This window comes from Rhizobium sp. 42MFCr.1 (assembly GCF_000377185.1).
Classification (GTDB): Bacteria; Pseudomonadota; Alphaproteobacteria; order Rhizobiales; family Rhizobiaceae; genus Rhizobium; species Rhizobium altiplani.
In genome coordinates, this window is record NZ_KB897824.1 from 1 (window position 1) to 113976 (window position 113976).

General features: G+C 60.6%; 106 protein-coding genes, 1 tRNA gene and 1 pseudogene (1 of these 108 only partly in view). 61 read left to right on the top strand and 47 right to left on the bottom strand.

Annotation, left to right across the window (positions count from 1 at the left end; genetic code table 11):
• Positions 1-115 precede the first annotated feature (115 nt).
• Positions 116-192: transfer RNA gene (locus C934_RS0109270), tRNA-Met, on the top strand.
• A 123-nt stretch (positions 193-315) separates the two neighbouring features.
• On the opposite strand, the gene C934_RS0109275 is transcribed toward C934_RS0109270, so the two are convergent.
• On the bottom strand, positions 316-576 hold the full coding sequence (locus tag C934_RS0109275) for a DUF4242 domain-containing protein (RefSeq protein WP_018856437.1): 261 nt from the start codon (positions 574-576) through the stop codon (positions 316-318).
• A gap of 41 nt (positions 577-617) precedes the next feature.
• The gene (locus tag C934_RS0109280) at positions 618-4133 is read right to left on the bottom strand and encodes an adenylate/guanylate cyclase domain-containing protein (RefSeq protein WP_018856438.1); all 3516 of its coding nucleotides are present in this window, start codon (positions 4131-4133) and stop codon (positions 618-620) included.
• A gap of 313 nt (positions 4134-4446) precedes the next feature.
• Here C934_RS0109280 and C934_RS0109285 point away from each other — a divergent pair, with 313 nt between their 5' ends.
• Positions 4447-5829 (top strand): FAD-binding oxidoreductase, encoded by a 1383-nt coding sequence (locus C934_RS0109285; RefSeq protein ID WP_018856439.1) that lies wholly within the window; start codon positions 4447-4449, stop codon positions 5827-5829.
• Between the two features lie 385 nt (positions 5830-6214).
• Positions 6215-7213, top strand: a complete 999-nt coding sequence (locus C934_RS0109290; protein ID WP_272481247.1) for a sulfite oxidase — start codon at positions 6215-6217, stop codon at positions 7211-7213.
• 38 nt (positions 7214-7251) lie between these two features.
• Here the strand turns inward: C934_RS0109290 and C934_RS0109295 are convergent.
• A pseudogene (locus tag C934_RS0109295) lies at positions 7252-7752 on the bottom strand (IS30 family transposase); the annotation flags it as partial.
• Between the two features lie 942 nt (positions 7753-8694).
• On the opposite strand from C934_RS0109295, the gene C934_RS0109305 reads away from it, so the two are divergent.
• Complete coding sequence (locus tag C934_RS0109305) at positions 8695-9645, top strand: hypothetical protein (protein WP_018856443.1); 951 nt, start codon at positions 8695-8697, stop codon at positions 9643-9645.
• A 56-nt stretch (positions 9646-9701) separates the two neighbouring features.
• Here the strand turns inward: C934_RS0109305 and C934_RS0109310 are convergent, their stop codons facing one another.
• The 6 genes from C934_RS0109310 to C934_RS0109335 form a co-directional block, all read right to left on the bottom strand.
• Positions 9702-11492, bottom strand: coding sequence for a hypothetical protein (locus tag C934_RS0109310; protein ID WP_018856444.1), 1791 nt, complete (start codon positions 11490-11492; stop codon positions 9702-9704).
• Between the two features lie 201 nt (positions 11493-11693).
• Positions 11694-12833 (bottom strand): AI-2E family transporter, encoded by a 1140-nt coding sequence (locus C934_RS0109315; protein ID WP_018856445.1) that lies wholly within the window; start codon positions 12831-12833, stop codon positions 11694-11696.
• Between the two features lie 52 nt (positions 12834-12885).
• On the bottom strand, positions 12886-13722 hold the full coding sequence (gene ppk2, locus C934_RS0109320; protein ID WP_018856446.1) for a polyphosphate kinase 2: 837 nt from the start codon (positions 13720-13722) through the stop codon (positions 12886-12888).
• A 15-nt stretch (positions 13723-13737) separates the two neighbouring features.
• Positions 13738-15414 (bottom strand): SulP family inorganic anion transporter, encoded by a 1677-nt coding sequence (locus C934_RS0109325; protein ID WP_018856447.1) that lies wholly within the window; start codon positions 15412-15414, stop codon positions 13738-13740.
• A 104-nt stretch (positions 15415-15518) separates the two neighbouring features.
• A complete protein-coding gene (locus tag C934_RS0109330; protein WP_018856448.1) occupies positions 15519-16676 on the bottom strand; it encodes an HlyD family secretion protein in 1158 nt (385 codons plus the stop codon).
• Entirely contained in the window at positions 16676-17017 is a 342-nt protein-coding gene (locus C934_RS0109335) for a DUF3302 domain-containing protein (protein WP_018856449.1), read from the bottom strand. The genes C934_RS0109330 and C934_RS0109335 overlap by 1 nt, the downstream gene beginning before the upstream one ends.
• A gap of 319 nt (positions 17018-17336) precedes the next feature.
• On the opposite strand from C934_RS0109335, the gene C934_RS0109340 reads away from it, so the two are divergent.
• From C934_RS0109340 to C934_RS0109355, 4 genes are all read left to right on the top strand, one after another.
• Positions 17337-17651, top strand: coding sequence for a hypothetical protein (locus C934_RS0109340; RefSeq protein WP_026371697.1), 315 nt, complete (start codon positions 17337-17339; stop codon positions 17649-17651).
• A 46-nt stretch (positions 17652-17697) separates the two neighbouring features.
• Positions 17698-19125, top strand: a complete 1428-nt coding sequence (locus C934_RS0109345; protein WP_026371698.1) for a DUF3300 domain-containing protein — start codon at positions 17698-17700, stop codon at positions 19123-19125.
• Positions 19126-19159: 34 nt separating this feature from the next.
• Positions 19160-20095: a DUF2950 family protein gene (locus C934_RS0109350; RefSeq protein WP_018856452.1), complete on the top strand. Its 936-nt coding sequence runs from the start codon at positions 19160-19162 to the stop codon at positions 20093-20095.
• A 409-nt stretch (positions 20096-20504) separates the two neighbouring features.
• Entirely contained in the window at positions 20505-21002 is a 498-nt protein-coding gene (locus tag C934_RS0109355) for a DUF2971 domain-containing protein (RefSeq protein WP_272481248.1), read from the top strand.
• 59 nt (positions 21003-21061) lie between these two features.
• Here the strand turns inward: C934_RS0109355 and C934_RS0109360 are convergent, their stop codons facing one another.
• A complete protein-coding gene (locus C934_RS0109360; protein WP_051085584.1) occupies positions 21062-23011 on the bottom strand; it encodes an adenylate/guanylate cyclase domain-containing protein in 1950 nt (649 codons plus the stop codon).
• Positions 23012-23013: 2 nt separating this feature from the next.
• Positions 23014-23685: a VIT1/CCC1 transporter family protein gene (locus C934_RS0109365; RefSeq protein WP_018856455.1), complete on the bottom strand. Its 672-nt coding sequence runs from the start codon at positions 23683-23685 to the stop codon at positions 23014-23016.
• Between the two features lie 83 nt (positions 23686-23768).
• Between C934_RS0109365 and C934_RS36165 the strand changes: the two genes are divergently transcribed.
• Positions 23769-23897, top strand: coding sequence for a hypothetical protein (locus C934_RS36165; RefSeq protein WP_018856456.1), 129 nt, complete (start codon positions 23769-23771; stop codon positions 23895-23897).
• 302 nt (positions 23898-24199) lie between these two features.
• Here C934_RS36165 and C934_RS0109375 read toward each other — a convergent pair whose 3' ends face one another.
• Positions 24200-24664: a hypothetical protein gene (locus tag C934_RS0109375; protein WP_026371699.1), complete on the bottom strand. Its 465-nt coding sequence runs from the start codon at positions 24662-24664 to the stop codon at positions 24200-24202.
• A gap of 334 nt (positions 24665-24998) precedes the next feature.
• Between C934_RS0109375 and C934_RS0109380 the strand changes: the two genes are divergently transcribed.
• The 5 genes from C934_RS0109380 to C934_RS0109405 all read left to right on the top strand — a co-directional run bounded on the left by C934_RS0109380 (position 24999) and on the right by C934_RS0109405 (position 28067).
• The gene (locus C934_RS0109380; protein ID WP_018856458.1) at positions 24999-25196 is read left to right on the top strand and encodes a hypothetical protein; all 198 of its coding nucleotides are present in this window, start codon (positions 24999-25001) and stop codon (positions 25194-25196) included.
• Positions 25197-25257: 61 nt separating this feature from the next.
• A complete protein-coding gene (locus C934_RS0109385) occupies positions 25258-25902 on the top strand; it encodes an alpha/beta hydrolase family protein (protein ID WP_025658831.1) in 645 nt (214 codons plus the stop codon).
• Positions 25903-26013: 111 nt separating this feature from the next.
• Positions 26014-26976: an ABC transporter substrate-binding protein gene (locus tag C934_RS0109390; protein WP_051085585.1), complete on the top strand. Its 963-nt coding sequence runs from the start codon at positions 26014-26016 to the stop codon at positions 26974-26976.
• Positions 26973-27671, top strand: a complete 699-nt coding sequence (locus C934_RS0109395) for a L,D-transpeptidase (RefSeq protein WP_018856461.1) — start codon at positions 26973-26975, stop codon at positions 27669-27671. The genes C934_RS0109390 and C934_RS0109395 overlap by 4 nt, the downstream gene beginning before the upstream one ends.
• A gap of 111 nt (positions 27672-27782) precedes the next feature.
• Positions 27783-28067, top strand: coding sequence for a hypothetical protein (locus tag C934_RS0109405; protein ID WP_082728634.1), 285 nt, complete (start codon positions 27783-27785; stop codon positions 28065-28067).
• 38 nt (positions 28068-28105) lie between these two features.
• Here the strand turns inward: C934_RS0109405 and C934_RS0109410 are convergent, their stop codons facing one another.
• The 4 genes from C934_RS0109410 to C934_RS0109425 form a co-directional block, all read right to left on the bottom strand.
• Positions 28106-30349, bottom strand: coding sequence for a glycoside hydrolase family 2 protein (locus tag C934_RS0109410; protein ID WP_018856464.1), 2244 nt, complete (start codon positions 30347-30349; stop codon positions 28106-28108).
• A gap of 143 nt (positions 30350-30492) precedes the next feature.
• Entirely contained in the window at positions 30493-31404 is a 912-nt protein-coding gene (locus C934_RS0109415; protein ID WP_018856465.1) for an SMP-30/gluconolactonase/LRE family protein, read from the bottom strand.
• Between the two features lie 99 nt (positions 31405-31503).
• Positions 31504-32325, bottom strand: a complete 822-nt coding sequence (locus tag C934_RS0109420) for an SDR family oxidoreductase (protein ID WP_018856466.1) — start codon at positions 32323-32325, stop codon at positions 31504-31506.
• Positions 32326-32409: 84 nt separating this feature from the next.
• Complete coding sequence (locus C934_RS0109425) at positions 32410-33591, bottom strand: phytanoyl-CoA dioxygenase family protein (RefSeq protein WP_018856467.1); 1182 nt, start codon at positions 33589-33591, stop codon at positions 32410-32412.
• 94 nt (positions 33592-33685) lie between these two features.
• Here C934_RS0109425 and C934_RS0109430 point away from each other — a divergent pair, with 94 nt between their 5' ends.
• The 6 genes from C934_RS0109430 (at position 33686) to C934_RS0109455 (ending at position 41838) form a co-directional block, all read left to right on the top strand.
• Positions 33686-34708 carry a LacI family DNA-binding transcriptional regulator gene (locus C934_RS0109430; RefSeq protein ID WP_018856468.1) on the top strand — a complete coding sequence of 341 codons (1023 nt, stop codon included), beginning with the start codon at positions 33686-33688 and terminating at the stop codon, positions 34706-34708.
• A 62-nt stretch (positions 34709-34770) separates the two neighbouring features.
• On the top strand, positions 34771-35988 hold the full coding sequence (locus tag C934_RS0109435; protein WP_018856469.1) for an adenylate/guanylate cyclase domain-containing protein: 1218 nt from the start codon (positions 34771-34773) through the stop codon (positions 35986-35988).
• Positions 35989-36137: 149 nt separating this feature from the next.
• Entirely contained in the window at positions 36138-36569 is a 432-nt protein-coding gene (locus C934_RS0109440; protein WP_018856470.1) for an OsmC family protein, read from the top strand.
• 295 nt (positions 36570-36864) lie between these two features.
• The gene (locus C934_RS0109445; protein WP_025658840.1) at positions 36865-37473 is read left to right on the top strand and encodes a TetR family transcriptional regulator; all 609 of its coding nucleotides are present in this window, start codon (positions 36865-36867) and stop codon (positions 37471-37473) included.
• A 52-nt stretch (positions 37474-37525) separates the two neighbouring features.
• The gene (locus tag C934_RS0109450) at positions 37526-38662 is read left to right on the top strand and encodes an efflux RND transporter periplasmic adaptor subunit (protein WP_018856472.1); all 1137 of its coding nucleotides are present in this window, start codon (positions 37526-37528) and stop codon (positions 38660-38662) included.
• 26 nt (positions 38663-38688) lie between these two features.
• A complete protein-coding gene (locus tag C934_RS0109455; RefSeq protein ID WP_026371701.1) occupies positions 38689-41838 on the top strand; it encodes an efflux RND transporter permease subunit in 3150 nt (1049 codons plus the stop codon).
• A gap of 44 nt (positions 41839-41882) precedes the next feature.
• Here C934_RS0109455 and C934_RS0109460 read toward each other — a convergent pair whose 3' ends face one another.
• The 3 genes from C934_RS0109460 to C934_RS0109470 form a co-directional block, all read right to left on the bottom strand.
• On the bottom strand, positions 41883-42806 hold the full coding sequence (locus tag C934_RS0109460) for an ROK family protein (RefSeq protein ID WP_018856474.1): 924 nt from the start codon (positions 42804-42806) through the stop codon (positions 41883-41885).
• A gap of 72 nt (positions 42807-42878) precedes the next feature.
• Entirely contained in the window at positions 42879-44213 is a 1335-nt protein-coding gene (locus tag C934_RS0109465) for a sensor histidine kinase (protein WP_018856475.1), read from the bottom strand.
• Positions 44214-44215: 2 nt separating this feature from the next.
• Positions 44216-44869: a response regulator gene (locus C934_RS0109470; protein WP_025658844.1), complete on the bottom strand. Its 654-nt coding sequence runs from the start codon at positions 44867-44869 to the stop codon at positions 44216-44218.
• Between the two features lie 222 nt (positions 44870-45091).
• Between C934_RS0109470 and C934_RS0109475 the strand changes: the two genes are divergently transcribed.
• The 8 genes from C934_RS0109475 to C934_RS0109510 all read left to right on the top strand — a co-directional run bounded on the left by C934_RS0109475 (position 45092) and on the right by C934_RS0109510 (position 54302).
• Positions 45092-46045 (top strand): sugar-binding transcriptional regulator, encoded by a 954-nt coding sequence (locus tag C934_RS0109475; protein ID WP_025658845.1) that lies wholly within the window; start codon positions 45092-45094, stop codon positions 46043-46045.
• Positions 46046-46190: 145 nt separating this feature from the next.
• The gene (locus C934_RS0109480) at positions 46191-47501 is read left to right on the top strand and encodes an ABC transporter substrate-binding protein (RefSeq protein WP_026371702.1); all 1311 of its coding nucleotides are present in this window, start codon (positions 46191-46193) and stop codon (positions 47499-47501) included.
• A 135-nt stretch (positions 47502-47636) separates the two neighbouring features.
• Positions 47637-48509, top strand: coding sequence for a carbohydrate ABC transporter permease (locus tag C934_RS0109485; RefSeq protein ID WP_026371703.1), 873 nt, complete (start codon positions 47637-47639; stop codon positions 48507-48509).
• A 1-nt stretch (position 48510) separates the two neighbouring features.
• Complete coding sequence (locus C934_RS0109490; RefSeq protein ID WP_026371704.1) at positions 48511-49341, top strand: carbohydrate ABC transporter permease; 831 nt, start codon at positions 48511-48513, stop codon at positions 49339-49341.
• Positions 49342-49359: 18 nt separating this feature from the next.
• Positions 49360-50358, top strand: coding sequence for an ABC transporter ATP-binding protein (locus C934_RS0109495; RefSeq protein ID WP_018856481.1), 999 nt, complete (start codon positions 49360-49362; stop codon positions 50356-50358).
• Between the two features lie 106 nt (positions 50359-50464).
• Complete coding sequence (locus tag C934_RS0109500) at positions 50465-51946, top strand: mannitol dehydrogenase family protein (protein WP_018856482.1); 1482 nt, start codon at positions 50465-50467, stop codon at positions 51944-51946.
• A gap of 83 nt (positions 51947-52029) precedes the next feature.
• Positions 52030-52719: an HAD family hydrolase gene (locus tag C934_RS0109505; RefSeq protein WP_018856483.1), complete on the top strand. Its 690-nt coding sequence runs from the start codon at positions 52030-52032 to the stop codon at positions 52717-52719.
• A complete protein-coding gene (locus C934_RS0109510) occupies positions 52719-54302 on the top strand; it encodes an FGGY-family carbohydrate kinase (protein WP_018856484.1) in 1584 nt (527 codons plus the stop codon). Before C934_RS0109505 ends, C934_RS0109510 begins: the two co-directional genes overlap by 1 nt.
• A 20-nt stretch (positions 54303-54322) precedes the next feature.
• On the opposite strand, the gene C934_RS0109515 is transcribed toward C934_RS0109510, so the two are convergent.
• The gene (locus tag C934_RS0109515; protein ID WP_026371705.1) at positions 54323-55177 is read right to left on the bottom strand and encodes a MurR/RpiR family transcriptional regulator; all 855 of its coding nucleotides are present in this window, start codon (positions 55175-55177) and stop codon (positions 54323-54325) included.
• Between the two features lie 231 nt (positions 55178-55408).
• Here C934_RS0109515 and C934_RS0109520 point away from each other — a divergent pair, with 231 nt between their 5' ends.
• Positions 55409-56122, top strand: a complete 714-nt coding sequence (locus C934_RS0109520) for a sulfate transporter family protein (RefSeq protein ID WP_018856486.1) — start codon at positions 55409-55411, stop codon at positions 56120-56122.
• 34 nt (positions 56123-56156) lie between these two features.
• On the opposite strand, the gene nth is transcribed toward C934_RS0109520, so the two are convergent.
• On the bottom strand, positions 56157-56939 hold the full coding sequence (nth, locus tag C934_RS0109525) for an endonuclease III (RefSeq protein ID WP_018856487.1): 783 nt from the start codon (positions 56937-56939) through the stop codon (positions 56157-56159).
• A gap of 22 nt (positions 56940-56961) precedes the next feature.
• Between nth and C934_RS0109530 the strand changes: the two genes are divergently transcribed.
• The 3 genes from C934_RS0109530 (at position 56962) to C934_RS0109540 (ending at position 58995) form a co-directional block, all read left to right on the top strand.
• Positions 56962-57459: a DUF2244 domain-containing protein gene (locus C934_RS0109530; protein WP_026371706.1), complete on the top strand. Its 498-nt coding sequence runs from the start codon at positions 56962-56964 to the stop codon at positions 57457-57459.
• 69 nt (positions 57460-57528) lie between these two features.
• Positions 57529-58401: a methylated-DNA--[protein]-cysteine S-methyltransferase gene (locus C934_RS0109535; protein WP_018856489.1), complete on the top strand. Its 873-nt coding sequence runs from the start codon at positions 57529-57531 to the stop codon at positions 58399-58401.
• A gap of 114 nt (positions 58402-58515) precedes the next feature.
• The gene (locus C934_RS0109540) at positions 58516-58995 is read left to right on the top strand and encodes a hypothetical protein (protein WP_018856490.1); all 480 of its coding nucleotides are present in this window, start codon (positions 58516-58518) and stop codon (positions 58993-58995) included.
• 20 nt (positions 58996-59015) lie between these two features.
• On the opposite strand, the gene C934_RS0109545 is transcribed toward C934_RS0109540, so the two are convergent.
• Positions 59016-59999: a sugar-binding transcriptional regulator gene (locus C934_RS0109545; protein ID WP_018856491.1), complete on the bottom strand. Its 984-nt coding sequence runs from the start codon at positions 59997-59999 to the stop codon at positions 59016-59018.
• A gap of 355 nt (positions 60000-60354) precedes the next feature.
• Between C934_RS0109545 and tal the strand changes: the two genes are divergently transcribed.
• Entirely contained in the window at positions 60355-61320 is a 966-nt protein-coding gene (gene tal, locus C934_RS0109550; protein ID WP_018856492.1) for a transaldolase, read from the top strand.
• Positions 61321-61378: 58 nt separating this feature from the next.
• Here tal and C934_RS0109555 read toward each other — a convergent pair whose 3' ends face one another.
• Entirely contained in the window at positions 61379-62215 is an 837-nt protein-coding gene (locus tag C934_RS0109555) for an amidohydrolase family protein (RefSeq protein WP_026371707.1), read from the bottom strand.
• Between the two features lie 208 nt (positions 62216-62423).
• Between C934_RS0109555 and C934_RS0109560 the strand changes: the two genes are divergently transcribed.
• From C934_RS0109560 to C934_RS31815, 4 genes are all read left to right on the top strand, one after another.
• Entirely contained in the window at positions 62424-63155 is a 732-nt protein-coding gene (locus C934_RS0109560; protein WP_018856494.1) for an SDR family oxidoreductase, read from the top strand.
• A 100-nt stretch (positions 63156-63255) separates the two neighbouring features.
• Complete coding sequence (locus tag C934_RS0109565) at positions 63256-63894, top strand: DUF1345 domain-containing protein (protein ID WP_026371708.1); 639 nt, start codon at positions 63256-63258, stop codon at positions 63892-63894.
• 71 nt (positions 63895-63965) lie between these two features.
• Positions 63966-64274 carry a MerR family transcriptional regulator gene (locus C934_RS35605; RefSeq protein ID WP_245267936.1) on the top strand — a complete coding sequence of 103 codons (309 nt, stop codon included), beginning with the start codon at positions 63966-63968 and terminating at the stop codon, positions 64272-64274.
• Positions 64275-64297: 23 nt separating this feature from the next.
• Positions 64298-65179 carry an adenylate/guanylate cyclase domain-containing protein gene (locus C934_RS31815; RefSeq protein ID WP_245267937.1) on the top strand — a complete coding sequence of 294 codons (882 nt, stop codon included), beginning with the start codon at positions 64298-64300 and terminating at the stop codon, positions 65177-65179.
• Here the strand turns inward: C934_RS31815 and C934_RS33615 are convergent.
• The 8 genes from C934_RS33615 to C934_RS0109610 form a co-directional block, all read right to left on the bottom strand.
• A complete protein-coding gene (locus C934_RS33615) occupies positions 65176-65349 on the bottom strand; it encodes a DUF1328 domain-containing protein (RefSeq protein ID WP_018856498.1) in 174 nt (57 codons plus the stop codon). The two genes, C934_RS31815 and C934_RS33615, sit on opposite strands and share 4 nt — an antisense overlap.
• Positions 65350-65495: 146 nt before the next feature.
• Entirely contained in the window at positions 65496-65990 is a 495-nt protein-coding gene (locus tag C934_RS0109580) for an ester cyclase (protein WP_018856499.1), read from the bottom strand.
• A 70-nt stretch (positions 65991-66060) separates the two neighbouring features.
• Positions 66061-67488 (bottom strand): gamma-aminobutyraldehyde dehydrogenase, encoded by a 1428-nt coding sequence (locus tag C934_RS0109585; RefSeq protein ID WP_018856500.1) that lies wholly within the window; start codon positions 67486-67488, stop codon positions 66061-66063.
• Positions 67489-67503: 15 nt separating this feature from the next.
• Positions 67504-68319 (bottom strand): ABC transporter permease, encoded by an 816-nt coding sequence (locus C934_RS0109590; protein ID WP_018856501.1) that lies wholly within the window; start codon positions 68317-68319, stop codon positions 67504-67506.
• Complete coding sequence (locus tag C934_RS0109595) at positions 68309-69283, bottom strand: ABC transporter permease (protein ID WP_018856502.1); 975 nt, start codon at positions 69281-69283, stop codon at positions 68309-68311. Before C934_RS0109595 ends, C934_RS0109590 begins: the two co-directional genes overlap by 11 nt.
• Positions 69280-70266 (bottom strand): ABC transporter ATP-binding protein, encoded by a 987-nt coding sequence (locus C934_RS0109600; protein WP_018856503.1) that lies wholly within the window; start codon positions 70264-70266, stop codon positions 69280-69282. Before C934_RS0109600 ends, C934_RS0109595 begins: the two co-directional genes overlap by 4 nt.
• Positions 70267-70465: 199 nt before the next feature.
• Positions 70466-71626, bottom strand: coding sequence for an ABC transporter substrate-binding protein (locus tag C934_RS0109605; protein ID WP_018856504.1), 1161 nt, complete (start codon positions 71624-71626; stop codon positions 70466-70468).
• 130 nt (positions 71627-71756) lie between these two features.
• Positions 71757-72665, bottom strand: a complete 909-nt coding sequence (locus C934_RS0109610) for a LysR family transcriptional regulator (RefSeq protein ID WP_018856505.1) — start codon at positions 72663-72665, stop codon at positions 71757-71759.
• Between the two features lie 181 nt (positions 72666-72846).
• On the opposite strand from C934_RS0109610, the gene C934_RS0109615 reads away from it, so the two are divergent.
• The gene (locus C934_RS0109615; protein WP_026371709.1) at positions 72847-73572 is read left to right on the top strand and encodes a hypothetical protein; all 726 of its coding nucleotides are present in this window, start codon (positions 72847-72849) and stop codon (positions 73570-73572) included.
• A 66-nt stretch (positions 73573-73638) separates the two neighbouring features.
• Here the strand turns inward: C934_RS0109615 and lysS are convergent, their stop codons facing one another.
• The 4 genes from lysS to C934_RS0109635 form a co-directional block, all read right to left on the bottom strand.
• Positions 73639-75135 carry a lysine--tRNA ligase gene (lysS, locus tag C934_RS0109620; RefSeq protein WP_018856507.1) on the bottom strand — a complete coding sequence of 499 codons (1497 nt, stop codon included), beginning with the start codon at positions 75133-75135 and terminating at the stop codon, positions 73639-73641.
• A gap of 16 nt (positions 75136-75151) precedes the next feature.
• Positions 75152-76609, bottom strand: coding sequence for a glutamate--tRNA ligase (gene gltX / locus C934_RS0109625; RefSeq protein WP_018856508.1), 1458 nt, complete (start codon positions 76607-76609; stop codon positions 75152-75154).
• Between the two features lie 190 nt (positions 76610-76799).
• Complete coding sequence (locus C934_RS0109630) at positions 76800-78569, bottom strand: SLC13 family permease (RefSeq protein ID WP_018856509.1); 1770 nt, start codon at positions 78567-78569, stop codon at positions 76800-76802.
• 99 nt (positions 78570-78668) lie between these two features.
• Positions 78669-79223: a TetR/AcrR family transcriptional regulator gene (locus C934_RS0109635; protein WP_018856510.1), complete on the bottom strand. Its 555-nt coding sequence runs from the start codon at positions 79221-79223 to the stop codon at positions 78669-78671.
• Positions 79224-79335: 112 nt separating this feature from the next.
• On the opposite strand from C934_RS0109635, the gene C934_RS0109640 reads away from it, so the two are divergent.
• Complete coding sequence (locus C934_RS0109640) at positions 79336-80370, top strand: aldo/keto reductase (protein WP_026371710.1); 1035 nt, start codon at positions 79336-79338, stop codon at positions 80368-80370.
• A gap of 60 nt (positions 80371-80430) precedes the next feature.
• Here C934_RS0109640 and C934_RS0109645 read toward each other — a convergent pair whose 3' ends face one another.
• On the bottom strand, positions 80431-81192 hold the full coding sequence (locus tag C934_RS0109645; RefSeq protein WP_018856512.1) for a bestrophin-like domain: 762 nt from the start codon (positions 81190-81192) through the stop codon (positions 80431-80433).
• Between the two features lie 136 nt (positions 81193-81328).
• On the opposite strand from C934_RS0109645, the gene C934_RS0109650 reads away from it, so the two are divergent.
• Entirely contained in the window at positions 81329-81877 is a 549-nt protein-coding gene (locus C934_RS0109650) for a glutathione peroxidase (RefSeq protein WP_018856513.1), read from the top strand.
• A gap of 9 nt (positions 81878-81886) precedes the next feature.
• On the opposite strand, the gene C934_RS0109655 is transcribed toward C934_RS0109650, so the two are convergent.
• On the bottom strand, positions 81887-82543 hold the full coding sequence (locus C934_RS0109655) for a TetR/AcrR family transcriptional regulator (protein ID WP_018856514.1): 657 nt from the start codon (positions 82541-82543) through the stop codon (positions 81887-81889).
• Positions 82544-82666: 123 nt separating this feature from the next.
• Here C934_RS0109655 and C934_RS0109660 point away from each other — a divergent pair, with 123 nt between their 5' ends.
• Both C934_RS0109660 and C934_RS0109665 read left to right on the top strand, forming a co-directional pair.
• Positions 82667-83866 (top strand): HlyD family secretion protein, encoded by a 1200-nt coding sequence (locus tag C934_RS0109660; protein WP_018856515.1) that lies wholly within the window; start codon positions 82667-82669, stop codon positions 83864-83866.
• Between the two features lie 23 nt (positions 83867-83889).
• A complete protein-coding gene (locus tag C934_RS0109665) occupies positions 83890-85473 on the top strand; it encodes a DHA2 family efflux MFS transporter permease subunit (protein ID WP_018856516.1) in 1584 nt (527 codons plus the stop codon).
• Positions 85474-85530: 57 nt separating this feature from the next.
• Here C934_RS0109665 and C934_RS0109670 read toward each other — a convergent pair whose 3' ends face one another.
• Positions 85531-86358: a helix-turn-helix transcriptional regulator gene (locus C934_RS0109670; protein ID WP_018856517.1), complete on the bottom strand. Its 828-nt coding sequence runs from the start codon at positions 86356-86358 to the stop codon at positions 85531-85533.
• A gap of 93 nt (positions 86359-86451) precedes the next feature.
• Between C934_RS0109670 and C934_RS0109675 the strand changes: the two genes are divergently transcribed.
• The gene (locus C934_RS0109675; protein WP_018856518.1) at positions 86452-87384 is read left to right on the top strand and encodes a phytanoyl-CoA dioxygenase family protein; all 933 of its coding nucleotides are present in this window, start codon (positions 86452-86454) and stop codon (positions 87382-87384) included.
• Positions 87385-87415: 31 nt separating this feature from the next.
• Here the strand turns inward: C934_RS0109675 and C934_RS0109680 are convergent, their stop codons facing one another.
• From C934_RS0109680 to C934_RS0109690, 3 genes are all read right to left on the bottom strand, one after another.
• A complete protein-coding gene (locus C934_RS0109680) occupies positions 87416-88165 on the bottom strand; it encodes a TerC family protein (protein ID WP_018856519.1) in 750 nt (249 codons plus the stop codon).
• Positions 88166-88266: 101 nt separating this feature from the next.
• Positions 88267-89106, bottom strand: coding sequence for an AraC family transcriptional regulator (locus C934_RS0109685; protein ID WP_018856520.1), 840 nt, complete (start codon positions 89104-89106; stop codon positions 88267-88269).
• Positions 89107-89212: 106 nt separating this feature from the next.
• Positions 89213-89884: a TetR/AcrR family transcriptional regulator gene (locus C934_RS0109690; protein ID WP_018856521.1), complete on the bottom strand. Its 672-nt coding sequence runs from the start codon at positions 89882-89884 to the stop codon at positions 89213-89215.
• Positions 89885-90038: 154 nt separating this feature from the next.
• On the opposite strand from C934_RS0109690, the gene C934_RS0109695 reads away from it, so the two are divergent.
• The 9 genes from C934_RS0109695 (at position 90039) to C934_RS0109735 (ending at position 99189) form a co-directional block, all read left to right on the top strand.
• Positions 90039-91235: an HlyD family secretion protein gene (locus tag C934_RS0109695; RefSeq protein WP_018856522.1), complete on the top strand. Its 1197-nt coding sequence runs from the start codon at positions 90039-90041 to the stop codon at positions 91233-91235.
• Between the two features lie 19 nt (positions 91236-91254).
• Positions 91255-92847: a DHA2 family efflux MFS transporter permease subunit gene (locus C934_RS0109700; RefSeq protein ID WP_018856523.1), complete on the top strand. Its 1593-nt coding sequence runs from the start codon at positions 91255-91257 to the stop codon at positions 92845-92847.
• A gap of 147 nt (positions 92848-92994) precedes the next feature.
• Complete coding sequence (locus tag C934_RS0109705) at positions 92995-94020, top strand: LacI family DNA-binding transcriptional regulator (protein WP_018856524.1); 1026 nt, start codon at positions 92995-92997, stop codon at positions 94018-94020.
• Between the two features lie 18 nt (positions 94021-94038).
• The gene (gene xylB / locus C934_RS0109710; RefSeq protein WP_018856525.1) at positions 94039-95493 is read left to right on the top strand and encodes a xylulokinase; all 1455 of its coding nucleotides are present in this window, start codon (positions 94039-94041) and stop codon (positions 95491-95493) included.
• A 39-nt stretch (positions 95494-95532) separates the two neighbouring features.
• Positions 95533-96843, top strand: coding sequence for a xylose isomerase (gene xylA / locus C934_RS0109715; RefSeq protein WP_018856526.1), 1311 nt, complete (start codon positions 95533-95535; stop codon positions 96841-96843).
• Between the two features lie 166 nt (positions 96844-97009).
• On the top strand, positions 97010-97786 hold the full coding sequence (locus C934_RS0109720) for a phosphodiester glycosidase family protein (protein ID WP_026371711.1): 777 nt from the start codon (positions 97010-97012) through the stop codon (positions 97784-97786).
• A 109-nt stretch (positions 97787-97895) separates the two neighbouring features.
• Complete coding sequence (locus C934_RS0109725; RefSeq protein ID WP_026371712.1) at positions 97896-98288, top strand: ester cyclase; 393 nt, start codon at positions 97896-97898, stop codon at positions 98286-98288.
• Positions 98289-98368: 80 nt separating this feature from the next.
• On the top strand, positions 98369-98590 hold the full coding sequence (locus C934_RS0109730) for a hypothetical protein (protein WP_018856529.1): 222 nt from the start codon (positions 98369-98371) through the stop codon (positions 98588-98590).
• A gap of 128 nt (positions 98591-98718) precedes the next feature.
• Entirely contained in the window at positions 98719-99189 is a 471-nt protein-coding gene (locus tag C934_RS0109735; RefSeq protein WP_018856530.1) for a cupin domain-containing protein, read from the top strand.
• Between the two features lie 133 nt (positions 99190-99322).
• Here the strand turns inward: C934_RS0109735 and C934_RS0109740 are convergent, their stop codons facing one another.
• Both C934_RS0109740 and C934_RS0109745 read right to left on the bottom strand, forming a co-directional pair.
• On the bottom strand, positions 99323-99949 hold the full coding sequence (locus C934_RS0109740) for an isochorismatase family cysteine hydrolase (RefSeq protein WP_018856531.1): 627 nt from the start codon (positions 99947-99949) through the stop codon (positions 99323-99325).
• Positions 99950-99982: 33 nt separating this feature from the next.
• Positions 99983-100507 (bottom strand): hypothetical protein, encoded by a 525-nt coding sequence (locus C934_RS0109745; RefSeq protein WP_018856532.1) that lies wholly within the window; start codon positions 100505-100507, stop codon positions 99983-99985.
• Between C934_RS0109745 and C934_RS34630 the strand changes: the two genes are divergently transcribed.
• Positions 100496-100708 (top strand): hypothetical protein, encoded by a 213-nt coding sequence (locus C934_RS34630; RefSeq protein ID WP_156828743.1) that lies wholly within the window; start codon positions 100496-100498, stop codon positions 100706-100708. The two genes, C934_RS0109745 and C934_RS34630, sit on opposite strands and share 12 nt — an antisense overlap.
• Before the next feature lie 22 nt (positions 100709-100730).
• Positions 100731-101228: a winged helix-turn-helix transcriptional regulator gene (locus C934_RS0109750; protein ID WP_018856533.1), complete on the top strand. Its 498-nt coding sequence runs from the start codon at positions 100731-100733 to the stop codon at positions 101226-101228.
• Between the two features lie 45 nt (positions 101229-101273).
• On the opposite strand, the gene C934_RS0109755 is transcribed toward C934_RS0109750, so the two are convergent.
• A complete protein-coding gene (locus C934_RS0109755; RefSeq protein WP_018856534.1) occupies positions 101274-102305 on the bottom strand; it encodes a LacI family DNA-binding transcriptional regulator in 1032 nt (343 codons plus the stop codon).
• A 170-nt stretch (positions 102306-102475) separates the two neighbouring features.
• Here C934_RS0109755 and C934_RS0109760 point away from each other — a divergent pair, with 170 nt between their 5' ends.
• The 3 genes from C934_RS0109760 to C934_RS0109770 all read left to right on the top strand — a co-directional run bounded on the left by C934_RS0109760 (position 102476) and on the right by C934_RS0109770 (position 106120).
• A complete protein-coding gene (locus C934_RS0109760) occupies positions 102476-103999 on the top strand; it encodes a sugar ABC transporter ATP-binding protein (RefSeq protein ID WP_018856535.1) in 1524 nt (507 codons plus the stop codon).
• 80 nt (positions 104000-104079) lie between these two features.
• A complete protein-coding gene (locus C934_RS0109765; RefSeq protein WP_026371713.1) occupies positions 104080-105084 on the top strand; it encodes an ABC transporter permease in 1005 nt (334 codons plus the stop codon).
• 88 nt (positions 105085-105172) lie between these two features.
• Positions 105173-106120 carry a substrate-binding domain-containing protein gene (locus tag C934_RS0109770; RefSeq protein ID WP_016556996.1) on the top strand — a complete coding sequence of 316 codons (948 nt, stop codon included), beginning with the start codon at positions 105173-105175 and terminating at the stop codon, positions 106118-106120.
• A gap of 64 nt (positions 106121-106184) precedes the next feature.
• Here the strand turns inward: C934_RS0109770 and C934_RS0109775 are convergent, their stop codons facing one another.
• Positions 106185-107963, bottom strand: coding sequence for an adenylate/guanylate cyclase domain-containing protein (locus C934_RS0109775; RefSeq protein ID WP_018856537.1), 1779 nt, complete (start codon positions 107961-107963; stop codon positions 106185-106187).
• 285 nt (positions 107964-108248) lie between these two features.
• Here C934_RS0109775 and C934_RS0109780 point away from each other — a divergent pair, with 285 nt between their 5' ends.
• From C934_RS0109780 to C934_RS0109800, 4 genes are all read left to right on the top strand, one after another.
• Positions 108249-109301 (top strand): sugar phosphate isomerase/epimerase family protein, encoded by a 1053-nt coding sequence (locus C934_RS0109780; RefSeq protein ID WP_018856538.1) that lies wholly within the window; start codon positions 108249-108251, stop codon positions 109299-109301.
• Between the two features lie 114 nt (positions 109302-109415).
• Positions 109416-110603, top strand: coding sequence for a Gfo/Idh/MocA family protein (locus C934_RS0109785; protein WP_018856539.1), 1188 nt, complete (start codon positions 109416-109418; stop codon positions 110601-110603).
• A 126-nt stretch (positions 110604-110729) separates the two neighbouring features.
• A complete protein-coding gene (locus tag C934_RS0109790; protein WP_018856540.1) occupies positions 110730-111113 on the top strand; it encodes a hypothetical protein in 384 nt (127 codons plus the stop codon).
• A 236-nt stretch (positions 111114-111349) separates the two neighbouring features.
• A complete protein-coding gene (locus C934_RS0109800) occupies positions 111350-112951 on the top strand; it encodes an ABC-F family ATP-binding cassette domain-containing protein (protein WP_018856541.1) in 1602 nt (533 codons plus the stop codon).
• A gap of 17 nt (positions 112952-112968) precedes the next feature.
• Here C934_RS0109800 and C934_RS0109805 read toward each other — a convergent pair whose 3' ends face one another.
• A complete protein-coding gene (locus C934_RS0109805; RefSeq protein WP_018856542.1) occupies positions 112969-113697 on the bottom strand; it encodes an esterase family protein in 729 nt (242 codons plus the stop codon).
• Positions 113694-113976 carry the end of an acetylxylan esterase gene (locus C934_RS0109810; RefSeq protein ID WP_018856543.1) on the bottom strand. The gene runs 683 nt beyond the window's last position, so only the last 283 of its 966 coding nucleotides appear in the window; the start codon falls outside the window, past its right edge; it ends in the stop codon at positions 113694-113696. Before C934_RS0109810 ends, C934_RS0109805 begins: the two co-directional genes overlap by 4 nt.

Below are 113976 nucleotides of genomic sequence, written 5' to 3' on the forward strand. Positions count from 1 at the left end.
CATGCAGTGCGTCCCTTACACGAGACAAATCGCCTTCGGCAATTTGCTCGGGCAGTAGCGTAAACTGCTTCGCAGTTTACGCACCGTGACAAAACCCAAAGGGTTTTGCACTTGGCGCGGGGTGGAGCAGCCCGGTAGCTCGTCAGGCTCATAACCTGAAGGCCGCAGGTTCAAATCCTGCCCCCGCAACCAACAAAACCTGAATATTTGCCAGTCAAGTCGCCTCACAGAAACCTCCTCCGCATAGGCGGACGGCCTTCACGTGTAAATTCGGTAGCTCAAGCAGGTGCAGCCGGGAGGGGCGGTCGGGCAGGGCTATGCAAACATATTGGGGCCGATCTCCCCGCCAACTTCAATGATCACATCCGCGGGGACATTGTTCCTCCTTGCCGCGGCGCGAATGGCTTCAGGATTTGGCGCTTCGTAAAGGCAGTATGTCTTTTTCCTGTCGGCGCTGAGGAACGAAAAAATCCACTTCACCCCTTCCTCGTCGTTGATCAGGTTGATTTCCTCGACTCCCTCTTTCGACAGTTGGAGTTGTTCGGCAAAGTTTCTTTCGATGATATAGCGTGGCATGATGAGACCCTCTTCTCACCCAAAGCGGCGAACCTCTGATCCTAATGAATGGTCTGCTTCAGTCGCTGTTGCAGCCTGACCATTCCCAGTTCGGCCGCAGTTGACCGGGCATGCTCGGATAAGGACATTGCTCTCTTTATCGCGGCTCTGCTACCTATTTTCATTAGCAAATCGGAATATTCTGCCTGCGTGTGCGCGAGCCACGGTAGCGAGCCGATCGCCGAGTTCATCTCGAGAGCATGCTCATAGTGCTTTGACGCCCGATCGAATTCACCCAGCGCGGCGGACAACATGCCCAGATAGCGGCTTGCGGCACCGAAGCAGACAGTCGCCATACCTATCGTGACGGTCATCTCCTTGTAGTCGAGCATAAGCTTATAGAGTGTCCTGGCCGCTTCCATGTCCCCCAGGCCGGCGGCGACTTCTGTTAGAAACGAGAGGGATGCGCTTCGTTTTCCGTCAAGCGGCAGGGTGAAGCGTGTGCTGAAAAGCTCTTCCAATCTCCGCTGGGCGGCTTCCCGATAACCCAGGTCAAAGGCGACCAACGCGAAGCCCGGCAGCCAGGTGATTTCGTCCGGGTTTTCCTCGATCAACAATTTCATGACCGGTGCGACCTCCGAGAGACGGCTCTGCTCCCGGCGGATCGCGAACATTTGCATGCCGTAGACACCTTCGGGTGCCACGCCAAGGGTGTGCTTGCCCAGCTTCAGCGCTTCTTCGGCAAGCTTCTCGGCGGCGGTGAACCTCCCATCGAGGATGGCCATCATCGCTCTTGCGATCCGAGCGTAGAACTGGACGTTGAGATGCTGGCGCTTGGTGCCGAGTTCCTCCAGGGCGTCGACCGCCCGATCGGCCCGTGCGCGCTCGCCCAGTTCAGTCGAGACGTAGGTGTCAATGGAAAGCGCCCTGGTTAGCACATCGTCATCGTCGATCTCGCCCGCAAGGCGTCGTATTTCGTCAATGCGGGCCATCCGGTTGTTTTTCTCCGTGGCGGTTTTAACCGGTGAGGCTGTCAGGAGCGGGAGAACGGAGAGCTCCACAAGAGAAGTCTTGTCGCCAACCTCCCGGGCAAGTTCTATTCCAACGCTATGGCATTTTGCGGCCCTCTCGCTGTCACTGAGGTAGGCGTAAGCCCGCGCGAGGTGGCTGAGAATCTGGCACCGCGACTTCTTGTCCGCTGGTTCAACCATCGCCATGGCCTCCTCGAGAAGCGGCAGTGTTTCGGCAAGCGAGTTCGAGGAGAGAAATTGGGAGCCGTCGAGGCCGATCACTGCGCGAACGAAGCCCTGAGTGTCTGCCGCTTTGCGTGCCAATGGGGCGGCCAGCCTGTATTTCGCCAGCGAATCCGTCATGCGGCCGGCAGCGTACAGGGCGTCGCCTAGTTTCAGGACTGCTGCGAGAAGGTCTGTTTGGTGGCCGGGCTCGTTGGGCAACTGTTCCGCGATCGACAGTGCGTTCTGGAAATGGTCGACCGCCTCGTAGTTGGCGGATCGTGCAAGGGCTCGTTCTCCAGCTTTCATCCAGTATGGAAGCGCGAGTTCGACCCGTTGCGCTTTCTCGTAGTGTTGGGCGATGAGTTCGGGCTGCGTGGCAGCGACATCGGCATACTGGTCGACGAGAACCTTGGCGATTTCCTCGTGGAAATGTCGCCGCCGCCGGTTGAGGAGCGATTGGTAGGCGGCATCCTGAATGAGCGCATGACGGAAAACGAGGGTATCATTCAAGACACCGCCTCCGACGACGATCTGGCTGGAAACAAGCTGGTGCAGTGCTTTCTCGAGGATCCGATCATCGAGACCTGCAATCTTCGACAGAAGGCCACGATCGAACTCCCTGCCAATAACGGCAGCAATCTGGGCGACCTCTTTGGCTGTTGCCGCTAGATGATCGAGACGAGCCATCAAAGAACCCTGCAGGCTGTCCGGGATCTCTACGTTGAGCGACGGTGACGTTCCGCTCTCGATGATCGTGCGGGTCAACTCCTCTATGAACAACGGCACGCCGTCCGCTCGCTCTAAGATCATTTCGGCAAGCTGTTCGGAAATGTCGCAGTCCATCGATCCGATGAGCTCGCGCATCTGTTGCCTAGTCAGACGTCCAATGGAGAGTGTTGTCGACTGCGACAATCCACTGGCCCAGTCCGCGCTCCATTCCGGTCTATGGGTGACGACGACGAGGGCGGCCGTACCGTGAAGCCGGCCGACGAGTTCTTCTAGCAATTCGATGGTGGACGGATCCATCCAGTGTGCGTCTTCTACGACCATGAGCACCGGTGCGATTCTGGTCGCAAGAAGCAATCGGTTCGCGAGAGTGCGGACGAGAAGTTCCTTACGCTGGTGGGCGGAGAGATTTAGCGGCTTGAACTCGTCACCGCCATCGAGCGAAAGCAGCTCCGCATAGATCGCACCAACTTCCGAGGGCCTTTCGCCGTAGCGGCTGACAAGGGTGCGAAACTTCTCGACTCGCGTGTTTCGGTCGTCTGCCGGCGTAAACATCGCGACCCGGCTCAGTCGCTCGACGATCGGGTAAAAGGCCGATGTGGCGTGATAGGGCGAGCACTGCAATCGGATGAGTTCATGCTCTGTCTCGCGCAGATGTTCTTCGAAGGCTTCGACGAGACGGGATTTTCCGATGCCCGCCTCCCCCGACAAAAAGACCATCTGTCCTTGGCCGGCCTTCGCCAGCTCCCACCGTTCGAGCAGTAGCCCGATCTCGCTGGCACGTCCGACAAATTTCGAGAGCTTTCTGGAATGCGCGGCTTCGAAACGGCTGTCCACCTCTCGCTCGCCGCGGACTTCGAACAGCGCAGTGGGCGAGGTGAAGCCTCTCAGCGTCCGCTCGCCGAGGCTGGCGATTTCGAACGACCGCCCGGCGAGGCGGCGGGTGCTGTTCGAGACCACGATCTGCCCTGGGGCGGCCGCCCCCTGCAGACGTGCCGCCAAGTTTGGGGTGTCGCCGGCGATCGATCCACGCTCCTTCGCGCTGCCATCGGTGTCGCCAACGACCACGTGCCCGGATGCGATGCCGATCCGAGCCTTCAGTCCCCGCTGGTTGGGCGACTGCAGCGCATCGACGGCGGTTATCGCCTCGAGACCGGCCCGGATCGCGCGCTCGGCGTGGTCCTCATAAGCCATGGGCCACCCAAAATAGGCAAGCACGCCATCTCCGAGATACTTGGCGACATAGCCTCCGAACCGCGTGACTGCGCCCGCGACGCTATCCTGATAACGGCGGATCAGCTCGTGCATGTCTTCCGGGTCGAGTTGCTCCGACAACGCAGTCGATCCTACGAGGTCGCAGAAGAGCACGCTGAGCAGCCGTCGGTCAGCCGCAGCGTCCGTCGCGACGGGAGCGGGCTGCTGTTCGTCCGGAGGTTGCTGCGCAAGTCCGTTTATCGCGGCTAGAATAATCTTCCGGTGACCAAGCGAGACGCCGAGTTCACGGAGGTCGGATTCCGCGACATGAGGGAGCGCTCGCAGATCGACGTCATTCTCGATGAAGGCCGCGGCGTACTTGCCGAGACCGAGTTGGGCTAGCCAATCCTCAATCGTCTGCATCGACTTTCAATCCGCTCAACCGTTCCCGAAAAATACCACGAACGTCGGCATCCTGCCACGCAGTGCCGGGAGCCGCTCGCGTTGAACAGGCCGAGCAATCGATGGCGAATTTGCGAACGCAGCCCTCGCAGATCATGCGGCATTTCAGCGCCAACACTTTATAGACTATCCGCATCTTGCAGCGCATTCTTCGAAGTCGCAATCGACCGCTGTGGGGAGCGAATTCAGTCGTCAGCGCATCATCCTTCAAACGCCCCTCGTCAGTATTCGATTCGACGTCATGAGCTCGGAGGCTCGGCTTCAGGAGGGTGTTATGATCAGCGAAAATATCGGGAAGTTCACACAGATTCTTCGCGGTGCTCTTATCGGGCGCGACCATGCCGACTACGAGGACGCCCGCAGGCTCTACAACGCCATGATCGACAAGCGGCCGCTCTTGATCGCAAAGTGTACGGATGCTGCGGACGTGATTGCCTCCGTGAACTTCGGCCGCGACAACGAACTTCCGATCGCCGTCCGGGGCGGCGGCCACAACGGGGCTGGGTTTGCCAGCGTTGACGACGGCATCGTCATCGACCTGTCGCCGATGCGGGGTGTGCGCGTCGATCCCGTCAAGCGGACAGTTCGTGTAGGGGCCGGGTGTACGACCGGCGAGGTCGATCATGCCACCCACGCCTTTGGGCTTGCCATCCCCTTCGGTGTCGTCTCAACCACAGGTGTGGCGGGCCTGACGCTGAACGGCGGCCACGGATACCTCACCCGCCAATATGGGCTTGCCATCGACAATCTGATCGAGGCCGACGTCGTGCTCGCGGACGGCACGCTCGTCACCGCCAGCAAGGCCGAGCGCCCGGATCTGTTCTGGGGGCTGCGCGGCGGCGGTGGCAACTTTGGTGTGGTCACCAGTTTTCTGTTCGAGGCGCACCCTGCGGACAGCGTTTATGCCGGTCCGATCTTCTGGGAGTTGAAGGATGCTGCGACGGTGATGCGCTGGTACCGCGAGTTTTTGGCGACTGCGCCGGACGAGTTCTACGTCTTCCTTGGGCTGCAGACGGTTCCCTCCGCCGATCCGTTCCCGGTGGAGCATCGTGGCAAGAAGATCTGCGTGCTTCTCGTTTCCTACAATGGAGCGGTCGCCGACGGGGAGAAGGCAGTTAACGCCGTCCGCAGGGCGCTCCCGCAGCCGATTGTCGATTTTGCCGGTCCGATCCCGTACCCGACACTTCAAGGCATGTTCGACGGACTCTTTCCGAAGGGCCTTCAATGGTACTGGAAGGGTGATTTTGTGAAGACGCTTCCGGACGCGGCGATCGAAGCACACATCGAGCAGGTGGCCAAGGCACCCAGCGAACCCTCGTGCATGCACCTCTACCCGATCGATGCCGCCGTCCATCGCAAGGCAAGAGATGAAACGGCGTGGAATTGCCGGGATGCCACATGGTCGATGGTTATTGCCGGCGTTGACGCCGATCCGCGCCAGGCGGCGACGCTGAAAAAATGGGCGACCGACTACTGGCAGGCGGTCCACCCGTTCAACCTCGACGGCGCTTACCCGAACTTCATGATGGACGACGAAGGCGATTTGCGCCTGAAGGCCACGTATGGCGACAATTACGAGGGTCTTGTCCACCTGAAAAAGAAGTACGACGGGAGCAACCTGTTTCGGATGAACCACAATATTCGCCCTGCCGCCTGACGCCGAGAGGGGCGTCACTGAAAGGCGCTTCCTCGATCCTGGCGGCCACTGCGATGGTGGCTGCCAATGTACACCTTTGGCGTAATGGCGTCACCCGCCGAGGCCGCTTGCGGCCCTTTGCTGCCGTTCGAGATCGATCCGAGGAACGTGCGGTATGTGCTAGAATGCGGCCCGAAAGCGGAATGCGACAGACGCACGGCGAGGGGCGGTGTGATCGAACCGGAATTCGCGCGACCGAGCCGACGTTGTGCTCTTGGAAGGAGAGACGAGGACGATGCCGACACCACAGCAACCCAGTCTAATAGTTCGACAGAAATCCCCACAGAACATCGAGTTTCCGTTTGCGTCGCTCTCCGATTGGCGGATCCCAACGGAGCTGTTCTTCGTGCGAAACCATTTTCCGTCACCGGACCTCAATGCGCGAGACTGGAGATTGCGCGTTGACGGGGCGGTGGAGCGGCCGATCGAACTTGACCTCGACAGCATCAAGGCGATGCAGAGCACGACTTTCACCGCCGTCGTCGAGTGCGCAGGGAATGGGCGCGTCTACTATGTGCCGGCGAAGGAGGGGTTGCAGTGGCAGAACGGGGCCGTCGGCAACGCCGCGTGGACGGGTGTTCTTCTGCGCGAGATTTTGGAAATGGCGGGCGTTAGGCGAACCGCACGTGAGGTTCTGCTCGTAGGCGCCGACAGCGGCGTCGTCGACGCGAACAAGAAAACGGCTTCTCCAGGCCCCATCGCTTTTGCCCGCAGTTTACCGCTGGAGAAGGCCGTCGCTGACAGCACGATCCTTGCCTATTCGATGAACGACGAACCGTTGACGCGCGATCACGGCTACCCGCTACGCGCGGTGGTGGGTGGCTGGTTCGGCATGGCTTGGGTCAAGTGGATCACGCATATCACGGTTGTGGAGCAACCGTTCCTTGGCTACTGGCAGGCGCGCGACTATTTCCGTTGGGAGCGCAGCCTTGGGGAACCTAGGCTGGTCCCCCTTACGGAGATGGAGGTCAAAGCGCAGATCGCGCGTCCCGTACAGGGGGCGCATCTCATCCTCGGCCAACCGTGCCGGATTTTCGGAGCCGCCTGGAGCGGAGAGGCTGGTATCCGGCAGGTGCAGGTCTGCACCGGAGATGGCAGGGGCTGGCGCGAGGGAAGGCTTCTCGAAACAGAATGTCCCTTCGCATGGCGCTTGTGGGAGTACATGTGGACCCCTGAAAAAGTGGGGCGATATATACTGCGATGTCGCGCGATCGATGGGGCGGGGTGCGTGCAGCCCGACCTCCCGCGTTCCGACTGCGAGAGCTACGCGGCCAATTGGATTATTCCGGTGGATGTTACGGTCGTTCCCGAGCCACAGACGTACGCGGAGGAATTCGTGATCTAATCACCCGCGTGGCGGAATGGCGGCTTATGGCAGTGGGTTCAATTGATCGCCGCAACACATTCTGCAAATTTTTGCGCGGGCGTCTGATAAAGCAAGGTCTTTCTTGGACGTTCGTTGAGCTGCCTGGCGATAGCATTGAGCTGGGCTTGGCTATGTACGGACAGGTCAGTGGCGCGCGGTAGGTATTGGCGCAGCAATCGATTGGTGTTCTCATTTGAACCGCGCTGCCAGGGTGATCTGGGATCGCAGAAGTAAATCTCAACGTCAGCGGCTATTGCCAGTCGTTGATGGTCAGCCAACTCCTTGCCCCAATCCCAGGTCAATGATTTGTAGAGTTCGCCCGGCAGTTTCTGTGACTGCTTTATCAGCGCAGAAACTACGCTTTCGGTATCCTTATTGGCGACCTTGATCAGCATGACGTAGCGCGAGTGACGCTCGACCAGCGTCGCGATGTAACTGTTCTTCGACCCACCGATAAGATCGCCCTCCCAGTGACCGGGGACTGCACGGTCGTCAGCGGACGCAGGCCTCTCGCTTAGAACCTCAATCTCGACGACCGGCTGGCTACGAATACAGTCGAGTTGTTGGTCGGCACCGCGTGCGCCTCCTCCGCAGTGCTGGTCGGAGGCGAATGGCTGGTATGCTTTGACAACTCACATCTTGAAGAGCCTTTCAAAGCCCCGATTCTGACCGCATCCGAATACGAGCCGGACTGGCCCACGAAGCCGCGTGATCGCCTTAGACTCGGATCGGGCACCGGGGAACGTGGCACATTCGGCCCGGCAAAGCTTTGGAATTCCAAGGCAATCGGGAATTATTATCCGAGCGACTTTGCCGATGGTTCCATCATCAAGTCGATCGGCGATGCGTTGTTCTGGAACATGTTTCCAGCAAAGGAACCTGAGAAGCATTCGTCTGCCGATTTTGATTGGGAAGTATTTCTCGTCACCCTCGCACCAGGCCGAGTTTCGCGCCAATGAAGACGCTGAGCTATTGAAGCGCTACGGGGTTTCCAACCTGTCGTTTGCTGACCGCATCCTTGGTGGCGAAGTGTCAGACGTGCCGAGCTCAGCCCGCCAGTTGAGGGTTTGACGAGCCGGGGTCTGCGGGAACCCAAAAAGCCCAGACAATAACCGGGCGCGAATCTCCTTGATGACAAGACTTCTGACCAGCCTGGGCTCGAGTGCGGAGCGCAGGGTCTGCTTGTGAAAGTGATCGGCCTTGCCGCTGGTCGCCGCGATTTCAAGTACTCGGGAGTGTGTGGTTGTTCCCGACTTGCTATCGCATCTATGGATTCCATATCATTCCAAAATGAAGCCCCAGAGCATTGGGGATCTACACGACGTTTACCCCGTCGACAGGCAGCTGAGAGTCTTAAGTTCGTCGCGGCACAGTCTGCGAGACAGAGCGACCGGTCGGGTCGCAAGCCCTATACGTCGCCTTGAGCGCTTGTGAGAGCGATATGTTTACGGGAGGGAGCCATGAGTTCGCGGGGCGGACAAGGCGATGATCTGTCACTGGAACCCGAAAGGGTTCGTGATCAGCTTGATCGCATCTTGTCGAGCGCCGAGTTTCAGGTTCCGGAGCGTAGTCGGAGATTTCTTGCATATGTCGTCGATGAAGCACTGGCGGGACGATCAGAGAATCTGAAGGCTTACACCATTGCGCAGGCGGTCTTCGGCCGAGATGCTTCCTTTGATGCCCAAAACGATCCGGTCGTTCGTATCGAAACAGGGCGTATTCGCCGCGCCCTGGAGCGATACTACCTCGTGGTCGGGCAAAGCGATTCCATACACATCGCCATACCCAAGGGTGGATACGTACCGAGTTTCACCGCAAGCCAGTCAGAGATTGCGTCAGGACGTCATTCGCCGGGAAAAGATGTCGACGTGCAGGAGGCGCCGGTGGCGCAACATAAACGTCCGCTTGCCTACCGGGATTTTATCCTGCCGGTTGGTGTCCTGCTTGTCATCGCCGCCATGGGCATGTTGGTGCTGATGCGGCCGCTCCAAGAACTGGTTGCTTCACTGAACCCTTCGTCGGGCACACCTTTGCCTGCGGGAGATGAGATGCGGCCGCAGATCGTCGTGGAGCCTTTGGTCGGCATAGGTCGGGACAATGGCGACGCCGGCATCGCCAAGAGTCTGACGGATGGCGTCATTGTGGAACTGACGAAGGTCAAATCAATCGCTGTCAGGACGCCTGGGCCGAAGGCGCATATCGCGGCGCCAAACCAACCGTCACTCTCCATCCAGGGCAGCGTGGGCACCGAGGATAAGCGGTTGCATGTCCAAATCCGGCTGGTTGATCGAGCCGACGGAACCGTTGTCTGGACAGGCGCCTATGACAGAAACCTTGACGAAGGACGCATTCTTGACGTGCAGGATGAAATCGCCCGGCTGATCGCGGATGCGATATCTCGGAGGCAGTAGGGTCAGCCTCCTTCCATATAGAGAGTGCAGATGCCACAGATGCTGCAGCGTCGAACTTATTTACCGGTGTCCGCGGCGGGTTCGATTGCGACACCTGCGGCTCGTAGACCTTTGAAAAATGCTTCCTGATCTTCCGGGCGCTGCAGACGCAAGGAAACCTCCTTGCGGATGTTCTTCATCAATCCGGATGCATGGGCATTCAGCCATTCCCGTTCCTGCCTGGCGTCAGCCGTTTTCCCGGCCGTGCCAAGAATAGCAAGGAGCACGAGGTGATGCGTGGGATTGTATTCCAGGTCGGACATGCGAGACCACAGTTCCGCGGCCCGGACGTCATTCCTCATCAGGGCACACAATGCCATGCCCACTTCGTAGTATCCCTTCGGGCCCGCATTCTTGTTGACGGCGCTCGAAATCAGCTCGCAGCCTGACTGCCATTTCCCCGACATGGCCAGCCGCAACCCGTATTCCCCCGCGACCTCGGTATCATTGGGGTTCATGGCATAGGCTGCCGCACCCGCCTGAAGGGCTTTGTCGACATCATTTCTGAAAAAGCTCACCTGCATGAGAGCCTCAAGGACACGCGCATCGTTTGGGGCAAGCGAGGCTGCCCGCTCCGCCGCGCTGGCGGCTAATTCCAGCGTCTCGTCCGTTGAGGATGTGCCGAGCTTATAACGAAACCTCATCTCGTCCAGGTAGGTGAGGGACAGAAGCGCCCAGGAGGCAGCGCTTTTCGGAAACAGCTCTGTCGCTCGTTGCAGACAGTCGCGCGCCGTGTTGTGCGTCTGGGCATTCATCGACCTACGGTAGCTATAGTAAGCCAATCTGCAGGCATAGGCGTCCGCATCTCCGCTCTGCGGATGCCGGGCAAGTGCGTCGGTGTCGGCTTGAAAAACCGCACCATATGGTTCCGCGACAGTGCTGGCGATCTCTTCAGCGGCGCCGGTCAGGATCTCGAGCTTGCTTTGCGCGCGAAGGTCCGCGTCGTAATTGTTCGCCCAAATCACTGCACCGTCGGATTGGCGCACGAGCCGGGCGACAAGCCGCAATCTTGGCCCGTCGAGTTGGACATTGCCTTGCAAACCATAAGCATTCGGGCTCGGTTGTTCGGCCTTCGACGCATCCGCGACAACGACGATGTCATCGAACTTTGCTAGCTTGCCGATAATCTCGTCCCTCAGGCCACGCGCGATGTCGGAAGCAGCATTTGCGGAACCCTCATCCTCAAAGGACTCGACAATGACTCTGGGTTCGGCCGCTTCTGTCGGCGAGGCGCCTGAGGGATTTTGGTGCCACCCCGACAATGCCTGTGGAAGGACGATATAAAGCGAAGCTGCCGCGAGCAAAAGGGCGGTGCCGAGCGTCAGCGTGGTCGATAATTGAGGGCGGCCGAAAGATTGGCCGAGGCTGTGAAGCGGCCCGGTGTCACGGTGACGCTCGATCGCTGGCGCGAGATCAAACTGCGGCGCCGCGAGCGACGGTGTCGGAACGTTGTGAGCATATTCGAAGCACGGCCTGTACCCACCCTTGGGGATCGTAATCGTTACCTCGTCCGCTTGGCCGGCGATGAGGTAGTAGCGTTCAAGTGCTCGGCGGACTCGGCCTGCTTCGATCCTGACGACAGGATCGTTCTGGGCGTCGAAATTGACCTGGCGACCAAAGACCTCATTGGCGATTGTGAAGGCCTTCAGGAATTCCGATCGGCCTGCCAAGGCTTCGCTTATGATGAATTGCAGAAACTTGCGGCCCCGCTCCGGCGAATGGAATTCTTCGCTCGCCAGTATCCGTTCAAGTTGGTCGTAGATTTCCTCGGCCGTCGGCTTCGAGGGCTTGGCTATTGCGCTGCTCATGATGACGCCCTAACGAGATCACGCAAATATTTTAGCTGAATATAGTATTAGCTCAGAACTGCCGGTGGCTGCAACCGCTACATACGATACACCTTCAAATGGTTACCCGCCGGTTGAGCGCGGTGCAGTCCGATTTGGGTCACTGGTTTTGGCCTAGAACAGTCCATCAAACCGATCGATAGGTGCAGCGTTGGATAAAATTCAATCCGTGCCGGTGTTCTCTGCCATCGCCGGGGCAGCCGTAGCCCCGGGCAATGTCTCTGATGGCCAAGCCCAGGCGCGCAGCAGTTCGTAAAAGACACTGAGCACGATTGGCCCCAGAAACAGGCCGAGCAGGCCATGCGAGAGAGTTCCGCCGATGACGCCGATGAGGATTACCGGCATCGGAGTTGAAAGCCCTCGGGACATCAAGATCGGCTTCAGCACGTTGTCCACGACCGTGATCGGGATCGCCACGACAGTGAAGGCAAAGGCCATCGATGCAGGCCAGGAGAACCATGCCCAGATGATGGCCGGGATAAGAACGAGGCCAGGGCCAAGCTGCATCAGGCAAAGCATGAACACGGCAAAAGTCAGGGCTCCGCGCGCCGGAATATCGAAGAAGGCAAAGCACAGGCCGCATAGGAGCGTCTGAAGCAAGGCTACGCCGATGACGCCGCGCGAGACGTTGCGAACCGTTGATCCCGCCAGCCGCGCAAAGCCAACCCCCCTCTCTCCGCCGATGCGGCCCGCCAATACCTGAATCGTTGCTGCAAGGCGGGGGGACATGGTGAGGAAGATGCCGGAGAGAATGACCGACGCGACGAAGCTCAGCACCCCACCGCCGATTGCTGCAAATTTGGCGATGATGACTCCCATGACCTCGCGGAGAGGCGCCTGGAATTTCATGATTGCTGCCGCGAGATTGCCGGCGACCTGGTTCCAGCCGGCGTAAAGGCGCTCGCCGACCACTGGCCAACCACGTATAGCCTCAGGAGCCGCGGGCAAGGTGAAATTGTCGGACTTCAATTGCGCCACGAGAGCCAGGATTGCATCGGCGAAATTGACCGCGACAAGCGCCAATGGCGCGATTATGAGCACAAGGCACGCTATGACAATAATGGTGGCCGAAAGCTTGGGCCGATCTCCTAGAAGTCTGGACAGACCGGTGAACATCGGAAAGAGCGCTACCGCGAGGATCGCGGACCAGATGACGATCAGCGCGAATGGCGCAATCAGCTGCAGGCTCCAATAGGCGAATAGTCCAATGATGCCGATCCGCACCAAGTCGCTGACCCGTGCCTCTACCGAAATCTGCGCGGGACCGGCTTCTGCCGCGGTCCCGCTCTTCTGTTGCTGCATCGCGTAGCCTATTCCACGGTTTTCCACAGTGCATGCCTGAACGGATCAGGCGTCATCGAGTCGTCTCCGGCACAACATGCCTGACGCTCTGATCCTCGACATAGTTCGATGGCCGCTTCTGCCGTTTGCCAAGATCCGGCGCGTCGAACTTTACCCGCTCGTAGGGGATCGACTGCAGGATATGGGAGATGCAGTTTATCCGGGCGCGCTCCTTGTCGTCGGAAGGCACGAGCCACCACGGCGCGTGGTTGCTGTCCGTCATCCGCAGCATCTCGTCATAGGCTCGCGTGTAGTCCCACCAGCGCTGGTAGGACTCTACGTCCATGGGGCTGAGTTTCCACTGCCGAACCGGATCGTCGATGCGGCGCTTGAAGCGGCGTTCCTGTTCTTCCTCGCTGACGGTCAGGAAATACTTCAGCAGAATAACGCCGCTTTCGACGATGGCCGCCTCGAAGCGGGGCGCAAGTTCCAGGAAGCGCTGAGCCTTCTTCTCGCTGGCGAAGCCCATGACGCGGTCAACGCCGGCGCGGTTGTACCAACTGCGGTCGAAGATCACGACCTCGCCGGCTGCCGGCAAATGCGCAATATAGCGCTGCATGTAGATCTGGGTTTTCTCGCGATCGGTGGGAGCGGGTAAGGCGACGACGCGGAATACACGCGGGCTGACCTTTTCCGTTATCCGCTTAATCATCCCTCCCTTGCCGGCGGCGTCACGGCCTTCGAAGATGATGACAATCCGGGCGCCCGACTTCTTTACCCATGCCTGCAGATTCGCCAGTTCGATCTGCAGTCGCCTGATTTCCTTGTCGTAGTCCCAGGACTTGGCTTTCTTATGCTTGCCCTTGCGTTCCGCTGGAACCTCTTGCTTCGGATCGTATGCTTCGTCCATCGTTCCCTCCATTGTTTAACGCGCATTCCCTGCGACATTGCCCATGAGCGCGCGCAGGGCCTCTTCCCGACCATTGAAAAGATTGTGGGCGCCGATCTTCTTGATGAACCCGGCACGCTCCAGGATGCCGCGACTCTCCTCGCTGACGTCAGCAATGGCAAAGACGATGTCCCGCTTGGCCAAGTCATCGGCCACAGCGTCGAGTGCGAGCGCACCTGTGCTATCAACGTGCGTGATGGCACCGGCGTCGAGAACGAAGCACTTGGTTCCGGGAGCAAGCTCTCTGGCAACCTCCGTCAGTCGCATGCGGACATAGTCTGCGTTGTAGAACAGGATGTTGCCCTGGATGGCGAAGACGGCAGCGCCTTCGACGGGGCGCGCTTCCGGGAAGCGGGCGAGCTCGAAGAAGCCGTGCCGTCCGGCAATGTGACCAAGGAGGCTGTCACGCGGAAACATCGTCTTGCGCAGGAGGTAGACGAAGGTTGCGGCAACGGCAACGACCACGCCGTTGAGGACGCCGAAGCTGATTGCGCCCCACATGGCGATCAGCGCAAAGACGAATTCCATGCGGCTGATGTGCCAGATCTTCTTGAGTTCCTGAATATCGATGAGGCTGATGGCGGCGCTTGCAAGGATGGCTGCGAGCGCGGGGATCGGCAGGATCCGCAGAGCGCTGTGGAGGAATACAAGAGCGGCGATCAGCGTGGCAGCTGAGACCAGTCCCGCCAGCTGGGAGACGCCGCCCGTGGAGAGGTTTATCGCGGTTCTCGAGTCCGACATGCTGATGGGAAAGGAACCGAACAGGCCGGGCGCGATGTTGGCCGCGCCGAGACCGATCAGTTCCTGGTTCGCATTGACGTTTTCACCAGTGCGCGATCCGAAGCTTCGCGCGGTCACGATGCCGGCGCCGAAGCTCACCAGAAAGATCGCGGCCGAACCAAGCACAAGCTTATCGAGCGGCATCTGATGGATTGCCGGCAGGGAAAAGCTCGGGAAGCCGCTTGGGATATTGCCCACGACAGCCATGCCACGTCCCTGGAAGTCGAAAAGCGCCGAGAGAATGACGGAAATAACAACCACGAGCACAGGACCCGGAACCTTGAGGTGGAACGCCTTGACGATCCAAAGCAGCGCAAACATGGAGAGACCGAAGAGAAGCGACGGCCAGTGGATCAAGGCGGCCTTGCCAAGAATTTCGGCAACCGGCGCAAGGAGACCATCCGACTCAATCCTTACACCAGTGAAGCGGCTGATCTGCCCGACGAGGATGGAAAGCGACACGCCGGCAAAGAAGCCCACCAGGATCGGGCGCGACAGGAAGCTCGCGAGGACGCCGAGGCGCAGCAGTTTTGCGGCGATGCAAAAGACGCCGACGCCAAGGGCGAGCGCCGATGCGATGGCAACCCGGTCAATGTTGGCAGCAGCCGGATCGGCCGCGATGATAACGGTCATCGCAGCCGCAAGCACCGTCATCGTTGCGGCATCGGGGCCGACGACCAAGAGCCGGGAAGGGCCGAAAAGTGCGTAGGCGATCGGCCCAACGATGCTGGCATAGATGCCGGTCTCTGGAGGCAGGCCAGCAATCGCCGGATAGGCAATGGCGCTCGGCAAACCCACCGCGGCGATCGACAACCCGGCAGGGATATCGCTACGAAGCCAGTCTTTCTTGAAACCGGCCAGGCCCCGCAACATTGGTAGGCTGCCTATCAACTCGGGCTCCCTCTGCTCTCTCGTGGTTGATCTCCAAGCTTGTCCGGCCGCCGCATCCAGGCAACGACCGGAAATTGTTGATGCGTTCAGTGTTCGAGGAAGACGTAGTTCATCCAGCTGCTCATGCGTAGCAGGACCTTTCGGAGGAGAGCGACGTGGTGCCAGTAATGTGTGTAGACCGCGACCTCGGCGACCACACCGCCGGGCAGTTGATACCCGTCGGTGCTCTCCAGTATTTCGATACCCGCCAGTGTCTGCCCCGGCGACAGCCGTTCGGGCGATTGCGGGTCGATCAGCGCGCCGCCTGGCTGCAACTGGCCTTGCGCCATCACATCGATGACTTCCCGGACGCGCGCCTTGAAGATCTTGCCGGGGACGGCCTTGAACGCCACCTCGGCCTCGTCGCCAACCCGCACGCGCTGGAGCGAATTCTGAATGAAGGCGGCAGCGAGGTACCGGTCCTCGCTGTTGATGAAGACCATCACCGGCCGCAAGGGCAGGGGATTCGCCATCATGCCGGGACGTAGGAAAACCTGCGTCACGTATCCGTCGCTCGGTGCGCGCACGGTCGTCTGGTCAAGCTCGTATTGCGCGTTCGCCAACTCTGCCTCCAGCCGCGCGACCGTGGGATTCGTTCCGTTGATCTCGGACTCGTAGGCGAGCCTTGCTTGCGCCGCCTGAGCACGGGCTGTATCGACGGCGGCCTCGGCCGTCAGGTAGATGCCGCGCCGGTTCTCGACTTCGAGTTCGGAGTAGACGGCACCTCTGCCGCTGGATTTTGCGTTTTCATTCGATGCCTGAAACTTTTCGAAGGCCTGCAGCGAGCGGTCCCTAGATGCTTCCGCACCTGTTACGGCCGAATTGGCGGCATCGAGAGCAGCCTTCAACTGCAGGACGGTCTGCTTGGCTTCGGCAAGCGACGCCGTTTTCTGATCGACGGCATATTGATAGGGCCGAGGATCGATCCTGAAGAGAACATCGCCCTTCTTCAACGGAGCGTTTGGCGTGACCGGCACCTCTACGACCTGGCCGCCCACGACCGGGATGACCGGAGCCGAGGTAAAATAAATGCGCCCATCGCTGGAATAGGGATGGTTGTAGCTCATGAGCAGCACCAGCCCGGCAATGATGAATATGCCGCCGAGGACAGCCGTCGCAAGCGACCACTGGTTCACTGGAATTCTGAACAACTTGAAGATCGCGAAGCAAAAAGCCGCGTAGGTCAGCATCAGGAGTAATTCCATCAGACCTTCTCCCTCTCTGCCATTGGAGCCTCGAGTTCCGCGATCCGTGCGTGGAGACGGGCAATTTCAGCGTTGGCTTCGGCTTCTGGGGATAGCTTGCCATCCGTCCGGATGCCCCAACCGCGATCCTCGCGGTAAAGGGTGGCCCAGATGAAAAGGAAGGGCCAGATGACGTGCAGCGTGAACAGGCTCACCCATCCGGCAACGTGGATGGCGTCCTGGTGCGGATGGTTCCTGGCCTTGGCGATCAGGTGTGGGATGTCGTGGATCGCGATCACTGCATAGAACAGAGTGACTACGACGAAGAGCAACACTCCCAGTGCAAAATAGTCGAGAAACACCGTTCCTCCTTTTCGGTTTGGTCTGGCCGCCTCTTCGGCTTGGTCTGGCCGCCCGTTCGCTTGCTGTCGACCTGCGGATACTAGACCCACTTTGGCGCAAAGACCCGTAGCATCACGTATCCTCTATTGGTCTGACGAAAGGTGCAGCTGCTGAAGATGATCCTGGATGGTCGCCGTAGCAGATCGATGGAGGATGGCAGGAGCGACAGGCGCATAAGGGAAAACTCCGCCGAACGTAGGATCGCGTAAGTTACGCCGCCATTCCGGGCTGACGCTATATGATGCAACTCTGCTTAACGCATTTGACAGCGGGGCGGGGATGGTTTCGGGAGATAGCAATTCTACACCTTTGTCGGTTCTCGAAAGGGCCGAGGCGCACTTTCCTGGCCAGGCGCAGCTGGTGCAGCGGCTCTTTTACGGGAGCGACGCGTTTCACAGCATGTGCGAGGATCTGGCAATCGCGGTGGAAACCTTGACGCATATCGAGCGCCTTCCCGAAAGCGTGCGCGAAGCGCGGCGGCAAGAATATGCCGCACTGGTTGAAGCCCTTTTGAAGGAAATGGGTGAGGCGCTCGCACAATCGAAAATCGTGATGCTTAGGCGGCCTTCGGACACCAGACCAAAATCTCCGTGAGGCACTTACACAAAATTTGTTTTGATTCAGAGGAGGTCGTTGCGTGGTGAAAGCAAGATATTTGAGATTGCTTGCGGGGCTTTCTGCGCTGGCAATCATTTCGATGCATCCCGTCCCGCCAGCGTATTCACAGACCGCGACCCCCACACAGAAACTCGCCTCGACAGAGACGACGGCGCCGGAGGCCGCTCTGCTTTCCGAGAATGAGCTTGAAGTGCTTGTGGCACGCATCGCCCTCTATCCGGACGAGCTCGTGGCGGCGATCTCGGCGGCTTCACTGTTTCCGGTGCAGGTCATCGAGGCTCAGCGTTTCCTGGAGGCCAAGAAGAAAGACGCCGATCTCAAGCCGAAGGATGATTGGGATGGAAGTGTCATCTCGCTCCTCAACTATCCAGATATCGTCAAGATGATGAGCGACGATCTCGATTGGACTCAATCGCTGGGTGACGCGCTTACAAACCAGCAAAAGGATGTACTGATCGCCATTCAGCAGCTTCGCGACGAAGCGGTGGCGAAGAACGTCATCAAGACCGACGACAAGATCACGGTCGTGACTGAGAACGAGAACGTCGTCATACGACCGACCAATCCCGAGAAGGTCTATATCCCTCAATATCCACCCGAAATGCTCTATGAGCCAGGCTATACGGCCGCTCCGATCTCCTACTATCCCAATTCTTACGACAGCTACTATTATCCGGGTGCCGGGTTCTTTGCCGCCGCGGTGACGGGCGTCGCCTGGGCTGCCATCGTCAATTGGGACGATTGGGGCGTTTGGGGCGGCAATTGGGGCGGCGATGTCGATATCGACTGCAACAACTGCTTTAACGACCGAAATTTCAACGGCAAGGTCAAATGGAACGACGTCGACTGGACCAAGGTCGATCGCAGCAAGCTGAATATCGACAGGGATCAGCTCGCCAACATCGATCGTTCGGCGATCAAATCCAGCCTGCAGTCCGACAACCGCAACCAGCTCAAGAACAAGGTCAGCGACCGGCAGGCGAACCGCGGACAAGGAGCCAGAAATGTCAGCACACGTGCTGACGATATTCGAAAGAGCACTGCGGAGGGCCTGAGGGCAAATCCGAGGGCAGGCGATGCTGTCGCCAACCGGCCGGGTGGGGCGCGTCCGGATGCCCGTCCGGGCGATCTGGGCAATCGCGTGGATGCGCGTCCAGGAAATGCCGCCAATCGACCGGGCAATGCTGCCAACCGTCCATCAAAGCCGGCAGTCAAGAAGCCAAGCGCACCGAAGATGGCGGCGCGGCCCGACAACCGTTCGCGCCAACCGAGCGCCCTCGGCAACGTGCAGTCCGGCCGGCGTGAAGCGGTGGCTTCCCAGCGAGGCGGACAGAGCATGGGAGGCGGGCAACGGGGTGGTCCACGTCCCTCCGCTCAACGCTCGCGCCCGATACCACACGGCGGCGGTGGGGGGCGTGGAGGTGGCGGTCGCGGCGGCGGTCGGCGATAGGGTGTCCAGCTATTCAGATTTCCGGAGATAAACCATGAGACCACAGTTTAAGTTGATTCCGCTGTTGCTCGGAACGGCTCTCTCCCTGGCGTGGGCGGCCCCGTCGATGTCGCAGATTCAGACGAATCTTCAGGAATTCGTGGCCGGTACGCCGCCGTCATTCGATGACCCATCGGCGGCGCTTGAGCGGTTCAAGACGGTGTTGAGCGCCAATGATATCGATGGCCTCGCGAGCCTTCTCGGTCTGGACGCGGCCAAACTGCGATCCAGCAAGGAGGCGATGCTAAGCTATGAAACGATCCGCGAGGGCGCTTTGCGCCAACTGCAATTGCAGGACCTCCATGATCGCAAGGTGGTTCTGATTGGCGACGTCATGTGGCCGCTGCCCTTTCCTCTGTCGAAGAACAAGGACGGCAAATGGGCATTCGATACCGAGGTCGGTTTGCAGGAGATCGTCAACCGCCGTGTCGGTCAGAGCGAACTGGCGACAATCCAGACGATGCATGACTATGTGAACGCCCAATACGCGTACGCGCAAATCGACGAGGACGAGGACGGACTTTTCGAATTTGCGCAGAAGCTGATCAGCACCCCGGGACAACGCGACGGCCTCTACTGGGAGCCCGGTGCCTTTGATGAAGAAAGCCCGGCGGGGCCCCTGATCGAAACGGCCGCCTTCAGTAAGGCGAAGCGCGGCGAAGGCTACTATGGCTACCGCTATCGCATCCTGACGGCCCAGGGCCCCAACGTGATCGGTGGAAAGCAGAGCTATATCATCAATGGCAACATGACGGGCGGTTTTGCGTTGATCGCCTGGCCGGTCAAGTATCACGTGACCGGGGCTCAGACCTTCGTCGTCAACGGTTCCAACATCGTCTACCAGCGAGATCTGGGGCCCGAGACCGAGCAGCGCGCCGCGGCGATCAAGGAGTTCAACCCCGACGACAACTGGACGGTCGTGCGCGACTGAGGTGTGGTTCTGGCAGAACGGTTCAATTTAGCCCTGAAAGGCTCCAGCGTGGTTTCGCCTCAACGGAGCTCGACTGACGCCAAATATGATTAACGATCACCTTTCGCTTCTGCCGACGTCAGCCGGCAGGGCGAGCGCGACACTGCGGCCGCGCCTTTTCCACTACACGACACTTCAAGGGTTTCTCGGTATTGTCAGTTCGAGTGTGATATGGGCGACAAACATCCACTATCTGAATGATTCAGAGGGAGTTCGTATATGGGCTGGGCTACCTGAAGGCGGAGGCAGAAGCGTGCGAAGGCCGCATCGTCAAGACAGCAGGCCATATTGCTTCGGGTAGCCTCTCTCATCGATTTCTTCCAGCAGGGGATATGTCTACACGGCGTCCTTTGCGGAGGACGACGATCTCCTGAGCCAATGGAGGGGCTATGGTGCGGGTGGAGGAGTATGCTTGGGATTTGTCGTCAGCGACCTGCAAAGGGTTGCCGAAAGGGCGGGCTTCCGCCTTGTCAAGTGTATCTATGAGCAAAGCCAGAAAACGCCCTTGGACGATGAAGGGGTCGAAGAGTTCGCAAACCAGATTGTCACTCGTTACCAGCAGCTAGCCTGTGCCTTCAAGGATCCGTCCTTTCGTGAGGAGTGCGAATGGCGCATCATTTCGAAGTTCGTACCACGTGACCATCAGTCCGTGAGAGTCCGTGGGACGGCGACGATGCTGGTGCCTTATTTTGAAGTCGACCTTGATCTGGGCAACGATAGTGAGGGCCGCACAAACCTCGGGTTTGAGACGGTGATCGCGGTACCCAGCCTGCAGAAAGAGCGAATACTCCAGGCAGCTTCGATCGCCACGAGGCACCTGAGCGTAGAAGCCTCAAGGCCATCCGATATCCCCTACCGATCGCTATAGCCGCGCTCTCTGGCAGGGGCCAAGAGCCTTCCTGCAATGGACGGATTGTTCGAGCGATACTAGCCCCGAAGCTCGTAAAGCTCGGTCTGCCCCGTTCGGCCCCTGACGCTGACAGTGCCGATAGGCAGGAAACTGAAATTCTCCGCAACTGCGTTGCGGACCGCGCTGCTGACGAGGATCGAGGTTCCATAGTCGCGGTTCAGGCCCTCCAGTCGCGAGGCGATGTTTACAGTGTCTCCGATTGCGGTGTATTGCCGGCGGGTTTCGGCGCCGACGCTGCCGACGACGGCCGGTCCGGTGTGCAGGCCGAAGCGGGTAACGAGTTCGGGGCGACCGGCGGCGCGATTGGAAGCATTCATCTCGTCGATCGCCGCTTTCATCGACAAGGCACAACGGCAGGCGTTTTCGATATGCCGCTCGTCATGAACCGGTGCGTTCCACATCGCCAAAACGGAGTCGCCGATATATTGCACTATGGTACCGCCGTGGCGCTCGACAATCATATTGAGGGTTGCGAAATAGGTGGAAAGCAGGGCGACGACCTCTTCGGGCGAGCGCCGTTCGGAGATGGTGGTAAACTCTCTGATGTCGGTGAAGAGGACAGTGATCTCCTGCCTGGAGGCGGAGCCGATCGCTGATTGGCCTGTCATGACAATCCTGCGGACCAGTTCACGCGGCACGTAGAGCGAGAACATCCGGATGGTATCACGGGCGGAACCGAGCGCTTTGCCGAGCGCGTTCACCTCGGATATCCAGGAGCGCGAGACGCGGCTCTGTTTGAATTCCAGATTGCCCAGTTGCCTCGCCTCGTCGGCCAACGCATAGAGCGAGCGGCTGATCAACCGGGAGATGATGATCGCGGCGATCGCGCCCGCCGACAGGAAGGCGGCTGCGGCAGCCAGATTGCGCCTCAGGGTCCGCTCGACAGGACCGACCAGGTCGTCAAGCGGTGCTGCGATGACGACCGTGTAGTTTTTCAGCATGCCGGCTATTTCCGCACGAAAGCTTTGGGCCAGATACTCGCGGCCATTCACCAGAAAGCGGAAGACATCGCCATCCGGCCGGCTGCGGTCCTGTGCCAGATTCGCGACGGCCGGGATGGCTGGGTCTGTCGCTGCCACGTCTGCAACAGACATCAGCCTCCCGCGACGCATCTGATCGCGCAGTTTCGTCATGATCACGGGGTCGGAGTGAACGATCAGGCGGCCAGTGCTGTCGAATAAGTAGCCATGCGCCGCTTCCGAGATCGTCCCGGTATCGACAACCTCTCCCAAGGTCACAAGCATCACATCGGTGCCGATAACGACCTGGTCCTTCCCGGCTACGGGCGTAGCGAACGTCAGGGTGAGGTAGTTGGTCGCAGCGGAAACATAGGGGCCGACCGATGTCGTCCGGCCCTCCGAGACGGCGGCCTTGTACCAGGGCCGGGACCGCGGGTCGAAGACATCGTCGCCGTCTGCGCGCCGAGCGAGAGGTCGAATGTCCTGGTCGAAGAACGTCCAGGTCGTCACTGGAATACCGATGACCTTCGTGATCGCACGAACCGCGAATGCGGCGTCGGCCGGAGCATTCAAGGCGTCGCGCCACGCCGGATTTGTCGCAAGGTTGGTGGCCTGAATGTACGTCCCGTCAGCAAAGCCGACATAGACCCCGTCTATGTGGAAGGACGACTTCAGTTCTCGCAGCAGCAGGGCCTGCTTCGCCGGCAGATCCTGGGGTGGCGGCGTGAGCATTTGCGGGACGGCGGCGGCCGTCTCGATCGCGGTGTATCCGCCGTTGAACACATCGCGGTAGTTCTCGATGGTGCGCAAGCCGAGTTGACGCATTTGTGCTTCGCCAGCGGACAGGGCGGTCACCTTGCCTTGGGTATATGCCATCCACACGAGCGGCAGCGCCGTGCAAGCCAGCAGCCCGACAATGATGACGCTGAGGTGCAATCGCAGGGGAAATGCCCAGTCCGATGCACTCCTGGTCCCTGTCGCGGGCGGTGTCGTAGCGCGGTCCACCATCCCTACCCCCCGAGAGCAATCGCAATGCCGACCAGCGCGAGGCCTAGGCACGTCATCGTTATGCCTGCGTTGAGCGGCTTTGCGTCCGAAAAATGCGCCCAGGCACAGCCTGTCAGGAAGAGCAGGGCAACCAGTAGAAAATTGCTGGTTCTCAGCGCAAGGTCCGCACTGCTGATCATGAAGAAGGGGATAACCGCAGGCAGCGATGTCGCCGATACCAGGAGAAAGACGATGACGGCGGCGAGAAAATCATCTCTCGACAGACGAGTGTTGGCAGGGCTTCCTCGCCGCGCGAGGCCGAGCATGGCTTGGTAGAGTGCCTCTTCATCCGCTGCCGCGGAAACTAGCGGTTCGCCGTCGATCGGAAATTCCTTCCGGAGCGCAGCAATGGCGTCCCGCTCGTTTTGAGCGGCCCTGACCTGCCGAAAGACGTGTCCGCGCCGGCTCTTGTAGAATACCACGCCTAAGACGAACAGCACGGCGTCGATGATGCCCCATGCCACGTTGCAGCCGATGGTCGCGACGATCAGCTCGCGGACGTCAAGGCCCCCTTCGGTGAAGATGACCCGTGAGCCGACGGTAAATGTCAGCGCCATAATCAGTCCGAAGAGGACTTCGCCGAGGGCATCACCCGGGTCGATTACATCCGCGATCTGTGGCCTGCCGGATGCCATGAAATGCCTGCTCCTTCGCGGCTGCTGAATTCCTCATATGGAACGATCCACGACTTCAACGAAGCAGCGCGGACGCAAAACTAATGATGAGGATCCCCGAGATCCGTCGCTGTCTTGTCTCCGTGGCAAGCGAGACATTGAGCGCTCTTTTCGAGTCCTACGACCTGGGGGTCGACGCCTTGGAGCGCTTCCTCGGCCAGCTCGACGGATGAGCGGCGCATCCTTGAATCTGAACGGCTTTGCTCGAACCTCGAGGCGGAGGTGGTGGTGTACTGCAATGAGCGATACGGCCAGGAGATGCGTTCGCAATATGCTTCAATCGCCTTCATCGCCACGGGCTCCGATGCCTTGAGAATACGTCCTGGCGAGTGCTGTGCGCTTCCATGCCGTCTTGGCGCACCGTGGCATCGCGTGCTCCGTTGGCGCGGAGGGCCAAGCTTCTCCCCGCTTACCCCGCAAAGCGCAGGACGTTCGCAAACCCTGTCGGCCGGTATCGCGCGCTTTCCGCTCCGAATTATTCGACGGGCGGCTCCCAGGTCAGGTAGAAGCCGACGTCGCCGGGGATGCCCCCCGGAAAATTGATGATCACCGCCTTCAGCCCATAGCCCTGGGGCTTGGCCGCCGTCTCGAAGAGATCGTAAAGTTCCCTTGCCTTGCCCTGGAGGGTATTCTGCCAGCCGGGCAGGTTGTTGTTGATGTGTCGACCGCCATCCGAGCAGAGGCTCGACGGGAAGCTGTAGACCATCGCTTCGTATTTTCCGTCCGCGGCGGCTTTCATCACCAGCCGTTTGATGACCGCCCGCTCTGTCTCGCCGATATGCTTCTGGAAAAAATCCTCGACGAACTCTGCATGTTTCGTCGCCTCGCGGGCCTTTATCTTGTCGTCGCGTTCCATCTCCGCAAGCTGAAGTTCAAGGGCACGCTTGCGCAGATCTTCGGCACTGGTCATCGACTGAGGGGTCGTCTCGTTTGCAGTCATCGCCATGTCCTCCGAGTTTTCCAAAGGATAAGATGAGTACGGGCGTCAAGGCAGTAAAATACACAGGGGATGAGGTAGTATACGGTATATTACGCCGTGGGCCACTGGCTGATCTTGTTCCCAGTGCATGTGCTCGGCAGACAGAGTTGAAACGGCCCCTGGGGGGGAAGCCGCCAAGTGCGGCATGGACATTTGGTGATCGAAGGGGCGTCGACCGCATATTAATTAGTAATCTGTAATAAAATCCCGCAGTCGCCGTTCAGGAAATGTTGCTGGCGGTCCCTGGAACATTTAGCGCAGTCGCAGGTTGCTTCTGGAAATTAGGAGCGAAGCGATGCTAATTCTTGAAGAAGTTCTCCTCGTTTCTGCCGATCGGGTGGCCTGCTGTCGCGGTCAGCTCGAACTGGATCTCGACCAAATGATCCTGCAACTCGAACGGTCGGGCTTCTCCCGCAAGGAGATCCTGGTCGCCATGAGCGAAATGATCAGCGAAGAATTCTCGGCGCTTCCCGACATGCCGAAATTCCATTGACCGGCTATCACCTTGCACGTCCGATATGGTGAGGCTTCGCTCATTGCGCTATGACATCGCGATGAGCGAGACGTTTCTGATCACCGGCCCGGACAATCCCCCAGCCACCATCCTGCTTGCCCACGGTGCCGGCGCACCGATGGACTCGAAGTCCATGACGGCGGCTTCCGAAGCGCTTGTCGGTAAAGGCTTCCGGATCGCGCGCTTCGAGTTCGCCTACATGGCGGCGCGGCGGACGTCGGATGCAAGAAAACCGCCGCCGAAAGCCGAGACCCTCATCCCCGAATACATGGAGGCGGTAAAGGAGGTCGCGAGCAGCGGGCCGCTCATCATCGGCGGCAAATCCATGGGCGGACGAGTGGCCAGCATAATTGCCGACGAGCTATATGACCAAGGCGCGATCTGTGGATTGTTGTGCCTTGGCTATCCTTTTCATCCACCCGGCAAGCCGCAACAACTGCGCACCGCGCATCTGAGAAACCTGCGTTCGCCGACGCTTATCTGCCAGGGGACGCGCGACGAATTCGGTACGCGCGAGGAGGTCGAGACCTATCCGCTTTCCCCCGCAATATCATTGCGTTGGCTCGAGGATGGCGACCACGATCTCGCGCCGCGCAAGAAGATATCCGGCTTCTCCGTCGCCGATCATCTCGCCACGATGGCAGCGAGCGTCAAGGCTTGGGCAGACGAAAACTGCCTTCGCTAGGACCGGGTGCGAACGTCAATTCGACTTGACGCATGTAAATGCTTTATGCATGTTCGCCTGCAAGATGTGACGTGCATTTCTGCGATCCTTTCTCGCATGTTTGGGGGCAGCATGATGAAGTGCGTAGCATGTTCAGGGCTCTTCTCATCCATTCTCGCCGCAGCGCTTGCGATGAGTAGTGCCGCCTTCGCCGCCGATCTCGTGATCGCGATGCCGAACTGGCCTTCCGGGCAGGCGACGGCGAATATTCTCAAGGTCAGCATTGCCAAGGAATTCGGGCTCAATGCCGATGTGCAGGAGCTCGGGACGCTACTTGCGTTCAATGGCATGGAGAAAGGCACGGTGGACATCCAGCCGGAGGTCTGGCAGCCGAACCTCGAAGATGTCATCAAAACCTTTGTCACGGAAAAGGGTGCCGTGGTTCTCGCCAAGCATGGCGTGCCGGCATGGCAGGGCATCTGCGCGACGCCGGCTGCCGCCGAAAAGGGGCTGAAGTCGATCGCGGATCTCAGCGATCCGGAGAAAACAAAGATTCTCGACACTGATGGTGACGGCAAGGGCGAGCTGTGGCTCGGCGCGCCGACCTGGGCTTCGACGGGGATCGAGCGGGTGCGGGCAAACACCTACGGCTACGCCAAGAACCTGACGCTGGTCGAGTCGGAAGAAGAAGTCGCCATGGCGGGGCTGGATATCGCGATCGCAACAAACCAGCCGCTTGTCTTTGCCTGCTACGCGCCGCACTTCATCTTTGACCTGCACAAGATCGTCCGCCTTACCGAGCCGCCGCATGATGCCAGCAAGTGGAAGCTCGTCGGTCCCAGTGATCCGCTCTGGGTCACCAAGTCCTCCGCATCGACGGCCTGGGATACAGCCAACTTCCGCATCGGATACGGCGCCGCTTTCGCCAAGAAACGCCCCGAGATCGCGGCGTTTCTGGAAAAAGTCGATCTGACGCCGGAGGAGGCGACGGCGATGAGCTATGCGCTTGAAGTCGACCGCATACCGCCGCTCGACTACGCGAAAAAATGGGTCGCCGACAACGCAAAGCGCGTGGATGGGTGGGCTAAGCAATGACGGCACGCTGCAAATTTCCGGTGAAGAGGAAAGAGGCCATCCGGCCGCGCAAGCTGACTTTGGCTCTGCTTGCTGCGGCAGCCTGCCTCGGCCCCCTGGCTGCCTGGGCTCAGACACAGATCTATGACTCCAAGACGCACACTTGGGTCGACTACGACAAGAGGAAGGCTCGCCAGTATTACGCGCGCAACAACCAACCGCCGGAAGCATTCCGGATGCAGACCGTGACCTTCAGGACCGCGGAGCCGCCAGGAACGATCATCATCGACGGCAACCAGCATTTCCTCTACCTCACCCAGCCTGGCGGGCAGGCAATCCGCTACGGTATCGGCGTCGGGCGCGAAGGCTTCGGTTGGGCCGGGATCGTGCGTGTGGGCCGGACAGCGGAATGGCCGACCTGGACACCACCGGCCGAAATGGTGGCGCGTGACCCGAACGCGGCCAAGTGGGCAGCCGGGATGCCGGGCGGACCGGAAAATCCATTGGGTGCCCGGGCGCTCTACCTCTACGAAGGCGACCAGGACACCATCTATCGCATCCATGGGACGGCGGAACCTTGGACCATCGGTCTCGACGTTTCCTCCGGCTGCATCCGTATGAACAATAACGACATCGTCGACCTCGCCTCGCGGATCAAGATTGGCGCCAAGGTCATCGTGCTGATGCAGGGGGCGGCGCTCTACAAGGGCGTCTGACAATAGGTCCGGCACAAGCGCCGGAAATGGAGAAAACAACGCTAGTCGGGGGACAGGATCTTGGGGCAGAGAATCGCGAGGGGAATTTCGATCGGCTGGGCGATAACGGCAATGGCGAGCGCGGCGTTGCTTGGCGCCTGCACGCCGCCGACGCCGCCAGCGCCTGACAGCATGGCCCGCACCACGTTGCAGACCGCACCGGCGGATCTCCAGCTACTCTGCGCCAATTCGGCGGCCGGAATTGCCGGCGCGAACGCCAAGGTACTGCCCACGGCCTCCCGTCAACTGCCCGACGGCACCTTCGGCGTCGATCTCGATGCCGGCGGCAAGAAGTTCTCTTGCATCGTCGACAACAACGGCACAGTCCGGTCAGTGCAGCCGGCGCGGTCCGGCTGACGGCACGCCCCGCGAGGTCGGGCGTACCGCGATTATGCTCAAACGGCGGTCAGTTCGATCTTGACGGCAGGGAGCCGGCTGCAGTTCGCCTGTACGCTGATCGCGCCGGTCAGTCCTGTCGCTTCCAACCAGAAGCCGGCCGTGCCGCCCTGTAGCGGAATCGATGCCGGCCCGACAATCTTCGCCGGTCCGTCGACGTGCAGGGTGACATTGTCATTCATGAAGGGCAGGCGCTGTCCCTGCTGATCGAGCGCGCGGATGATGACGCGGGTCGTGTCGCGCTCCCGGGCCTTTAAGGTCGGGCTGTCGGCAACGACCTGCAGCGTTGTCGGCAGCGGGTCGGCCGCGAGCGTCAACCTGGCAACCGGCTCGCCCGCAATGTAGCCGGTGAATTCGCCATCGATCCATTCAAGCCCCCACGTTCCAAGCTCGTCCGGCGTGAAATGGCGGTGGTCGAGAACGACAGGCGGATGCGGCAGGTGCGGATAGTTCTCGCGGTCCGGGCCGATCCGCTTCGTCACCGCGCCGTATCGCAATTCGACCTCATCGCAGTTGGTCAGGATGATCAACGGCAAAACGCCGCCGATGTTGCGCTCGCCGCGAGCCCAGAAGGTGACGGGCTTCATGACGACCTCTTCGGAAGGATCGCATTGGCTCGCGTAGACATAGGCGGCAAACTTCGGCTCGCGGAACATGTCCATGACGCCGTGGTAGCAGATGCGGTCGCCGGAGCCGAAGTCCTTGTGGGTGTTGTAGTCGAACATGCACCAGCCGATCGCACCCGCGATATCAGGATCGCCATAGGCTGCGTTCAGCACCTCGAGATGTCGGCGGACATGCTCGGCTTGGCGAGCCTCCTGGTCGTAGATCTTGGTGGGATACATGTGGCCACCAAACTCGGTGATCATGTAGGGCACCTTGTACGACAGACCGGTGGATTCCTGCTGTGGACGAAGCGCCGTGCGCGGGCGGTTGTTGCCGGGCAGTTCCTCGTTGCCGAGGATGAAGTCGTTCATCGTGTAGACGTCTTCGAGCAGTTCGCTGTCGGTTATGTAGCGGACGCCGCCGGTCTGCCGCGTACGGTCCAGTTCACGGGCAAGTTGGTTGGTCTCGACATAGAAATCGTGGCTGTCCTGTGATTCGTTGATGCGAACGCCCCAGATGATGATCGAGGGATGGTTCCAGTCGCGCTCAATCATGCGCCGCACGTTGCGGATCGATTCCTGCTGCCATTCGACGTCGCCGATATGCTGCCAGCCTGGGATTTCCTCGAAGACCAGAAGACCAATGCGATCGCACCGATCGAGGAACCACTTCGATTGCGGATAGTGCGACGTGCGGACGATATTGCACTTCAGCACGGATTTCATGATATCGGCGTCGCGTTCCTGGGCCGATCTGCCAGCGGCATAGCCGACATAGGGGAAAGCCTGGTGGCGATTGAGACCGCGTAGCTTCAGCGGCCGGCCATTGAGAAGAAAGCCTTCGATTGTGAACTCGGCGGTGCGGAAGCCGAAGTGCGACGAGACGCGGTCGGAACCGTGACTTGTCCTCAGTTCGACGGTGACTTCGTAAAGCGCCGGATTGTCGATATCCCAGAGCGATATACCGGTCAGCTCATTGAAAGAGAGAGTAACATCTTCACCGGTCGTTTCCGCGGAAGCCGTGGCGAGCACGCGCCCATCCTCATCCTTCAGGGATGCGGATACCGAGCCCAGGAAGGTGAGTTGTTGCAGATTGGCAAGATCGACACGCACGCTTGCCGACTTTTCCTCCGCCAACACATTGTGGGTTTCGATCTTCAGGTTGGCGATGGAAACCGGGTCCGTGACCTTCAGCCAGACGTCACGGTAAATGCCGGCATAGGTCAGGTAGTCGATGCGGCCGCCGAAGGGCGGGATTTCAGGGTTTTCGCTGCCGTCGATTTTCACGGTAATCAGATTGTCGCCGACCACCAGGCTGCCGTTGAGGCGCGCCTCGAACGGTGTGTAGCCATCCTTGTGCGCGATGATCTCATCACCGTTCAAATAGACGACGGCATCGGCCATGGCGGCGTCGAAGACAAGCGAGACCTCACGGCCCTCGAATTCCGGCATCCAGCGCAGGATCTTTTGGTAGGTGAACGCCCGCTGGTAGCTTGTCTCGTCGAAGTAGTTGAACGGCAGTTCAACGGCCGTGTGTGGCAGGCTGACGGTCGCTGAGCCATCGAAGCTCCCGAGCAGGCGCTGGCCGAAACCCTCGTGGAAACTCCAGCTCTCGTTGAAAGAGACGACGGAACGCATCTCAGGCTCCCATGCAAAAGGCGTTGCGAACAGATTGGCGCTGCTGAAGGGCGCGTGGAAACTCAAGCATCGATGGTTCTTTCTGGATTGGAGATGGCTGACTGGTAGTCAGCGCTGACGTCCTAGTGGCGCGCGATGCTATCCTATGGATATTGGGCGCCGTTGGTCGTGGTGTAAATCGAATAGAGCGATAGGGTGGCGGTGATGAACAGTCGGTTCTTCTTTACGCCGCCGAAGGCGATATTCGAGACCGTCTGCGGCACCTTGATCTTGCCGAGGAGCGTGCCGTCGGGCGCGAAGCAGTGAACGCCATCGGCAGCGCTGGTCCAGAGATTGCCGCTGACATCGAAACGGAACCCATCCGGCACGCCGCTGTCTATCGAGCAGAAATACCGGCTGTTCGCGAGCCTTTTGCCGTCCACGATGTCGAAAACGCGGATGTGGCGGGGGACATCATGGTTTCGGGAGCCGGAATCGGCGATGTAGAGCTGCTTCTCATCCGGCGCGAAGGCTAGGCCGTTGGGCTGAATGAAATCCGTGGCAACAGCTTCGATCTCGCCCGTCGATGCGTCGATGCGGTAGACGTTGCGGGTTTCCTGTTCGGGCTCGGACTTATGGCCCTCGTAGTCGGACATGATGCCGTAGGTCGGGTCGGTGAACCAGATCGAGCCGTCCGATTTCACGACGACGTCGTTCGGAGAGTTCAGGCGTTTGCCTTTGTAGCTGTCGGCCAGCACCGTGATGCGGCCGTCGAATTCAGTGCGAGTCACGCGGCGGCCGCCGTGCTCGCAGGAAACCAACCGGCCCTGGCGGTCCCGGGTGTTGCCGTTGACGTAATTCGAGGGAGAGCGGAAAACTGAAACGCTACCGTCGGGCACCCAGCGCATCATCCGCTCATTGGGAATATCACTCCAGATCAGGCAATTGAGGTCCGAGAACCAGACGGGACCCTCTGCCCAACGACAGCCGCTATAAAGTTCTTCCAGCCGGGCGCTGCCGGCGATCAAGCCACGGAAACGGTCGTCACGAATGTCATAGAGCGCATCTTCTGACACGGGTCAGCTCCTCCCAAAGCGATGTGACGATCTTCGTAAACGTAAACGGTCATGTGTTCCAGAGCCCGGCGCCGGCAAAAGCGCCGGGCTCTGCATTTTTTAGAGGGCTGTGTCCGGATGCGGCGAGCCGTCATAGGCGCCCCAGATCGACTGGTCGAAGCAGATCACGGACCCGGTCATGAGGCCTGATTCCGGCGAGGAAAGATAGGCGCAGGCACGCGCCACTTCCTCGGGATCCACGAGGCGGCCGAACGGCTGGGCCGCGGCCGCCTTTTCCAGCCAATCAGCCGGTGCGTCGTGATATTCCCGCTGAATGCGGTCCTCGCCCTCGGAGGCCATCCAGCCGATATTGAGGCCGTTGACGCGGATGCGGTTGCGTAGAAGCGCGTAGGCGGTGTTCTTTGTCAGGGTTTCCAGTGCACCTTTCGAGGCGCAATAGGCGGCAATGAAGGGCTGCCCTGCCTTGGCCGACATGGAGCCGATATTGACGATGGTACCCTCGATTTTTTCGCGCCGCATCACTTTTACTGTCTCCTGCATCAGGAAGAACGGGGCACGGACATTGACGGCGAACATGGCGTCGAAGAGCTCCGGACTGGTGTTCAAAATTGTGCCGCGGTCGGTGATGGCGGCCGCATTCACCAGGGCATCCACGCGACCGAATGTCTCGTCGCAGACTTGAACGACGTTTCTGGCATCCTCGACCTGGCCAAGGTCGGCCTTCACATAAACGACCTTGGCCCTGGTGGCGGCAGCGATCTCATGGGCCTTGGCCTTTCCCTTCTGCTCGTTGCGGCCGCAGATGACAAGGCCCTTGGCGCCGCGCTCGGCGAAGAGGCGGGCGATCGTTGCCCCGAGTCCCTGAGTGCCGCCGGTTACGATGGCGATCTTGCCGTCGAGGCGGCTGTGGTTTGTTGTCATGTACTCCTCCTTTGAATGATGGCCTATATGCCGAAAGCTCCCGGCACCAAGGCGCCGGGAGCTGATTTCGTCAATGCGGATGCGTCAGCTTAGTCGCCGCTCGCTCTGTTGCGCCAGTGCCGAGAGGAACCGCGCGTCATCCCAATCCTCCCGCAGCGCCTCGTGCATCAGCTGCGCTTGCGTCTTCGGCGCGAGGCCACCAAGCGGTGGGTCGCGGTCGAGGTTGGTCGGGAACGAGTAGCCCTCGGCGCAGGCGGCAACGGCATAGCCGATCTCGATTTCGGACAGCTTGCCCCTCAGGGCCTTCAAAGCCGGGAACAGCTTGGCGCTCATGCGCTCGCGGTTCACGGTCTCCATTGCCCGCCCGAATGCCGAGGAGACCTGCAGCAGATTAGCGACGCGCTTGATGTCGGTCGAGCGGTTCGTACCAGCCGCGTGGAACAGCGCCGGATTGAAGAACACCACGTCGCCCTTTTCGAGCGGCAGCTGGACATGATGCGTCTCGAAATAGTCCTTGAACTCCTGGCGCTTGAGCGCGAGGTAGCCCGGCTCATAGGTCTGGCTGTGCGGCAGGAAGAGGGTTGGACCGCTTTCGAGCGGCATGTCGCAATGAGCGATCGCGCCCTGCAGGGTCAGCACCGGCGAGAGCCGGTGCACATGCGCCGGGAATTGCTCGATCACCTTGGAAGACTGGAAGCCGAGATGGTAGTCGCGGTGCGCGGACTGTGCCGCGCCACCCGGATTGACCCGGTTGACCTGGGCGGTCATTTGATAGCTTGGGCCCAGCCAGGCTTCGCTTGCGATCGCGACGATGGGGTTTGCGTAGTACTCGGCGAAGTTCTCGGGATCGGCGAGGCAGTGCTTTTCCAGCGAGTTCCAGATGCGGTCATTGGCACCCGGCTTAGCAAAGTGATCGCCGCCGCCGCTCGCGGTTCGGTGTTGCTCCTCGATGATCTCGCTGAATATTGCGCTGGCGCGGTCGATGACGCCGGGATCCCTGTAGGCGCGCTTGAAAACGACGACGCCCGGGCCGTCGCCAAAGGCTTCGCAGATCTCGGCGAGAACCGCTCTGCGGCCGCTGGCGATCGCTGCAGCGACCTTGGGGCTATCATAAATCAGAATGTTCTTTTCGACGGCGTCGGCGGTCGGATAGTCGGCGAGAGCCGTTGTCTTTTCGGCAAGCTTGCGGAAGTCGCCGAGATCGCAAGCATCCTCGGTCAGCCAGACGCGATCGGCGCGCAATTTCTGAAGGTTGTCGGTTTTCATCAGGTGCTCCTCCCTTTCCGATGAGGGCACTATACGCCGCCGACTGGTGTGTTATAGATCAGGAATCCATCAAAAAACCATCAAGACGGATTGTGTGGCACACCGGTTTCTCGTCAAGGATATCGCCTTCCAGGCCGGGCTGAGCACAGCGACGGTGGATCGCGTTCTCAATGGCAGGAGTGGCGTCAGGCATCAGACGATGATGCGGGTGCAGGCTGCGATCGCAGAGCTGGAAAAGCAGCAGATCGGCGGCGAGGTGAGCGGGCGGAAGCTCGCCATCGATGTCGTGATGGAAACGCCGGACCGCTTCAGCACCGCCGTTCGCGATGCCTTTGAGGCGGAGGTCGCCACCTTTCTGCCGACGGTGTTCCGGTGCCGCTTCCATTTCGCCGAGGTGATGAAGCAGGCAGAGCTGGTGCAGTTGCTCGACCGGGTCCGGCTGCGCGGCACGAACGGCATCGTCTTGAAAGCACCGGATGTTCCGGAGGTCACTGCTGCGGTTTCCCGCGCAACGGACGCCGGCATTCCGGTAGTCACTTTGGTGACGGACCTGCCGAATTCCTCCCGCAGTGCTTACGCGGGCGCTGATAATCGAGCGGCCGGTGAGACTGCAGCCTATCTTATTGGCGAGCATTTCGGCGACGCGCCCGGGCGGGTTCTCGTCACGCTCTCCAGCGGTCGATTTCGCGGTGAGGAGGAGCGCGAGATGGGCTTTCGCCGCGTGCTGCGCGAACGCTATCCCCAGATTGGGATGATCGAAATCAGCGAAGGCCACGGAACGGATGCAGCGACGGGCACGCTGGCCGCTCGTGCAATCGCGGCGGATCCGGCGATCAACGCGGTCTATTCCATCGGCGGCGGAAACCAGGCGGTGCTGGCCGCCTTCGAGGCGGCGAAGCGGCCGATCCGCGTGTTCGTCGCGCATGATCTCGATGCGGACAATCGCGCGCTGCTTGTCGACCGCAAGATCGGCTTCGTCTTGCACCACGATCTGCGCACGGATGCCCGCTCGGCCTTTCGCGCCGTCATGGGCCGTTCTGTCAGGGGCGGAATTGCGCCTCCGGCATTGTCGTCGCTGGAGATTGTTACACCTTACAACATGCCTGCTACGGATTGAGGTTTGCCTTTCCCTTAGCGGTAAAATCGCGATAGTGCTTTCGCAGGAGCGAGGGAAACGGTATGGAATACAGCGATATAGGGACAGTTGCGGCCTGGCTGACGGAGCAGGGGCTCAAGGGCGCGTCGGAGGCCGAACTGTTGACCGGCTTCTGCGACGCCTGCCGCGAACGTGGCTTGCCGCTCGATCGCGGCATGGCTCTGATGGACACACTGCATCCCGTACACGAAGGCCGGGCGTTCCGTTGGGACAGCCAGGAGGAGATCGAGACCGAATTCGAGTATGGCTCCACCAGCGAAGGACCGGCATTGGAGAGCTGGCAACGTTCCGCCTTCTACTATCTGTGGGCGGGAGAGGAGAACGAGGTCAGACGGCGCATCGGTTTTGGCGATCCGGCCGACTTCGCCATGCTCGACACGATGCAGGCGCAGGGCCACACCGATTTCGTCGCGATGGTCCACCGGTTTGCCAAGGCCGGCACGATCGGCGAGATGGATTGCTTCTTCTCTCATTTCGCGACCCGCCATCCCGAGGGATTTTCTGATCACGATCTCATCATTCTGCGGAAGCTGGTGCCGGTGTTGGCCCTTGCGATCAAGTGTATCGCGCTGGCGCGTATCGCGAGGACCATCGCGGAGGTTTATCTTGGCGATGACGCCGCGCGGCAGGTATTGGAAGGCAAAATCACCCGAGGCAAGTCGGAGCGGATCTCGGCGGCTCTCTGGTTCTCGGATCTTCTGAACTATACGAAAATATCCGACACCGCGCCGCCGGAAGAAATCCTGCCGATGCTGAACGCCTATAGCGATGTGGTCATTTCCGCGATCCATGAGGCCGGTGGCGATGTGTTGAAGCTGATCGGCGACGGTGTCCTGGCGATCTTCAAGGCGGACGAGCCTGCCGATGCCTGTGCTGCGTCGCTGCAAGCCGAGCGATTGCTGCGGCAGAAGCTGAAGGCGTTGAACGATGAGCGCGCGCTGGAAGAACGGCCGACGACCGAGGTCTATATCGGCCTGCACATCGGTGATGTCTTCTATGGCAATATCGGCAGCCGCGAGCGACTGGACTTTACCGTCATCGGCCCCGCCGTCAACGAAGTCAGCCGGATTGCCTCGATGTGCCGATCGGTCGATCTCAACGTGCTGATGTCGTCGGAGTTTGCGGCGACGATCCCGGAGAACGAACGCGGCGCGCTGGCCTGCATCGGCCGCTACGCGCTCCGTGGCGTCAAGCGCGCGCAGGAGCTTTATACGCTCGACACGGCGCGAATCGAGATCTGACGCCTTCTGTCCGTGCGCCGTCAGAAGAAATTTCACGGCGTTGTCGCCTTCTGCCGATAGAGGATTATATCGGTCGAAGAGGCGGGTTGCCTCGTAGATCGGGCGAAGCGGCGACAGCCCGCTTTGTCTCATCCAAACAGGAGGACGGCATGCAGATCAATCGTACAGGTTCAGCGCAGTGGTCCGGTGGACTGAAGGACGGCAAGGGGCAGATCTCCACGCAGAGTGGCGCGCTCAAACACTATCCCTACGGTTTTTCGAGCCGTTTCGAAGGCATCCCAGGGACAAATCCGGAGGAACTGATCGGGGCGGCGCATGCCGGCTGCTTCACGATGGCCTTGTCGCTGATCCTTGAGGAGGCGGGTCTCAAGGCGACCGATATGGAAACGACGGCAAAGGTGACGCTCGAGAGCGTAGAGAGTGGCTTTGCCATCACGGCGATCCATCTCACGCTGACCGGCACGGTTCCGAACGCCGATGAAAGGACATTCATCGAGCTCGCCAACAAGGCCAAGGCCGGATGCCCTGTCTCCAAGGCCCTTTCGGCTGTCCCGATCTCGCTCGACGTCAAGCTCGCCTGAGCCTTGAGGTGAGACCGAGTGCCGCACCGAGGTGTCGGCACTTCGTCACCTGTCCTTCTTTCCAAGCTTCGATCGACTGAATCTATTCGCCCTGCGGCCCAAGCCGTCGGGGCGATTTTCCGTGCTCGCCACGCGCGCAGATAAGCGGGAACGGCGAGAGTTGGCAGATGCCCATCCTATTTGCACCAGATCGGCCGCGAGTCTCAGATGCGGCTAAACCTTGACAAATTACGAATGATGTCTTACGACTGACGAAATTCAAAAATCGTCAGTCGTAAGTGAGTGCGCAAAATTGATTAACGATGCTGCGGAAAACACGATCGAAATAACCCGCCAGGAGAATGTGACCCGCATTCTCGACGCTGCCGAGCGGCTTTTCCGTCATTACGGGTATTCGAAGACGACGGTGGCAGACATCGCTCGTGATCTCGGCATGTCGCCGGCCAACGTCTATCGCTTCTTCGCCTCGAAGGTGGAGATCCACCAGGCGATCTGTGGCCGTATGCTGGTTCACAGCTACCAGATGGCGTACGACGTCTGCCACCTGCCGATCAGCGCTTCCGACCGGCTGCGACGTTTTGTGCAGGGCCAGTATCAGATTACGGTCGACACCATGCTCGATCAGGAAAAAGTGCATGAGATGGTCATCGTCGCCATCGAGCGCGACTGGCACGTCATCGAAAGGCATATCGACAGTATTCATGAATTGCTCGCCGATGTGATCCGTGAGGGGATCGCTGCCGGCGAGTTTGCCGAGCAGGACGCGGATGTCGCGTCCCGCTGCTTCGGGGCTGCAACAATCAGCCTCTGTCATCCGCAGATGGTGGCGCAATGTCTTGCCAAGACCAACCGCGCCACCGTCGACGAACTGGTCGAGTTCTCGATCAGGGCGCTAAAGAAATAATTCGCGGCAAGGGCCGCAAATCAACCGATAGCCGATTTCAGGAGTGCGAAAGATGATTTCGCTGAAGAGAGTTCAGTTGCCGTCCGTAGTCAGTCTCGCGCTCCTCGGCGCCGTCGCACTTGCCGTATCCGGATGCAGCGACGAGAAGAAAGCCGAGACGAAAGAGGTCATCCGGCCGGTAAAGGTCGTGGAGATTGCCGAGGCCGGCGATACCCGCGCGCTGGACTATTCCGGTGCAGTGAAGGCTCGTGTCGAGATGAACCTCGGCTTCCGGGTCGCCGGCAAGATCACCGACCGCCGTGTCAACATCGGCGATCGCGTCAAGCCGGGCGATCTGCTCGCCCAAATCGACCCGACGGACTATCAACTGGCGGTCAAGACCGCCGAGGCGAACCTCGCCGCCGCCGAAAAGGGCGTGGCAACCGCTGATCTCGCCAACAAACGCGCGCAGCAACTGTTCGACAAGAGTGTCACGGCGAAATCGCAGATGGAGCAGGCAGCCCTTAGCTATGATCAGGCCGTCTCGACGCGCGATGCCGCGGCGTCGTCGGTCGACCAGGCTAGGAACCAGGTCGCCTATACCGAATTGAAGGCCGACCGTAGTGGCATCGTTACCTCGATCAGCGCCGACACAGGCGCGGTCGTCGCGGCTGGCACGCCTGTCGCGACCGTCGCGCTTGATGGCGAGAAGGAAGTGCAGATCGCCGTTCCGGAGAACGACATCGCGCAGTTCAAACCCGGCAAGACCGTCAAGGCCAGCTTCTGGTCGGACAACAAGCTCGTGCTCGATGGCAATGTGCGTGAGGTTTCCGGCAGTGCCGATGCGCAGTCGCGCACCTTCTCGGTCCGCGTCAGCCTTCCGAACGACGATCGCGTGCTGCTCGGCATGACGGCGACGATCGAGGCCGCCGTTGGCAATGCCGAGACCAACGTCGCCATTCCGCTCAGCGCGCTCGCCGAGAAGGATGGAAAGAAGATCGTCTGGATCGTCGATCGCAATGCATCGACCGTCCATGCCCGCGAAATCAAGGTTGCGGACTTCACCGGCGCTGGCGTCCACGTCGCCGACGGCCTGAAAACCGGCGACCTCGTCGTCGCGGCCGGCACGCAGTTCATGGCCGAGAACCTGAAGGTCAAGCTGCCCGAACAGCAGTCGGCGCAGGCCGAAACCGGCGACGTCATCCGTTAAGGCCTGGTCAGGAGAGGATTATGACCATGGACAACTCCAACGCCGAAAAGCGCCCCTTCAACCTGTCACGCTGGGCGATCGGCCATCCGAGCATTGCACGCTTCCTGTTCGGCCTGATCCTGATCACCGGCGTCCTTGGCTTGATGCGCATGGGCCAGAAGGAAGACCCGGACTTCACCTTCCGCGTCATGGTCGTGCAGGCCATCTGGCCGGGCGCCTCCATCCAGGAGATGGAAGACCAGGTCGTCAACAAGATCGAGCGCAAGCTCCAGGAAACGCCGCATATCGATTGGGTGAAATCCTACACGCGGGCCGGCAGCGCCATCATCACCCTGCAGGTGAAGGGCGATACCAACAGCCAGCAGGTCGCTGACGCCTTCTACCAGGTGCGCAAGAAGGTCGGCGACATTTCCAGCGAGTTGCCCGAAGGGCTGCTTGGACCCTATTTCAACGATGAGTTCGGCGATACCTACATCACGCTGCATTCGATCAGCGGCGAAGGTTACAGCTATCCGGAGCTGAAGAAATTCGCCATCCAGGCGCGTGACATGCTTCTGACGACGCCGGGCGTTGAGAAGGCTGTCATCATCGGCGATCAGCCAGAGAAGATCTACATCGACGTATCCTCGAAGGCTCTGGCCGAACGCGGACTGACCGTGCTCGACCTGCAGAACGCGATCAAGGGACAGAACAGCGTCGATCCGGCCGGCTCCGTCGACACCGGCACACGTTCGGTGCGGATTTCCGTCGAAGGCGACGTAACGAAGGCCGAGGACATCCGCGAACTGCGGCTAAAGGCCGGCAATCAGGTCACGCGTCTTGGCGATATAGCTACCGTCTATTCGGGCCTCGAGGATCCCTATCAGCGCAAGTATCGCTTCAACGGGCATGAAAGCGTCCAGGTCGGCGTCGTCATGGCCAAGGGCTTCAAGGTCACCGATGTCGGCAAGGATGTCGAATCGACCTACGAGCGGTTCGCGGGATCACTGCCCTACGGTGTCGCCGTCGACCAGATCTCCAACCAGCCCGACGTCGTCACCGATGCGATCAGCGAGTTCATGCATGCGCTTGGCGAGGCCCTGATCATCGTGCTGATCGTCTCCTTCCTGTCGATCGGCTGGCGCTCGGGTCTCGTTATCGCCATCGCCATCCCGCTCGTGCTGGCAGCGACCTTCGCCATCATGTACGAGTTCGGCATCGATCTGCAGCGCATTTCGCTCGGCGCACTCATCATCGCGCTCGGCCTACTCGTGGACGATGCCATGATCGTCGTCGAGCTGATGGAGCGAAAGCTAGAGGAAGGCCTTGTAAAGATCGAAGCGGCCAGTTTTGCCTACTCCTCGACCGCCTTCCCGATGCTGACCGGCACGCTGATTACCACCGCGGGCTTCATCCCGGTCGGCTTTGCGGCGTCGACCGCCGGCGAATATGTGCGTACGCTGTTCTACGTGGTCGGCATTGCGCTGGTTGTCTCATGGTTCGTGGCGGTCTATTTCACGCCATGGCTCGGCTACATGATCCTGAAGCAGCGCCACCATGCGGGCGAGCATCACGATGCCTTCGACACGCGGTTTTATCATCGCCTGAGAGCGACGGTCAGCTGGGCGGTGCGCCATCGCATGATCGTCATTGCCATGACGCTGGTGACCTTTGCGACCAGCCTTTGGGCGTTCCAGTTCATCCCGCAGAACTTCTTCCCGCAATCTTCGCGCCCGGAAATCCTTGTTGATCTCTGGCTGCCAGAGGGCACCAGCATCAAGGAAGTCGAGACGCAGGCAAAAGCGCTCGAAGCCAAGATCATGGATGACAAGGACAAGAAGTTCGTCGCCACCTACATCGGCGAGGGCGCCCCGCGCTTCTTCCTGCCGCTCGACCAGCAGCTCCGCAATCCGAACTTCGCGCAGCTTCTCGTCATGGCAAACGACGAGCCGGCGCGCGAGCGGTTGATTGTCAAGCTGCGGACCATCCTTGCGGAAGACTTCCCTGATATCAGAGGCAAGGTCGATCGTCTGTTCCTTGGCCCGCCGACGGGCTGGCCGGTGCAGATGCGCATCATGGGACCGGATCGTCAGGAAGTCCGCAGAATCGCCGACGAGGTGAAGGCGAAGTTTGAAGCCAATCCGCAACTCGGTGCGATCCACGACGACTGGCTGGAGCCGGTGCCGGCGATGAAGCTGGTGATCGATCAGGACCGTGCCCGTGCGCTTGGCGTTACGTCGCAGCGTGTTCGCCAGATGCTGCAAACGGCTGTCTCCGGCGCCCCGCTCGATGATTTCCGTGACGGCGAGGAGACGGTGTCGATCGTCGCCCGTGAGCCGGAAACCAATCGCTCGCTGTTGTCGGCCGTCAACTCGGTCTACGTGCCGACGGACTTCGGCGGCTTCGTCCCAGTCTCCCAGGTTGCCAAGGTGGTGCCCGTTCTGGAGCAGGGGATCGAATGGCGGCGCAACCGTCTGCCGACGATCAGCGTTCGTGCAACATTGCCGGATGGCGTCCAGTCGAACGACGTAGTTATGAAGATGTATGCCGACATGCAGCCGCTACGAGACAGCCTGCCGGCCGGTTACAAGATCGAGATCCAGGGTGGCGCGGAAGATTCCGCCGAAAGCCAAGCCTCGATCGCGGCCAAGGCACCGATCATGCTCGTCGTCATCGTCCTCTTGCTGATGGCGCAGCTGCAGCACTTCGGCAAGGCGATGCTGGTGCTGGCGACCGGTCCGCTCGGGATCATCGGTGCGGCTGCGGCCCTGCTGATATCGGGCGCTCCGTTCGGCTTTGTCGCCATCCTCGGCGTCATCGCGCTGCTCGGCATCATCATCCGCAACTCGATTATCCTCGTCGACCAGATCGACCAGGACATCAAGGCGGGGATGAACAGGCAGGAAGCGATCGTCGGTGCTGCCGTGCGGCGGTTCCGCCCGATCATGCTGACGGCGCTGACGGCTGTCCTGGCGCTGATCCCGATCTCGCGCGGCGTTTTCTGGGGTCCGCTCGCCTATGCGATGATGGGCGGCATCCTTGTCGCGACGGTGCTGACAATCCTGGTGCTGCCCGCCGCTTACGCCCTCTTCTTCGGCAAGGAGCCGAAAGCAGCTGCGGCCAAGGACGGTGTCGCAAACGGCAACGCACCTGAAGACGCGGAGGAAATGCACCCGCCGGCCCTGGCGGCCGAATGACGGGAAAGACGATGGCGCGGTGAGAACCGCGCCATTTTCGTTAGTCAGACCGTGGTTTCCGCGGCTTCCGCTTTCAAGCCGAGCAGTGCGGCGCCGATCAGGCCCGGCTCGACGCGGCATTCGCTGCGGACCACGAGCGGGCGATCGAATTTGCGCAGGATGCGCTGACGGACAGCCTTGTCCAGCTCCGCAAGCAGCTCTTCGACATTCGAAAGACCGCCGCCGACGGGCACGATGGTGGCACCCGTGATATTCACCGTCAGGGCGAGTGGCGAGGCGACGAGGTCGACGAAGACATCGATGGTGCGAGCCGCCTTGGCCTCAGCCTTCAGCCAATCATCGATGATCTCCTGGCTGGACAGGTCGATTTCATGCAGCGTTTTGTGCAGCCGCTCGAGGCCGCGGGCGCCGCCGACCGTATCGACGCAGCCCGTCTGGCCGCAGCCGCAGGGAAAGGCCGGAATGGCAACCGGCGGATTGCCGGCATGAGATGCCAGCGCCGGGCCATGACCCCATTCGCCAGCAAAGCCGCCCGCGGCATTGATCAGCCGGCCATCTGCGACGACGCCACCGCCGACGCCGGTTCCGAGAATGGCGCCCAGAACGATGCGGTGGCCGCGCCCGGCGCCGAGATCGGCTTCCGCCATAGCGAAACAATCCGCGTCATTTGCAATCAGGACGGGCAGGCCAAGTTCGGCCTCGAGATCAGCGGCGAGGTTGCGGCCGTGGATACAGGGAATATTGGCGCAGGTCAGCCGCTGCGTATCCGGATCGACGACGCCGGCGATCGAGAAGGCCAGGCGTGTCGGTTGCTCGCCGGTTTCCGCGATGATGGCACGCAGCGTGTCGACGAATGCGGCAAAATCGTCCTTGGGGGTGGGACGCCGGCCGAGCGGCGTGATGTCGGCTTCGGAGTGCGCCACTCCGCCCTTGATGGCGGAGCCGCCGATGTCGAAAGAGATGATCATTCGGGTTCTGCTGGTTGGATGGCCTCTGCGTCTGCTCGCACCCTTCCGCGGGTTTTGCAAGCCAAATCCGGGTCAGGCAGGCAGGGTCATCTTGGCTTCGAAGCCGGCTTTCTCGCCAGCTGGCGGGGAGCGCAATTCCAATGTACCGCCCATCTGGGAGACGATACGGTCGGCGATGGCGAGCCCGAGGCCCGAACCGGATGCTGTCGTCTTGCCGCGGCGGAAGCGCTTCTTCAGGCCCGCCATCTCGGCCTCGCGGATCGGTGGCCCGCCGTTGACGACACGGATGATGCCGCCACTTTCGAGACTGACATTGACCGGCAGGTCGGGATCGCCATGGATCAGGGCATTCTCGATCAGGTTTCGCGTGACGATGCCGAAGGCATCCATGTCGGCGTTGCGGACGAGCTTTGCATCGGGCGCAGCAGAATACTTGAGCCTGCCGTTCGTACGGCTGTCGCGCTGGAAGTCGGTGACGACCATGTCGAGGACAGGACGCAGGTCGATCGGGCTCGAGCTCCCGCCGATACCCGCCTCGGCGCGTGACAGTTGCAGAAGCTTTTCCGCCAACCGGCTGAGATTGACCAATGAGGCTTCGACCTGCTCTACGCGATCCTGCGTTGGGCCGGGCGGCAATTCTTCCGCAAGCCGTTGGGTCTGTGCCAGCGCACCGGCAATCGGCGTTCTCAGCTCATGCGCACTGTTGGCGGTGAATTCGCGCTCCGCTTCGAGGGCCGCTCGCAGGCGCCCGAGGAGGAGGTTGACCGATCGAGCGATCGGCCTAAGCTCGACCGGCAGGTTCTGGCCATCGACCTCAACCATGTTGCCGCTGTCCTTCGTCCCGATGTCTCGCCGGAGCGCCTCAATCGGCCGCAGCGCCCGCCCGACGACGAACCAGATCGCAAAGATGCTGGCGGGAATCAGTGCTGCCAGGGGGATAAGCAGCGTCACGGCGCTTTCGCGCGCGGCTTCGTTCCGGTTCTTGAACCGGTCGGCCACCTGCAGGAACAGCGAGCCGTCGGCCGCCATTTCGGTGTAGATCCGGGCCGTTGGTGTATCGTGAAAGCCGGTGCTCAGCGGCGCGTCGAACGGCTCGGCTGGAGCGTCATTCGAATGCAACACGACCTTGCCGCTGGCGTCGCGCACTTGATAGGTCAAATACTCGCGTCTGGCGGCAGCGTCGAACATCGCCATGTTGCGTGGATCGCGATCTGTGCCCTGGTTCAGCTCGGCTAGGATAAGCGCCAGCAGGCGCTCGGTCGTCTCCTGCTGGGCAGCGTCGAAAATTTCATCGAATTCATGCTGCATCACGCGGAAACTCAGGCCGATCGCTGCAAGCCAGGAGACAACCAATACGGTCGTCAGGGCAAGGATCAACGGGCCGGTGATGCTGCGTTCACGTTTCATTTTCATCCGAGTGTGTAGCCGATGCCGCGTGCCGTGCGGATACGGTCCTTGCCGATTTTCTTGCGCAGGCGGCTCACATATACCTCGACCGTATTGCTTTCGATTTCGGAGCCGAATGCATAGAGCGCTTCCTCGATCCGGTCCTTTGGAACGATCGCGCCCGGGCGCGCCGTCAGGAGGTCGAGCACCGCCCACTCGCGGCTCGTCAGGATGATCGGCTCGCCGGCCACGGAGAGCTGATGCAGTGGCCGGTTGATCTCGATATCGGAAATGCGGATCACCGGATGCGGATTGGCGTCGTAGCGGCGCGCGACGGCCATGATGCGCGCTTCCAGCTCGTCCAGATTGAAGGGCTTCACGAGATAGTCATCGGCGCCGGCGTTCAGTCCGTCGATACGATCCGAGATCTGATCGCGCGCGGTTAATATGATGACGGGCGTTTTCAGGCCCCTTTCGCGAAGACGGCGCAGAAACTCGACGCCGCTGCCATCCGGGAGCTGAAGATCGAGAAGGATCAGCCCGTAATCGACAGGTCGAGCGGCGGCGTCGGCATCGGCGAGATTTTGCACCCAGTCAACGGCATGATTGGCAGCGGCGACGTGATCCCGCACTGCTCCACCAATCATCCTGTCATCTTCAACCAGCAGAATTCGCACAGTTTTTTCCTCGGTGCCAGTTAGCTCGCAGTTCAACCTTCGGTCAAGCAAGGCTTGATCGACAAAGATGACAAGCAGATGGCACCCGGCTCCAGCTCCAAGCCAAAATAGGCTGTGCAATTTCTCAATGCACTCGACATTTGCCCGAATTCTGGTTTGATTTGGCGCGATGTACATCTTCCCGTCGGCGGTGGCCGCCCCTTTCAGCATGGTAGAGACTTGATGGTACGAAAATCCGAGACTTCGGGACGGCTGGATGACGCGGCGCGTGCGGGATGGCTCTACTACGTGGCGGGGCGAACGCAGGATGAGATTGCTTCCTCCATGGGGATTTCCCGGCAGTCGGCCCAACGGCTGGTGTCGCTCGCGGTCGCCGAACGGCTGATCAAGGTGCGGCTTGACCATCCGATCGCTGCCTGCCTCGAACTCGCCAATGCGGTGCGCAAGAAGTTCAACCTGAAGCATGTCGAGGTCGTCCCGAGCGATCCCGGTTCCAGTTCGGCGACGGTCGGCATCGCGGAGGCCGCCGCAGCGGAGATCGAGCGCTGGCTGAAGCGGCCGGATCCGATCGTGCTGGCGGTCGGCACAGGGAGAACGTTGAAGGCGGCGGTCGATCAACTGCCCGCCATCGAATGTCCCAACCATCGCATCGTATCGCTGACCGGCAACATCGCGCCCGACGGTTCGGCGGCCTACTACAACGTCATCTTCAGCATGGCCGACGCGGTGAAGGCGCGGCATTTCCCGATGCCGCTGCCGGTTCTCGTGACGTCGGCGGCGGAACGGGAAACCCTGCATGGCCAGCAGCTCGTTCGCTCGACACTCGAGATCAGCGCGCAGGCGGACGTGACGTTCGTCGGCATCGGCGAGCTCGGCATCGACGGCCCGCTTTGCGTCGACGGATTTCTCGAGAAAGACGAGATGATGGAGCTGATGCGCAACGGTGCCGTCGGCGAGATCTGCGGCTGGGTGTTCGACAGCGAGGGCAAGCTTCTCGACAACCCGATCAACGAGCGGGTAGCCTCGGCCTCGATTCCCTCACGCGAGTCGTCGACGGTCATCGGAATCGGCAAGGGAAAGCGCAAGTTCAAGGCGATCAAGGCTGCTGTAATAGGCCATCAGATCAACGCGCTGATCACCGATGAGGATACTGCCGAGTATTTGCTCAAGGCATGAGCAAATATTTATTTCTTTAAAATCAGCTAGATAACACCATTGTTCGCTGATGCAGCAACGAATGGTGATTGACATTCTTTGCCTGCGGGTGAGTAATTGCTCATGAGCAAAGCGAATGCTCGCACTCATCTTCTGGGAGGAAGATATGACATTGAGAACTCTCCTGCTGGGCGCCTGCTCAGCACTGGCGTTTGCCGGCATGGCTTCGGCCGAAACGCTGACCATCGCGACCGTGAACAACGGCGACATGATCCGGATGCAGAAGCTGACGGATGACTTCAAAGCAAAGAACCCCGGTATTGAACTCGAGTGGGTAACGCTCGAAGAAAACGTCCTGCGCCAAAAGGTTACGACCGACATCGCAACCAAGGGCGGTCAGTACGACGTTCTGACGATCGGTACCTATGAAGTTCCGATCTGGGCAAAGCAGGGTTGGCTGCTGCCACTCGACAATCTCGGCGCCAACTACGATACCGACGACCTGCTGCCGGCAATCCGCAGCGGCCTGACCACCGACGGCAAGCTCTACGCAGCGCCGTTCTACGGCGAAAGCTCGATGGTCATGTACCGCAAGGACCTGTTCGACGCCGCCGGCCTGAAGATGCCTGACGCGCCGACCTGGGATTTCATCGCGGATGCCGCGAAGAAGATCACCAACAAGGACAAGGAAATCTACGGCATCTGCCTGCGCGGCAAGGCTGGCTGGGGCGAAAACATGGCCTTCCTGACGGCTATGTCGAACTCCTTCGGCGCCCGCTGGTTCGACGAGCAGTGGAAGCCGCAGTTCGATCAGCCGGAGTGGAAGGACACGCTGAACTTCTACGTCAACCTGATGAAGGACGCCGGACCTCCCGGTGCTTCGTCGAACGGCTTCAACGAAAACCTGGCGCTGTTCCAGACCGGCAAGTGCGGCATGTGGATCGACGCGACCGTTGCTGCGTCCTTCGTCAGCAACCCGAAGGAATCGACCGTGGCTGACAAGGTCGGCTTCGCTCTGGCTCCGGACAAGGGCCTTGGCAAGCGCGGCAACTGGCTCTGGGCCTGGAACCTCGCCATCCCGGCAGGCTCGCAGAAGGTCGAAGCGGCCGAGAAGTTCGTCGCCTGGGCAACCAGCAAGGATTACACCAACCTGGTCGCCGAGAAGGAAGGCTGGCTGAATGCACCTCCCGGTACCCGCTCCTCGCTCTATGCGAACGCGGATTACCAGAAGGCGGCGCCTTTCGCGAAGATGACGCTCGACAGCATCAACGCGGCTGACCCGACAAAGCCGACCGTCAAGCCGGTCCCTTATGTCGGCGTCCAGTTTGTCGCCATTCCTGAATTCCAGGGCATCGGCACGGCCGTCGGACAGCAGTTCTCCGCAGCTCTTGCAGGACAGGTTTCTGTCGACCAGGCACTGCAGAGTGCGCAGCAGCTGACGACCCGCGAAATGACCAAGGCTGGTTATATCAAATAGGTAAAACCTCCTGAGAAGGCGGGGGAGTTGAGACCCCGCCCATCTGGGTCGCCGAATGCCCAAATTGCGTCGGCGCCCCTTTTTTCTTAGCTGCCCTGCAGCCGTCTGCCCTTTTGAAGAGGATCGGTCATCGCCATGGCAACGTTACACACCCGCTCCGCAGCGCGAATGATGATCGCACCGTCCCTTGTGCTTCTCTTCCTGTGGATGATCGTCCCGCTCGTGATGACGATCTATTTCTCATTGCTGAATTACAATCTGCTCAGCCCGGGCATGGAAACCTTCGTCGGCTTCCTGAACTACAAATATTTTCTGACCGACCCGGCCTTTATCGCCGCCTTGATCAACACGTTGCTGCTGGTGCTCGGCGTGCTCCTGATCACTGTCGTGGGCGGCATCGCGTTTGCGCTGCTCCTGAACCAGGATATCTACGGGCAGGGGATCGTTCGCATCCTGGTGATCGCACCCTTCTTCGTGATGCCGACGGTTGCGGCTCTGGTGTGGAAGAACATGTTCATGAACCCGGTCAACGGGCTCTTCGCACATCTCGCCAAGGCGCTTGGATTGCAACCCTTTGACTGGCTTGCCAACGCGCCGCTCTTCTCGATCATTCTGATCGTCGCGTGGCAGTGGCTGCCTTTCGCGACGCTGATCATGCTCACCGCCCTTCAGTCACTGGACGAAGAACAGCAGGAAGCTGCCGAAATGGACGGCGCCGGCGCGATCTCGAAATTCTTCTACATCATCCTGCCGCACATGGCCCGCGCCATCACGGTTGTGATTCTGATCCAGACGATCTTCCTGCTCTCCGTCTTTGCCGAAATCCTGGTGACGACGAACGGCGGGCCTGGCACGCAAAGCACCAACCTTACCTTCCTCGTCTATTCGCAGGCATTGCTGCAATTCGATATCGGCGGCGCCTCGGCGGGTGGTATCGTCGCGGTTATCCTTGCCAATATCGTTGCGATCTTCCTCGTGCGCCTTGTTGGCAAGAATCTGGAGGCTTAAGATGGCTAGAAAGGTCTCAACTCGACGCAAAATGGTCATGACGGCGGTCGCCTGGGCGCTCGGCATCCTGATCTTCTTCCCGATCCTCTGGACGTTCCTGACGAGCTTCAAGACGGAAGCGGATGCCATCGCCTCGCCGCCGCAGTTCCTGTTCTTCCACTGGACGACCGAGAGCTACGCGGAAGTGCAGAGCCGCTCGAACTACCTCAGTCACTTCATGAACTCGGTGATCATTTCCTTCGGTTCGACGCTGATCGGACTGATCATCGCGATCCCGGCCGCCTGGGCGATGGCGTTTTCGCCGACCAAGCGGACGAAGGACGTCTTGATGTGGATGCTGTCGACGAAGATGATGCCGCCGGTCGGGGCGCTCATCCCGATCTACCTGATGTTCAGAAATTTTGGCTTGCTCGACAGCCGCAGCGGTCTGGTGATCATTCTCACTTTGATCAACCTGCCGATCATAGTGTGGATGCTCTACACCTACTTCAAGGAAATCCCCGGCGAGATACTTGAGGCGGCCCGCATGGATGGTGCTTCGCTCTTCAAGGAGATCATCTACGTGCTTACGCCGATGGCGGTGCCGGGCATTGCATCGACGCTGCTTCTCAACATCATCCTTGCCTGGAACGAAGCCTTCTGGACTCTGAACCTCACTGCCTCGAAAGCAGCGCCACTGACGGCGTTCATCGCTTCCTATTCCAGCCCCGAAGGCCTGTTTTATGCCAAGCTTTCGGCAGCATCGACCATGGCGATCGCCCCGATCCTGATCCTCGGCTGGTTCTCGCAGAAACAACTCGTCCGCGGCCTGACCTTCGGCGCGGTGAAATAAGACACTACGGAGAGAAACATGGGCAGCATTACCCTTCAAAAAGTCTCGAAGGTCTTCGGCGAAGCCAAGGTCATCCCGTCGATCGACCTCGACATCAAGGACGGCGAGTTCGTCGTCTTCGTCGGGCCTTCGGGCTGTGGCAAGTCCACTCTGCTCAGGCTGATTGCGGGCCTCGAGGACGTGTCGGATGGCAAGATCGTGATCGACGGAAAGGATGCAACCGAGAAAGCCCCGTCAGAGCGCGGCCTTGCGATGGTGTTTCAGTCCTATGCGCTCTATCCGCACATGAGCGTGCGCAACAACATCGCCTTTCCGCTGAAGATGGCCAACGTCGACAAGGCCGAGATTGACAGAAAGGTCGCAGACGCCGCACGCGTCCTCAACCTCACCGACTATCTTGAGCGCAAGCCGCGCCAGCTCTCGGGCGGCCAGCGCCAGCGCGTCGCCATCGGCCGCGCGATTGTACGCCAGCCATCGGCGTTTCTGTTCGACGAACCGCTTTCGAACCTGGATGCCGCCCTTCGCGTCAACATGCGCCTGGAGATCAGCGAACTTCATCAGCAGCTGAAGACCACGATGATCTACGTCACCCACGACCAGGTGGAAGCCATGACCATGGCCGACAAGATCGTCGTGCTGAACCGTGGAAATATCGAACAGGTCGGCTCACCGCTTGAACTCTACCACAAGCCGCGAAACCTCTTCGTCGCGGGCTTTATCGGCTCGCCGAAGATGAACTTCGTCAAAAGCCAGTATGCCGCGCAATTCGGAGCGCACACGATCGGCGTGCGGCCGGAACATGTGCTGTTGTCGACCGAAAGCGGCGACTGGAAGGGCAAGGTCATGGTCGCCGAACATCTCGGCGCGGACACCTTCCTGCACGTGGATGTCGAGGGTATTGGTCATGTCACCGCGCGTGGCGGCGGCGATTTCCCGGCAAAGGCCGGCGATGTCGTCTATCTGACTCCCGACAAGACGCGGATCCACAAATTCAACGAGGGTGGTCTCACCATCTGAGAGCATTGCTGCCGGGTTGGGGACGAGAGCGCACGCCGGACAAAGCGCCCGGCGTACCGATGCCGGGATCTTAGCCGATCCCGAAGACCTTCAAGAGGACTGAAACATGACGTGCAAACTATCGCTGGCAACGCTTTCCGAGGTGGCAAAAACGGCCGCCGTACCGACCTACGAGCGGGCGTCGTTGAAGGCGGGCATCGTGCACTTCGGCGTGGGCAATTTCCACCGCGCCCACCAGGCGATCTATCTGGACGACCTGTTCAATCTGGGTCAGGATCATGACTGGGCGATCATCGGCGCGGGTATTCTCCCTTCCGACGCCGCAATGCGCGAGAAGCTCGCCGCCCAGGATTTCCTGACGACGGTCGTCGAGCAGGACAACAACAAGACTGCTGCGCGCGTTACGGCGCCGATGATCGACATCCTGCCGGTCGGTGACGCCAAGGCGATTATCGCCAAGCTTGCGGATCCAGCGATCCGCATCGTTTCGATGACGATTACCGAGGGCGGCTACTTCATCGACGCCTCGGGCAAATTCAATCCCGGTCATCCGGCGATCGCTGCGGACGGCCAGAATCCTGCCGAGCCGAAGACCGTCTTTGGCCTTGTCGTCGCCGGTCTCAAGGCGCGCAAGGAGAAGGGCATCGTGCCTTTCACCGTCATGTCCTGCGACAACATTCCCCACAACGGCGTCGTCACGTCGAATGCCGTCGTTGGCACGGCGCGTCTCTCCGATCCTGCCTTTGCCGACTGGATCAAGGCGAACGTCGCCTTCCCGAATGCCATGGTGGACCGCATCACGCCGGCAACGGGTCAGCGCGAAATCGACTTGTTGAAGGACGCCTTCGGCATCGAGGACAACTGGCCCGTCTATTGCGAAGAGTTCAAGCAGTGGGTGCTGGAAGACAAGTTTACGGCGGGGCGGCCGGCGCTTGAGAAGGTCGGCGTCACCTTCGTGCCCGATGTAACGCCCTACGAGCACATGAAGATCCGCATTCTGAACGGGGGACATGCGGCGATCGCCTATCCGGCAGCGCTGATGGATATCCATTTCGTGCACGACTCGATGGAGGATCCGTTGATCCGTGCCTTCCTCGCCAAACTTGAGAAGGATGAGATCATCCCGATCGTTCCGCCGGTCCCGGATACCTCGCTGACGGACTATTTCGCGCTGATCGAGCATCGGCTTCTCAATCCGAAGATTGCCGACACCATCCCGCGCCTGGCACAGGACGGATCGAACCGACAGCCGAAATTCATCCTGCCCTCTACGCTCGACAATCTGAACCAGGGGCGGGACGTGGTCGGGCTCGCGCTGGTTTCTGCTCTGTGGTGCCGCTATTTTGCCGGCAAGACGGACAGCGGCAAGGACATCGTCTTCAACGACGCCAGCGCCGATCGGCTGCATGCGGCCGCACTGAAGGCCAAGGACAATCCGATGGCGTTCCTCGTTTTCGACGACACCTTTGGCGAGGTGTCAAAATCCGAGCTGTTCCGAAAGCGCTTTGCCCACGCATTGAAAACCCTGTGGGAAAAGGGCACGCGTGAAACCCTGCAGCTTTATCTTGATAACAAGCTTGCTGTGTAAGGATCACTGGCGGCATTCCTGCCGCCGGCTTCCGCCTTATCCGGCGGATGCATCTTCCTGCACCAACTGCGATTGGGTCTGCCATGGCTGAGGCTGAAACACGGCTCGTCATCTTTGATTGCGACGGCGTGCTCGTCGATAGCGAACCGATATCGGTGAGCGTTCTCGTGAAGGCGATGAACGATCTCGATGTCCCGATTACCGAGGAAGAGGTCTATGGCCGTTTCCTCGGGCGAAGTCTCGCGACTGTCATCGAGACGATGAAGACCGAATACAACGTCCACCCGGGTCAGGAATTTCTTGAGCAAATCCGCACCGATCTCTACGCCCGGTTTCGCAGGGAGCTGAAGCCGATGGCCGGGATCGCCGAGACGATCGACACCCTCGGCATTCCCTGTTGCGTCGCCTCTTCCAGCCAAGTCGAGCGTATCCGCCTGTCGCTGACGGTCACAGGCCTGATCGACCGGCTGCCTGATATCTTCAGCGCAACCATGGTCAAGCATGGCAAGCCCGCGCCCGATCTCTTCCTGCATGCGGCGCACGAAATGAACGTAGAGCCCGCCAATTGCGTGGTCGTGGAGGACAGCCCCGCCGGGATCGAGGCGGCGAAGGCAGCGGGCATGAGGGTGTTTGCCTTCACGGGCGGATCACACGCCAATTTTTCCGGCTATCGCGCTGAACTTGACCGACTTTCTCCCGAAGCCGTGTTTGACGCCATGCCGGATTTAATACACCTTGTCCGCAAACATAAGCAGGACGGGATGCACCTTTAATGCCTCAGCATGTGGTTGCGGTTGATATCGGCACGGGCAGTGCGCGCGCCGGCGTCTTCGACGCTCGCGGCGCATTGCTGGGCAAGGCCGAACACCCGATCATCATGAACAGGCCGCGTGAAAACCACGCCGAGCATGACTCCGAAGACATCTGGTCGGCGGTCTGCATTGCCGTTCGCAAGGCGATGGAGCAATCAGGCGCGGCGCCAGCATCGGTGGGCGCGATCGGTTTCGATGCTACCTGTTCGCTCGTCGTGCGCGATGTCGACGGCAACCAGATCAGTGTTTCCACCGGCGGAGAGCGCCGTTTCGATACGATCGTCTGGCTCGATCACCGGGCGCTGAAGGAAGCCGATTTCTGCACGGCGACGGAACATCCCGTGCTGGAGCACTCCGGGCACTTCATGTCGCCGGAAATGGAAATGCCGAAGCTGATGTGGCTGAAGAAGAAGCTGCCCGGCACCTGGATGAACACCGGCTATCTGTTCGACCTCGCCGATTTCATGACCTGGAAAGCAACTGGCGCGCTCGCCCGCTCGCGCTGCACGCTGACGGCCAAGTGGAATTATCTCGCACATCTCGACAAAGGGTGGCGGAAGGATTTTCTCGAGCGGATTGGGCTCGATGACCTACTGGATCGCGGACGGCTGCCGGAGGAAACGGTGCCGGTCGGCAAGAGTGTCGGGACGCTGACGCAAGAGGCCGCCTCGGCGCTCGGGCTGACGACGGCGTGCCATGTTTCCTCAGGCATGATCGATGCCTATGCCGGGGCGCTGGGTGCGCTTGGCGGCGAGGCGCAGGATGCTCGCAGGCTGGAACGCCAATTGGCGCTGATCGCCGGCACCTCGAGCTGCATCGTTTCGTTCTCGCGCGAGCGCAAACCGAGCCACGGCATGTGGGGGCCGTATTACGAAGCCGTCTTTCCTGAATCCTGGCTTGTCGAGGCGGGGCAATCGGCAACGGGCGCGCTGCTCGATCATATCGTGCGGATGCACGCAGCCGGTGGCGAGCCAACGGCTACGCTGCATCAGAAGATCGTCGAGCGTATTGCGCAGCTTCGCGCCGAGGAGGGCGACGAGTTCGGTGCCCGCATCTTTATACTGCCGGATTTTCACGGCAACCGCTCGCCACTCGCCGATCCGCATGCCGTCGGCAGCATCAGCGGCCTGACGCTCGACACGTCGTTCGACGGACTCTGCGCGCTCTATTGGCGCGCAGCAGTCGCGATCGCGCTCGGGATCCGTCACATCCTCGAGCGGATGAAGGAATATGGCTATGTGCCTGACACCCTGCATGTCGCAGGCGGCCATGTGAAAAATCCGGTGCTGATGGAGCTCTATTCCGATGCAACCGGCTGCAGGGTCGTTGTGCCGAAGATGAACGAGGCGGTGCTCCTCGGTACGGCGATGGCCGCTTCCGTGGCGTGCGGTCTCTATCGAGATCTCGCAGAAGCAGGGGCGGCCATGTACTCCGGTGGCGAAGAGCGATTGCCGGATACAGCCAAGCAGGCATTTTATGACCGGGATTATCGCCGGCTGCTTGCCATGTATCGCCACCGCGCGGAACTGGAAGCGATGGAGTAGGCGCCTAATCCTGGAAGACTCTACCGGTTTCCGCCGTCTCCAAGCATGCTGCCGAATTCAGCCATGCGACGGGTGCGGGCGCCTGCTTCTTCGCCGGCCGCAGTGACAACGTCTTCCGACAGACAGTCGAGGAGGACCATCAGCGGCGGCAGGTTGTCTTCGTCATCGGATCGGGCAGGCGGAAGGGCGAGTACGATATTGGCCTGATCCGGAATCCAGTTGGTGCCTTGTGCTGTAATCAAGATAACCTTGTATCCATAGCGCCGTGCCGTCCGGGCCAGCAGCCGGGCTTTGCCAAAGCGCCGGCTGTCGATCACGATCAGCAAGGCGTCATTGCCATCGAGCCGTGCGAAGAGTTCGGCGAAGCGGCTGCCCGTTCCATCAAGCGCGTGGACGCCGTCGCGCGCATGGGTCAATCGCTGAGCAAAGTGGGTCGCGAAGCCGGAAAGATGAGCATGCGAGGCGACAAGAACCTCATGAGCGGATGATATCATCGACACGGCTTCATTCCAGAGGGGCTGGCCCGTCAAATGGTAGATATGGTGCAGCGCCTGGATCTGCTCGGAGACCAGTACCGCGAGCGGCTTGCCGGCGGAAGCGTCGGCCTGCAGCTGGGTGAGCGATGCCTGCATCTGCATTGGCGAAATGGTGGTTGTTTCGCGGATATGGACCTTGACGCTGTCGAGCCCCTGATAGCCGAGCGCGCGTAGAAAGCGGCCCACCGTCATGGGGCTCAGATCCAGCCGATCGGCAACCGACGCGGCTGTTTCGAACGGCAGGTCGTTCAGATGCTCGGAGAAATATTTCGCGATTCGTCGTTCGGCCGGCGTGCCGGACTTGGCATACTGGCGGAGCTTCTGAACAAAATCTTCCACGTTGGCCCGTCCCGATCTTCCCGAAAGCATTTCTCGGATACGCATGGCCAACGCTTGTCGTTTGCAACTATTCCGGAAGCTGCGTTTCAGGATCAAGCAATCATAGTTGATAAATTACTATATAGTAACATAGATTTTCCGACAAGTTTTGGGCTAGTCATCCGAGTTTGTTTCAGCCTTGCCGTTCAAAGTTCGGATTCCTACATGGTTGTTGCAACCGGAGACCTCGGAATGATCTTTCAGGCGGCCCGCCTATCTCTCATCAATCTTTTCGCGCCAGAGACGCGGTCAGTGTTCTGGAAGGTCCTGGGATTGACCCTCCTGTTGCTCGTCGGGCTTTGGCTGGCGCTGCGCAGTGCGTTCATATCGTACGTCTTCCCGTGGATTGCCAGTTTCTTTCCCGCCATGCCGGACTGGGCAGGGTGGCTCGGCTTCGTGTTTGCGATCGCAGCCAGCCTCGGCCTTGCACTTGGCCTGGCGCTTTTGCTGTCACCGGTGACGGCATTGGTTGCCGGCCTGTTTCTCGACGATGTGGCCGAGGTGATTGAAAGACGGGATTATCCCTCGGATCAGTCTGGAACGGCGATGCCGCTCGGTCCGGCGCTCACAAGCTCGATCAAGCTTCTTGGCGTGGTTATCCTCGGCAACATCGTGGCGCTTTTTCTGCTGTTCGTGCCGGGCGTCAACATAATCGCGTTCTTCCTCGTCAACGGCTACCTGCTCGGCCGCGAATTCTTCGAGTTTGCTGCAATGCGGTTTCGTTCGCCGCAGGAGGCACGATCGTTTCGGGCCAAACATGCGGCGACGGTGTTCCTTGCGGGGCTTGTTATTGCGGGCTTCCTTGCCATCCCGATCGTCAATCTGCTGACGCCGCTTTTCGCCGCTGGATTGATGGTGCACCTGCACAAGCTGGTTTCGCGCGAGGACGCGGGCTTTCGCGGGTAGGGCCAAATCGGTAGCGCCGCGATCTGCCGCAGACTTACTCGACGGCCTCTCCAACCACTTGGCGCGGTAGCTCGACCAGCGGCGCCGGCACGTCGCAGCTCTTTTCCGGCGACTTGCAGATATCGGCGATGACGCAGCGCTCGCATTCCGGCTTGCGTGCCTTGCAGGTATAGCGGCCATGCAGGATCAGCCAGTGGTGGGCATGATAGAGATAGTGCTTCGGTACCACCTTCATCAGCCGCTCCTCGACCTCGTCGGGCGTCTTTCCCGGCGCCAGCTTGATTCGGTTGGCGATGCGGAAAATGTGTGTGTCCACCGCCATCGTCGCCTGATCGAAAGCCATGGAGAGCACGACATTGGCGGTCTTGCGGCCGACACCGGGGAGCATCACCAGCTCGTCACGCGTTTGCGGCACAGCGCCGCCGAATTTCTCGACCAGCATCTGTGAGAGAGCGATGACGTTCTTCGCCTTGTTGCGGTAGAGGCCGATCGTCTTGATGTAGTCGCGCACCCGCTCCTCGCCGAGTGCCAGCATCTTTTCGGGCGTGTCGGCAACCCTGAAGAGTGCGCGTGTCGCCTTGTTGACGCCGGCATCCGTCGCCTGGGCGGAGAGGGCTACAGCGACGACGAGCGTGAACGGGTTCGTGTGTTCCAGTTCGCCTTTCGGCTCCGGCCGCTGGATGGAGAAGCGACGGAATATCTCCTCGCGCTCGGTTTCGGAATAGGCAGAACGGACCGTTGCCGGCTTCTTCTGGCGAACGATCACTTTTGAGTTCTGCGACGATGTGACGGCGGATTTGAGTTTCGGAGTTGGCATGGAAAACCTATACTTGCCAGCCATGATGGAAAGCAACGCCGATAAAGCCGACGAACAACCTGTTTTTGCCGCCGAGCTTTTTCCTTACCGGTCGCTTGGCCGCAAGGGTTTCAAGGTGTTGCTGCTTTTGACCGGCGCAGTGTGCTGCCTGTATGGCATGTTCTTCGTCGTGACGGGCGCCTGGCCGATCGGCTTCTTCTTCGGGCTTGATTTTCTGCTCCTCTACGGCGCCTTCTGGCTGAACTATCGGTCTGGCCGCGCGCGGGAGGAAGTGACCGTGTCGCGTACGGATATTTCCGTCCGCAAGTTCGCGCCCTCCGGTCGGATGATCGAGCATCACTTCAATCCCTTCTGGACGCGCTTCTTCGTTCGCAGACATCAGGAGATAGGCATTCTTTCCATGTATATTTCCGGCGAAGGAAGGGGCACGGATATCGGCTCCTTCCTCAATCCCGATGATCGCGAGAGCTTCGCTAAGGCCTTCAAGGGGGCGCTTGCCACCGTCAAACAACGGATTTGACCGGCACGCAAGAATCGGGTGGCTTGCGAGGGGTCACTTGACTATCTCCTTGGTACAAGGAGAAAGATCATGAATATGGTAGCCAAGCTGAACAAAGACATCACGCCTGATGGCTCTGATTACGAGACCGTGCGCCAGGTGATCGAACTCATCACCGAGGACTATCGCGATCAGCCGTCGTTGGAGACGATCGCAGCGCGGCTCAATCAGTCGCCGACGCAGTTGCAGAAGACGTTTACGCGGTGGGCCGGCCTGTCTCCGAAGGCTTTCCTGCAGGCAGTCACGCTCGACCACGCGAAGCGGCTTCTACGCGAGGAAGCTATGCCCCTTCTGGAGACCTCGATCGAGGTCGGGCTGTCCGGCCCCAGCCGCCTGCACGATCTCTTCGTCACGCATGAGGCGATGTCGCCCGGCGAATGGAAGGCCAAAGGCGGTGGGTTGACGATCCGCTACGGCTTCCATCCTTCACCCTTTGGGGTTGCGCTTGTGATGGCGACGGACCGTGGCCTCGCGGGGCTTGCTTTCAGCAATTACGGTGACGAGGCCGCGTGTCTCGATGATATGACATGCCGCTGGCCGAATGCGACCTATGTCGACGATATCGAAGCGACGGCACCTTACGCAACGCGGATCTTTGAGCCGGGCCGCTGGACATCGGACCAGCCGCTGCGTGTCGTGCTGATCGGCACCGATTTCCAGGTGCAGGTGTGGGAAAGCCTGCTGAAGATCCCCTTCGGCAAGGCCGTCACCTACAGCGACATCGCCCACGACATCGGCCGACCGACAGCGATGCGCGCGGTTGGTGCGGCGGTCGGCGCCAATCCGATTTCCTTCGTGGTTCCCTGCCATCGCGCGCTCGGCAAAAGCGGGGCGTTGACGGGGTACCATTGGGGCCTGACGCGCAAGCGGGCCATGCTCGGCTGGGAGGCGGCGCACGCCTGATCGCGGCGACGCATCGATCCAACCTGTGGATACGCTTCCTCCCTCGGGAGTCCTGCCATCAAAAACTCAGGATTCACCTGCTTGATTCCATGGCTGGGACTCGAGGAGGCGGAAATGAACCCTGGAGAAAAGCCATGCAAGGTCGTCGGCATTGCCGTTGGCCTGCTTGCGATGTCGCTGGTTCCGGCCTGGGCGGGCTGCAAATCGGCGATGAGTAGCCCGGAATGGCCGGATGTGGCGCGCGCGATATCGACCGCGCAGTTATGCGAACAGCTTCCCGTGGGACCCAATCGAACCAGCAGCTTCAAGGTTGTGTCTGCAGATGTCTGTTCGACGGGGGACAGTCTCGCATCCATCAGGGCGACGGCGCTATTGACCTGCGAAACTGGCGACAATTCGCTCTTCCAGATGGCGCCGGTGGAAGGCAAGGTTGTTGCCACCGTCGCCCTTGATGTGGGTGCATGCAGGATCACGGACACCCATCTAGAAATCGATGGCGAGATCGGAAGTCTTTTATCGGCACTGCCGGATACCCAGGATTTCGGGCGCAACTGGGCGCAATCGCAACTGTCGCATCTGTGCCAGCTGCGATAGCGGATGCTGGCTAAACGCCCCTAAGCCGCCTCTGCCAGGCCCAGCAGAGCCTTGGCGGCACCCTCGTCTGTGATCAGCGTGTTACAGCCGATCCGCTTGATGGTGGCACGGATTGCGACCGCGCGATGCGTGCCGCCGGATGACAGCACGATGTGCTTGGCCCTCTTCAATGTGTCGAGATCCACGGACATGACGCGGCTGTTGATCGAGTGATCGATCGTGTTGCCGTCCTTGTCGAGGAAGTTGAACATCGTGTCGCAGACGCAGCCGGCGTCGATCAGCTGCTGCAGCTCGGCCTTCGAGATCCACCCTTCCGACAGGGAGGTAGAGTGCGGGCCGATGTCGCCACAGCTGACGATCGCGAGATCCAACGTTTCCGCCAGCCGATAGATCGTGTCCAGGCCACATTTCTCGATGAGGTTCCGCTTCGTTTCCGTAGAATCCACCAGAAGCGGGGCAAGGAACATATAGCATTCGGCGCCGAGCTGGCTCGCGAGGCGCCAGGTGTAGTCGATCGGGTTCGTCTGGTGGACGGCGACGACGCCTCCGAGGAGGGAGACGACCTTGCAATTGTCGCGGCGGGGCGGCCGGAAGCTTGAGAGCGAAGCCGTCATGGTTCGGCCCCAGCCGACGCCGATTGTGTAGTCGTCTGGAATGGCCTCGGAGAGGAACTGTCCCAACGCAAGGCCAACGCTTTTTGCCAGCGAGTTGGCGTCAGGCTGCGCCGGCGCCGGCACGACGATCGCTTCGTCGAGGCCATAGGCGCGCTCGAGTTTTACCGAAAGTTCGACGCAATCGCCGATCGAGTCGTTGATCCAAATCTGCACTTCGCTGCGCTTCATCGCCTCGTCGAGCAGGCGGATCACGGTCGTGCGGCTGATGCCGAGCTGTTCGGCGACATCCTTCTGCGTCAGTCCCTGATTGTAATAGAGCCAAGCCGCACGCAACCTAAGGGAGGATGCTTCGGAATAAGCCGTATGCGTGCCACGTTTGAGCTTGACCACATCTCCTCCGGAGCGAATTGCGCCCTAGATCTATCATCAAGCCAGGACAGGTTCGTTGTTCCGCCGATAATGACGGGTGTGACACTTATGTCAATTGAAATGCACAAATGTCCTTGACATATCTGGCGGGGAATAGTGATAGTCGCCGCCAAGAAGTCGCATCCGTGCGACCGAGGAGGTAATGTGCAGGTAAGCGGGACGTCCCATCGGCACTTGGCGGCCGAGGCGTGACGCCGTTTCGCGGGGATGACGCGACCGCTGCTTACACAGGCGGCTCGCAGACTGCCCATTCGTAGATTATTTGCCGGGCGAAGTTCGCATCGGCGCGCAGCTCAAGTCAAAAGGACCAGTAACCATGACATCCAAGCTTGACCACCTCCGCGAGATTACCACGGTCGTTGCCGATACCGGTGACATCGAGGCTGTTGCCCGTCTGAAGCCCGTCGATTGCACGACGAACCCAAGCATCGTGCTGAAGGCACTCGGTACGCCGATGTTCGCAGATACCGTCAAGGAAGCTGTTGCCTGGGGCAAGAAGCAGGGCGGCAATCCGGAGGCCGTTTCCGCCGCCGTTGCCGATCGCCTGGCGATCTCCGTCGGTGCTGCGCTCGTGAAGCTCGTTCCGGGCCGCGTGTCAACCGAAGTCGATGCGGACCTTTCCTTCGATACCGAAGCGTCGCTTGCCAAGGCCCGTTCGATCATCGCTGCCTACAAGGAACGCGGCATCGAGCGTGACCGCATCCTCATCAAGCTGGCTTCGACCTGGGAGGGCATTCGCGCCGCCGAAATCCTGCAGAAGGAAGGCATCGACTGCAACCTGACGCTTCTGTTCTCCAAGGCCCAGGCGGTTGCCTGCGCTGACGCCAAGGTGTTCCTGATTTCGCCGTTCGTTGGCCGCATCCTCGACTGGTACAAGAAGTCGACTGGCAAGGAATTCACGCCTGAGGAAGATCCGGGCGTCATCTCCGTCCGCGACATCTACAACTACTATAAGGCCAACGACATCAAGACGATCGTCATGGGTGCCTCGTTCCGCAGCGCCGGCGAAATCGAAGCCTTGGCCGGTTGCGATCGCCTGACGATCGCGCCGAACCTGCTCGACGAACTCTCCAACGATCAGGGCAAGCTCGAGCGCAAGCTGTCGCCTGATGTGACGAAGCCTGCCCCGAAGATCACCGTCGACGAAAAGATCTTCCGCTGGATGATGAACGAAGACGCGATGGCGACCGAAAAGCTCGCCGAAGGCATCCGTGCCTTCGCCAAGGACCTTGGTACGCTTCGCAGCAACGTTCAGAAAGAACTGCAGCTCGCAGCTGCTTAAGGCTTACGAGCGCTCCAACCAAGAAGGGCGGTGCCATTCGGTGCCGCCCTTTTTCGTGTCATATCGACCAGATGCGCTTGGCGTTGGCCTGATAGAGCTTGTCGCGCTCTTCCGGGCTGCAGCCCGAGGTCAGCGCATGGGTGGCAGCGACCCAGGGTGCCAGCCCGCCGCCGAGCGTGCAAACGGGCCAGTCGCTGCCCCAGACGACGCGATCCCAACCGAAGCTGCCGATCGTATGTTCGACATACGGGCGGAGGCTCTCGACCGACCAGTTTTCGAGATCCCCATAGGCGATGACGCCTGAAATCTTTGCCGTCACGTTCGAGCGGCGGGAGAATTCCGTGATGCCCTTGCGCCAGACGTCGCTCATCCCATCCTTGATCGGCGGGTTGGCGCAATGGTCGAGAATGAAGCGAACATCCGGGCAGTGATCGACCAGCGCGAGGATGGTCTCGAATTGATGCGGGAAGACACAGAGATCGAACGTCATGCGGGTGCCGGAGAGGCGCTTGATGTTCTCGCGAAACAGCGGTCGGGCGGCTGTGTCGTCCGGGGCCACGTGGAGGACGCGGCGGAAGCCTTTGACGAAGGGATCGGCAGCCGATCGCTCCAGATAGGCCGCGAAACCATCCTCTTCCGGCCGGCAGGCGGCGATGACGCCACGCACAAGACTGCCCTGGCGGCGGCTGACTTCCCTGACGTAATTCGTCTCGTCGTCGATACGCGCCGGTGCAACGTCCACTTCCATGTGCAGCACATTGGAGATGCCGCAGCGTAGCGCATCGCGCGCATAGTCTTCGTAGAGATTGTCACGATTAAGATCACCCGCGCCGGAGAGCCAGGGATAGTCGAGCGCCTGCCGGTCGACGATGTGCAGGTGTGTGTCGAAGTGCATGCGGTTCCTCCCCTTCATGCGATGCTGTTTGCCGCAAGGTGCGGCGGCGGCGCCGACTGGCTTTTCGGCCACCAGATTTTTCATGCCCGGCCACACAAGATCAACTAGGCTTCCGGCGCAAACCTCGCTCCATCAGGTTGACGCCAATCTGAATATATTGTTTGCATATGAATGAATGCGCCGCAAGCGCCGGAATTTGGGAGGATGTATGAGCCACGGTCTGGAAGGCAAGAAAGTCGTCATCACGGCGGCAGGTCAGGGTATCGGTCGAGCAAGCGCTGAGCGCTTCATTTCACTCGGCGCGCATGTCTATGCGACCGATATCAACGAAAACACGCTTTCCACCCTGGAAGGCGCCGAGAAGCATGTCCTCAATGCGCTCGATGGCGACGCAGTCCGTGCCTTCGCAGCCACGATCGGCCCGATCGACGTTCTCTTCAATTGCGCAGGCTTCGTTCATGCAGGCTCGATCCTCGAATGCGAGGAGAAGGACTGGGACTTTTCCTTTAACCTGAATGCCAAGGCGATGTATACGACCTGCCGTACCTTCCTTCCCGGGATGCTGGAGAAGGGGAAGGGGTCGATCGTCAACATGGCTTCGGTCGCCTCCAGTGTGAAGGGCGTTCCCAATCGCTTTGCCTACAGTGCATCGAAGGCAGCCGTGATTGGCCTCACCAAGTCAATTGCCGCCGACTTTGTTGCCAAGGGTATCCGCGCCAATGCGATCTGCCCCGGTACCGTGGACAGCCCGTCGCTGCACGAGCGCTTGCGTGCGACCGGCGACTATGAAAAGGCACTGAAGGATTTCATCGCCCGCCAGCCGATGGGTCGCATCGCCACACCCGAGGAGATCGCCGTTCTGGTGACCTATCTTGCCGGTGACGAGGCAGGCTTCACGACGGGCCAGATCCATGTCGTCGATGGCGGCTGGACCGGCTAAAGCCATATTGCTCCTGCCGCCATCAAACTGATATCAAAGGCAATCTTGCAGCGGTAGGATTGTGACGGCGGCAGACGCTGGGCGCCGGGAAAGTCAGGTCATGGAGCAACTACGCAGACACATGGTGTTCGTCGTCGCCGTGACCGCTGGACTCGTGACTTTCCTGTTGCTCACCAGCCGCGAGGTCAATCCGCAGAACCTGATTTTTGGCTGGAACGCCGGCGCCATCGTCTTTACGGCGCTCACCTGGCGCCGAATGCTGCGCGCGACCGTCGCTAGCATCCGCGAGAGAGCTGAGGATCTCGACCTTTCAGACGTCTTCCTCATGGCGCTGTCTATTTTGGCGGCGCTCGCCAGCATTGCCGGTATCGCGCTGGAACTTCATGCAGCCAAGGGGGCTGACGCAAGCGAGGCGCTCGTACGATCGCTTGGTGCAATCGCCACGATCCTGATCTCCTGGGCATTCCTGCACACCTTGTTCACGGTGCACTACGCACATCGCTTCTATGGCGGAGAGGCCAAGGGGGAAGGGCTGAAGTTTCCGGAAGGCAATGACGAGCCTATTTATTGGGACTTCCTCTACTACTCCTTCACGATCGGCGTTGCCTCACAGACGGCCGACGTTGCGACGACATCGGTCACCATGCGCAAGCTGACGCTCCTGCATTCCATCCTCTCATTCCTGTTCAATACGACGATCCTGGCCCTTGCCATCAATGTCGGAGCAAGTCTGCTCTAACGCCTTTGGCTGCGTGGAGGGACACACGGATTTGATGTATCAAGCAATCTCATCCCCCAGAGGTTGCCGTGATGGAAGCATTGCCGTGTGAGAGATTGTTGGTCCTTGCCGGCTGTGACGATGCCCGCTTGCGTGATCTCGAGCGCCTAGAGATCATTGGTCCTGGATACACAGGCTATGCCGCAAGCGATGTCAGCCGGCTCCGATTGATAGTTGCCCTGCAGGAAGCCGGCATCAGCCTCGATGTGCTGGCGGAAGGTCTGAGGCGGCGGATCTTTACTCTGGAGTTCGCCAATCAGCTGATGTTCGAGCCCGTAGCGATGACCGAGGCGTTGTTTCGGCCGAGGTGGCGGCAGGGCAACTGGATCTCGACGAGCTGAATGGCATAAGGGCATGCGCCAGCTTGCCGCCGCTTTCAGCGGATCAACCGCTTCGCGAGGACGATGCGGAATTTATCTGGCTGATGGCGGAGTGCAGGCAGCTTGGTGCCTCCGTTGTCGGGATGGAGCGGGTGCTGCGCGTTTTCGGTCAGTCGGCTCGCCGCTGTGTCGACACGATGCGCGACCTCTTCCGCGGCGAGGTCGAAGAGCCGATGCTGAATGCGGGCCTTAGCTACCATCATCTTTTCGAGGTTGCCGCCACCAAGCGCTTGGCACTACAGCGGATCGGCTTCCGGATGCTGTTCCTGCTGCAGCGGCGGATGCTGGAGGAGGCGGTGTTCGACAATATCGTCGGAAGGCTGCAGGATGCCCTGCGCGAACACGGGCTGGAGCCTGGCGACGAGGACAGCCTGCCGGCCGTGGCCTTTGCCGACCTTTCCGGCTTCACGGGCTTGACGCGTGAGATTGGCGATGTGTCTGCCGCCGAGAAGGCCGCCCGTTTTGAAGCAATCGCCCAACGGCTTTCATGCGCGTTCGACGGACGTATCGTCAAGCCACTGGGCGACGGCGTCATGATGCTGTTTCCGGATGCAGCCTCGGCGGTGCAAGCATCGCTATCGCTGGTGGAGCAGAGCCGTTTGGATGAGTTGCCGCCTGTGCGGGTCGGTGTAGCGACGGGGCAGGTTGTGCCTCGTGACGGGGATATTTTCGGCCGGACGGTCAATCTCGCGGCGCGCGTTTCGGCCGTTGCCGGGCCGTCCCAAACACTTGTCTGCCTCAATACGCGTGCTGCCGCGGAAGCGGCAGCACGCGGTCTTGCCTTCCAGGGTCTGGGAGCTGTTTCCCTGAAAGGCTTCAAGGACTCGGTGCCTCTCTTTGCCGCCCAACGCGCGGCGGCAGGTTAAAGCACCGCATTGCCGGCCATCAGCGCCAGAATCAGGAAGATCAGGAAGATCACCAGCGCGATGCCGAAGAGAACGCGAGCAATCGTTGCCGTTGCGGCCGAGATGCCGGAGAAGCCGAAGAAACCGGCAATCAGCGAAATAACGAAGAATATGAGAGCCCATCTAAGCATGGATTTTTTCCTTTTTGCTCATCGTTTAGATGACGCAGGGCGAGGAAATTTGTTCCATATTTTACGCAACCGGTGGGCGCAGCCCGCAGCGGTAGCTGAAAGCGTTGGCGACGCCCCTGGGGAGCGCCGCCGGCCGGATTGCCATGTTACATCAGGCCCAGTTGCTTGTAGAAGCCAAGGGCGTCGTAGTAGTCCGACTGCTGCTTGATCACGTTGTTCTCAATGACGAAGACCGAGGCACCGTCGAAGGAGAAGGACTTGTCGGTTGCCTTGGTCCCATCGGCCCAAGGACCGCTGTTCTTCCCTGAGAAGGTCCACTCGAAGGAAACCTTGTTTCCGCTGACGATCGGATCACCCCGCATCTCCCATTTCAGATCCGGCGCAGCGGTCATGAAGTTGTCGATCACGGCCGCCTTGGCCTCGGCCTTGCCGACGGTCGGCTTGCCAACCGATGCGTCGTAGTAGCTGATCTTGTCATCGAAATAGGAAGCGGCCTTGCCGGCATCGTGGGCGTTCCATGCGGCCAGGTACTGTTGAACGACCTCAACCGGCGTCTGATCGGCCGCATAGACCGGCATGGCCGAAAGCGTCGAGGCGAGACAGATGCCACCGAAGGCGGCAAGAATGGTACGGCGTTTCATTTCGACTCCCCTTTTGTTGCATGTTCTTGTTTGCAGGTTACGGCCCGTCCGTCGGCCCGGCCGCGCGGGATCAACCGTGGTTGATCATTACGTGCCGGACGGCGGTGTAGTCCTCCAGTGCGTAGACGGACATGTCCTTGCCATAGCCTGATTGCTTCAGGCCGCCATGCGGCATTTCGTTGGTGAGCATGAAGTGCGTGTTGATCCAGGTGCAGCCATATTGCAGGCGGGCGGCAGTTTTCATGCCGCGGCTGATGTCCTTGGTCCAGACCGACGAAGCGAGGCCGTAGTCGCTGTCGTTCGCCCAGGTGACGGCATCCTCGACATCGGTGAAGCGGGTGACGGAAACGACCGGACCGAAAACCTCGCGGCGAACGATCTCGTCATCCTGCGTGGCGCCGGCGACGACCGTCGGCGTGTAGAAAAAGCCCTTGTCGCCGGAGGTCTTGCCACCGGTGGTGATTTCCATGTGCTTGTGTTCGGACGCACGGGCGACGAAGCTTTCGACGCGGTCGCGCTGGCGCTTGGAGATCAGTGGGCCGATCTCGTTCTCGGTGTCGTCGGCCTGATTGAACTTGATCGAGGAGACGGCTGAGGAGAGGTCGGCGACGAACCTGTCGTAGACCTTCGCATCGGCGTAGATGCGGCAGGCGGCGGTGCAGTCCTGGCCGGCATTGTAGTAGCCGAAGGTGCGGATGCCCGCGACAACAGCGTCGATGTCGGCGTCGTCGAAGACGATGACCGGCGCCTTGCCGCCGAGTTCCAGGTGGGTGCGCTTCACGGTCTTGGCGGCTGCCTGCAGAACTTTCTTGCCGGTAGCGACGTCGCCTGTGATCGAGACCATCGAAATCTTCGGATGATTGATCAGGGCATTGCCGACGCTCTCGCCGCGGCCGAGGATGACGTTGACGACGCCTTCCGGCAGGATATCGGCAAGCAGCTTCGCCATCTTAAGTGCGGTGAGCGGCGTCTGTTCGGAGGGCTTGAAGACGACGGTGTTGCCGCCGGCGATTGCCGGAGCCAGCTTCCAGGCCATCATCATCAGCGGATAGTTCCACGGCGCGATGGAGCCGATGATACCGACCGGATCGCGGCGGATCATTGATGTATGACCAGGCAGGTATTCGCCGGCGACGGGGCCGTGCAGATTGCGGACGGCGCCTGCAAAGAAGCGGTAGCAATCGACGATTGCCGGGATTTCGTCGTTCAACACGGCATTGATCGGCTTGCCGCAGTTCAGGGCTTCCAGTGCGGCAAACCCCTCGGCGTCCTTCTCGATCGCATCGGCGATCCTGAGGAGGTAGCTGGAGCGTTGGCCCGGTGTCGTCTGCGACCAGTCCTGGAATGCGGATTCTGCGGCGTCGACGGCAGCGTCGATCTGGGCAAGCGAGGCTTCCGGCAGGTCAAGCACGGTCTCGCCCGTCTTCGGGTTCAGGATGTGCTCTTCCGTTTCCGTGCCCGCTTCGAAACGGGACCCAATCAGCATCGCGGTGTCCATGATGTTCTCCCTTAATTATTTGCCGGCTCCGGCGACCTGGTCGCCGTCGCGAGTGAGGTAGTAGGCTGCCAGGATCGGCAGGAAAGTGACGAGCACGACGACCATCGCGACCACGTTGGTGACCGGGCGTTGGCGTGGGCGGATGAGTTCTTCGAGCATCCAGATCGGCAGCGTCGATTGCTGGCCGCCGGTGAAGGTGGTGACGATGACTTCGTCGAAGGACAGCGCGAAGGCGAGCATGCCGCCGGCCAGAAGCGCGGTCCCGATGTTCGGCAGGATGACGTGGCGGAAGGTCTGGAAACCGTCGGCGCCTAGATCCATCGATGCCTCGATCAGTGAACCCGAGGTGCGGCGGAAGCGGGCGACGGCGTTGTTGTAGACGACAACGACGCAGAAGGTCGCGTGACCGAGCACGATCGTCCAGACCGAAAATGGAATGTCGAACAGGCTGAAGGCCGAGCGCAGTGCAATGCCGGTGATGATGCCGGGCAGCGCGATCGGTAGGATGACGAGGAGCGAGATTGCTTCACGGCCGAAGAACTTCGTCTGGCTTACTGCGGCTGCGCAGAGCGTGCCGAGCACCAGCGCGATCGCGGTGGCGATGCAGGCGACCTGCACGGAGAGGCCGAGCGCTGACCAGACATCCGGGCGGTTCCACGCGATGGCGAGCCATTGCGTCGTCAGTCCCGGTGGCGGCCATTGATAGCTCTTCTCTTCCGTCGTGAAGGCATAGACGAAGATCAAGAGGATCGGCAGGTGTAGGAAGAGCAGGCCACCGGCTGCGGCGATCTTTAGAAGCAGCGGTGAACGCTGGGAACGGTCAGAGCGCATCGAAGGCCCCCTGTTTCTTGGCCAGCCAGAGATAAACGGCCATGATGACGATCGGGACGACGGAGAAGGCGGCCGCGAGCGGGACGTTGCCCGCGGTGCCCTGCTGGGCATAGACCGCCTGGCCGATGAAGAGGCGCGACGAACCGATGATCTGCGGGATGATGTAGTCGCCTAATGTCAGCGAGAAGGTGAAGATCGAGCCGGCGACGATACCGGGCAGCGCCAGCGGGAAAAGTACGGTGCGGAAGGTCTGGCTCGGTGTGGCGCCGAGATCGGACGACGCCTCGATCAGGTTGCCTGGGACGCGTTCGAGTGCTGCCTGTGTCGGCAGGATCATGTAGGGCAGCCAGACATAGACGAAGACGACAAACGTACCGAGATAGCTGACCGACAGCGAATTGCCACCGACAACGGGCAGGTTGAGGATGCCGTCGAGCAGCCAGGACAGGTGCAGCTTCTCGAAGATCCAGGTGAGGATGCCTTCCTTCGCGAGGATGAGTTTCCAGGCGTAGATCTTCACGAGATAGCTCGACCACAGCGGCAGCATGACACCGAGGTAGAACAGCGCCTTCCATTTGCCCTGCGCATAGCGAGCAGCGTAGTAGGCGATGGGAAAGGCGACGACGGCAGAAGCCAGTGTCACCAGCGCCGCCATGATGATGGTGCGGATGATGATGTCAAAATTCGTCGGGCTGAGGAGTTGCGCATAGGTCGCAAGCGTGAACTCGTAATTCACCAGGCCCGAGAAATCATCGATCGAGAAGAAGCTCTGCAGGAGCAGCGCGATCAGTGAGCCGATGTAGATGATGCCGAGCCACAGGAGCGGCGGCGTCAGCATCAGGAAGAGCAGCAGTCTAGGATGGCGCCAGAAGGCGTCCGAGAGCTGTCCGAAGAAACCGCCGCGACCGGGAAGGATCGAGGTCTCGCGCAGTTCCGCCGGTTTGGTGAGGGCAAGCGCTGTCATGCTGCGTCATCCATGTAATGCACGTCGACGGGCTGCCAGACGAGGCGGACGCTTGTGCCGACATCCGGCACGTTGGCGCCGGCCGGCAGCATGACGTGCAGGCGGGTGCCGCGGATATCGACCGAGAGGCGGGTTGCCGCGCCGAGGAAGCTTGCATGCTCCACACGCGCCTCAACGCCTTCGCCGGCGACGTGGATCGCTTCCGGACGCAGGCTCGCCCAGCGCTTCTCGCCGCCGAGCGCGGTCATCATATCGGGCGCAATGACATTGGAGGAGCCGACGAAATCCGCGACGAAGCGCGTCTTCGGGCGCCGATAGATGTCGTGCGGCGTACCTTCCTGGACGATGCCGCCGTTGTTGAAGACGGCGACGCGGTCGGCCATCGACAGGGCCTCGCCCTGGTCGTGGGTGACGAAGATGAAGGTGATGCCGAGCGCGCGCTGCAGGCTCTTCAATTCCTCCTGCATCTGCTCGCGCAGCTTCAGGTCGAGCGCGCCGAGCGGTTCGTCGAGGAGAAGGACTTTCGGCTTGTTGACGAGGGCGCGGGCGAGCGCCACACGCTGCCGCTGGCCGCCGGAGAGCTGTCCGGGTTTGCGCGCGCCGTAACCGGGAAGCTTCACAAGCTCCAGCGCCTGCTCGGCGGCTTTGGTGCGCTCTGGCCTACCGACACCCTTGACCATCAGCCCGTAGGCGACGTTGTCGAGGATGTTGAGATGCGGGAAGAGCGCGTAGTCCTGGAAGACGGTGTTGACGTTGCGGCGATAGGGCGGGATGCCTTCGGCGGTCTCACCGAAGATTTCGATGTGGCCGCCCGTCGGCTGCTCGAAGCCTGCGATCAGGCGCAGGCAGGTTGTCTTGCCGGAGCCGGAAGGGCCAAGCATGGCGAAGAACTCGCCGGGCGCGATTTCGAGATCGACGCTGTCGACGGCGCGGACCGGCCCGAAATGGCGCGAGACCTGTTGGAAACGGACGGCGGGAATCATTGTAAAACTCCGGGATGTTGCGTCTTTCACCTTCCCAGCGGGAAGGATGCGGCCCAAGGGGCCCCGACGAGGGGACAATTCGGCGTTCCGTCGTTGCCCCCAGCGCTCGGACGTTTCGCTCTTGTCTTCATTGTCCCCTCGCCTTGCCCTCAGCGGGCGCCTTCTCCGCTTGCGGAGAAGGAGAGGTTGTGCGGGCGGATTATCGTCCGCCGATCACACCGATATAGTCGGAGACCCAACGGTGATACGGTACGCACTCGCCCTGCGTTGCGCATTTGGCCGTCGGCGTTCTCCAGAACTTGATCTTGTCGAAGTGATCATAACCGTTCGTTGAGCAACCCTCGTCGGTCAGCAGCTCGTTGCCCTTGCAGGCAGCGGGAACGGAAGGAACGGCGCCGAACCAGGCAGCGGCATCGCCCTGGACCTTGGCCTGCAGCGAATGCTCCATCCACATGTAGGCGCAATTCGGGTGTTCGCTGTCGACATGCAGCATGGTCGTGTCAGCCCAGCCGGTGGCCCCTTCTTCCGGGAAGGTGGAGGCGATCTTCTGTTTGTCGGCTTGCATCAGGTTGACCTGGAACGGCCAGGAACCGGAGGCCACGACGCCTTCGTTCTTGAAGTCGTCGATCTGGATCATCGCGTCGTGCCAGTAGCGGGAGACGAGCTTGCGCTGGCCGCGCAGCAGGTCGAGCGCCGCCTTGTACTGGTCTTCGTTCAGTTCATAGGGATCCTTGATGCCGAGTTCCGGCTTGTGCGCCATCAGGTAGAGAGCGGCATCGGCAACGTAGATCGGACCATCATAGGCCTGGACACGGCCCTTGTTGGACTTGCCGTCGGGAAGGGTTTCTTCCTCGAAAACGACCTTCCAGCTGGTCGGTGCCTTATCCTTGAAGGCATCGGTGTTATACATCAGCACGTTCGGCCCCCAGAGATAGGGAACGCCGTAGTGGACGTCTTTGACCGTGTACCATGCGCCTTTCTGCAGGCGCGGATCGACGTTCTTGAAGCTCGGGATGAGATCGGTGTTGATCGGCTGGACACGCTTGCCTGCGATCAGGCGAAGCGACGCGTCGCCGGAGGCCGTGACGAGGTCGAATCCGCCTTCGTTCATCAGCGAGACCATTTCGTCGGAGGTCGCCGCCGTCTTGACCGACACTTTGCAGCCGGTTTCCTTTTCGAAGCCGGTGACCCAGTCGTAGCTCTTGTCGCTTTCACCGCGTTCGATGTAGCCCGCCCAGGCTACGATGCTGACAGCACCTTCGCCCTTGCCAAGCGCCTTCAGCGGTTCGGCTGCGGCAACCTGCGTCACGAAGCTCACGCTCGCGAGGGCAGCAGTGCACGATTTCAGAAGATATTTCATCTGATGTCTCCCGGTTGTTGCCACTTTTCGTGGCGTTATGTTCCCGGTTGAAAGGTGCGCTGAATTTTCCGGTTTCGCAAATTCATTTATCAGAAAGGCGATATCGGAATTTCCGATATCGTCCGAAGGATCACCGGGGCCGGCCGGATCGCAGGGCTTCTGCGATGCCCACGAAGTCGCGCGCCGCTTGCGGCAAACTCGAGCCCTTTCGCCAGACCATGCCGACCTGGACGACCGGAAGGGAGCCGGACACGTCACGGCTCTCGATTCGGTCGCCTTCCAGCGACCAGGGGCGATAGACCAGGTCGGGCAATAGCGCCACGCCGGCACCGGTCGCGACCAGACTGCGTACCGCTTCCACCGAGCGCGTGCGGAAGGCGACATGCGGCCGTGCGCCAAGCGCCGACAGCAGCTTGCCGGTGTTTTCCTCGATTTCGTCGACGGTCAGCATGATCAGCGGTTCGCGAGCGATGTCCGCCACGGAAATGATGTCGGCGGAAACGAGTGGATGGCCCATGGGCAACCACAACCGGTAAGGTGACGTCTCCAGGATCTCTGCCTGCAGGGCCATGCGGTCGCGCAGGTTGGAAATGACCATGACGGCCACATCCAGTTCGCCGCCGACCAGCAGGTGCTCGAGATAGCCGCCATTGTCTTCGATTGCGCTGACTTCGACGCCCGGGCAGGCGCGGCGATAGCGGGCCAGGAGGTCGGAGAGCACATAGCCGGCGACGAGCGAGGTGACGCCGATGTTGAGTTTGCCGGAGATCTCGTTCTGCTTGCCGGAAAAGCTGGTGCGCGCATCCGTCACGCTTGCCAGGATTTTCGTCGCATGGCGAAGGAACTGATGGCCATTGTGGGTGATCGTCAGGCCGCGTGGATGACGCTCGAAAAGCTCGACGCCGAGGTCGGTTTCAAGCTCCTTGAGGGCCTCCGTGACCGACGATTGCGAGATCGAAAGGTTCTGCGCGGCGCGCGTTACAGAGCCCTGCTCGGCGACGGCAACGAAGTACTGGATCTGGCGAAGCGTGAAGGCCATCAGCCGTTAGAGCATGGCCGTGAGGACATTGGCAAGCATAGGGAAAGCTTGGACCTTTTTTGGTGTTAATCCCATACTGATGCAAACTTAGAGCCCGCGTTTAAGTATTCGGAAACGTCATTTCTCTAGCGTCGAAACCACTCGTATTGCGTTGGAGCTTGTTAATGGCGGAGCAGTTGGCGTGAAGGCCCTACTGCGCATCTTCCGGCCTTCCCGGAAATTGGTGTTTATCATCGCTGGCGTCGCCCTTCTCGGGGGCGTCTCCGGCGGTGCCGCGCTTTTTATCGGCAAGGATAGGCTCCTTGGCCCTTCCGCAGAGACGATGAACGGCCTCTCCTGCACCGACGTCAATCTCGTCACCATCAAGAAGCAGAACCGCGTCTGGATCCGTAAATATATCAAGACCGAGCCGACCGATGGCATGACTCGCGTCAAGACCGCGCTTCGCGTCGCCAAGACGATCTACGATGCGCAGAGGCCCGATCTCGTGCAAGTCGTCGTTCTCGATACCAACGGACCGACGCTGCGCTCGGATATTCGCGGCAGGGCGATCGGCGCTGACGTCGTCTATATTCCGCATCCCGATCCCGTCCTCGAAGGCACGGAAGCCAAGACCTACACCGCCCGCTACTATGACGGGGAGGCGGCGGACAACGGGCTGTTCTTCGGCGAACGCGTCGATCTACCCGAGGACGAGATAACCGCGATGAACGCGTCCTTCAGGGACTATTCGGACTGTATCGATCCCATCGCCGTTGCCGCTACCAAGGGCGGCGAAGGAGAGGGCAAGAAAACTGCGAAGACAGCAGAGGCAAAGGAAGTAAAGCCCGCGGAAGGCGGCGAACATGGCTCCGCACCTGCCAAAGAGCCTGCTGCGCCGGAAGCCGCGCCCGGAGCCGGCCACTAACCCTTTCCAACAAAAAAGCGGCGAGCCCAACGGGTCGCCGCCTTTTTCTATTCCAGGTAAGCCGGCTCAGTCGGCCTTGCTGCGTCGAGCCGGGAAGAGGATGACGTCGCGGATCGATGGGGCGTTGGTGAGCAGCATGATCAGGCGGTCGACGCCGATCCCGAGACCGCCGGCGGGCGGCATGCCCTGGTCGATCGCATCGAGGAATTCGTCGTCCAGCTGCTTTTCCTTTTCGCCGCGGGCGTGCGCCTGCTCCAGCTGCTCGACCATGCGGCGGCGCTGCTCTTCCGGATCGTTGAGTTCCGAGAAGGCGTTGCCGAGTTCCCAGGCGTTGCAGTAGGTCTCGAAGCGTTCGACAAGGCGCCGCTCGCCTGGCACTTCCTTGGCGAAGGGCGAGATGTCCTTCGGAAAGTGGGTGACGTGTGATGGCTGAATGAGCGTGGCCTCAACCTTTTCTTCGAAGATGAAGGCAAGGCATTCGCCCCAGGTCCAGTCCTTCTCGACTTCGAAGCCGGCGGCCTTGGCAGCCGCGCGGGCTTCCTCGTCGGTCTTCATGGCGAGGAAGTCGATACCGGTCACTTCCTTGACGGCGTCTGGCATCGGCACGCGCTTGAACGGCCCCTTGAAGGAGATCGTCTTGTCGCCGAAGGGGAATTCCGTCGTGCCGTGGATCGACAGTGCCAGGCTTTCGAACAGCCGCTCCACGAGGTCCATGATGTCCTCGTAGTCGGCATAGGCCCAGTAGCACTCCATCATCGTGAATTCAGGATTGTGCCGGGTCGAGACGCCTTCGTTGCGGAAGTTGCGGTTGATCTCGAATACCTTGTCGGTAAGGCCGGAGACCAACGTCCGCTTCAGGTACAGTTCCGGCGCGATGCGCAGGTACATGTCGAGCTTCAGCGTGTTGTGATGCGTCTTGAACGGCTCGGCGGTGGCGCCGCCATAGACCGAGTGCAACATCGGCGTTTCGACTTCCATGAAGCCGTCGTTTTCCATGAAGCGGCGGATGCCGGACACGATCTTCGAACGCTGCTGGAAGCGGAGCTTCGATTCCTCGTTGGTCATGATGTCGAGGTGGCGCTTGCGATAGCGGATCTCGACGTCGGAAACGCCGTGCCACTTCTCCGGCATCGGGAGCAGCGACTTCGTCAGCATGGTGATTTCGCGAGCGTTGATCGACAGCTCGCCGCGCTTCGTGCGGCGCACCGTGCCGGTCACGCCGATGATATCGCCGATATCGATCATGCCAAGCATGTTGCGGGCTTCTTCCGGCGTCACGTCCTTGTGGCTGAAGATCTGGATCTTGCCCGAGGCGTCATGGATATCCATGAACATGCCGGAGTTGCGCGAGGAATAGACGCGACCGGCAACGGTCACGACATCCTGCGTCTCGACGTCGGATTCGAGGTCCTTGTACTTCTCCGCCAGTTCGGCATTGGTCATGGTCCGGTGGAAATGCGCCGGATAGACCTCGCCGATCTGTTCGCGCAGCAGCTTCAGCTTCTGGGCGCGGACCTCGGTCGCGTCGGAGGAAAGGGTCGCTGTTTCGGTCTTTTCAGTCATGATGCAAACGTCCGGTTCAGTTCTTCGGGCCGACGAGGGAGGCAACTGCCTGGGCGGCCAGTTTCAGCCGCTGACGCACGACGGAACGGCCGAGGATCGCCATCGAGTCGAAGAGCGGCAGCGAGCGCGACGAGCCTGATACTGCGACGAAGAGCGGGGCCACGACGACCTTCAGCTTCTTGCCCATGCGGTCGGCAATGGCGCGTAGCTCGGCTTCGATCGTCTCGACGTTCCATTCGAGGATCTTTTCGAGATCCGGCTGGACGGTGTTGAGGATCTCGAGGATCTCTTCCGGCGGTGACTTGATCTTGGCGAAGGCCGACGGGTCAACGCCGAGGTCGGACTTCAGCAGGAAGCCTGCGAGGTCAGGTAGTTCGCCGAGCTTGGAAATGCGCGACTGCGACAGGCGCAGGCCCGCCTTCAGGCGATCGTTCTCCATCGCCCAGTCGAGCACGCGGGCCTGGAACTCCTCTTCGGACAGCTTCTCACGAATCCAGCGGCCGTTCAGCCAGTCGAGCTTCTGGATGTCGAAGATGGCGCCGGCCTTCGAAAGGTTTTCGGGATCGAACTTCTCGGAAAGCTCGTCCATATCAAGCAACTCTTCGCCTTCGGCGATCTGCACGAAGAACAGGCCGAGGAAGTTCATCAGCGCTTCCGGGATATAGCCGAGAGCGGAGTAGTAGGAGATTGACGTCGGGTTCTTGCGCTTCGAGAGCTTCGATTTGTCGGCATTGCGCATCAGCGACAGATGCATGAACACCGGCTGCTCCCAACCGAAGTAGCGGTAAAGCAGGATGTGCTTCGGCACGGATGCCAGCCATTCTTCGCCGCGCGCGACATGGGTGATTCGCATCAGATGGTCGTCGATGACGTTTGCCATGTGATAGGTCGGCATGCCGTCGCCCTTGATCAGGACCTGCATGTCAACGGAATCCCACGGAATGCTGACATCGCCATAGACGCCGTCGGTGAAGTCGCAGGAGCCCTCGGTCGGGATCTTCATGCGGATCACGGAGCCTTCGCCGGCGGCCATCTTCGCGGAGACCTCTTCGGCCGAGTACTTCAGGCAGAGGCCGTCATACTTCGGCGCCTTGCCGGCGGCGCGCTGCTCTTCGCGCATCTTCTCTAGACGCTCAGGCGTGCAAAAACAGCGGAACGCATGCCCCTTGTCCAGCAGTTCCTGGCCGTATGGGGTGTAGATGTCCTTGCGGTCGGACTGACGGTACGGGCCGTAGGGGCCACCGATGTCAGGACCTTCCCTCCATTCGAGGCCGCACCATTTCAGCGCGTCCAACACCTTGGTCTCGAATTCCGGGGTCGAGCGCGTCGCATCGGTGTCTTCGATGCGCAGAATGAACTCGCCGCCGTTCTTCTTGGCGAAAAGGTAGTTGAAGAGAGCGATGTAAGCAGTGCCGACATGCGGCTCGCCGGTCGGCGAGGGAGCAATGCGGACGCGGACGCCGGAAGCTGTCATTTTATGTGCCCGTCAAATGAATGCCGGACGGCTTGCCTGAGAAAGCGACGTTCGGCCGGAAAGAATGCAGATAACTGGATCAGGAAACCGGCCGGAAAAGGGCACTGCCCCCGTTCATCCGCCGATTGCCCATTTGGCTGGCCTTAAGGCCATATTCGACCGCGCGCGTCAAGGAAAATGGGCGATCGCATCAATGGACAGGCCAGACGTAGAGCAGGACAGGTACGCTGACGAGGACGATGACGAATGACAGCGGCAGGCCGAGGCGGGGGTAATCGCTGAAACGATAGCCGCCGGGACCGAAGACCAGCGTGTTGCATTGGTGGCCGATCGGCGTCAGGAAATCGCAGCCAGCGCCGATGGCGACCCCCATCAAAAAGGCCTCCGGTCTATAGCCGAGCGTGTGGGCAAAGCTCGCCGCAATTGGCGCCATGACCAGAACCGTTGCCGCATTGTTGAGGAACGGCGTTACCGCCATGGCGGTGATGACGATCAGAGTCAGCGCGCCGAAGGGCGGCATCTGGGCGGCGAAGTGCCCCAGCCACCCGGCAATCAGATCGCTTCCGCCGGTCGTTCGCAATGTGTCGGAGACGGGGATCAGCGCGGCAAGCATGATGAGGATCGGGCCGTCCACCGCCTTGTAGACCTCGGCAAGGGGGATGGCCCGAAAAACGACCATCGCCAGCGCGGCGCAGAAGAAGGCGACCGAAACCGGAACCATTCCGGCCGCCGTCATCCCCATCGCTGTCGCAAGGATCAGCAGCGGTACGTAAGCTCTGCGCGGCGTGCCGAGCATGATTTCGCGCTGCGCCAATGGGAGACAGGAGAATTCCTGCAGGAAGCCCGGCAGGTTTCGACGGCTGCCTTGCAGCACAAGAACATCGCCGGCGCGCAGGGTGACTTCGCTCAACCGTTCGGTCAGCCTGTGCCCGTGCCGGCTGACCGCAAGCAGGTTGATGCGCCGGCGGTTCCAGAGCGAGAGCTGGCGCGCGGACCACCCGATCAGCATGGACTCGGAGGAGACCACTGCTTCGATCGAAGTCACGTCGCCCTCCGTCTTTGCTTCGGGGATCGGTTTGCCTGAAAGTTTGAGTTTGGCGTTGGAAACGACGCGATCCAGGGCTTCAGGACGCCCTTCCAGCAGAATCGTGTCGCCCGGCTTCAGGAGAACGTCGGGGAACGGCGCGAGGCGCGAATGCCCGCGCAGGATCGCGGTTGCGACCACTTCTCCATCGCCGAGCTGCAGGAGCTCGTTGAGCTTTTTGCCTTCGAAGCCGGAGCCTTCGACCACCGTTGCTTCGGAGAAATAGTTCTTCAAATCCAACGCTTCCTCAAGCGATGGGTTCTCGTTCTGCCGTTCGGGAACGAGCCAGTGGAAAAGGATCAAGAAGACGATGCCAACCAGAGCAAGCGTCGCGCCGACGGGTGTGAAGTCGAACATCGTGAAAGGCGTCCCGGTGATTTCGCCGCGAAGCCGCGAGACCACGATGTTTGGTGAGGTGCCGATCTGCGTCATCAACCCGCCGAGTAGCGCGGCAAAGCTCATCGGCATCAGGTAAAGCGACGGAGACCTCCCGCTTTTTCGGGCAAATTGGAAGGCGACTGGAATCATGATCGCAAGCGCGCCGATGTTCTTGATGAAGGCCGACAGAAGCGCGACGACAATGAGCAGCAGCGCGAGCTGCGCATGCAGCTTGGTCAGGTTCGGAAAGAAGCGCTTGATCGTTGTATCGACGATCCCCGAGCGCGCCACGCCGGCGCTGACGATGAGGGCGCTGCCGACGATGATCACGATGTCGTCGCTGAAGCCCGAAAATGCCCGGTTGAAAGGCACGATACCGACGCAGATGGCCAGCACGAGAGTGCAACAGGCAACCAGGTCATAGCGAAACCGATCCCAGATGAAGACTGCCATCATCAGGCCGATGAGCCCGAAGGCGAGGATCTGCTGCGTTGTCATGCGATTCCAGCAACTTGAGGTCGGCACCGGCGAGTGCCCGCCGTACCGATAACTGTAAGCTCCGCTGGACTAATCAATGCCGCGCCGCGGGCAAAGTTCCTAACGCCGCCCGTCGAGGATACGGATCGTTTCAGTGAGGATTTCGTCCGAGAGGGCAGGGTCATCGACGGCGCGCGCCATGACGAGGGCTCCGACGAGGCTTGAGAGATCTGCTATGGCCTTGCCGCGATCGACCGTTTGCCCCTGCTGCGCCTGGATCTGTTCGACCTGCTCGATGCGTGCGCGAACGTAGTCGGTGATCCCGCCGCGCTGCCCCTTGGGGAGGCGGGCGATTTCCGGGCCAAGAGCCGCAACCGTGCAGCCGCTGTCCGCCGCATCTCGATGTGCCCTCGATAGATAATTCTTCGCCAACGCACCGAGCGTGGCGTAGGCGGGTTCGGAACGTAGGCTTTCCAAAAGGGCGTGGCTGACGGCTTCCGCGGCAAGGTCGCCCTTCGATTTGAAGTGGCCGTAGAAACCACCATGCGTCAATCCGGCGCCCTTCATTACTTCGTCGACGCCGACAGCATGAATTCCTTTCTCTCGAAAGAGCCGACCGGCCGTGTCGATGATCCGTTGGCGGTTCTGGTTCGCCTGTTCCTTTGTTGGGCGCATTTGAGGCTCTCATCATTTGTTCTTGACAAATTATATGACGTCCGTCATTTAAATGCAAATGAATGACGATCGTCATTTAAAATTGACCAAGGAAGCAAGGAAGGCAATGACAATGCGCTATAGGATTTTCGGCCGAACCGGACTTCGTGTCTCCAGCCTGGCACTTGGCACAGGCAATTTCGGGACGGGCTGGGGTTACGGTTCCAGTCGCGAGGAGGCCAAGGTGGTCTTCGATGGCTACCGCAACGCCGGCGGCAACTTCATCGACACGGCCGACCAGTATCAATTCGGCCAGTCGGAAACGATGGTCGGCGAGTTCATCGCGAGCGACCGCGATGACATGGTCGTCGCGACGAAGTTCTCGCTCGGTGATCGTCACGCGGCCGGCCTCCAGCGTACAGGCAACAGCCGCAAGGCCATGGTTCAGTCGGTCGAGGCAAGCCTGAAGCGGCTCGGCACCGATCGGATCGATCTTCTTTGGGCGCACATGCCGGATGCCGTAACGCCGATCGACGAGATCATGCGAGGTTTCGATGATCTCGTCCGCTCGGGCAAGATCCTCTATGCCGGACTTTCCGACTTCCCGGCTTGGCGCGTGGCGACTGGTGCCACGCTTGCCGAGCTTCGTGGCTGGGCGCCACTGTCGGCTCTGCAGCTGGAGTACAGCCTCGTCGAGCGTACGTCCGAGCGCGAGCTGCTGCCGATGGCGGCGGCCTTTGGCCTTGGTACTGTCGGCTGGTCGCCGCTCGGCGGCGGGCTGCTGACCGGTAAGTACCGCAAGGGCGAAACTGGCCGCCAGCAGGGGCTCGGCGTCGTCATTCACTCCGAAAGCGATGCGCGCAAGACGGCAACGGTCGATACAGTTCTGGCAATCGCCGAGGAAACCGGCGTGCCGGCCGGCCAGATCGCCATCGCCTGGGTGCTGCACAAGGGCACGCTGCCGATCATCGGGCCGCGAACGGCTGAGCAGCTTGCCGACAACCTTGCCGCGCTGGACGTGAAGCTTAGTGAGGAGCAGGTTCGGCGCCTCGATGACGCGAGCGCGATATCGCTCGGCTTTCCCCACGATGTGGTCTCCCAGAGCCGCAACACGCTGGCCGGTGCAAAGGCCGACCTCATCGACTGGCCGACGATTGCGGTTCGCTAACTGTGATGCCGTGGCCACACTGGGTCGCTCCTTCCAGGACGGCGCGGTGCTTCGCAGTTGCTATTGTTGAAGCTCGGCAAGCGCCCTGCGAAGAGGTGTGTCGGAGATCTGGATCCAGCCCGAGAATGGAATATCCATATCCAGCACGATGAAGATCGATAGCGATATCAGGAGCGCGGAGATGGTGAACATCAGCACGACAATGATGTTTCTTGGCGCGCGATAGCCGAAGCTCGCAAAGATCAACGTCAGCCACGCCGTCAGCATGCTTATGAGCGGCCTTGGGATGACGCCTTCCGACTGTTCCACGATGACCCAGCGCTGCTCGACGATCCGTTGATATTGCTGGCGAGCGTCGTTCCACAACACCACATGGCCCGGGTCGGAAGGCACGATCAGTGCCAGACTGTCTCCGACGGCGTTGAGGGCAATCTCGCTTGTGCGGTCGCTTTTGACCAGCGGATCCGGCGCGGCGCGTGCCGGATTGGTGAGAGCCTTTTCGACGTAGTTCTCCAGACGCTTGCGAGTTTCCGTGGCCTCGAGGCCATAGGTCCGCAAGGTCCGGTCGAGAAGGATGATCTGGGTTGCGAACGCGTGAACGTTCTTGTCGATCTCGCCGAAAGTGTTCTTCGAGGAATTGATCATCAGGCCGAAGACCAGCGATGTCATGACGACGAAGATGTTGGCGACGAGCCGAACGACGGTGTTGGTCTCGTCCTGCCGGTGATGCACAGGCAGCTTTGAATAGGTCAGCATCGTTCCGATCGAGGCTGTCATGAGCAAAGCAAAGACAACGGCCGCCACCAGCGATTCCAGTGCCATCTTTCGTTGCGCCCTCCCGTGCTCTCGACGGCAAACTAGCTGTTTTAATTGATTTTGTCAGTGGACCGGATCTGCCCGCTGGACAAACGCTCCGTTGGGTATAGCTTCCGCGGCGGAATTCATGGTGGAGATAGCGATGACGGACCTTTTGAATATACCGGTGAAGCTGGCCGATGGTCGCGAGACAACGCTGAACGATCACCGCGGCCAGGTGATTTTGGTCGTCAATGTCGCCTCCAAATGCGGCCTCACCGTTCAATATGAAGGGCTTGAGAAGCTCTATGAGGACAAGCGAGAGCGCGGCTTCGTGATTGCCGCCTTTCCGGCAAACAATTTCAAGGGGCAGGAGCCGGGTACGGATGCCGAGATCGTCGAGTTCTGCACGCTGACCTATGACGTGAAGTTTCCGATCTTCTCGAAGATCTCCGTCAAGGGCGGGGACAAGCATCCGCTCTACCAGAACCTGACGGCGGCTGCCGGGACTGCCGTCGGCGAAGGTCCGATGCGGGAGCGGCTGCGCAGCAATGGCCTGGCGACCGACGATAAGAGTGAAATTCTCTGGAACTTCGAAAAGTTCCTGATCGGTCGCGATGGCAAGATCGTGGCGCGGTTTGCGCCTGACGTGACGGCAGATGACCAGCGACTGGTTTCGGCCATCGACAAGGAACTTTCAAAGACCGCCTAAGACCGGCTATTAAGCCGGAGCGACTGCTGCGCCGTTCAGAAACAGGTCGGCGCACATTTTCGCCCGGGCCGCGATCTCCTCAATCCCCGGCGCCGGCTGCTGGCGCAGCATGGCGGCGCGCTGGGGCTCCATGGCCATCATGCCGCGCAGCATGCCGCAGGCCGCATGCGGGTCTTCGAGAGCGATGACGCCGCGATCAACCTGCTTGCGCAGCCACCCCTCCATCAGCGCATTCGTTCGGACGATGGCTTTTTCGTAGAAGGAAGCGGAGATCTCGGGGAAGCGGTCGGACTCGCCGATCACAAGCCGCATCATCGTGATTGTGTCGTCCGAAAGCGTCAGCATGCCGTAAGCCATCAGCATCCGCTCCAGTCCCTGGCGAAGATCGGCCGCGGCAAGCGTAGTCGGGTCGAGAGCCAGCAAAAAGCGTCCAATGCGATCGGTGATCAGGTCGGAAAAGAGGTCGGCTTTCGTCGGAAACAGCCTGTAGAGCGTCTTCGTCGAGACGCCCGCTTCCTGCGCAATATCCGCGATGCACGCCGTTGCATATCCGTTCGCGTGAAACTGCTTGTTGGCAGCCTCGATGATGACGCTCCTGGTGTCCTCGTCGCACCGCGCCTGCGGTCTGCCGCGCGGCCTTCTCTCGATCTTGTGATTTTGGACCATCGGTATTTTCCAAATTCAAGTTGACATCCATTTTATAGAGCATATTTTGGAAAACGTCAATTTTCCATTTTGTGCATCAGAGGCTGCATCGCTTGCGACGGCGGCCATGATCCGGAGAAAACAATGACCGCCCAGAAGCTGCATGCTCTGAACAACAACGCCGATCCAACCGCCGTAGCGGTCGCAGAGGTGATCCCGGAAACGCTTGAAGCGAGCAAGCCGCCGCACGCGGAGGCGCCACGCGCTGCCGCTGACGTGCCGCAAGCCCGCAAACGAGCCGGCCGGTTGCTCCTGCTTGGCGCAGCCGCCCTCGCGATCGTGGCCGGGGGTGCCTACTACGGACACGATTACTGGACGGTCGGTCGCTTCCACGTGTCGACCGACGACGCCTATGTGAAGGCGGACAACAGTGCGATCGCGCCGAAGGTTTCCGGCTACATCGCCCGGGTACTCGTCAACGACAACGAGACCGTCAAGGCGGGTCAGCCGCTTGCGCGTATCGATGATCGCGACTTCCGAGCCGCGCTCGACCAGGCGAAGGCCGACGTTGCCGCCGCGGCGGCGACGCTGAATGCGAAGGAGGCGGCCCTCCAAATCCAGCAATCGACGATCGCCGCCGCCCGCGCCACGGTCGAGGTCGACAAGGCCAACGAGACGTTCGCCGAGCAGAACAACAAGCGCTATTCGAGCCTGGCCACCAACGGTTACGCCCCGGTCCAGACCGCGCAGCAGGCCGCCTCGCAGATCGCGGCAGCACAGGCGACCATCGTGCGCGACAGCGCCGCCCTCGATGCAGCCGTAAAGCAGGTCGATCTTCTGAATGCCGAGCTTGCCCAGGCAAAGGCTGCGCTCACCCGCAGCCAGGCGCTTGAGCGCCAGGCCGAACTCAATCTCTCCTATGCCACGATTGTGGCGCCGGTCGATGGCTCCGTTGGCAACCGTACACTGCGCGTTGGCCAGTACGTCCAGGCAGGCACGCAGCTGATGTCGGTCGTTCCCACCAGCGCGGCCTATATCGTTGCGAACTACAAGGAAACGCAGCTGACCGACGTGCATGCCGGCCAGCCTGTCGAGATCGAAGTCGATACGTTCCCGGGCCGCACTTATCACGGTCACGTCGACAGCATCGCACCGGCCAGCGGCCAGGAATTCGCGCTGCTGCCGCCGGACAACGCCACCGGCAACTTCACGAAGGTCGTCCAGCGTATCCCGGTCAAGATCGTGCTCGACGGCAATGGAGCGGCAGCCGGCGATCTTCGCCCCGGCATGTCGGTGCAGCCAAGCATCAACACCAAGGCCGCCGATGCGGCCGATGGGGCCTGACCGGAGAGGATGAGGGTGGTGCCATGTCTACCACAACTGCAACCGTTGCCCCCGTCTCCCAGCCGGGCGCCAGCGTAAAGGATTGGATTGCCGTACTTGCCGGGATGATCGGCGCGTTCATGGCAATCCTCAACATCCAGATCACCAACGCCTCGCTCCTCGATATCGAGGGCGGCATCGGCACCGGCGTTGACAACGGCGCCTGGATCTCGACGTCGTATCTGATCGGTGAGATCGTCGTCATTCCGCTGACGGCGTATTTCAGCAGCGTCTTTTCCTTCCGCCGCTACATTCTCGTCAATTCGGTTCTCTTCCCGATCTTTTCGATCGCCTGTGCCTTCGCCCACGATCTCGGCACGATGATCCTGCTGCGTGGCCTGCAGGGATTTGCCGGCGGTGTCCTCATCCCCATGGCGTTTACCATGGTGCTTACCAAGCTCCCCAAGTTTCAGCAGCCTCGCGGCCTCGCACTCTTTGCCCTGTCCGTCACCTTTGCCCCGGCCATTGGCCCGACGATCGGCGGTTATCTCACGGAGAACTACGGCTGGCAGACGATTTTCTTCATCAACGCGCTCCCGAGTGCCATCATGGCCGCTGCGCTTGCCCTGACGCTCGAGAAGCAGCCGATGCAGCTCCACCTGCTGAAGGAAGGTGACTGGGCCGGCATTGTTACCATGGCGATCGGCCTTTCCGCCCTGCAGACGGTGCTCGAGGAGGGAAACAAGGAGGACTGGTTCTCCTCGCCTTTCATCGTCAAGCTCAGCATCGTGGCGTTCGTCTTCCTCGCTGCCTTCATCTGGATCGAGCTGACGGTTCAAAAGCCCCTGGTGAAGCTCAGTCTCCTGAAGCAGCGCAACTTCGGCATTGGCGTTGCCGTCAATGTGCTCGTCGGCGTCGCGCTGTTCGGGACCGTCTACATCCTGCCGCAGTATCTGGGACAGGTGCAGCGTTACAATGCCGAGCAGATCGGCAATGTCCTGGCCTGGACCGGCCTGCCGCAGCTGCTGCTCATTCCCCTCGTTCCGCTGCTGATGAAGCGCTTCGACGCCCGCTATATCGGTTTCCTCGGCATTTCGATCTTCGCGATCAGCTGCTTCATGAACATCACGCTGTCAGCGAACAACGCCGGTGATCAGTTCTGGATTCCGAACATCGTGCGGGCGATCGGCCAGGCCCTGGTCCTGACCCCGATCACCGCAATCACGACCGCTGGTATTGCTGCGTCGGATGCGGCGGCTGCCTCGGGCCTGACGAACATGCTGCGCAACCTCGGCGGCGCGGTCGGCACGGCGTCGCTTGGCACGATCCTGACCGAGCGCGAGCAGTTCCATTCGAATATCATCGGGCAGTCTGTAACGCTGGCTCGCGATGAGGTTCGTGATCGCCTCGCCCAAACCACCAACTACTTCCTGGCACACGGCGTCTCCGATCCGGCAGTCGCCAGCCAGAAAGCCATCGTCGCCTTGGGTCAGATCGTCAGACGTCAGGCTCTGATCCTTGGCTTTAGCGACACCTTCGCTGTGATCGGCGTCGTGCTGGCCATTGCCGCCTTCGCCCTGTTGCTCACGCGCAAGGCGCAGCCCGGTGGCGGCGCCGGCGCCCACTGAACAGCGCAATTGAACCGAATCAATGCATGACTGCGGCCGGACTCGATCCGGCCACAGTCATGTTCTGCGGTAGTGACGGCGGAATTCGCTTGGCGAACAGTGTTCGCGATCCTGAAACAGCCGCGAAAAGTAGAAGGCATCGTCAATACCGACGGCATACGCAATCGCCTCGATCGACCGATCCGATGTCGTCAGCAGCTGCTTGGCCCGATCGATACGAAGGCGCAGCTGGAAAGCCTTCGGCGACAGGCCGAGGGCAGCCTGGAAATGCCGCCGCAGCGTTGCCGGCGACATGCCGAATTCTTGTGCCAGCGAATGCATGTCCACCGGCTCGAAAGCCCGGCGCTGCAAGGTCTCGATGATCAACTCGATCTCGACGTTCGCCCCGTTGTCGCCGCCGGCGTTCGCATGGCGCGCGGATTGGACGGCGATGCGGTGAAGCGTCGCTGCCGCCGAAGCGAGGCTGAGCGGATCGCCTGCGGCAAAGTCCGAATGAAGCGCGCCGAAGAGGTGCTGCATCTCACGCAGGTTCTGTAGACGCACCACCGGTTCTGTCGGCGAGATCAGGCGCTGGCGGATCAGGTCTGCGATCAGCGTCCCCTCGAAGAGAGCCCATCTCTCCTCCCAGCTCGTTCCGTTCGTCGGGCCATAGGAATGTAATGTGCCGGCCGGCAACCAGAAGAGCGACGGCCCGTTGATCTCTTGAAGGCCCGCCTTCGCTGTCTGCAGCGTGCCATCCCCGGCCTCGACAAGGACGACCGCGTGCATTGGCAGGCGGCGGTTGGTGATACGCGCTCCGATGCGCTGCCGGCCAAACCCCGTGACGGCGAGCGCCATGCCTTCGGAAGAGGGCCAACGATAGAGAGCGATCGGCGCTTCAGTCATGAGCGAAAAGTCCAGTCGCTCTTTCCGTCCATGGCAAGTTTATCTCCAGTGTCTCACATATGCAGCGTCCATTTCGCTTTGGGAGTGATCGAAATGTCAAGTCTTGCCCTGGATCAGCAGCCAGCTCAACCACCGGCGATCGACTTGGTCGCCAACGGGAAAGTCCTTTCGACCGCAGCGAACCGGTTGGGCGAACTCAAGCCGACGGATCCGTCGATCGGCGTGGAGGCGATCCGCAGGCTTTATCACGAAAACGGCTATGTCTGGTTGAAGCGCTTTCTCGATCCCCAAGTGGCCAATGCGTTTCGCGGCTGGGTTTTTTCGCATCTGGCGCGCGGCGGGCTCGTCGCGCCAGGCACCGATCCGATGCTCGGGCTATCCGCCGGCACGGGTTTGGACAAAGGCCAGGTGGATCGCATTTTGATGTCGCTCGTCCGCTCGGTCGCCTTCGAGGGTTTTTGCGCGCAGCCGCGGCTTGCGCAGTTCATGGATGAGTTTCTTTCCGGCATCTCCTACCTGCACAAACGCAAGATCATGCGCTTTACCCAACCCGGTACGACGACAGCGACGCCGGCGCATTACGATCTGGTCTATCTACGTGGCGGCACCAACCGGCTGGTGACGGCCTGGATTCCGATCGGCGACACCCCAGTCGACATGGGTGGTCTCGTGTACCTCGAGGGCTCGCATGCCATTGGTGTGCGCATGGAGGAGGAGTTTTCCAGAAAGAGCCTCGACCTGTCTGCGGAAGAAAAGATCAGTGCCTTCAACCGCAACATGACCGAGGGCGGCTGGGTATCGAAGGACCTGCCCGACATGGCAGAGCGCTTCGATACGCGCTGGCTGGTCGCCGACTACGAGGCCGGCGATGTCGTGTTGCACAGCCCTTACATGATCCACGCCTCGACCACGAACCAAAGCGCCTCGAACAGGATCAGACTGTCGACGGATATCCGCTATCAAAACGTCGATGACGAGATCGATGCCCGATGGGGCAACCACTGGACCCTGGGGGACATGCTCTAGGGCACGGCCTCATTGCCGTGCCCATGGCGACTCAGTGGCCGCCCTGCTTTTTCCGCTGACGGGCATTGCGGGCGAACATGTTGAGCACCTCCACCAGCGCCGAGAAGGCCATCGCGGCGTAGATGTAGCCCTTCGGCACATGGTAGCCCATGCCCTCTGCGAACAGCGTCATGCCGATCATCATCAGGAAGGCCAGCGCCAGCATGACGATGCTCGGGTTCCTCTCGATGAAGTTCGCGAGCGGCTTTGCCGCGACCAGCATGACGGTTACGGCCACAACGACGGCGACGATCATGATGGGGACGTGTGGGGTCATGCCGACGGCGGTGATGATACTGTCGACCGAGAAGACGATATCCAGCAGCAGGATCTGGCCGATCGCTGCGGTAACGCCTCTTGTTGCTGATGAAACAATGAAATCCTCGTTGTGATCGGCCGGATCGACGTTGTGATGGATTTCCTTCGTCGCCTTCCACAACAGGAACAGACCGCCGACAAGCAGAATGATGTCCTTCCAGGAGAAGCCGTGACCGAACAGTTCGAAGACCGGCGTCGTCAGCGTAACGATCCAGGCAACCATGCCGAGGAGGGCAAGTCGCAGCACGAGGGCAAGGCCGATGCCGACCTTGCGTGCTCTCTCGCGATGCTCAGGTGGCAGCTTGTTGGTGAGAATCGAGATGAAGATGAGGTTGTCGATCCCGAGGACCACTTCCATCACCACCAGAGTGATGAGGGCCACCCAGGCGGCCGGGTCCTGAACGAGCATCATAATGTCTTGCATCGGCGTTTATCCCCTTGCGCCACACAAATTGACGCTCGCAATGTACGGACGCGGCCTGCCTTGGCAAGCGCGCAAGGGGATATACGAAAGCAAGGCGCGTTTTATTCCTTTATGGGAATCCAGATTTCCGTCAGGCCCATGCCGGTATAGGGGTCGAAGCGGTCGTCGTAACGCTCGAACATGTCGGGCATGTTGCCGAACTCCATGCCTGCGTTCGGCATCCAGCTCCCGAAAATCTGGTGCATCGTAGCGGGAATGCCGGAGACGTGGCCGCGATGAGCAAAGACCGCATACCGCTGACCGGGTATCTTCAACGTGGCAAAGCCGTCCGGCAGGTCGCTGCTGTCGTCGACAGCCACGGCCGCCATGTAGCGGAATTTCTCTGTCTCTCCCTCGATGTGCGTGCAGACGCCATAGGCGACATTGCCGACCTGGCCGGGAATGCTGCCGAAATGAACATTGAATTTTTGCCAGAGCGAGGGAATCGCGGCATTGCCGCCATAGGGATATGTCTCCTGCAAGCCGGCAAATAGCATCGGCGGCAAGGTTTCAAATCGTGGCGGCTCGAGTTCGGGAAGGCGGGCGGGATCCATTCTGATCGGCTCCAGTAGTGCGAGGTTGCGCGTGTGCCCCTGCTTGCGGACGGCCTCAGGTGTCAGGCCGAACTGGTCGCGAAAGGCGCGAGTGAATGCCTCGTGCGAGCCATAACCCGCGTCGAGGGCAACCTCGAGAATGCTCTCCGGCTGATCGACGAGCGTCCGTGCCGCGCCGCTCAGACGGCGGGCGCGGATATAGCCGCTGATCGAATGCCCGGTGACGAGTCCGAAGACGCGCGAGAGGTGGTAGCGCGAAAGGCCGGCAACGTCCGAAATCTCTTCCAGAGTAATGTCGTTGCCGAAATGACTTTCGATGAACCAGATCGCACGTCCGACGGCGCTCATTTCTTCTCCCTGGCTGCATTCCCTTCATAGCGAAGGGCAGCAGGCCGCGTTTGATCCCTGTTGCGGGATTCTGGCGCGGACGGAGAAAGAAATCAAAGGTGTGGGTTCAGGATCGCTTCTTGGTGCCGTACGCGGCGGTGAAGACGCGGATGGCGCCGTTGACCACGCGATCCATCTCCTCGCGCGGAGGAGGGGCGTCCATGTCGCCGAACAGCCGCAGCTTGAAGAAGCTTCCGCCGCAGAGCTCCAGGAACTGGCGGGCGGCAAGCTCTATGTCGTCGATCTCGAAACGGCCGGCCTCGACCTGGCTCGTCAGGAAGTCCTTCAGCACCGTCCGGATGTTCTCGGGGCCGGTGAAAAAGCGCTGACAGAGATGCGGCATGCGGTCGCGGACGCCGATGACCGTACGCATCGCATTGATGACCTTATCCTCGGTCAGATGGCTGACAAAGGTCATCCCGAAGTCGTGCAGCGCAACGTCGGGATCATTGGATTCCTTGAGAGTATTGCGCACGCTGGCGACGAACGCCGCGCGCTCGCTCTCCATCATCGCGGTGAAGAGCTCTTCCTTGTTGGCGAAGTAGACGTAGAGCGTTCCTTTTGAAACTCCCGCCTCGCGCGTTACATCGTTCATGCTCGCGGCATCGAAGCCAAGTTTCATGAAAACGCGGCGGGCGCCGTCGAGAATTTGTTTGCGCTTGGCAGGGTCTTCGCCCGCGGCCCATCGGCCGCCTGTCGAGGGAAACTCATCCACGCGCGTATCGGAAAGCTCTGTCATAGCTCCTTAACCATATCCGCATCAGCGAACTTTTCGTTAATAAAATCGAACCGGGTGGTTCGATACAGCTTGATATGAATGGAAAAAGGTTCTATGTCAACTGAACCGAACCGTTCAGTTCGATTAAATTCACTCAATTTGCCGGTAGTCGCCCATGTCGTCCAGTCCAAAAGCCAATGTTGCCCGCATCGTCAGCGAACCTGCTGAAACCGAGGGCAAGGCTCAGGAAGCAGCAGTCCCCACCGCGGAAGCACCGCGCGCGCCGCAGGCTCCTGCCGACACGCAGGCCGTTCCCGCTGAGAAGAAGAAAAAGCGCAGTCTTGCCCTGCCAATCATCGGCCTTGCGCTGCTCGCAGGCGCCGCATGGTACGGCTACGATTGGTGGACGACGGGCCGTTTCCTGGTCTCGACCGACGACGCTTACATCGAAGGCGATATCGCGACGATCTCGCCGAAGGTTACCGGCTATGTCGCCAAGGTGAACGTCGTTGCCAACCAGAATGTCAAGGCCGGCGACGTTCTGGCCTCGCTGGACGACGGCGACTACAAGCTCGCCCTCGATCAGGCGGTGGCTTCTCTCGATACCGAAACGCTCTCGCTGCAGCGTATTGACGCGCAGATTGCCGGTGGTCAGGCAAGCCTCGACCAGGCCAAGGCCCAGAAGAAGGCTTTGGAAGCCACCGTTCGCGGTGCGCAGATCACACAGACCCGCGCCGCGGAACTGCAATCCAAGTCTGTCGGTACGACCGCTAACCTCGACGCCGCGAACATTGCTCTCGACCAGGCAAAGGCAAACCTGATTGGCGGTGATGCGGCGATCGCATCCGCGGAAGCAAATGTAACGCTGCTGCAGGCGCAGCGCCGCGAGGCCGAAGGCACGATCCGCCAGCTCGAGCTTGCGCGCGACAAGGCTGCCCGCGATCTCTCCTTCACGGTCCTGAAAGCGCCCTATGATGGCGTCGTCGGCAATCGCTCGGTGCAGGAGGGCGATCTGGTGTCGCCCGGCCAGCGTCTGATGGCGCTCGTCCCGGTTCGTCAGCTCTTTATCGACGCGAACTTCAAGGAAACGCAGATCCAACATCTGGTGCCGGGCTCCAAGGTCAACGTGCATGTCGATGCTTATGGCGACCATCCGATCGTCGGCACGGTTGAATCGATTTCGCCGGCTTCCGGCTCCGTCTTCTCGCTGCTGCCCCCGGAAAACGCCACGGGCAACTTCACGAAGATCATTCAGCGCGTGCCGGTTCGTATCTCGCTGCCGCAGGATGCTCTCGACAGCGGTCGCCTGCGCGCAGGCCTGAGCGTGGTTGTTGATGTCGACACGCGCACGGCGCCGGATGCGACCAAGTAAATCCTGACGAGGTAGGCCGATGGCCGCGAGCGCAACAGTTGGAACCGTTCCGGCCACTCCAGCGGCCACGGATCATATGGATCCACGCAAGCTCATCGCGTTCTTCGCGATGGTGCTCGGCATGTTCATGTCGATCCTCGATATCCAGATCGTGTCGGCATCGCTTGCCGAAATCCAGGCTGGCCTCAGCGCTGGTTCGGACGAGATCGGCTGGGTGCAGACCTCCTATCTGATCGCCGAAGTCATCATGATTCCGCTGTCGGGCACGCTCGCGCGCATCGTCTCGACACGATACCTGTTTGCGGCTTCCGCTGCTGGCTTCACCATGGCGAGCGCGCTCTGTGCTACGGCGACGAACATCGACCAGATGATCGTCTACCGCGCCATCCAGGGCTTCATCGGCGGCGGCATGATTCCGTCGGTCTTTGCGGCAGCCTTCACGATCTTCCCGCCCTCCAAGCGCAGCATCGTCTCGCCGATCATCGGCCTGATCGCCACGCTTGCTCCGACCATCGGCCCGACGGTCGGCGGCTATCTCAGCCACGCCTTCTCGTGGCACTGGCTGTTCCTGGTCAACATTGTCCCGGGCATCATTGTGACGATCGTCACTTGGAATTTCATCGATTTCGATAAGCCGGAATTCGCGCTGATCAAGAAGTTCGATTGGTGGGGCCTGTTGTCGATGGGCGTCTTCCTCGGCGCGCTTGAGTATGTGTTGGAGGAAGGCAATTCCAACGACTGGTTCAACGACAGCTATATCTTCATGGGCGCGATCGCCTCTGCAATCGCTGCCGTTGTCTTCTTCTATCGGGCCTTCACCGTTGATTTCCCGGTCGTCGACCTGAGGGCCTTCACGAACCGAAACTTTGCCTTCGGCTCCGTGTTTTCCTTCGTCATGGGTATCGGCCTCTATGGCTTGACCTATATCTACCCCGTCTACCTCGGGCGCATTCGCGGCTATGACTCGCTGATGATCGGCGAAACGATGTTCGTATCGGGCCTCGCGATGTTCTTCACCGCGCCAATTGCCGGAAAGCTATCGACGAAGATGGATCTGCGGCTGATGATGGTGATCGGTTTCGCCAGCTTCGCGGCCGGTACCTACATCATGACGCATCTGACCCAGGACTGGGACTTCTACGAGCTCCTCATTCCGCAGATCTTCCGCGGCTTCGGGCTGATGATGTGCATGGTGCCGATCAACAATATCGCGCTCGGCACGATGCCGCCGGCCCGTATGCGCGGCGCGTCGGGCCTCTTCAACCTGACTCGTAATCTCGGCGGCGCCGTGGGGCTGGCGATCATCAACACCGTGCTGACGAACCGGCAGGATGTTCATTACGAGCGGCTGCGCGAGAATATCGATTGGGGAAATCCCGCCGCGATCGACCAGATGAACAACATGGCGGCGAACTTCGACGCCTACGGCATGGATGGCGCGGTTGTTGCCATCAAGCAGATGGTCGGGCTCGTGACGAAGCAGGCAATCGTCCTGTCCTTCAGTGATGTTTTCCTGATGCTGACCGTGCTGTTCCTGGCGATGATCCTGGGCGTCGCGATGCTGGACAAGCCTGCACCCCAAGGCGGAGGTGGTGGCGGCGGAGGCCACTGACCACTCTTGAAATCAGGGTTTAGGGCCGGCCTGGGACACCACGCCGGCCCTCATTTTTTGCATAAAGATTTGACGTGAACGGAAACGTTTGCAGTTTTTGATTTACGTACATCAAATTTGGAGCTAAAGGTCTCGTCAGGAGGAGAGATGAGACCAACAGTCCACGATATCGCTGCTGCGGCAGGCGTCAGCCTGGCAACCGTTGACCGGGTTTTGAACCAGCGGCCGGGCGTGCGTCACGTGACGCGCGAGAAGGTCGAGAACGCCATTCGCGAGATCGGCTATGTCAGGGACGTTGCCGCTGCCAATCTCGCCAAGGGCCGGACCTATCCGCTCGTGTTCATCCTTCCGACCAGCGACAATTCTTTCATGCATGGGCTGAATGACGAGGTGCAAGCCGCGATTGCGCGGTCGTCCGTGGAGCGAACGCAAATCCGCACCGTCGAGGTGCCGGCGTTCGATCCGGGCGCGCTCGTCGGGGTTCTGGACGAACTTGGAGAAGAGCGGCCTTCGGGGGTCGCGCTTGTCGCCACCGATGCGCCTGAGGTGCGCGACGCTGTCGATCGGCTGGTGAAGGACGGTATTCCCGTCGTGACGCTGGTTTCGGATCTCACCGGTTCGCAGCGGCATCACTATGCCGGTGTCGACAATATTGCCGCCGGACGCACAGCCGCACGGCTGCTGGGGCGTTTCTTGGGCGGCAGCAAGGGGGAGGTCGCGGTGCTCGCCGGCTCGATGCTGGTCCGCGACCATCGCGAACGCCTCGAGGGTTTTGCTGCCGTCATGGCCGCGGAGTTTCCATCGCTCTCCATCCTTCCCGTCATTGAGGGGCGCGACGATCCTGACATGGCGCATATGCTGGTGGCGGATGCGTTGTCGAAGAAAAGCGGCATCATCGGCGTCTACAGCCTCGGCGCCGGTAATCGCGGCCTGATCAAGGCACTGAAGGAAAAGGCGGTCGACCGGTCGCTGACGGTCGTCGCGCACGAATTGACGGCCCATACTCGCGCCGCGCTCCTTGATGGAACGATTGATGCAATTCTGAACCAGAATGCAGGCCATGAGGTGCGCAGCGCTATCCGCGTCCTCAAGGCGAAGGCGGACGGACTTTCCGTCATCGAGGCGCAGGAGCGCATCCGCCTCGACATATTTCTGAAAGATAATCTGCCGTAACGGCAAAGGGAGAAACACATGTATCTGGGTCTCGATCTCGGAACCTCCGGCGTCAAAGCCATGCTGATCGATGGCGATCAGAAGATCATAGGCTCGGCCAATGGTTCGCTCGACGTCTCGCGCCCGCATTCCGGATGGTCGGAGCAGGAGCCCTCGCACTGGATCCGCGCGACGGAAGAGGCTGTAGCCGGGTTAAAGGCAAAGCATCCGAAGGAACTCGCCGCCGTGAAGGGCATTGGCCTTTCCGGCCAGATGCACGGCGCAACCCTGCTCGATGCCGAGGATAAGGTGCTGCGCCCCTGCATTCTGTGGAACGATACGCGCTCTTATGTCGAGGCAGCCGCGCTGGATTCCGATCCGCGTTTCCGCAGGCTGACCGGCAACATCGTTTTCCCCGGCTTTACCGCGCCAAAGCTTGCCTGGGTCGCCAAGCATGAGCCGGAAATCTTCGCCAAGGTCGCCAAGGTGCTGCTGCCGAAGGACTATCTGCGCCTCTGGCTGACCGGCGAGCACATTTCGGAAATGTCGGACTCTGCCGGCACCTCGTGGCTCGACACCGGCAAGCGCAAGTGGTCATCAGAGCTTCTTGCGGTCACCGGCCTCGATGAAAAGCAGATGCCTCATCTGATCGAAGGCACGGAGCAGGGCGGCAAGCTGCGCGGCGAGCTGGCCAGCAAGTGGGGAATCTCCGGAAGTGTCGTCGTTGCCGGCGGCGCCGGCGATAATGCCGCTTCCGCCTGCGGCATGGGCACGGTCAGCGATGGCGCGGCCTTCGTGTCGCTTGGCACCTCGGGCGTTCTCTTCGCGGCCAATGCGGCCTATTTGCCGAAGCCGGAAAGCGCCGTGCATGCGTTCTGCCATGCTCTGCCGAATACCTGGCATCAGATGGGCGTCATCCTCTCGGCGACGGACGCGCTGAACTGGCACTCCAGCGTCACGGGACAGTCGGCGGCTGACCTGACCACTGAACTCGGTGAAACGCTGAAAGCGCCGTCGGGCGTCACCTTCCTTCCCTATCTCTCGGGCGAGCGCACGCCGCACAACGATGCCGTCATCCGCGGTGCGTTCATCGGCCTCGAGCATGAGAGCAGCCGCGTGGTGCTGACCCAGGCTGTTCTCGAAGGCGTGTCCTTCGCGATCCGCGACAATCTCGAAGCGCTGCGTTCTGCGGGCACGGATATTTCCCGCGTCACCGCGATCGGCGGCGGCTCGCGCTCGCGCTATTGGCTGGCCTCGATTGCTACGGCGCTCGGTGTGCCGGTCGACCTGCCGGCTGACGGTGACTTCGGCGCAGCGTTTGGCGCGGCCCGCCTCGGCCTGATCGCCGCGACTGGCGCAGATCCGGTTGCGGTCTGCACACCACCGAAGACGGCGGGCACGATCGAGCCCGTCGCGGCGCTCTCCGGCGCTTACGAAGATTCCTACAAGCGCTATCGCGCTCTCTATCCGGCGATCAAATCGCTGCAGCACTGAACCCAGAACAACAATCCCGAAACCCAAGGAGACATGGACATGAGCACCGGATTTTTCGGCGACATCCAGAAGATCAAATATGAAGGCCCGGACAGCAAGAACCCGCTGGCCTTCCGCCACTACAACAAGGACGAAGTCGTTCTCGGCAAGCGCCTGGAAGATCATCTGCGCTTCGCGGTCGCCTACTGGCACACCTTCGCCTGGCAGGGCGGCGATCCCTTCGGCGGCCAGACTTTCCTGCGCCCCTGGTTCGAAGATACGATGAAGGCCGCCAAGCTGAAGGCCGACGTTGCGTTCGAACTTTTCCAGTTGCTCGACGCGCCCTACTACTGCTTCCATGACGCCGACGTGCGCCCGGAAGGCAAGAACTTCGCCGAAAACACCAAGAACCTGAACGAGATCGTCGACTACTTCGCCGAAAAGCAGGCCGCATCAGGCGTCAAGCTGCTCTGGGGTACCGCGAACCTCTTCTCGAACCGCCGCTTCATGTCGGGTGCGGCCACCAACCCGGATCCGGAAGTCTTCGCCTACTCCGCCGCGACGGTTAAGACCTGCATGGACGCCACGGCCAAGCTCGGTGGCGAGAACTACGTTCTCTGGGGCGGCCGCGAAGGCTATGAGACCCTGCTCAACACCGACCTCAAAAAGGAACTCGACCATCTCGGCCGCTTCCTCAACCTCGTCGTCGAGTACAAGCACAAGATCGGCTACAAGGGCACGATCCTCATCGAGCCGAAGCCGCAGGAGCCGACCAAGCACCAGTACGACTACGACGTCGCGACGGTCTACGGCTTCCTCAAGAAGCACGGCCTCGAAAACGAAGTGAAGGTCAACATCGAACAGGGCCACGCGATCCTCGCCGGCCACTCCTTCGAGCACGAACTGGCACTCGCGAACGCGCTCGGCATCTTCGGCTCGATCGACATGAACCGCAACGACTACCAGTCGGGCTGGGATACCGACCAGTTCCCGAACAACGTTCCGGAAATGGCGCTCGCCTACTACTACGTCCTGCAGGGCGGCGGCTTCACCACCGGCGGCACCAACTTCGACGCCAAGCTTCGCCGCCAGTCGCTCGATCCGGAAGATCTGCTGATCGGCCATATCGGCGGCATGGATGCCTGCGCCCGCGGTCTCAAGGCTGCTGCCAAGATGATCGAGCACAAGGCTCTGTCCGGCCCGCTCGATGCCCGCTACGCCGGCTGGGATTCGGCCGAAGGCCAGAAGCTCGCCCGCGGCGAATACTCGCTCGAGCAGATCGCCGAGTGGGTCGAAGCCAAGGACATCAACCCGCAGCCGAAGTCCGGCAAGCAGGAACTGCTCGAAAACATCGTCAACCGTTACGTTTAATCGGCGGTTGATTGTGGAGGAGAGGGCCGGGAGCGAGAGCTTGCCGGCCCTTTTTCGTTGATGGGGACGGCGCGCGGTCGTCGCCTTGACGATTCAGGCGAGATAGGGTGCCAAGGGTACACTGCGGGCGGCCGGATGGCGATCTGAAAAGAAGGGCATGGCTACGATGGCCTATCTCAGACAGGGCATGCTTGCCATAGCAGCGATGTTGGCAGCGGCGATATCTGCAGGGGCAGCTTCCCCCCAGCCCTGCGTGCAGGATACCTTCGGAGGGGAGGCCTATATCGTCTGCACCGTCGAGAAAGAAGAAGGCGATCTGCGCTTGTTCTGGAAGAACGCGGATGGAGAGCCTTATCGGGATTTCTCCAGCGTCGCCGAGGCCGTTCGCAACAAGGGACAGACCTTGGCGTTCGCGGTCAATGCCGGCATGTATCTGCCTGATTTTTCGCCGATCGGCCTCTATGTGGAAGACGGCCAGGAATTGCGGCCCGTCAACCGCACCGAGAGAGACGGCGCCGCCTCGGGTCCCGTGCCGAACTTCTATAAAAAGCCGAATGGCGTGTTCTTCATCGATGGCGCCGCCACCGGAATACTTCCGACGCAAGAATTTTTGAAACGCCGGTCGGAGGTCCGGTTCGCCACCCAGTCCGGTCCGATGCTGGTCATCGGCAACAAGCTGAACCCGATCTTTATCGTCGGATCGACGGACCGCACCCGTCGTGGCGGGGTCGGCATCTGCGCCGATGGCGCGGTGCGCTTCGCAGTCAGTGAAGACAGGGTGAATTTCCACGACTTCGCGCGCTTGTTCCGCGATCATTTGTCCTGCCCGAATGCGCTGTTTCTCGACGGTGGCCGCGGTGTCGGGCTCTACAGTCCGGCCCTTGGGCGCAACGACAAATCCTGGCATGGCGGGTTCGGCCCTATGTTCGGGCTGGTGGAGTGACGCAGGGGCTGCGTCGCGTTCGAAGCGGTCGGATCATCCCGATATGCGGTTGCCAAATCTCGGCGTCATCCTACTTGGCCTCGGGACCATAACACCCGGAGGCGATGCCGTGTCCAAAGCCGACCTTGCTGCCGTCTATCGAGACTACATCGCCTGTCTGAACCGCCAGAATTGGACGGCGCTCGACCAGTTCGTTCATCCCGATGTTCACTACAATGGAGCGCGAATCGGGCTGTCCGGCTATCGCCAGATGCTGGAGGGCGACTTTCTTGCGATTCCGGACCTACATTTCGACATCGATTTCCTGATTTCCGAGCCGCCCCGCGTGGGAAGCCGCCTGCGGTTTGATTGCACGCCGAAAGGGCTCCTGTTTGGCATGCCGGTGAACGGCAAGAGGGTCTCGTTCACTGAAAACGTGTTCTATGAGTTCCGGGACGGGCGGATCGAGGAGGTCTGGTCTGTCATCGACAAGGCGGCAATCGCATCGCAGCTGCAGCAATGACGCCGCCGCTTCAATCATTCGCGCTTGCGCAGCCAAGGCTCGAGAGCGTAGACCGCCTTGCTGCGAACGGGGGTTGATAAATGAGCGACAGTGAACGTGATTGGAGCGCCGCCCTCGTGCAGGCCGTCGCCGATAGTCCCAAGCGCGACAACAGCGCCTATCACGCGGCCATGGCCGAGGCACGCCAGGCGTTTGAAGCCGCCGAGGCTGCTCTGGGCGGGCCGGTGCAGGTCAAGACGAAAACCAAGATGAAGCGAAGCGGCGAATACGTCGTGAAATGGGTGTTCAAGCGGGTGAAATGACCTGCCGGCGGTTGGTCGGACGACCGAGGAACGCTTGCCTAGAGATGGTCTGCGGACGTATTCTTGGCTTTCGCGAGCCTGCCCCAGCGCTCAGCCGAGGTTGAAGGCCCGGCGAGAGGGAGGATATCATGAAGATCGCATCGATATTCGCAGTCGGCTTGATTGGATTCTGCGGGGCTGCATCGCTCGCTCTGGCGGAGGATGCGCACACTATATTCGCTCCCGGTGATATCAAGTGGGTCGAGGCCCCCAAGGTGCTTCCGGCCGGAGCACAAGCGGCGGTCTTGTTCGGCAATCCCACCAAGAAAGGCTTGTTTGCGCTTCGGCTAAAGGTGCCGTCGGGATATGCGATCCCGCCGCATACACATCCTGGCTATGAAGTTGTGACGATCCTATCCGGGACTGCCAAATTTGGCATGGGCAAAACCGCTGATCGGAGTGCCACGAAGGCACTGGCTGCGGGTAGTTTCTTTGCCCTGCCGCCGGGCACGGCGCATTTCGTCTACTTCGACGATGAGACCGTACTCCAAATCAACACGAACGGCCCTTGGGGCATCAAGTACGTCAACCCGGCGGATGATCCCCAGAAGTCGCAATAGCCAGTTGCCGGGTGAATGCCAATTGCTCCCGCCGCCAAGCGCGGCGGGACGTCCCGGCCGGTGTCGGATGGCGGCGTCACGTTGCCTCTTGGCGCGGACGGTGGGAGAACCGGCGCGCCTTCCAATGCAGTCGTTACGCCGTGGGCAAGGCCGCAATCACTTCGTCGGTCGTCAGGATCGCATGTGCGAAGGTCGGCGCGCTGAGCTCGTGTGCGGCGTGCATCAATTCATGCGAGAAGGCGGCCGTCGCATCGCGCACGAGAGTCACGTGATAGCCAAGCTCCATGGCGTAGCGGGCGGTCGTATCGATGCAGGTATTGGCCAGCAGTCCGACCACGATCACGTGGGTGATGCTCTTCTGCTTCAGTCGGAAATCCAGGTCGGTGTTGGCGAAGCCGCTTTGCCCCCAATGTTCCTTGGCGACGATGTCGCCAGGTTTCGGCGCAAAATCCGGGTGCCATTCGCCACCCCATTCGCCGCGCGCGAACTGGTGTTGGTGCATGATCCGTTGTTGGGTGGGGTTGGGATGATCCCAATCCTCATAATCACCCGGCTCCCACCGCCGGTGCGGGGCGATGGCCACCTGAATGCCCGCCGCGCGTATGGCGCCATCCAGCCGGCGGAGGTTATCGAGAAGCGCGACCTCATCGGCGATCGGCTTGAGGCGCGGATAAACCTTCCCGCCCTCGGACAGGAAGTCGTTGAAGGGATCGACGAGGAGCAAGGCGGTCGTTTGCTTGCTGTAATTCGGCTTTGACATGACTGTCTCCAATAAGCTGAGGTGTTTCGGGACTTAGTTGCGAAGTGCGGCACGCTCGATGCTGGCCGCAAAGAGTGGCGTTTCGCCCTTGTTGTGCGCAATCGACATCGGCTGACGCTGTGCGCGAAAGACGTCGAAAGGAATGCCCTGCCTATCGAGAAAGGCCTTGAATTCTTCCGTTGCTCTGGACCGAACGTGGTTCGTGAATTCGCAGGTCTGATCGTCGATTCGTTTGACGCTGAGTTCCCAAAGCACATGGATCGTCGTGCGGCCTGTCGGCGTGACTATATCCGAAACGGATTCCAGGATCAGGTGATCCTTTTCACCCAGGGTCTCGACATAGTGCTGAACCATCAGGCTGCCGCCGATCGTCTCGACATTGATCGACATGCGCCTACCGTCGGGGGCCGTCGTAAAGCCGGCGGCGATGTGTGCCGGAGAGCAGCGTTGGTACTCGTCTTCGGGGAGCGTGAAGCACCATTTCGGAATGTCGACCTTCTCGATCGGTGCGTTGATGACGGCGGTAAAGCTTGAATCGACGATTTCATGATCACTCATGACGGGTTCCTTTCGCTGCTGGATGAGCTTGATTTCGGCGCGACGTCGCCACGCAACTCCTTTGAGTGGGCAGTGCTATGCGCCTGCATTGCCGATGCTCCTGCTTGGGCCATGTCGCTCCTTTCAGCGCGGGCCAGATGGCCGGTTGCGCTTGCTTTAATGACTCCTTATATTAACTATGAAAATCATATCTACAAGTAACTATGAAAAAGAAAGTTACGCTATGGAGAAAGATTCTGCACCAGACACGCTGTGCCCGGTTGCTCGCTCGGAGGCGGTTGTCGGGGATCGTTGGACCGTGCTTGTTCTGCGCGAGCTGTTCATGCGCAGTCACCGGTTCGAAGAAATTCAGGCGCAAACTGGCGGGACCCCGCAGATGATCGCAACGCGCCTGAAGTCATTGGAAGCCGAAGGCATTGTGGAGCGCCGTCGCTACAGCGAGCGGCCGCCGCGCTACGAGTATCACCTGACGGAAAAGGGCGAAGCATTCTACCCGGTGATACTGGCGCTGCGCGCCTGGGGCGAGACCTGGCTGAAGTCGGGTGACGAAGGCCGCGCCGTGCAATACACGCACCTTTGCTGCGGCAAGCCGGCGGGGCTTGGGCCGACATGCGAATCGTGCGGCCAGCCGATAAGACGGGAAGATTTGAGTACTGAGCTCAATCCGGCCTATCAGCGCGAACGGGACGCGCGATGGGAGGCATTCAAGGGCAGTCGATGATCAATGTTTGATTGTATCGACGGTGCGGACGCTACGCCGTTCGCTTTAGCGTTTCGTCCAGCGACGCGATGGTGCGCCAACGGAGTTGCGTACCACTAGGTCCGGGCGCAGCAGGATTTCGGTTTCCGCCGGTTGGCCGTCGGACAGGAATTCCAGAAGAAGCGCCATGGCCTGCTTTCCGATCAAGGTTCGCGGCTGGCGGATGGTGGTCAGCGGCGGCGACATGAACACGGCCTGCGGCACGTCATCGAAGCCGGTCACGGAGAAGTCTTTCGGAATGTCGTAACCGCGGGCATTCAGTCCGATCATCACGCCGATCGCCGTCTGGTCGTTGACGCACATGAAGGCGGTCGGCAGCGTGTCGCGCATGAAGAGCTGCTCGACGGCATGGCGGCCGCTCTCTAGCGTTCCATCGCCTTCGAGCACGATGCGCATATCTGGCGCAACGCCCGCCGCATCGAGCCCCGCGTCGTAGCCCTGACGCCGGCGGCTATAGGCAAGGCGTGTGCGCGAATCGCCGATGAAGGCGATCTTGCGATGGCCCTCTGCCAGCAGCAGATCGACGGCCTTTCTGGCGCCTTCCACATCATCCACGCCGACATAAGGAATGCCGCCGTTGAAAACCGGCTCGAAGACCCCGACGCTGGGCGGCAGGCGGGCGGTCATCGTCTGGTGGCCGAAGGGCAGGATGCCGGTGAAGAGGATCAGCCCGGCGGCCTGGTTGGAATTCAGGAACTTCAGATATTCGAGGCCGCGCTGCGCATCGTTCTGCGTGTGACCGATCAGGATGCCGTAGCCGTGGGCGCGCGCCTCGTTCTCGAGGCCGACCAGAATGTTGGAGAAGTTTGGGTCGCCGATGTCAGGAGCAACCACGAGAATCATATTCGACCGACCGAGCCGCAGGCTGCGCGCCATGGCATTGGTCGTGTAACCGGTGATGGCGATTGCCTGGTTGACCTTCAGGCGCGTGGAGTTGGCGACCTTCTCCGGCGTGTGGATCGCCCGCGATACCGTCGCGATCGAAACCTCGGCGATCCGAGCGACGTCTTCTATGGTTGCGGGCGTGGAATTCGACACTGCGTCCTGCCTTGGGATGCCTTCGCCGCGACACTACACAGACTTGCCGGGAGGTCAAACGCGCCGACCTGCAGATCTGTGTGTAACAATGATGTAAACCTTTACATACGTCGTGTAAAGGTTTACATATGGCTTCAAGCGGATGGGAGCCGCAGGGAGGAAATCAGTCAATGAGTGTGGATTCTGCCGACACCGCGCCCGTGGTGTTGTCCGCGCGGCGCATCTGCAAGTCGTTCAGCGGCGTGCAAGTCCTCTTCAGTGTCAATTTCGATCTGCGTGCCGGTGAGATCCATGCTCTCATGGGTGAAAACGGCGCGGGCAAATCGACCTTGGTCAAGGTCATGTCCGGTTTCGAGCAGCCGAGTTCGGGCGAGATCCTGCTCGACGGCCAGCCGGTCGTCTTGCCGGCCAACGGCGCGGCCGAAGCGCTCGGCATCGTTCTCATCCACCAGGAATTCAATCTTGCCGAACATCTGACGGTGACCGAGAGCCTTTTCCTTGGCCGCGAAGTCACGCGGTTCGGCGTGCTTGACCGCAAACACATGCGCGCCGAGACCCGCAAGGCACTCGATCTGCTCGGTTCGCATGTCGACGAGAATGCCATCATCGGCACATTGTCGATCGCCGACAAGCAGATGGTGGAAATCGCCAAGGCAATCAGTCGCGATGCCCGCGTCGTCATCATGGATGAACCGACAGCCGTGCTTTCGCGCGAAGAGACGAACTTCCTGTTCCGGCAGGTGCGCAAGCTGCGTGACAAGGGAACAAGCTTTATCTTCGTATCGCATAAGCTCGACGAGGTGATGGAAATCACCGACCGGGTGACCGTGCTGCGCGATGGCCAGTGGGTCAAGACTGCGCCGACGGCGATGCTCGACGGCGAATCCATCGCGCAGCTGATGGTCGGGCGCGAGCTTTCAAGTCTCTATCCGACCAAGGTCGAGCCCAATGTCGACGAGGAAATCGTCCTTCGGGTCGAAAGTGTCTCGACGGGTTATGTTCAGGATGCCAGCTTCGAGGTCCGCAAGGGTGAGATCATCGGCTTCTCAGGCATGATTGGCTCCGGTCGCACGGAGCTGATGGAGGCGGTCGCCGGGCTTCGGAACCGTGCCGCGGGCGAGGTCCACATTGGCGGTGAATCGATTCCGTCAGGCGATGTACATGCCGCCAATCGCGCCGGCCTTGCCTACATGACGAAGGATCGGAAGTCGAAGGGCCTGCTTCTGCGCTCCGGCATGATGACCAATCTGACGCTGCAATCGCTCGGCCAGCATTCGCGACACGGCTATCTCAGCCCGAGCAGCGAGGCGCAGGCGCTCGCCAAGGCAAGGCGGCGCTTTGATATCCGGGTTCGCGACACCAACATCGTTGCCGGGCGTATGTCGGGCGGCAACCAGCAGAAGCTGCTGCTTGCTAAGGTCATGGAGACCGAGCCCGAGATCATCATCATCGACGAGCCGACGCGGGGCATCGACGTCGGCACCAAGCAGCAGATCTATCATTTCATCTCCGCGCTGGCGCGCGACGGTCGATCCATCATTGTCGTCTCCTCGGAGATGCCGGAGGTGATCGGCCTTTGCACGCGCGTCGCCGTGATGCGCGAGGGACGGATCGTCGGTGTGCTCGAGGGCGACGAGATCTCCGAGCAGGAGATCATGCGCTACGCCGCCGGATTGAAGAAGAAAGCCGCCTGACGGTGGCGGGGAGGCGCTGCGCTCGGCGCGCCGTAAAGGTATGATGCCCATCGAATTGAGGGCGGGAGGTTGGTTTGGAGATGAGTGTGAACGAGGAGACCAGGGAAATCAGCCGTCGCCCCTGGCGGGATATCGATCTCAGGGCGGTCGCGCCCTTTGCAGCCCTGATACTGCTCTTGATCGTCGGCGCGCTGGTCAATCCGAACTTTATCGGCATCACCAACCTCGCCAACGTCGCGACGCGCTGCGCCTTTATCGCAATTATCGCTGTCGGCGCCACATTCGTGATTTCCGCAGGCGATCTTGATCTGTCCGTCGGCTCGATGGTGGCCTTTGTCGCCAGCCTGATGATCCTTTTGATGAATTCCGGCGTGATTGCCGACCCGACACTGATGCTGGCGGCCGCGGTCGTGTTTACGCTCGTCGCCGGTGCGCTCTGCGGACTGGCCAATGGTCTGATCACCACGGTCGGCAGGATCGAGCCGTTCATCGCCACGCTCGGCACCATGGGCATCTATCGCGGCCTGACGACATGGCTTAGCCAAGGCGGCGCGATCACGCTGCGCTCGGCCGACATCCAGACGCTTTACCGTCCGGCTTATTTCGGCAACATTTTCGGCGTGCCGGTTCCGATCGTCGTGATCCTGGTAGTTACCGCCGTTGCGGCCTTCATTCTCTACCGCACGCGCTATGGTCGCCATGTCGTTGCTGTCGGTTCCAATAGTGATGTCGCGCGCTACTCCGGCATTGCGGTCAATCGCGTGCGCACGATCGCCTTTGTCATCCAGGGGCTCTGCGTTGCCATCGCGGTGCTGCTTTATGTGCCGCGCCTCGGCTCGACCTCGGCAACAACCGGCATTCTCTGGGAACTGCAGGCGATCACCGCCGTAGTCGTCGGCGGCACGGCGCTCAAGGGCGGCGCTGGCCGCGTCTGGGGGACCATCTGCGGTGCCTTCATTCTCGAACTCGTCGGTAACATCATGCTGCTGTCGAACTTCATCAGCGAATATCTCATCGGTGCGATCCAGGGTGCGATCATCATCATCGCCATGCTTGTGCAGCGCTCGCTGGTCCGCAAATCGTAAGCGGACTGGTTCCAGGAATTGGCCGGGATCACAGGGCGTCCGGTTGACGGGTAGGAAAAGTCCCTGACGTTTATTGGGAGGAAATAGAATGCGCAAACTCATGTTGGGTCTTGCGGTTGCGGCCGTCACGCTGGCGGGTACCGCATACGCACAGGACAAGAAGTTCACCATCGGCGTCTCGATTCCGGCAGCCGACCATGGTTGGACCTCGGGCGTCGTGTTCCACGCCGAACGCATCGCCAAGAAACTGATGGAACAGCATCCGGGCCTAAACGTCATCGTCAAGACTTCGCCGGATGCCGCCAGCCAGGCGAACGCTGTGCAGGACCTTGATACACAGGGCATCGACGCCCTCGTCATCCTGCCGTCGGATCCGGATCCGCTCGTCAACGCCATCAAGGAAGTCAAAGGTAAGGGCAAGTACGTCGCGCTCGTCGACCGTGCGCCCTCGACCAACGATGACACCGTCCGTGACCTTTATGTCGCTGGCAACAACCCGGCGCTCGGTGAAGTCGCTGGCAAGTACATCGCTGCGCAGACGCCGGACGCCGAAGTCGTCGTCATTCGCGGCCTGCCTATCCCGATCGATCAGCAGCGCCAGGACGGCTTCGACAAGGGCATTGCCGGCTCCAAGGTCAAGGTTCTCGACCGCCAGTACGGTAACTGGAACCGCGACGATGCCTTCAAGGTCATGCAGGACTATCTGACGAAGTACCCGAAGATCGACGTGGTCTGGTGCCAGGACGACGACATGGCTGTCGGCGTGCTGCAGGCGATCGAGCAGGCCAAGCGTACCGACATCAAGTATGTTGTCGCCGGCGCCGGCTCCAAGGACATGGTCAAGAAGGTCATGGACGGCGACAAGCTGATCCCGGTCGACGTTCTTTATCCGCCGGCAATGGTTGGCACGGCCATGGAGCTGACGGCTGCTGGTCTCTACGGCCAGGTTCCGGTTCGCGGCACCTTCGTCCTCGACGCGACGCTTGTCACGAAGGACAATGCGAAGGACTTCTACTTCCCGGATTCTCCGTTCTGATCCGAAGAATCTAATGCGGCGCCCGTTCGACAGGACGGGCGCCTTTCTTTGACAGTGTCGCTTGCTAGTCCGGCAGGCCGGCCTTGGCGAGGTCCGTGATGCAGCGGTCGATGAAGGCTTCGGTCATGACGGGATTATCGCCGAAATAGAACTCTCGGCGGGCGTCAGTGCAGGTCATCCCCGGCCGGAAGCGACGAAGCCTCGCAACTGCTTCTCGCGCCTCGTCGGTTTCGCCACCCACCCTTCCGAGGGCGGCAGCCAGAAAGATCGCTGGCCAGAAGGTGGCGTTCGGCGAGCGGAGCGATGCGCGCGCTGCCTTGGCCGCTTCCGCCATGTTGCCCAATTGATAGTTTGCGATGGCGAGAACGTTATGGAAGGTCCACAGATGCGGGTCGCGAGGACTGAGCCGAAACGCTTCCTTGATCTCCTCTATGCCTTCCGCAGGGCGTTCGACGTAGCAGAGGACCTGACCGAGCGCGAAGTGAGCCTGCGCAAAGCTCTGGTCCAGCTGCAAGGCGTTGCGCAGATGCACAAGCCCGGCCTCCGTCGCGCCATCAAGCGCCAGCGCCCTTCCCAGGGCGAGGTGCGCCGCGGGTTCTCTCTGGTCGGATATGATCGCGCGTTCGGCAAGCTCGATCGCATCGCAGATCCGCTCCGCGCGTTCATTGAGGGGGCCATACCAGCCGAGCTGAATGTGAACATAAGCCAGTCGCGCCTGCGCCTGCGCGAACGTCGGGTCAATACTGATTGCCTGCTCGAAGAGCGCCTTGGCGGTCTTCAATTCATCAAGCGTGAACCGATAGAGATGCCAGAGGCCCTTCAGGTAGATTTCCCAGGCATCCATGTCGAACACCGTGCGGCCACGAAGGGCGGCGAATTCGATGGAGCCCAGTTCCGGCTCGATCGTGCCGGTGATTTCCGAGGCAAGCTGGTCCTGAACCTCGAAGATGTCGGCCAGCGTCCGGTCGTAGCGTTCCGCCCAGAGCAGCGTGCCATCCGTGCCGTTCAGCAATTGCGCGGTGACGCGAACGCGATCTGCCGCGCGGCGCACGCTGCCTTCCAGCACGTACTTGACGCCAAGGTCCTCCGCTACCTGTTGCGCATTGGCCTGCCGGCCCTTGTAGCTGAACGACGAGTTACGGGCTGCGACCAGCAGCCAGCGACAGCGCGCCAACGTGGCGATCAGCTCGTCCGTGAAGCCATCCGAGAAATGTTCCTGGCCCTCGATGCTCGACATGTTGCTGAAGGGCAGCACCGCGATGGAGGGCCGATTGCGGACGGGGCCTGTGACCGGATCCTTCGGTGCGGCAGGCGAGGGAGGCGGTTCGCTTTCCGCCGTCCACCGCCAGACACGGATCGGTCGCTCGATGTTCTTGAGCTTGCGGTTGCCGAAATCAATCGCCCTGAAGTCAAGCTTCGACCGGATCTGGTCATTGACCTGCTGGGAGACGCAGATGCCGCCTGGAGGCGCCAGCGCCTGCAGGCTTGCGGCGACATTCACGCCGTCGCCGAAGATGTCCTCGTCTTCGACCAGCACATCATCAACGTGGATGCCGATGCGCCACAACATGCGCCGATCCGGCTCGACGGCCTCATTCAGCGCAAGCAATGCTCTCTGGATGTCCATGGCACAGCCGACGGCATCGACGACGCTCGCAAATTCAGCCAACGTGCCGTCGCCGACGAATTTGACCACGCGCCCATGATGTCTGCCGATGCTGGGGACAATGACTTCGCTGTTGTGCGCTTTCAGCATTGCGAAAGTGCCGCTTTCGTCAAGGCCCATCAGCCGGGAAAAGCCGACTACATCAGCATCCAAGATTGCTGCCAGACGCCGCGTCATGCGCCACCCTCCTGGTTTCAAGACAGTAACACGGCACTGCGCGATGTCCACCGCAGTAAGAAGCGATGGGTTCGCCGGCCGGCGTCCCCATCGTGACGGTGTGGCGACGAGAAATGCGGTACGTACATCTTGCAGCCCGAGACCGACCGTGGTTAAGTCGGCCGCCTTCGATCTCCGCCCGGTGGGGAAGATTTGTAGTTTCGCCGAAATCGGCTTGCAGACTTCAAATCGCGTGCTAGAACACTATCAAAAACGTTTACGGTCATCTTTTAGGGAGGAATTGACATGAAAACGATCAAAGGTCCAGGCCTGTTCCTTGGCCAGTTCGCGGGCGATGCCGCGCCTTTCAATTCGTGGGATTCGATCACCAAATGGGCAGCCGACATCGGCTACAAGGGCGTGCAGGTTCCGACCTGGGCGGGCCAGCTGATCGATCTCAAGAAAGCAGCGTCCTCGAAGGATTATTGTGACGAATTCGCCGGCGTCGCACGCAAGAACGGCGTCGAAGTCACCGAGCTTTCCACCCATCTTCAGGGTCAGCTCGTCGCCGTGCATCCGGCCTATGACGAAGCCTTCGACGGCTTTGCAGCACCTGAGGTGCGCGGCAATCCGAAGGCGCGTCAGGAATGGGCTGTCGAACAGGTCAAGATGGCGCTGACGGCGTCCAAGCACCTCGGCATCAAGGCACATGCGACCTTCTCCGGCGCGCTCGCCTGGCCCTTCATCTATCCGTGGCCGCAGCGCCCGGCCGGTCTTGTCGAAACCGCCTTCGACGAGCTTGCCAAGCGCTGGACGCCGATCCTCGACCATGCCGACGAAAACGGCGTCGACGTCTGCTACGAAATCCATCCGGGCGAAGACCTGCACGACGGTATCACGTTCGAGATGTTCCTCGAGCGCGTGAAGAACCATCCGCGCGCCAACATGCTCTATGATCCGTCGCACTATGTGCTGCAGTGCCTGGATTACCTCGACAACATCGACATCTACAAGGACCGGATCAAGATGTTCCACGTCAAGGATGCCGAGTTCAACCCGACCGGTCGCCAGGGCGTCTATGGCGGTTACCAGGGCTGGGTCGAGCGTGCCGGCCGCTTCCGTTCGCTCGGCGACGGCCAGGTCGATTTCGGCGCGGTCTTCTCGAAGATGACGGCCAACAACTTCGACGGCTGGGCCGTGGTCGAATGGGAATGCGCGCTGAAGCATCCGGAGGATGGCGCCCGCGAAGGTGCCGAGTTCGTCAAGGCGCACATCATTCGCGTCACCGAGAAGGCGTTTGACGACTTCGCAGCGGGAGGTACGGACCAGGCGGCCAACCGCCGCATGCTCGGTCTCTGAGGCCGCGGCCCTCTCGACAGGAGGGCTGATTGGAACGCAGCGGGAAGGGCTCTCCCTTCCCCAGCCGACCGAGGGAAGGGCTGTTTCTGCCCTACGCAAATTCAGGAGGAACCAATGGCAATTGAAGCATCTACAGAACAAGCGCGCGAACCGCGCATCCGTCTCGGCATGGTCGGCGGCGGTGCCGGCGCGTTCATCGGCGCCGTTCACCGCATCGCGGCCCGCATCGACGACCAGTACGATCTGATATCAGGCGCGCTGTCGTCAACGCCGGAAAAGGCGATTGCATCGGGCCGCGACCTCGGCCTCGATCCGTCGCGCACCTATTCCAGCTATCGCGAGATGGCGATCCGCGAAGCCAAGCTGAAGAACGGCATCGAGGCGGTTTCGATCGTCACGCCGAACCATGTGCACTATGACGCCGCGAAGGAATTCCTGCGTCGCGGCATTCACGTCATCTGCGACAAGCCGCTGACCTCGAACCTTGCCGACGCCAAGAAGCTGAAGAAGGTCGCCGACGAGAGCGGCGCTCTCTTCATCCTCACGCACAACTACACCGGCTATCCGATGGTTCGCCAGGCACGCGAGATGATCGCCAATGGCGAACTCGGCGACATCCGGATCGTCCAGGCCGAATATCCGCAGGATTGGCTGACCGAGGCCGTCGAGCAGACAGGCGCCAAGCAGGCCGTGTGGCGCACCGACCCGGCGCAGTCGGGTGCGGGCGGCTCGACCGGCGATATCGGCACGCATGCCTATAACCTCGCGTCCTTCGTATCAGGCCTCGAACTCGACAGCCTGGCTGCTGATCTCGACAGCTTTGTGCCCGGCCGGCGGCTGGACGACAACGCTCACGTTATGCTTCGCTTCAAGGCGAAGGGGTCGGAGAAGGCGGCCAAGGGCATGCTCTGGTGCAGCCAGGTGGCCCCCGGCCATGAGAACGGTCTGAAGGTCCGCGTCTATGGCACCAAGGGCGGTCTCGAATGGGTTCAGGCCGATCCGAACTATCTGTGGTTTACGCCGTTCGGCGAGCCGAAGCGCCTGATCACCCGCAACGGCGCCGGTTCCGGCCCGGCGGCGGCCCGCGTTTCGCGCATCCCGTCCGGTCACCCGGAGGGCTATCTCGAAGCCTTCGCGACGATCTACACGGAAGCTGCGCACGCCATCAACGCGCACAAGAAGGGCAAGGCGGTCGACAAGGCCGTCGTTTACCCGACCGTTGATGACGGCGTGAAGGGCGTTGCCTTCGTCGAAGCCTGTGTGGCTTCTTCGAAGAAGAACGGTGCCTGGGTCAAGGTCTGATCCTCACTCGACTACTCTGACGGATAAAACTAATGAGCGCGTTTCCTAGAATATTAGGATGCGCGCTCATTGTCGTTTAACAATGCTATGGCAGAAAATGCGCGCAACCACATGGAGAGATGGTCGATGAAAGTTTCTGCCAAAGTTCTGACATGCGCGTTTGCGCTCGCTGCGTTTCCGGCATTGTCGCAGGAAGTCCCCAACCGCGCACCGAACTTCTACGCCGGCGAGCGTGCTCTCGGCACGGTCAAGGTGCAGACGACGATGTCCCTCTCGGTGCCTGTTGAGGTCGGGCAGGAAATCGGTGAACAGATCAAGGCAGCCCAGAAAGGGCTCTACACGATGGCTAGCGAGCAATGTGATCTCATCCTGCAGGCACTGGCCGAAAGCTGCCAGATCACCAACCTCACCAGCAGCGTGGATCTCAATCGCGGTGGGCGCAACGAAATCCTCGTGAATGCCGCAGTGACAATGGCCGTGAAGGTCAAGGACGCAGCGAAGGGGCCCTAACCAGCACGGCGTCATTGAGACGCCGAAGTGCAAGCCCGCTTCGATTTATCCGGCAAAGGGTGGCCAGGTCAGGCACGGACCGTCGCCGGTTTGCGGTTCCACCCGATATCGCCTTGATTTCAGCCCTCTGCCCGCCTAGATTGCGGCCATCGCCAATACCAACAGGATGTGTGCAGCAATGGATTCCACGCCGATCGCAACGCCAGCTCGCCTTGCCATTCGGGAGTCCTTTATCCATGCCTGCATCCATTACCCTATCCAATCTGTTGTGGTCCACGCCTGACGGGCGACCCCTTCTTTCCCATCTCGATCTGAGCTTCGGCGCCGAGCGAACCGGTCTTGTCGGCCGCAATGGTGTCGGCAAGACGACGCTGCTCAAGCTCGTCTCTGGCGAACTGCAGCCGCAATCCGGCAGCATTGCCTTTGGCGGACGGCTCGGCATCCTGCGCCAGTCGGTCCAGGTGGAGGAGGGGGCAACGGTCGCCGATCTCTTCGATGCCAGTGATGCGCTCGCAATCCTTCGCCGCGCCGAAGCTGGCGACGCCACTGCCGACGAACTCGCCATTGCTGATTGGACGATCGAGGCGCGTATCGCCGCGGCGATCGAACGCGTCGGGCTGGACGCAGAACCGGAGACGTTGCTTATCTCGCTTTCCGGCGGCCAGCGGACGCGTGTGGGTCTTGCGGCCCTCGTCTTCTCCGATCCCGATTTCCTGATCCTCGACGAGCCGACCAACAATCTCGACCGGGATGGGCGGGAGGCTATCATCACGTTGCTTTCCGGCTGGCGCGCCGGCGCCATCGTCGTCAGCCATGATCGGGAGTTGCTCGATACCATGGATGCGATCGTCGAGATCACCAGCCTCGGTGCCCGGCGATATGGTGGAAACTGGAGCGCCTTTCAGGTGCGCAAGGCGCTTGAGCTCGCCGCCGCCGAGCACGACCTCGCGGACGCGGAGCGGCGTGTTGCCGATGTGGTCCGCAGCGCCCAGGTCGCGGCGGAACGACAGGCCCGCAGCGATCGCAACGGCCGCAAGAAGGCGGCAAGAAGCGATATGCCGCGTATCGTCGCCGGTGGCCTCAAGCGGGCGGCGGAAAACACCAGCGGCAACAAGGTTCGCCTTGGCGAAAAACGCCGCGAGGAGGCGATGGAGGAGGCGGCCGCGGCGCGGCAGCGGATCGAGATCCTGCAGCCCTTTTCAGCGCAACTCGCGTCAACCGGGTTGCCGCCCGGCAGGCATGTCTTGCGGTTGGAGCGCGTCACCGCGGGCTATCGGCCCGAGGCGCCGATCATCCGAAACCTCTCTTTTGCCATGACCGGCCCCGATCGCGTCGCGATCGCCGGGCCGAACGGCTCCGGCAAGACGACAGTGCTGGCGCTGATCACAGGCGTGCTGCAGCCGTGGTCCGGGACCGTTTCCGTCATGACCGGCTTTTCACTGTTCGATCAGAGTGTCAGTCTGCTCGATCGATCGTTGTCGATCCGCGAGAATTTTAGCAATCTCAATCCCCAGGCCAATGAGAATGCCTGCCGTGCGGCGCTGGCGCGTTTCATGTTCCGGGCGGATGCCGCCCTGCAGCAGGTGTCGACGCTCTCGGGCGGGCAGTTGCTGCGCGCCGGTCTTGCCTGTGTTCTCGGTGGCGCAAAGCCGCCGCCGCTGCTCATCCTCGACGAACCGACCAACCATCTGGATATCGATTCCATTGCAGCCGTAGAAGCGGGGCTGCAGGCCTATGACGGAGCGCTGCTTGTCGTCAGCCACGACGAGGTGTTTCTGGAGAATATCGGCATATCGCGTCTGCTTCAGCTTCCGCTTGGCGAAGAGCTTCTTCTCTAGGCGGGCCGGGTGCGGGGTCAGATGTAAAGGCCGGCCATCTTGCGCCAGGCGCCTGCCCGGTGAGCGCGGCCTTCCCAGACATGCAGCTGGTGGCCGACCTGCTTCTCCGCCAGCAGCCGGCTGAGGTGATAGTTGTTGTCGAGGAAGGGGTCGGCGTCACCGATGGTCAGGACGATCTCGACCTCGCGCAGCTTATCCAGCTGCCAGCCGCCGTTTAGCCCCGGCAGGAAGTGCGTCGGCGTGTGGAAATAGACCGTGTCGTCGTAATAGCCGTCGAACAGATCGCCGAAGGAGTCGACCCTGATCGTCAGGTCGTAGCGGCCGGAGAAGGCAACCAGCTTGCGGAACAGATGCGGATGCCGGAAGACCAGGCTGGCGGCCTGGAAGGCGCCGAGGCTGCAGCCATGCACGATGGTGCACTCATGTCCGTTCTTCGATGCCATCAGCGGCAGGACTTCGTTCAGGATATAGTCTTCGAAGGCCGTGTGGCGGCGGATTCGGTCAGCCGGATGCCGGTCGAAGCCGTAGAAGGTCTCTGTGGCCAGCCCCTCGATGCAATAGAGCTGCAGCTGGCCGGCTTGCAGCTTGTCGGAAAGGCTTTCGACCACGCCGAGCCTTTCGTATTCCCAGAAACGTCCCTCGCGGGTCGGAAACATCAGGACCTTGGCGCCGGCATGGCCGAACACCAGCAGTTCCATCTCGCGATGCAGGCGTGGACTATGCCAGCGCAGATATTCCCGGTTCATAACACCTTGAAGAAATCTCGGACTTTCTCGCGCAGTACCGCGTTCTGCTCAGTGCTGCCGGGATAATCGAAGTGCCCCGCATCCAATATGAAGGTTTCATTATATTTTGATGTCGGAAGGGCGTTGGCCACCGCGAACTGGCAGGGCGGCGCGACGGCGGGGTCGAAGAGGGCGACGGCTGCGAGCATCGGCACCTCGATCCGGCTTGCGGCACTGGCTGCGTCGAACATCCGCAGGGTCTCGAGAACGCTTCCATGTGTCGTCTGGTATGTCTGCACG

Excerpts from the sequence above, each read along its gene's own strand:
- C934_RS0109700 (WP_018856523.1), top strand. The coding sequence starts at position 91,255 with ATGGCCGCGAGCGCAACAGTTGGAACCGTTCCGGCCACTCCAGCGGCC.
- C934_RS0109495 (WP_018856481.1), top strand. The coding sequence starts at position 49,360 with ATGGGCAGCATTACCCTTCAAAAAGTCTCGAAGGTCTTCGGCGAAGCC.
- C934_RS35605 (WP_245267936.1), top strand. The coding sequence starts at position 63,966 with ATGGAAGCATTGCCGTGTGAGAGATTGTTGGTCCTTGCCGGCTGTGAC.
- C934_RS0109705 (WP_018856524.1), top strand. The coding sequence starts at position 92,995 with ATGAGACCAACAGTCCACGATATCGCTGCTGCGGCAGGCGTCAGCCTG.
- C934_RS0109395 (WP_018856461.1), top strand. The coding sequence starts at position 26,973 with ATGACGGCACGCTGCAAATTTCCGGTGAAGAGGAAAGAGGCCATCCGG.
- C934_RS0109435 (WP_018856469.1), top strand. The coding sequence starts at position 34,771 with ATGGAATACAGCGATATAGGGACAGTTGCGGCCTGGCTGACGGAGCAG.
- C934_RS0109330 (WP_018856448.1), bottom strand. The coding sequence starts at position 16,676 with ATGGAATTACTCCTGATGCTGACCTACGCGGCTTTTTGCTTCGCGATC.
- C934_RS0109685 (WP_018856520.1), bottom strand. The coding sequence starts at position 89,106 with ATGAGCGCCGTCGGACGTGCGATCTGGTTCATCGAAAGTCATTTCGGC.
- C934_RS0109595 (WP_018856502.1), bottom strand. The coding sequence starts at position 69,283 with ATGACAGCGCTTGCCCTCACCAAACCGGCGGAACTGCGCGAGACCTCG.
- lysS (WP_018856507.1), bottom strand. The coding sequence starts at position 75,135 with ATGACTGAAAAGACCGAAACAGCGACCCTTTCCTCCGACGCGACCGAG.
- C934_RS0109440 (WP_018856470.1), top strand. The coding sequence starts at position 36,138 with ATGCAGATCAATCGTACAGGTTCAGCGCAGTGGTCCGGTGGACTGAAG.
- C934_RS0109750 (WP_018856533.1), top strand. The coding sequence starts at position 100,731 with ATGGAGAAAGATTCTGCACCAGACACGCTGTGCCCGGTTGCTCGCTCG.
- C934_RS0109605 (WP_018856504.1), bottom strand. The coding sequence starts at position 71,626 with ATGAAATATCTTCTGAAATCGTGCACTGCTGCCCTCGCGAGCGTGAGC.
- C934_RS0109580 (WP_018856499.1), bottom strand. The coding sequence starts at position 65,990 with ATGAAACGCCGTACCATTCTTGCCGCCTTCGGTGGCATCTGTCTCGCC.
- C934_RS0109565 (WP_026371708.1), top strand. The coding sequence starts at position 63,256 with ATGGAGCAACTACGCAGACACATGGTGTTCGTCGTCGCCGTGACCGCT.
- nth (WP_018856487.1), bottom strand. The coding sequence starts at position 56,939 with ATGCCAACTCCGAAACTCAAATCCGCCGTCACATCGTCGCAGAACTCA.
- C934_RS0109655 (WP_018856514.1), bottom strand. The coding sequence starts at position 82,543 with ATGGTCCAAAATCACAAGATCGAGAGAAGGCCGCGCGGCAGACCGCAG.
- C934_RS0109610 (WP_018856505.1), bottom strand. The coding sequence starts at position 72,665 with ATGGCCTTCACGCTTCGCCAGATCCAGTACTTCGTTGCCGTCGCCGAG.
- C934_RS0109805 (WP_018856542.1), bottom strand. The coding sequence starts at position 113,697 with ATGAACCGGGAATATCTGCGCTGGCATAGTCCACGCCTGCATCGCGAG.
- C934_RS0109670 (WP_018856517.1), bottom strand. The coding sequence starts at position 86,358 with ATGACTGAAGCGCCGATCGCTCTCTATCGTTGGCCCTCTTCCGAAGGC.
- C934_RS0109730 (WP_018856529.1), top strand. The coding sequence starts at position 98,369 with ATGAGCGACAGTGAACGTGATTGGAGCGCCGCCCTCGTGCAGGCCGTC.
- C934_RS0109560 (WP_018856494.1), top strand. The coding sequence starts at position 62,424 with ATGAGCCACGGTCTGGAAGGCAAGAAAGTCGTCATCACGGCGGCAGGT.
- C934_RS0109275 (WP_018856437.1), bottom strand. The coding sequence starts at position 576 with ATGCCACGCTATATCATCGAAAGAAACTTTGCCGAACAACTCCAACTG.
- C934_RS0109520 (WP_018856486.1), top strand. The coding sequence starts at position 55,409 with ATGATCTTTCAGGCGGCCCGCCTATCTCTCATCAATCTTTTCGCGCCA.
- C934_RS0109720 (WP_026371711.1), top strand. The coding sequence starts at position 97,010 with ATGGCCTATCTCAGACAGGGCATGCTTGCCATAGCAGCGATGTTGGCA.
- C934_RS0109310 (WP_018856444.1), bottom strand. The coding sequence starts at position 11,492 with ATGAGCAGCGCAATAGCCAAGCCCTCGAAGCCGACGGCCGAGGAAATC.
- C934_RS0109350 (WP_018856452.1), top strand. The coding sequence starts at position 19,160 with ATGAGACCACAGTTTAAGTTGATTCCGCTGTTGCTCGGAACGGCTCTC.
- C934_RS0109740 (WP_018856531.1), bottom strand. The coding sequence starts at position 99,949 with ATGTCAAAGCCGAATTACAGCAAGCAAACGACCGCCTTGCTCCTCGTC.
- C934_RS0109660 (WP_018856515.1), top strand. The coding sequence starts at position 82,667 with ATGACCGCCCAGAAGCTGCATGCTCTGAACAACAACGCCGATCCAACC.
- C934_RS0109760 (WP_018856535.1), top strand. The coding sequence starts at position 102,476 with ATGAGTGTGGATTCTGCCGACACCGCGCCCGTGGTGTTGTCCGCGCGG.
- C934_RS0109735 (WP_018856530.1), top strand. The coding sequence starts at position 98,719 with ATGAAGATCGCATCGATATTCGCAGTCGGCTTGATTGGATTCTGCGGG.
- C934_RS0109500 (WP_018856482.1), top strand. The coding sequence starts at position 50,465 with ATGACGTGCAAACTATCGCTGGCAACGCTTTCCGAGGTGGCAAAAACG.
- C934_RS0109385 (WP_025658831.1), top strand. The coding sequence starts at position 25,258 with ATGAGCGAGACGTTTCTGATCACCGGCCCGGACAATCCCCCAGCCACC.
- C934_RS0109285 (WP_018856439.1), top strand. The coding sequence starts at position 4,447 with ATGATCAGCGAAAATATCGGGAAGTTCACACAGATTCTTCGCGGTGCT.
- C934_RS0109630 (WP_018856509.1), bottom strand. The coding sequence starts at position 78,569 with ATGACAACGCAGCAGATCCTCGCCTTCGGGCTCATCGGCCTGATGATG.
- C934_RS0109695 (WP_018856522.1), top strand. The coding sequence starts at position 90,039 with ATGTCGTCCAGTCCAAAAGCCAATGTTGCCCGCATCGTCAGCGAACCT.
- C934_RS0109365 (WP_018856455.1), bottom strand. The coding sequence starts at position 23,685 with ATGGCATCCGGCAGGCCACAGATCGCGGATGTAATCGACCCGGGTGAT.
- C934_RS0109450 (WP_018856472.1), top strand. The coding sequence starts at position 37,526 with ATGATTTCGCTGAAGAGAGTTCAGTTGCCGTCCGTAGTCAGTCTCGCG.
- C934_RS0109510 (WP_018856484.1), top strand. The coding sequence starts at position 52,719 with ATGCCTCAGCATGTGGTTGCGGTTGATATCGGCACGGGCAGTGCGCGC.
- C934_RS0109305 (WP_018856443.1), top strand. The coding sequence starts at position 8,695 with ATGAGTTCGCGGGGCGGACAAGGCGATGATCTGTCACTGGAACCCGAA.
- C934_RS33615 (WP_018856498.1), bottom strand. The coding sequence starts at position 65,349 with ATGCTTAGATGGGCTCTCATATTCTTCGTTATTTCGCTGATTGCCGGT.
- C934_RS0109530 (WP_026371706.1), top strand. The coding sequence starts at position 56,962 with ATGATGGAAAGCAACGCCGATAAAGCCGACGAACAACCTGTTTTTGCC.
- C934_RS0109775 (WP_018856537.1), bottom strand. The coding sequence starts at position 107,963 with ATGACGCGGCGTCTGGCAGCAATCTTGGATGCTGATGTAGTCGGCTTT.
- C934_RS34630 (WP_156828743.1), top strand. The coding sequence starts at position 100,496 with ATGATCACTCATGACGGGTTCCTTTCGCTGCTGGATGAGCTTGATTTC.
- C934_RS0109785 (WP_018856539.1), top strand. The coding sequence starts at position 109,416 with ATGGCAATTGAAGCATCTACAGAACAAGCGCGCGAACCGCGCATCCGT.
- C934_RS0109475 (WP_025658845.1), top strand. The coding sequence starts at position 45,092 with ATGGTACGAAAATCCGAGACTTCGGGACGGCTGGATGACGCGGCGCGT.
- C934_RS0109645 (WP_018856512.1), bottom strand. The coding sequence starts at position 81,192 with ATGGCACTGGAATCGCTGGTGGCGGCCGTTGTCTTTGCTTTGCTCATG.
- C934_RS0109585 (WP_018856500.1), bottom strand. The coding sequence starts at position 67,488 with ATGGACACCGCGATGCTGATTGGGTCCCGTTTCGAAGCGGGCACGGAA.
- C934_RS0109780 (WP_018856538.1), top strand. The coding sequence starts at position 108,249 with ATGAAAACGATCAAAGGTCCAGGCCTGTTCCTTGGCCAGTTCGCGGGC.
- C934_RS0109375 (WP_026371699.1), bottom strand. The coding sequence starts at position 24,664 with ATGACTGCAAACGAGACGACCCCTCAGTCGATGACCAGTGCCGAAGAT.
- C934_RS0109765 (WP_026371713.1), top strand. The coding sequence starts at position 104,080 with ATGAGTGTGAACGAGGAGACCAGGGAAATCAGCCGTCGCCCCTGGCGG.
- C934_RS0109590 (WP_018856501.1), bottom strand. The coding sequence starts at position 68,319 with ATGCGCTCTGACCGTTCCCAGCGTTCACCGCTGCTTCTAAAGATCGCC.
- C934_RS0109280 (WP_018856438.1), bottom strand. The coding sequence starts at position 4,133 with ATGCAGACGATTGAGGATTGGCTAGCCCAACTCGGTCTCGGCAAGTAC.
- C934_RS0109420 (WP_018856466.1), bottom strand. The coding sequence starts at position 32,325 with ATGACAACAAACCACAGCCGCCTCGACGGCAAGATCGCCATCGTAACC.
- C934_RS0109650 (WP_018856513.1), top strand. The coding sequence starts at position 81,329 with ATGACGGACCTTTTGAATATACCGGTGAAGCTGGCCGATGGTCGCGAG.
- C934_RS0109405 (WP_082728634.1), top strand. The coding sequence starts at position 27,783 with ATGGCGAGCGCGGCGTTGCTTGGCGCCTGCACGCCGCCGACGCCGCCA.
- C934_RS0109455 (WP_026371701.1), top strand. The coding sequence starts at position 38,689 with ATGGACAACTCCAACGCCGAAAAGCGCCCCTTCAACCTGTCACGCTGG.
- C934_RS0109800 (WP_018856541.1), top strand. The coding sequence starts at position 111,350 with ATGCCTGCATCCATTACCCTATCCAATCTGTTGTGGTCCACGCCTGAC.
- C934_RS0109505 (WP_018856483.1), top strand. The coding sequence starts at position 52,030 with ATGGCTGAGGCTGAAACACGGCTCGTCATCTTTGATTGCGACGGCGTG.
- C934_RS0109640 (WP_026371710.1), top strand. The coding sequence starts at position 79,336 with ATGCGCTATAGGATTTTCGGCCGAACCGGACTTCGTGTCTCCAGCCTG.
- C934_RS0109490 (WP_026371704.1), top strand. The coding sequence starts at position 48,511 with ATGGCTAGAAAGGTCTCAACTCGACGCAAAATGGTCATGACGGCGGTC.
- ppk2 (WP_018856446.1), bottom strand. The coding sequence starts at position 13,722 with ATGGACGAAGCATACGATCCGAAGCAAGAGGTTCCAGCGGAACGCAAG.
- C934_RS0109635 (WP_018856510.1), bottom strand. The coding sequence starts at position 79,223 with ATGCGCCCAACAAAGGAACAGGCGAACCAGAACCGCCAACGGATCATC.
- C934_RS0109555 (WP_026371707.1), bottom strand. The coding sequence starts at position 62,215 with ATGCACTTCGACACACACCTGCACATCGTCGACCGGCAGGCGCTCGAC.
- tal (WP_018856492.1), top strand. The coding sequence starts at position 60,355 with ATGACATCCAAGCTTGACCACCTCCGCGAGATTACCACGGTCGTTGCC.
- C934_RS0109425 (WP_018856467.1), bottom strand. The coding sequence starts at position 33,591 with ATGAAAACCGACAACCTTCAGAAATTGCGCGCCGATCGCGTCTGGCTG.
- C934_RS0109315 (WP_018856445.1), bottom strand. The coding sequence starts at position 12,833 with ATGCAGCAACAGAAGAGCGGGACCGCGGCAGAAGCCGGTCCCGCGCAG.
- gltX (WP_018856508.1), bottom strand. The coding sequence starts at position 76,609 with ATGACAGCTTCCGGCGTCCGCGTCCGCATTGCTCCCTCGCCGACCGGC.
- C934_RS0109680 (WP_018856519.1), bottom strand. The coding sequence starts at position 88,165 with ATGCAAGACATTATGATGCTCGTTCAGGACCCGGCCGCCTGGGTGGCC.
- xylA (WP_018856526.1), top strand. The coding sequence starts at position 95,533 with ATGAGCACCGGATTTTTCGGCGACATCCAGAAGATCAAATATGAAGGC.
- C934_RS0109690 (WP_018856521.1), bottom strand. The coding sequence starts at position 89,884 with ATGACAGAGCTTTCCGATACGCGCGTGGATGAGTTTCCCTCGACAGGC.
- C934_RS0109675 (WP_018856518.1), top strand. The coding sequence starts at position 86,452 with ATGTCAAGTCTTGCCCTGGATCAGCAGCCAGCTCAACCACCGGCGATC.
- C934_RS0109390 (WP_051085585.1), top strand. The coding sequence starts at position 26,014 with ATGATGAAGTGCGTAGCATGTTCAGGGCTCTTCTCATCCATTCTCGCC.
- C934_RS0109340 (WP_026371697.1), top strand. The coding sequence starts at position 17,337 with ATGGTTTCGGGAGATAGCAATTCTACACCTTTGTCGGTTCTCGAAAGG.
- xylB (WP_018856525.1), top strand. The coding sequence starts at position 94,039 with ATGTATCTGGGTCTCGATCTCGGAACCTCCGGCGTCAAAGCCATGCTG.
- C934_RS0109360 (WP_051085584.1), bottom strand. The coding sequence starts at position 23,011 with ATGGTGGACCGCGCTACGACACCGCCCGCGACAGGGACCAGGAGTGCA.
- C934_RS0109745 (WP_018856532.1), bottom strand. The coding sequence starts at position 100,507 with ATGAGTGATCATGAAATCGTCGATTCAAGCTTTACCGCCGTCATCAAC.
- C934_RS0109465 (WP_018856475.1), bottom strand. The coding sequence starts at position 44,213 with ATGAAACGTGAACGCAGCATCACCGGCCCGTTGATCCTTGCCCTGACG.
- C934_RS0109770 (WP_016556996.1), top strand. The coding sequence starts at position 105,173 with ATGCGCAAACTCATGTTGGGTCTTGCGGTTGCGGCCGTCACGCTGGCG.
- C934_RS0109485 (WP_026371703.1), top strand. The coding sequence starts at position 47,637 with ATGGCAACGTTACACACCCGCTCCGCAGCGCGAATGATGATCGCACCG.
- C934_RS0109600 (WP_018856503.1), bottom strand. The coding sequence starts at position 70,266 with ATGATTCCCGCCGTCCGTTTCCAACAGGTCTCGCGCCATTTCGGGCCG.
- C934_RS0109460 (WP_018856474.1), bottom strand. The coding sequence starts at position 42,806 with ATGATCATCTCTTTCGACATCGGCGGCTCCGCCATCAAGGGCGGAGTG.
- C934_RS0109665 (WP_018856516.1), top strand. The coding sequence starts at position 83,890 with ATGTCTACCACAACTGCAACCGTTGCCCCCGTCTCCCAGCCGGGCGCC.
- C934_RS36165 (WP_018856456.1), top strand. The coding sequence starts at position 23,769 with ATGATGAGGATCCCCGAGATCCGTCGCTGTCTTGTCTCCGTGGCAAGC.
- C934_RS0109380 (WP_018856458.1), top strand. The coding sequence starts at position 24,999 with ATGCTAATTCTTGAAGAAGTTCTCCTCGTTTCTGCCGATCGGGTGGCC.
- C934_RS0109325 (WP_018856447.1), bottom strand. The coding sequence starts at position 15,414 with ATGTTGCGGGGCCTGGCCGGTTTCAAGAAAGACTGGCTTCGTAGCGAT.
- C934_RS0109540 (WP_018856490.1), top strand. The coding sequence starts at position 58,516 with ATGAACCCTGGAGAAAAGCCATGCAAGGTCGTCGGCATTGCCGTTGGC.
- C934_RS0109480 (WP_026371702.1), top strand. The coding sequence starts at position 46,191 with ATGACATTGAGAACTCTCCTGCTGGGCGCCTGCTCAGCACTGGCGTTT.
- C934_RS0109410 (WP_018856464.1), bottom strand. The coding sequence starts at position 30,349 with ATGCGTTCCGTCGTCTCTTTCAACGAGAGCTGGAGTTTCCACGAGGGT.
- C934_RS0109790 (WP_018856540.1), top strand. The coding sequence starts at position 110,730 with ATGAAAGTTTCTGCCAAAGTTCTGACATGCGCGTTTGCGCTCGCTGCG.
- C934_RS0109535 (WP_018856489.1), top strand. The coding sequence starts at position 57,529 with ATGAATATGGTAGCCAAGCTGAACAAAGACATCACGCCTGATGGCTCT.